Annotated in this window: 94 protein-coding genes and 2 tRNA genes (2 of these 96 cut by a window edge); 57 read left to right on the top strand and 39 right to left on the bottom strand. The window is 32.8% G+C overall.

What is annotated here, in order from left to right; translation table 11 throughout:
- The 3 genes in view from M0M57_RS09315 to M0M57_RS09305 are tightly spaced (at most 26 nt apart) and all read left to right on the top strand, a layout consistent with a single transcriptional unit that may run on beyond the window.
- A protein-coding gene (locus M0M57_RS09315) for a bifunctional nuclease family protein (protein WP_248432779.1) crosses the window boundary here: on the top strand, nucleotides 1-120 show its 3' end. 504 nt of this gene lie to the left of the window's left edge; only the last 120 of its 624 coding nucleotides appear in the window; the start codon falls outside the window, past its left edge; the stop codon is at nucleotides 118-120.
- A 26-nt stretch (nucleotides 121-146) separates the two neighbouring features.
- Entirely contained in the window at nucleotides 147-1805 is a 1659-nt protein-coding gene (locus M0M57_RS09310) for a NupC/NupG family nucleoside CNT transporter (protein WP_248432778.1), read from the top strand.
- A 21-nt stretch (nucleotides 1806-1826) separates the two neighbouring features.
- Nucleotides 1827-2651, top strand: a complete 825-nt coding sequence (locus M0M57_RS09305; RefSeq protein ID WP_248432777.1) for a thymidylate synthase — start codon at nucleotides 1827-1829, stop codon at nucleotides 2649-2651.
- Nucleotides 2652-2714: 63 nt separating this feature from the next.
- Here the strand turns inward: M0M57_RS09305 and M0M57_RS09300 are convergent, their stop codons facing one another.
- Nucleotides 2715-3011: an isoamylase early set domain-containing protein gene (locus M0M57_RS09300; protein ID WP_112084812.1), complete on the bottom strand. Its 297-nt coding sequence runs from the start codon at nucleotides 3009-3011 to the stop codon at nucleotides 2715-2717.
- A 249-nt stretch (nucleotides 3012-3260) separates the two neighbouring features.
- Between M0M57_RS09300 and M0M57_RS09295 the strand changes: the two genes are divergently transcribed.
- Together M0M57_RS09295 and M0M57_RS09290 are read left to right on the top strand one after the other, a co-directional pair.
- Nucleotides 3261-3605: a 2TM domain-containing protein gene (locus M0M57_RS09295; protein WP_248432776.1), complete on the top strand. Its 345-nt coding sequence runs from the start codon at nucleotides 3261-3263 to the stop codon at nucleotides 3603-3605.
- A gap of 2 nt (nucleotides 3606-3607) precedes the next feature.
- A complete protein-coding gene (locus tag M0M57_RS09290; protein ID WP_248432775.1) occupies nucleotides 3608-4090 on the top strand; it encodes a dihydrofolate reductase in 483 nt (160 codons plus the stop codon).
- 53 nt (nucleotides 4091-4143) lie between these two features.
- Here M0M57_RS09290 and M0M57_RS09285 read toward each other — a convergent pair whose 3' ends face one another.
- Nucleotides 4144-4461 carry a hypothetical protein gene (locus M0M57_RS09285; RefSeq protein ID WP_248432774.1) on the bottom strand — a complete coding sequence of 106 codons (318 nt, stop codon included), beginning with the start codon at nucleotides 4459-4461 and terminating at the stop codon, nucleotides 4144-4146.
- 196 nt (nucleotides 4462-4657) lie between these two features.
- On the opposite strand from M0M57_RS09285, the gene ubiE reads away from it, so the two are divergent.
- Together ubiE and porT are read left to right on the top strand one after the other, a co-directional pair.
- Nucleotides 4658-5389 carry a bifunctional demethylmenaquinone methyltransferase/2-methoxy-6-polyprenyl-1,4-benzoquinol methylase UbiE gene (ubiE, locus tag M0M57_RS09280; protein WP_248432773.1) on the top strand — a complete coding sequence of 244 codons (732 nt, stop codon included), beginning with the start codon at nucleotides 4658-4660 and terminating at the stop codon, nucleotides 5387-5389.
- A 1-nt stretch (nucleotide 5390) separates the two neighbouring features.
- The gene (porT, locus tag M0M57_RS09275) at nucleotides 5391-6092 is read left to right on the top strand and encodes a type IX secretion/gliding motility protein PorT/SprT (RefSeq protein ID WP_248432772.1); all 702 of its coding nucleotides are present in this window, start codon (nucleotides 5391-5393) and stop codon (nucleotides 6090-6092) included.
- Here porT and M0M57_RS09270 read toward each other — a convergent pair.
- Nucleotides 6079-6816, bottom strand: coding sequence for a TrmH family RNA methyltransferase (locus M0M57_RS09270; RefSeq protein WP_248432771.1), 738 nt, complete (start codon nucleotides 6814-6816; stop codon nucleotides 6079-6081). The two genes, porT and M0M57_RS09270, sit on opposite strands and share 14 nt — an antisense overlap.
- A 36-nt stretch (nucleotides 6817-6852) precedes the next feature.
- Between M0M57_RS09270 and tamL the strand changes: the two genes are divergently transcribed.
- The 4 genes from tamL (at nucleotide 6853) to M0M57_RS09250 (ending at nucleotide 12115) form a co-directional block, all read left to right on the top strand.
- Nucleotides 6853-9408 (top strand): translocation and assembly module lipoprotein TamL, encoded by a 2556-nt coding sequence (gene tamL / locus M0M57_RS09265; protein WP_248432770.1) that lies wholly within the window; start codon nucleotides 6853-6855, stop codon nucleotides 9406-9408.
- 118 nt (nucleotides 9409-9526) lie between these two features.
- Entirely contained in the window at nucleotides 9527-10594 is a 1068-nt protein-coding gene (gene fbaA, locus M0M57_RS09260; RefSeq protein WP_248432769.1) for a class II fructose-bisphosphate aldolase, read from the top strand.
- A 46-nt stretch (nucleotides 10595-10640) separates the two neighbouring features.
- A complete protein-coding gene (gene accD / locus M0M57_RS09255; protein WP_248432768.1) occupies nucleotides 10641-11495 on the top strand; it encodes an acetyl-CoA carboxylase, carboxyltransferase subunit beta in 855 nt (284 codons plus the stop codon).
- Between the two features lie 83 nt (nucleotides 11496-11578).
- Nucleotides 11579-12115: a hypothetical protein gene (locus M0M57_RS09250; protein ID WP_248432767.1), complete on the top strand. Its 537-nt coding sequence runs from the start codon at nucleotides 11579-11581 to the stop codon at nucleotides 12113-12115.
- A 59-nt stretch (nucleotides 12116-12174) separates the two neighbouring features.
- Here the strand turns inward: M0M57_RS09250 and M0M57_RS09245 are convergent, their stop codons facing one another.
- Nucleotides 12175-13428 (bottom strand): ABC transporter permease, encoded by a 1254-nt coding sequence (locus M0M57_RS09245; protein WP_248432766.1) that lies wholly within the window; start codon nucleotides 13426-13428, stop codon nucleotides 12175-12177.
- A 246-nt stretch (nucleotides 13429-13674) separates the two neighbouring features.
- Here M0M57_RS09245 and purH point away from each other — a divergent pair, with 246 nt between their 5' ends.
- Genes purH through rodA form a run of 6 tightly spaced genes read left to right on the top strand, consistent with a single transcriptional unit; the run spans nucleotide 13675 to nucleotide 20766 of the window.
- On the top strand, nucleotides 13675-15201 hold the full coding sequence (purH, locus tag M0M57_RS09240; RefSeq protein ID WP_248432765.1) for a bifunctional phosphoribosylaminoimidazolecarboxamide formyltransferase/IMP cyclohydrolase: 1527 nt from the start codon (nucleotides 13675-13677) through the stop codon (nucleotides 15199-15201).
- Nucleotides 15202-15257: 56 nt separating this feature from the next.
- Entirely contained in the window at nucleotides 15258-16286 is a 1029-nt protein-coding gene (locus tag M0M57_RS09235; protein WP_112084823.1) for a rod shape-determining protein, read from the top strand.
- Nucleotides 16287-16339: 53 nt separating this feature from the next.
- Nucleotides 16340-17164 (top strand): rod shape-determining protein MreC, encoded by an 825-nt coding sequence (mreC, locus tag M0M57_RS09230; protein ID WP_248432764.1) that lies wholly within the window; start codon nucleotides 16340-16342, stop codon nucleotides 17162-17164.
- Entirely contained in the window at nucleotides 17157-17663 is a 507-nt protein-coding gene (locus tag M0M57_RS09225) for a rod shape-determining protein MreD (RefSeq protein WP_248432763.1), read from the top strand. Before mreC ends, M0M57_RS09225 begins: the two co-directional genes overlap by 8 nt.
- Complete coding sequence (mrdA, locus tag M0M57_RS09220; RefSeq protein WP_248432762.1) at nucleotides 17660-19513, top strand: penicillin-binding protein 2; 1854 nt, start codon at nucleotides 17660-17662, stop codon at nucleotides 19511-19513. The genes M0M57_RS09225 and mrdA overlap by 4 nt, the downstream gene beginning before the upstream one ends.
- Nucleotides 19513-20766: a rod shape-determining protein RodA gene (rodA, locus tag M0M57_RS09215; RefSeq protein ID WP_248432761.1), complete on the top strand. Its 1254-nt coding sequence runs from the start codon at nucleotides 19513-19515 to the stop codon at nucleotides 20764-20766. Before mrdA ends, rodA begins: the two co-directional genes overlap by 1 nt.
- Nucleotides 20767-20838: 72 nt before the next feature.
- On the opposite strand, the gene M0M57_RS09210 is transcribed toward rodA, so the two are convergent.
- Together M0M57_RS09210 and M0M57_RS09205 are read right to left on the bottom strand one after the other, a co-directional pair.
- Nucleotides 20839-21603: an endonuclease/exonuclease/phosphatase family protein gene (locus M0M57_RS09210; RefSeq protein ID WP_326930567.1), complete on the bottom strand. Its 765-nt coding sequence runs from the start codon at nucleotides 21601-21603 to the stop codon at nucleotides 20839-20841.
- Between the two features lie 5 nt (nucleotides 21604-21608).
- The gene (locus M0M57_RS09205) at nucleotides 21609-22424 is read right to left on the bottom strand and encodes a DNA/RNA non-specific endonuclease (RefSeq protein ID WP_248432760.1); all 816 of its coding nucleotides are present in this window, start codon (nucleotides 22422-22424) and stop codon (nucleotides 21609-21611) included.
- 116 nt (nucleotides 22425-22540) lie between these two features.
- On the opposite strand from M0M57_RS09205, the gene M0M57_RS09200 reads away from it, so the two are divergent.
- Nucleotides 22541-23125 (top strand): hypothetical protein, encoded by a 585-nt coding sequence (locus M0M57_RS09200; RefSeq protein ID WP_248432759.1) that lies wholly within the window; start codon nucleotides 22541-22543, stop codon nucleotides 23123-23125.
- Nucleotides 23126-23155: 30 nt separating this feature from the next.
- Here M0M57_RS09200 and M0M57_RS09195 read toward each other — a convergent pair whose 3' ends face one another.
- Together M0M57_RS09195 and M0M57_RS09190 are read right to left on the bottom strand one after the other, a co-directional pair.
- Nucleotides 23156-24262 carry an ABC transporter permease gene (locus M0M57_RS09195; RefSeq protein ID WP_248432758.1) on the bottom strand — a complete coding sequence of 369 codons (1107 nt, stop codon included), beginning with the start codon at nucleotides 24260-24262 and terminating at the stop codon, nucleotides 23156-23158.
- 42 nt (nucleotides 24263-24304) lie between these two features.
- Nucleotides 24305-26554, bottom strand: a complete 2250-nt coding sequence (locus M0M57_RS09190) for a carboxy terminal-processing peptidase (RefSeq protein ID WP_248432757.1) — start codon at nucleotides 26552-26554, stop codon at nucleotides 24305-24307.
- Nucleotides 26555-26771: 217 nt separating this feature from the next.
- On the opposite strand from M0M57_RS09190, the gene surE reads away from it, so the two are divergent.
- From surE to M0M57_RS09165, 5 genes are read left to right on the top strand one after another with little or no spacing between them, the layout of a single operon-like run.
- On the top strand, nucleotides 26772-27548 hold the full coding sequence (gene surE, locus M0M57_RS09185; RefSeq protein WP_248432756.1) for a 5'/3'-nucleotidase SurE: 777 nt from the start codon (nucleotides 26772-26774) through the stop codon (nucleotides 27546-27548).
- Nucleotides 27548-27820: a hypothetical protein gene (locus tag M0M57_RS09180; RefSeq protein ID WP_248432755.1), complete on the top strand. Its 273-nt coding sequence runs from the start codon at nucleotides 27548-27550 to the stop codon at nucleotides 27818-27820. Before surE ends, M0M57_RS09180 begins: the two co-directional genes overlap by 1 nt.
- A 1-nt stretch (nucleotide 27821) precedes the next feature.
- Entirely contained in the window at nucleotides 27822-28934 is a 1113-nt protein-coding gene (gene lpxB / locus M0M57_RS09175; RefSeq protein WP_248432754.1) for a lipid-A-disaccharide synthase, read from the top strand.
- 41 nt (nucleotides 28935-28975) lie between these two features.
- Nucleotides 28976-29614, top strand: coding sequence for a C40 family peptidase (locus tag M0M57_RS09170; RefSeq protein WP_248432753.1), 639 nt, complete (start codon nucleotides 28976-28978; stop codon nucleotides 29612-29614).
- Between the two features lie 58 nt (nucleotides 29615-29672).
- Nucleotides 29673-31703, top strand: a complete 2031-nt coding sequence (locus tag M0M57_RS09165) for a ComEC/Rec2 family competence protein (RefSeq protein ID WP_248432752.1) — start codon at nucleotides 29673-29675, stop codon at nucleotides 31701-31703.
- A 1-nt stretch (nucleotide 31704) separates the two neighbouring features.
- Here M0M57_RS09165 and M0M57_RS09160 read toward each other — a convergent pair whose 3' ends face one another.
- Genes M0M57_RS09160 through M0M57_RS09140 form a run of 5 tightly spaced genes read right to left on the bottom strand, consistent with a single transcriptional unit; the run spans nucleotide 31705 to nucleotide 37930 of the window.
- The gene (locus M0M57_RS09160) at nucleotides 31705-32163 is read right to left on the bottom strand and encodes a thioredoxin family protein (protein ID WP_248432751.1); all 459 of its coding nucleotides are present in this window, start codon (nucleotides 32161-32163) and stop codon (nucleotides 31705-31707) included.
- A gap of 2 nt (nucleotides 32164-32165) precedes the next feature.
- Complete coding sequence (locus M0M57_RS09155; protein ID WP_248432750.1) at nucleotides 32166-32624, bottom strand: thioredoxin family protein; 459 nt, start codon at nucleotides 32622-32624, stop codon at nucleotides 32166-32168.
- Nucleotides 32625-32668: 44 nt separating this feature from the next.
- Nucleotides 32669-34201 (bottom strand): peptide MFS transporter, encoded by a 1533-nt coding sequence (locus M0M57_RS09150; protein ID WP_248432749.1) that lies wholly within the window; start codon nucleotides 34199-34201, stop codon nucleotides 32669-32671.
- Between the two features lie 10 nt (nucleotides 34202-34211).
- Entirely contained in the window at nucleotides 34212-35747 is a 1536-nt protein-coding gene (locus M0M57_RS09145; protein ID WP_248432748.1) for a peptide MFS transporter, read from the bottom strand.
- Between the two features lie 8 nt (nucleotides 35748-35755).
- Nucleotides 35756-37930 carry a S9 family peptidase gene (locus M0M57_RS09140; RefSeq protein ID WP_248432747.1) on the bottom strand — a complete coding sequence of 725 codons (2175 nt, stop codon included), beginning with the start codon at nucleotides 37928-37930 and terminating at the stop codon, nucleotides 35756-35758.
- A 183-nt stretch (nucleotides 37931-38113) separates the two neighbouring features.
- Here M0M57_RS09140 and M0M57_RS09135 point away from each other — a divergent pair, with 183 nt between their 5' ends.
- Together M0M57_RS09135 and M0M57_RS09130 are read left to right on the top strand one after the other, a co-directional pair.
- Nucleotides 38114-39430, top strand: a complete 1317-nt coding sequence (locus M0M57_RS09135) for a hydroxymethylglutaryl-CoA reductase, degradative (RefSeq protein WP_248432746.1) — start codon at nucleotides 38114-38116, stop codon at nucleotides 39428-39430.
- Between the two features lie 6 nt (nucleotides 39431-39436).
- Nucleotides 39437-40348 (top strand): GYDIA family GHMP kinase, encoded by a 912-nt coding sequence (locus tag M0M57_RS09130; protein ID WP_248432745.1) that lies wholly within the window; start codon nucleotides 39437-39439, stop codon nucleotides 40346-40348.
- Nucleotides 40349-40401: 53 nt separating this feature from the next.
- Here the strand turns inward: M0M57_RS09130 and M0M57_RS09125 are convergent, their stop codons facing one another.
- From M0M57_RS09125 to M0M57_RS09095, 7 genes are all read right to left on the bottom strand, one after another.
- Entirely contained in the window at nucleotides 40402-42504 is a 2103-nt protein-coding gene (locus tag M0M57_RS09125; RefSeq protein WP_248432744.1) for a peptidylprolyl isomerase, read from the bottom strand.
- Nucleotides 42505-42668: 164 nt separating this feature from the next.
- Nucleotides 42669-43940, bottom strand: a complete 1272-nt coding sequence (locus M0M57_RS09120) for a hemolysin family protein (protein ID WP_248432743.1) — start codon at nucleotides 43938-43940, stop codon at nucleotides 42669-42671.
- A 6-nt stretch (nucleotides 43941-43946) separates the two neighbouring features.
- Nucleotides 43947-44138, bottom strand: coding sequence for a hypothetical protein (locus tag M0M57_RS09115; protein WP_248432742.1), 192 nt, complete (start codon nucleotides 44136-44138; stop codon nucleotides 43947-43949).
- Nucleotides 44139-44218: 80 nt separating this feature from the next.
- Nucleotides 44219-44773, bottom strand: coding sequence for an LPS export ABC transporter periplasmic protein LptC (gene lptC / locus M0M57_RS09110; protein ID WP_248432741.1), 555 nt, complete (start codon nucleotides 44771-44773; stop codon nucleotides 44219-44221).
- Nucleotides 44774-44776: 3 nt separating this feature from the next.
- Entirely contained in the window at nucleotides 44777-46132 is a 1356-nt protein-coding gene (locus M0M57_RS09105; RefSeq protein ID WP_248432740.1) for a tetratricopeptide repeat protein, read from the bottom strand.
- Between the two features lie 18 nt (nucleotides 46133-46150).
- Complete coding sequence (locus M0M57_RS09100; protein ID WP_248432739.1) at nucleotides 46151-47404, bottom strand: OmpP1/FadL family transporter; 1254 nt, start codon at nucleotides 47402-47404, stop codon at nucleotides 46151-46153.
- Complete coding sequence (locus M0M57_RS09095; protein ID WP_248432738.1) at nucleotides 47397-48131, bottom strand: type III pantothenate kinase; 735 nt, start codon at nucleotides 48129-48131, stop codon at nucleotides 47397-47399. Before M0M57_RS09095 ends, M0M57_RS09100 begins: the two co-directional genes overlap by 8 nt.
- Before the next feature lie 122 nt (nucleotides 48132-48253).
- On the opposite strand from M0M57_RS09095, the gene M0M57_RS09090 reads away from it, so the two are divergent.
- Nucleotides 48254-48326: transfer RNA gene (locus tag M0M57_RS09090), tRNA-Phe, on the top strand.
- Between the two features lie 52 nt (nucleotides 48327-48378).
- Here M0M57_RS09090 and M0M57_RS09085 read toward each other — a convergent pair.
- The 5 genes from M0M57_RS09085 to M0M57_RS09065 form a co-directional block, all read right to left on the bottom strand.
- Nucleotides 48379-51198 (bottom strand): AsmA family protein, encoded by a 2820-nt coding sequence (locus M0M57_RS09085; protein ID WP_248432737.1) that lies wholly within the window; start codon nucleotides 51196-51198, stop codon nucleotides 48379-48381.
- A gap of 113 nt (nucleotides 51199-51311) precedes the next feature.
- Nucleotides 51312-54197 carry an alpha-amylase family glycosyl hydrolase gene (locus M0M57_RS09080; RefSeq protein WP_248432736.1) on the bottom strand — a complete coding sequence of 962 codons (2886 nt, stop codon included), beginning with the start codon at nucleotides 54195-54197 and terminating at the stop codon, nucleotides 51312-51314.
- Between the two features lie 64 nt (nucleotides 54198-54261).
- Nucleotides 54262-55371, bottom strand: coding sequence for a SusE domain-containing protein (locus M0M57_RS09075; protein WP_248432735.1), 1110 nt, complete (start codon nucleotides 55369-55371; stop codon nucleotides 54262-54264).
- 16 nt (nucleotides 55372-55387) lie between these two features.
- Nucleotides 55388-56929, bottom strand: coding sequence for a RagB/SusD family nutrient uptake outer membrane protein (locus tag M0M57_RS09070; protein WP_248432734.1), 1542 nt, complete (start codon nucleotides 56927-56929; stop codon nucleotides 55388-55390).
- Between the two features lie 11 nt (nucleotides 56930-56940).
- Complete coding sequence (locus M0M57_RS09065) at nucleotides 56941-60033, bottom strand: SusC/RagA family TonB-linked outer membrane protein (protein WP_248432733.1); 3093 nt, start codon at nucleotides 60031-60033, stop codon at nucleotides 56941-56943.
- Nucleotides 60034-60258: 225 nt separating this feature from the next.
- Here M0M57_RS09065 and M0M57_RS09060 point away from each other — a divergent pair, with 225 nt between their 5' ends.
- The 11 genes from M0M57_RS09060 (at nucleotide 60259) to M0M57_RS09010 (ending at nucleotide 80229) form a co-directional block, all read left to right on the top strand.
- Nucleotides 60259-61284, top strand: a complete 1026-nt coding sequence (locus M0M57_RS09060) for a LacI family DNA-binding transcriptional regulator (protein WP_248432732.1) — start codon at nucleotides 60259-60261, stop codon at nucleotides 61282-61284.
- 199 nt (nucleotides 61285-61483) lie between these two features.
- Nucleotides 61484-62845, top strand: a complete 1362-nt coding sequence (locus M0M57_RS09055; protein WP_248432731.1) for an MFS transporter — start codon at nucleotides 61484-61486, stop codon at nucleotides 62843-62845.
- Nucleotides 62845-63501, top strand: a complete 657-nt coding sequence (gene pgmB, locus M0M57_RS09050; protein ID WP_248432730.1) for a beta-phosphoglucomutase — start codon at nucleotides 62845-62847, stop codon at nucleotides 63499-63501. The genes M0M57_RS09055 and pgmB overlap by 1 nt, the downstream gene beginning before the upstream one ends.
- Nucleotides 63502-63583: 82 nt before the next feature.
- Nucleotides 63584-65887: a glycoside hydrolase family 65 protein gene (locus M0M57_RS09045; protein ID WP_248432729.1), complete on the top strand. Its 2304-nt coding sequence runs from the start codon at nucleotides 63584-63586 to the stop codon at nucleotides 65885-65887.
- A 76-nt stretch (nucleotides 65888-65963) separates the two neighbouring features.
- On the top strand, nucleotides 65964-67826 hold the full coding sequence (locus M0M57_RS09040; protein WP_248432728.1) for a glycoside hydrolase family 13 protein: 1863 nt from the start codon (nucleotides 65964-65966) through the stop codon (nucleotides 67824-67826).
- A 3-nt stretch (nucleotides 67827-67829) separates the two neighbouring features.
- The gene (locus M0M57_RS09035; protein ID WP_248432727.1) at nucleotides 67830-70226 is read left to right on the top strand and encodes a glycoside hydrolase family 31 protein; all 2397 of its coding nucleotides are present in this window, start codon (nucleotides 67830-67832) and stop codon (nucleotides 70224-70226) included.
- Entirely contained in the window at nucleotides 70226-71875 is a 1650-nt protein-coding gene (locus M0M57_RS09030; RefSeq protein ID WP_248432726.1) for an alpha-amylase family glycosyl hydrolase, read from the top strand. Before M0M57_RS09035 ends, M0M57_RS09030 begins: the two co-directional genes overlap by 1 nt.
- Before the next feature lie 141 nt (nucleotides 71876-72016).
- Nucleotides 72017-75724: a BamA/TamA family outer membrane protein gene (locus tag M0M57_RS09025; protein ID WP_248432725.1), complete on the top strand. Its 3708-nt coding sequence runs from the start codon at nucleotides 72017-72019 to the stop codon at nucleotides 75722-75724.
- A gap of 218 nt (nucleotides 75725-75942) precedes the next feature.
- A complete protein-coding gene (locus tag M0M57_RS09020) occupies nucleotides 75943-76629 on the top strand; it encodes a glycerophosphodiester phosphodiesterase (protein WP_248432724.1) in 687 nt (228 codons plus the stop codon).
- Nucleotides 76629-77837 carry a BaiN/RdsA family NAD(P)/FAD-dependent oxidoreductase gene (locus M0M57_RS09015; RefSeq protein ID WP_407647426.1) on the top strand — a complete coding sequence of 403 codons (1209 nt, stop codon included), beginning with the start codon at nucleotides 76629-76631 and terminating at the stop codon, nucleotides 77835-77837. Before M0M57_RS09020 ends, M0M57_RS09015 begins: the two co-directional genes overlap by 1 nt.
- A gap of 79 nt (nucleotides 77838-77916) precedes the next feature.
- A complete protein-coding gene (locus M0M57_RS09010) occupies nucleotides 77917-80229 on the top strand; it encodes a T9SS type A sorting domain-containing protein (protein ID WP_248432723.1) in 2313 nt (770 codons plus the stop codon).
- Nucleotides 80230-80462: 233 nt separating this feature from the next.
- Here M0M57_RS09010 and M0M57_RS09005 read toward each other — a convergent pair whose 3' ends face one another.
- Complete coding sequence (locus M0M57_RS09005; protein ID WP_248432722.1) at nucleotides 80463-80963, bottom strand: DUF456 domain-containing protein; 501 nt, start codon at nucleotides 80961-80963, stop codon at nucleotides 80463-80465.
- A 90-nt stretch (nucleotides 80964-81053) separates the two neighbouring features.
- On the opposite strand from M0M57_RS09005, the gene M0M57_RS09000 reads away from it, so the two are divergent.
- Together M0M57_RS09000 and M0M57_RS08995 are read left to right on the top strand one after the other, a co-directional pair.
- The gene (locus tag M0M57_RS09000) at nucleotides 81054-82217 is read left to right on the top strand and encodes a tetratricopeptide repeat protein (RefSeq protein WP_248432721.1); all 1164 of its coding nucleotides are present in this window, start codon (nucleotides 81054-81056) and stop codon (nucleotides 82215-82217) included.
- 148 nt (nucleotides 82218-82365) lie between these two features.
- Nucleotides 82366-82743 carry a hypothetical protein gene (locus tag M0M57_RS08995; protein WP_326930564.1) on the top strand — a complete coding sequence of 126 codons (378 nt, stop codon included), beginning with the start codon at nucleotides 82366-82368 and terminating at the stop codon, nucleotides 82741-82743.
- On the opposite strand, the gene M0M57_RS08990 is transcribed toward M0M57_RS08995, so the two are convergent.
- Nucleotides 82740-83861 (bottom strand): glycosyltransferase family 2 protein, encoded by a 1122-nt coding sequence (locus M0M57_RS08990; protein WP_248432719.1) that lies wholly within the window; start codon nucleotides 83859-83861, stop codon nucleotides 82740-82742. The genes M0M57_RS08995 and M0M57_RS08990 overlap by 4 nt on opposite strands.
- The gene (locus tag M0M57_RS08985) at nucleotides 83858-84823 is read right to left on the bottom strand and encodes a lysylphosphatidylglycerol synthase domain-containing protein (protein ID WP_248432718.1); all 966 of its coding nucleotides are present in this window, start codon (nucleotides 84821-84823) and stop codon (nucleotides 83858-83860) included. Before M0M57_RS08985 ends, M0M57_RS08990 begins: the two co-directional genes overlap by 4 nt.
- 20 nt (nucleotides 84824-84843) lie before the next feature.
- On the opposite strand from M0M57_RS08985, the gene ruvC reads away from it, so the two are divergent.
- From ruvC to M0M57_RS08940, 9 genes are all read left to right on the top strand, one after another.
- The gene (ruvC, locus tag M0M57_RS08980; RefSeq protein ID WP_248432717.1) at nucleotides 84844-85398 is read left to right on the top strand and encodes a crossover junction endodeoxyribonuclease RuvC; all 555 of its coding nucleotides are present in this window, start codon (nucleotides 84844-84846) and stop codon (nucleotides 85396-85398) included.
- 7 nt (nucleotides 85399-85405) lie between these two features.
- A complete protein-coding gene (locus tag M0M57_RS08975) occupies nucleotides 85406-87613 on the top strand; it encodes a KAP family P-loop NTPase fold protein (protein WP_248432716.1) in 2208 nt (735 codons plus the stop codon).
- Nucleotides 87614-88771 (top strand): radical SAM family heme chaperone HemW, encoded by a 1158-nt coding sequence (gene hemW, locus M0M57_RS08970; protein WP_248432715.1) that lies wholly within the window; start codon nucleotides 87614-87616, stop codon nucleotides 88769-88771.
- Nucleotides 88772-88844: 73 nt separating this feature from the next.
- The gene (locus tag M0M57_RS08965) at nucleotides 88845-89222 is read left to right on the top strand and encodes a GxxExxY protein (protein ID WP_248432714.1); all 378 of its coding nucleotides are present in this window, start codon (nucleotides 88845-88847) and stop codon (nucleotides 89220-89222) included.
- A gap of 53 nt (nucleotides 89223-89275) precedes the next feature.
- Nucleotides 89276-90040 (top strand): cyclase family protein, encoded by a 765-nt coding sequence (locus M0M57_RS08960; protein WP_248432713.1) that lies wholly within the window; start codon nucleotides 89276-89278, stop codon nucleotides 90038-90040.
- A gap of 98 nt (nucleotides 90041-90138) precedes the next feature.
- Nucleotides 90139-90363, top strand: a complete 225-nt coding sequence (locus M0M57_RS08955; RefSeq protein WP_248432712.1) for a DUF2683 family protein — start codon at nucleotides 90139-90141, stop codon at nucleotides 90361-90363.
- On the top strand, nucleotides 90360-90638 hold the full coding sequence (locus M0M57_RS08950) for a Txe/YoeB family addiction module toxin (protein WP_248432711.1): 279 nt from the start codon (nucleotides 90360-90362) through the stop codon (nucleotides 90636-90638). The genes M0M57_RS08955 and M0M57_RS08950 overlap by 4 nt, the downstream gene beginning before the upstream one ends.
- Before the next feature lie 41 nt (nucleotides 90639-90679).
- On the top strand, nucleotides 90680-91051 hold the full coding sequence (locus M0M57_RS08945) for an MmcQ/YjbR family DNA-binding protein (RefSeq protein ID WP_248432710.1): 372 nt from the start codon (nucleotides 90680-90682) through the stop codon (nucleotides 91049-91051).
- 59 nt (nucleotides 91052-91110) lie between these two features.
- On the top strand, nucleotides 91111-91842 hold the full coding sequence (locus M0M57_RS08940; protein WP_248432709.1) for a PH domain-containing protein: 732 nt from the start codon (nucleotides 91111-91113) through the stop codon (nucleotides 91840-91842).
- 46 nt (nucleotides 91843-91888) lie between these two features.
- Here M0M57_RS08940 and M0M57_RS08935 read toward each other — a convergent pair whose 3' ends face one another.
- The 4 genes from M0M57_RS08935 to M0M57_RS08920 form a co-directional block, all read right to left on the bottom strand.
- Nucleotides 91889-92989 carry a DUF4407 domain-containing protein gene (locus M0M57_RS08935; protein ID WP_248432708.1) on the bottom strand — a complete coding sequence of 367 codons (1101 nt, stop codon included), beginning with the start codon at nucleotides 92987-92989 and terminating at the stop codon, nucleotides 91889-91891.
- 266 nt (nucleotides 92990-93255) lie between these two features.
- Nucleotides 93256-94572 (bottom strand): M56 family metallopeptidase, encoded by a 1317-nt coding sequence (locus M0M57_RS08930; protein WP_248432707.1) that lies wholly within the window; start codon nucleotides 94570-94572, stop codon nucleotides 93256-93258.
- The gene (locus tag M0M57_RS08925; protein ID WP_248432706.1) at nucleotides 94569-94940 is read right to left on the bottom strand and encodes a BlaI/MecI/CopY family transcriptional regulator; all 372 of its coding nucleotides are present in this window, start codon (nucleotides 94938-94940) and stop codon (nucleotides 94569-94571) included. The genes M0M57_RS08930 and M0M57_RS08925 overlap by 4 nt, the downstream gene beginning before the upstream one ends.
- A gap of 337 nt (nucleotides 94941-95277) precedes the next feature.
- Nucleotides 95278-96666 carry a dipeptidase gene (locus M0M57_RS08920; RefSeq protein WP_248432705.1) on the bottom strand — a complete coding sequence of 463 codons (1389 nt, stop codon included), beginning with the start codon at nucleotides 96664-96666 and terminating at the stop codon, nucleotides 95278-95280.
- Between the two features lie 540 nt (nucleotides 96667-97206).
- Between M0M57_RS08920 and M0M57_RS08915 the strand changes: the two genes are divergently transcribed.
- From M0M57_RS08915 to M0M57_RS08875, 9 genes are all read left to right on the top strand, one after another.
- Nucleotides 97207-97288, top strand: a tRNA-Leu gene (locus M0M57_RS08915).
- Nucleotides 97289-97437: 149 nt separating this feature from the next.
- Nucleotides 97438-98316 (top strand): hypothetical protein, encoded by an 879-nt coding sequence (locus M0M57_RS08910; protein WP_248432704.1) that lies wholly within the window; start codon nucleotides 97438-97440, stop codon nucleotides 98314-98316.
- Nucleotides 98317-98395: 79 nt separating this feature from the next.
- Nucleotides 98396-98683, top strand: a complete 288-nt coding sequence (locus tag M0M57_RS08905; RefSeq protein ID WP_248432703.1) for a helix-turn-helix domain-containing protein — start codon at nucleotides 98396-98398, stop codon at nucleotides 98681-98683.
- A 5-nt stretch (nucleotides 98684-98688) separates the two neighbouring features.
- Nucleotides 98689-99012 (top strand): hypothetical protein, encoded by a 324-nt coding sequence (locus M0M57_RS08900; protein WP_248432702.1) that lies wholly within the window; start codon nucleotides 98689-98691, stop codon nucleotides 99010-99012.
- Nucleotides 99009-100238, top strand: a complete 1230-nt coding sequence (locus tag M0M57_RS08895) for a primase-helicase family protein (protein WP_248432700.1) — start codon at nucleotides 99009-99011, stop codon at nucleotides 100236-100238. Before M0M57_RS08900 ends, M0M57_RS08895 begins: the two co-directional genes overlap by 4 nt.
- Nucleotides 100239-100836: 598 nt before the next feature.
- Nucleotides 100837-103821, top strand: coding sequence for an Eco57I restriction-modification methylase domain-containing protein (locus M0M57_RS08890; RefSeq protein ID WP_248432698.1), 2985 nt, complete (start codon nucleotides 100837-100839; stop codon nucleotides 103819-103821).
- Nucleotides 103822-103823: 2 nt separating this feature from the next.
- A complete protein-coding gene (locus M0M57_RS08885; RefSeq protein WP_248432696.1) occupies nucleotides 103824-105008 on the top strand; it encodes an AbiH family protein in 1185 nt (394 codons plus the stop codon).
- 41 nt (nucleotides 105009-105049) lie between these two features.
- The gene (locus M0M57_RS08880; RefSeq protein ID WP_248432694.1) at nucleotides 105050-105598 is read left to right on the top strand and encodes a hypothetical protein; all 549 of its coding nucleotides are present in this window, start codon (nucleotides 105050-105052) and stop codon (nucleotides 105596-105598) included.
- A gap of 132 nt (nucleotides 105599-105730) precedes the next feature.
- The gene (locus tag M0M57_RS08875; protein ID WP_248432692.1) at nucleotides 105731-108346 is read left to right on the top strand and encodes a hypothetical protein; all 2616 of its coding nucleotides are present in this window, start codon (nucleotides 105731-105733) and stop codon (nucleotides 108344-108346) included.
- Nucleotides 108347-108392: 46 nt separating this feature from the next.
- Here the strand turns inward: M0M57_RS08875 and M0M57_RS08870 are convergent, their stop codons facing one another.
- From M0M57_RS08870 to M0M57_RS08840, 7 genes are all read right to left on the bottom strand, one after another.
- A complete protein-coding gene (locus M0M57_RS08870) occupies nucleotides 108393-108602 on the bottom strand; it encodes a hypothetical protein (protein WP_248432690.1) in 210 nt (69 codons plus the stop codon).
- Between the two features lie 188 nt (nucleotides 108603-108790).
- Nucleotides 108791-111046 (bottom strand): multicopper oxidase family protein, encoded by a 2256-nt coding sequence (locus M0M57_RS08865; RefSeq protein WP_248436745.1) that lies wholly within the window; start codon nucleotides 111044-111046, stop codon nucleotides 108791-108793.
- Nucleotides 111047-111105: 59 nt separating this feature from the next.
- A complete protein-coding gene (locus tag M0M57_RS08860) occupies nucleotides 111106-111327 on the bottom strand; it encodes a heavy-metal-associated domain-containing protein (protein ID WP_248432688.1) in 222 nt (73 codons plus the stop codon).
- Nucleotides 111328-111344: 17 nt separating this feature from the next.
- Complete coding sequence (locus tag M0M57_RS08855; protein WP_248432686.1) at nucleotides 111345-113762, bottom strand: heavy metal translocating P-type ATPase; 2418 nt, start codon at nucleotides 113760-113762, stop codon at nucleotides 111345-111347.
- A gap of 78 nt (nucleotides 113763-113840) precedes the next feature.
- Entirely contained in the window at nucleotides 113841-114401 is a 561-nt protein-coding gene (locus M0M57_RS08850) for a helix-turn-helix domain-containing protein (protein ID WP_248432684.1), read from the bottom strand.
- A gap of 2 nt (nucleotides 114402-114403) precedes the next feature.
- Nucleotides 114404-115138 (bottom strand): DUF3347 domain-containing protein, encoded by a 735-nt coding sequence (locus tag M0M57_RS08845; protein WP_248432682.1) that lies wholly within the window; start codon nucleotides 115136-115138, stop codon nucleotides 114404-114406.
- 16 nt (nucleotides 115139-115154) lie between these two features.
- Nucleotides 115155-115343: the 3' portion of a hypothetical protein gene (locus tag M0M57_RS08840; protein ID WP_248432680.1), read on the bottom strand. It continues 627 nt past the right edge of the window; 189 of the gene's 816 nt are visible here — the last part of the coding sequence; its start codon lies off the right edge, out of view; its stop codon occupies nucleotides 115155-115157.

Genomic DNA, 115343 nt, shown 5'->3' with positions numbered 1-115343 from the left:
GACAGTTACACCGGAAAAAGTGTTCAAGAATTATATGAATTATTAAACGAAGCGGTGCAAAACGAAGACTACGAAAAAGCTGCCAAGATTAGAGACGAAATTTCAAAAAAGGAATCATAAATAATCCAAAATCTATACTTCATCAAATGTATAAAAAATTATTTTTACTTACTTTAACTGTGCTGTTCTCAGTGGGTTTAAGTGCACAGGAACTTGAAAAAAAATGGCAATTAAGTTCTTCCAAAACGGATTATTTAGAATTAAAAGAAGGTGGCTATGAACTTAAAATCAGTTCTGATAGTCTTACTCAAAAAGGAGATTATTTAGTACAAGATAATTTTCTTTTTTTGTTTGAAAATGGTTCCGATGCACCAACCAAACGATTTACAATTACATCAAAATCAGATTCGCTTCTGACTTTAAAATCGAAAGATAAGGCATATTCGTTTTTTTCTTCCAATAAAATAAAACCGGTTCAAAATCAAGCGAAACTAATTGCAAGTGAAGGTTTTTCGATGACTAGTTTATGGAAAGGAGTTTTGGGAATGCTATCACTTTTAGCCTTAGCTTTTGTGTTTAGTGCTAATCGAAAAGCCATTAATTGGAAAACGGTTGGGATTGGAATTTTGGCTCAATTGATACTTGCAATCGGAGTTCTGAAAGTCACTTTTGTAAAAAATATATTTGAATTTGTTGGTGGATTATTCGTAAAAGTATTAGATTTTACGAGAGCCGGAAGTGAATTTTTATTAGGCGGAATGATGAATGTGGATAATTTTGGATTCATTTTTTTGTTTCAAGTGTTACCAACTATTATATTTTTCTCTGCTTTAACTTCGTTATTGTTTTATTTGGGAATAATTCAAATTATAGTAAAAGGTTTAGCGATGCTCTTAACCAAAATTTTAGGTATATCAGGTGCCGAAAGTTTATCGGTTGCCGGAAACATCTTTTTAGGTCAAACCGAAGCTCCATTGATGATTAAAGCCTATTTAGAAAAAATGAATAAAAGCGAAATTCTTTTAGTTATGATTGGCGGAATGGCCACTGTTGCCGGAGGAGTTTTAGCTGCTTACATTGGTTTTCTGGGTGGAAATGATCCGGTTTTGCGATTGGAATTTGCCAAACACTTGCTTGCTGCCTCTGTAATGGCTGCCCCTGGAGCCATTGTTGTTTCAAAAATATTGTTCCCTCAAACGGAAGCAATTGACACGAATGTAGAAGTTTCTAAAGAAAAAATTGGATCTAATATTTTAGATGCCATTGCAACCGGAACAACAGAAGGTTTGAAATTAGCAGCCAATGTAGCAGCGATGTTATTAGTTTTTATTGCTTTTATTGCAATGATTAATTACACCTTGAGTTGGATTGGTGGATGGTCTGGTTTAAATGATGTTATTGCCGCAAACACTCCTTATTCGAAATTCTCTTTAGAAACCATTTTAGGAATTGTCTTTGCTCCGTTAATGTGGTTAATTGGCGTTGCTCAAGAAGATGTTATGTTAATGGGTCAATTATTAGGGATAAAATTAGCTGCTTCTGAATTTGTTGGCTACATTCAATTAGCTGAATTGAAAAATGCCGCTTCAACTATCCATTTTACGTATGATAAATCAGTAATTATGGCCACCTATATGTTATGTGGTTTTGCTAATTTTGCTTCGATTGGAATACAAATTGGAGGAATTGGATCGTTAGCTCCAGGACAAAGGAAAACACTTTCGGAATTTGGTTTAAAAGCAGTAATTGGTGGAAGTATAGCATCTTTGCTATCAGAAACTATTGCAGGAATGATTATAGGTTAACCTAATAAAATAAAACCCAAAATGAAACAATACCACGACCTAGTAAAACACGTTTTAGAAAACGGATCACAAAAAGGTGATCGAACCGGAACCGGAACAATCAGTGTTTTTGGTTATCAAATGCGTTTTGATTTAAGCGAAGGTTTTCCGATGGTTACCACCAAAAAATTACACTTAAAATCAATTATACACGAATTGCTTTGGTTTATTAAAGGCGAAACGAATATTAGCTATTTAAAAGAAAACGGAGTAAAGATTTGGGATGATTGGGCGGATGAAAATGGTGATTTAGGTCCGGTTTACGGTCATCAATGGCGAAACTGGAACAGTGAAGAAATTGATCAAATTACCGAATTAATCGAAACATTAAAGAAAAATCCAAATAGCCGTAGAATGTTAGTTTCGGCTTGGAACCCTTCTGTTTTACCCGACACTTCCAAATCATTTGCAGAAAATGTAGCCAACGGAAAAGCAGCTCTTCCACCGTGTCACGCATTTTTTCAATTTTATGTCGCCGATGGAAAATTGAGTTGTCAATTGTATCAACGAAGTGCTGATATATTTTTAGGCGTTCCGTTTAACATTGCTTCGTATGCCTTATTTACATTGATGATTGCTCAGGTTTGCGATTTACAACCGGGAGATTTTATTCACACTTTTGGTGATGCACACATTTATAACAATCACATCGAACAATTGGAATTACAACTTTCGCGTGAGCCAAAACCTTTACCAAAAATGATTTTAAATCCGGAAATTAAATCCATTTTCGATTTTACATTTGACGATTTTACGTTGGAAGGGTATGATCCGCATGCTCATATTAAAGGTGCTGTAGCTGTTTAAAAAATAAAAAATCCGTTTGACCAAAATCAAACGGATTAAATATTTACGATAAGAATCAAAGTTTTACACTGCAACAACGCTATTCTCAGCAGCAGCAAAATCATTCCATTTGTAAGCATCAGCTTGGTCATCGTTTACGAATTCTCCATCAACTAAATAACGGAATTCGTATGAATTAGAAGCAGGTAATTCAAACGTAGCCTTGAAAGTTCCGTTTTTTAATTTTGCTAATTCTCCTTCTTTAGGATTCCAATTGTTAAAATCACCAACTACAGCAGCAGTCGTAGCTTCTTTTGCTTCGATTGAAAAAGTTACTTTACAAACCGGTTTCGTTTTTATAAATTGTTTCTTGATTGCCATGATTAATTTAATTTTAAAATTATGCCACAAAGAAACAAATAGAATAATGAAAATCAAATAGTTAGCTTTCTTTTTGTTAAATTACCAAAAACCACCACAAAAAACAGCTATTTTGTTAATATATAGCGGGTTAGATTAACAATTCTTAACAGGAAAACGGTTTCGCTTTTCATTATATGTAAAAATGATTTTTTTATTTTTCAAAAATATAATACCTTTCAGAACCAAAAAACCAATAATAAAACCATTATGAACACAGAGCAACACGAACAATACGAATATGCTCGTAGAAGAATTAAACAAAAAAAGCGACTTTATTATCATTTTGTCCTTTTCTTAATTGGAAGTTTATTCTTTTTATTAGTTGAAAAGTTTTTTGATATTCAACCTTTTGAAGGGTGGTATTTATGGGCAGTTACCATTTGGTTCTTCCTTTTTATTCTTCATTTCATCAAAGTGTACATCACTGACCGATTTATGAATAAAAATTGGGAACGCGATCAAATTGAACGTTTGATGGCAAAACAAGAACAAAAAATTCAGCAATTACAACAAAAAGTAGAAAATGAATTTAATTCTAAAACCGAAATTTAAGAATGATTATAATGATTGCGGCGGCCGCCGAAAACAATGCTCTAGGAAAAGACAATGATTTAGTTTGGCATTTGCCTGATGATTTTAAACGTTTTAAAGAATTAACATCAGGTCATCATATCATAATGGGAAGAAAAACATTTGAAAGTTTTCCTAAGCTGCTTCCCAACAGAACTCACATTATTATTACTAGACAAAAAAACTACCAACCGGAACATTGTATCGTGGTAGATAGTATTGAAAAAGCTCTCGAATTTGTTCCCGAAGACGAAGATGCTTTTATCATTGGCGGAGGTGAAATTTACAAACAATCGCTTGAATACACAGATGTTATTGAACTCACTCGTGTTCACGACTCTTTTGATGCTGACACCTATTTTCCTGAAATCAATGCGGATAGTTGGCAATTAGTGGAAGAAGAATATCATCCTAAAGATGAAAAACATTTGGTTGATTTTACCTATCAAACTTACATTCGTAAATAAAAAAAACATCCCTTTCGGGATGTTTAGAATCAATGTATCATGTATGAATTGGCCTATTCAAGCATCAGTATCTGATAACTTAATATAAAAATTACCACTGCCAGAAATACTCCAGAAATGAAGATAACGACATTGGCAAACCTTTGAGAATACATCTCAAAGAAGCCTTTAATACCAAATACCACAAAGGTACTAAAAGCGAAAAAAACTAAAATTTCCAAAAACAAATTTAACCCTAAGAACGTTTGTGGCACCCCAACTTCAGTATTGCCGATTAAAGCGATACTGTCGATACTGCTAACAAGAAAAAATGTGATAACTAGTGCCAGTAGTATCCATCTTAGTTCAGCCTTAACAATTCTTGATAACATGATGTTTAACATTTGATTCATGTGGTAAAATTGCACATTATCAAACACATACACAATACCCACTTCTAGTGATTTTTTTTATATCACTAAAAACAGTGAGTTTTTGTTTATTTTTTTGATAAAAATGATAAACAAATTAAATCATTCAATTATTGCCATGATTACAGAATAGTTTATATTTGCCTAAAATTTAAGTATGTCAAAATCTGTTACACCATATAAAGATTCCTCATTAGGTAAAAAAGAACAAGTTGCTCAAATGTTTGATAACATTTCGGGTAATTATGACGGACTAAACCGTGTTATTTCTTTTGGTACTGATGTGAAATGGCGTAAAAAGGTCTTGGCAATGGTTTCTGCAAAAAATCCTGATACTATTCTTGACATTGCCACAGGAACAGGCGACTTAGCCATTTTGATGACAAAAACCAATGCTAAAAAAATTGTTGGTCTGGATATTTCTGCCGGAATGCTTGATGTGGGAAGAAAAAAAATTGAACAAAAAAAACTTTCAAATAGAATAGAAATGGTTTTGGGTGATTCTGAAAGCATTCCTTTTGAAGATAATAGTTTCGATGCAATTACTGTTGCTTTTGGTGTTAGAAATTTTGAAACCTTAGAAAAAGGTTTGGCTGAAATTCTTCGTGTTTTAAAGCCAAACGGAATATTTGTTATTTTAGAAACTTCGGTTCCAAAGAAATTTCCATTTAAACAAGGCTATCATTTTTATACTAAAAATATTTTACCACTAATAGGAAAGCTATTTTCTAAAGACAATTCTGCCTACTCCTATTTATCCGAATCCGCTTCAGTTTTTCCTTATGGAGAAGCTTTAAACAATATTTTGAGAAAAGTTGGGTTTATAGAGGTAGCAGCAATGCCTCAAACGTTTGGTGTTGCTACTATTTATTCAGCATCAAAAAAATAAAATGAGAACAGTATTTTTAGCCATAATCTCTTTAATAAGTATCCAATCGAATGCCCAATTTAGTGGAATTTTCGGTAAAGACCCAATTATTCATCTTGAAAACTTTGACGAACAACGCGTTCATTGGGGTTATTTCTTAGGTTTTAATTCCTATGATTTTAAAATAGATCAAAACCGTGTTACTGAGGAAATTTTATCAGAATCAACAACCGGTTTTAATGTTGGATTGGTTGGAGATTTACGTTTACATAAAAATATAAATCTTCGTTTTGAACCCGGATTATATTACACACAACGAAATTTAACTTTCCCCAATTTTGAGAATCAATTTGATGCCATGCGGGAAGTAAAATCAACTTATATTCATTTTCCGTTACTTTTGAAGTTTTCATCTCAAAGGGTAGGTAATGTTAGACCTTATTTGCTAGGTGGTGTTTCAACCGCACTCAATTTATCCAGTAATGCCAAAGCTCAGGACGATAATTCCAACAATCGTTTTAGAATGACGCAATGGAGTAATTTTTACGAAGTTGGTTTTGGAATTGATATTTATCTTGAATACTTCAAATTCTCACCTTCCATTAGAGGTGTATTCGGTTTAAACGATGAATTAATTCGCGACAATGACCCGAACAGTCCTTGGACATCTTCAGTTGGTTCTATGTCAACAAGAGGATTTTTTGTAAATTTTACTTTCCACTAAAATTTCTTCGAAATTCGCTTAACAAAATAGCTGTTGCTGTTGCTACATTTAGACTTTCTGTTTTTTGTAATTTCCCAAAACGTGGAATACTGATTTTTTTCTGAATCAAAGCTTCAACAGTTGCACTAACTCCATTGGCTTCATTTCCCATAATTAAAACAGCATTGGATGGTAATTCCGCTTCGTACACAACATCACCATCCATAAAAGCACCATAAATGGGTTGGTCTGTTTTCTTTAAAAAACTTTCCAAAGAAGTATAAACAACATTTACTCTACCAACTGAGCCCATCGTAGCTTGAATTACTTTTGGATTATAAACATCTGCCGTTTCTTCGGAACAAATTAATTGCTCGATTCCGAACCAATCACACAAACGGATTATTGTTCCTAAATTTCCCGGATCTCGAATATCATCTAAAACCAAAGTCAACCCTTCGTATTTAATTGATTTTGATGGTGTTATTTTAAAAACCGCCAAACAAGTATTAGGCGTTTTTAAACAACTTATTTTTTTTAAATCGGTTTCTGAAATAATGTCCGGTCTAACTTCGTTATTCAATTGCAATGTTGCATCGGTAGAATAAAACTCCTGAATTTCATAATGCGAATGAAACAATTCCTGAATCACTTTAAACCCTTCGGCAATAAAAAGTTGTTGTTCATTTCTAAACTTTTTTTGGTGCAATCCGGTAATTCGTTTAATTTGGTTTTTACTAACCATAAAATAATGTACTTTTGAACTAAATTTCTAATTCAATTGAAAAAGATTTCCGCAAAAATATCATTAATAATTTTAATTGCACTGTTTTTTTATGCCTGTGATTCTGTAAAAAGAGTTCCGGATGGGAAAAACCTACTCGCTAAATCGGATGTTATTGTTGACGGGAAAAAAGTTAAAAACGAAGACGTTACCGGATTATTATCTCAAAAAACAAACACTCGTTTTCTAAATTTACCATTCAGTTTATATGTTTACAATTGGGCAAAGCCTGATCATGACTCATTATTTGCAGAAAAATTCATCAAAGATTCAATTCGATTTCAACGAACATCAAAGTTTTTATCATCTAAACAAGTCTATCGTTTAGGCGAATCGTTTTGGTATTCTGGGATTCATAGCTTTTTGAAAAGTACTGGTGAAGCTCCGGTTATTTTAGACGAATTAAAAGCGAAGAAATCAATCACAAAACTAAAAGGTTATTACTTTAATGAAGGATATTTTAATGTTGATGCTAAGGTTGCTATTGATACAATTAGTGCAAAAAAAGCATCAACTACTTACACTGTAACATTAGGAAATCCATACATTCTTGACAGTATTAACCGTAAAATTTCATCGCCGGTTTTAGATTCGCTTTATAAACGAACTGAAAACTTATCAGTTATCAAAACCGGACAACAATATAAATCGGATAATTTTGAAGAGGAAAGAAATCGACTCACCAATAATTTTAGAAACAATGGTGTCTATAATTTTCAACAGAATTATATCAATTTTGATATTGATACAATTAAAACCGGCAACAAAGCAAATGTAAATTTAATAATTAGTGATTATTCTTATCGCGATGGCGACACGCTGGTTACAACTCCTTTTAAAGTTTATAAAATCAGTGAAGTAAATATTTACACAGACAATCCATCTTCAAAAAGCACAGTAAAAATTGCCGATAGTGTGGTTTATAACAACTACAATCTTTACAGTATCGACAAATTGAAATATAGACCAAAAGCCATTACCGATGCGGTTTTCATCAGCAAAGGAGGAACTTATGCCGATTTTAGAAACAACTTAACCTCTCGTTCGCTTAATAATTTCAGGGTTTTTACTTATCCGTCAATTCAATATGAAATAGATCCTAGAGATAGTTTAGCAAGCTCGTTGATTGCTAATATTTACCTAAGTCCAAGAAAAAAATACAGTTTTAGTGCTTCATTGGATGCTATCCATTCCAATATTCAAGATTTTGGTTTGGCAGGAAACGCTTCCTTTTCTATCCGAAATATTTTTAATGGTGCAGAAACACTTGAAATTGGAGGAAGAGGAAACATCGGTTCTTCGCAGGATTTAGCCAATCCCGACAATACCTTTTTTAACCTTTCTGAATACGGTGCCGACATGCGGTTGAATTTTCCCAGGTTATTTTTTCCCGTTCGAACAGGTAGAATTATTCCAAAAGAAATGATTCCATCTACTCAAATCAGTGTGGGTTTTGCCAAGCAAGAAAATATCGGTTTAGATAAAGAGAATTTCACAGGAGCACTTACGTATAATTGGACACCAAAAAGATATAATTCTGTTCGATTTGACCTACTCAATATTCAATATATTAAAAACATCAACGGAAACAATTATTTCAATGTATATCGTTCGTCATATGGTGCATTGAACAATATAGCCCAAAATTACACAGTTAATCCAAGCTACTTAGATTTAAACGGAGATTTAACCATCCCAAACGGTGCAAACGGTTTTATTAATGATGCTTTGTTTAATGAGCCAGGCATTAATCCTTCTCAAGCTGATTTTAATGCCATACGAAGTATTAACGAACGAAGAAACAGATTAACAGAAAACAACCTCATCATTGCATCGAGTTATAGCTTTTCTAAAACAACAAAAACCAGTTTGTTAGACAATAATTTTTATGTTTTTAGAATTAAAGGAGAATCTGCCGGAAATTTATTATCACTTGTTGCTGATGCTTCTAAACAACCAACAGGGCCAAATGGGAATAAAACTTTTTTTGATATTGAATTTTCACAATACCTCAAAGGTGAATTTGAATATATCAAACATTTTGATTTGAGAAACAACATGGTTTTTGCAACCAGAACTTTTTTCGGAATAGCCGTTCCTTACGGAAATTCAAATAGCATTCCGTTTTCACGAAGTTACTTTGGAGGAGGTTCCAACGACAACAGAGCTTGGCGACCTTATGGACTTGGACCCGGAAGAAGTGGAGCCCGAAATGATTTTAACGAAGCCAATATGAAGATTTTGGTGAATGCCGAATTTCGTTTTAAAATGTTTGGAAAACTAAGAGGAGCACTTTTTGTAGATGCCGGAAACATTTGGAACGTTTTGGATAATGTGGAAGATGAAGATTTTATTTTTTCCGGATTAGAATCGTTGAGAGATATTGCCGTGGGATCTGGTTTCGGAATTCGCTATGATTTCGGATTTGTGGTTGCCCGATTCGATTTCGGATTTAAAACCTACAATCCGGCACATGAAGTTGGAAAAAGATGGTTTAGAGAATATAATTTCAGTAATACCGTTTTCAATGTTGGAATTAATTATCCTTTCTAAAACGTTATCGTAATTTTTTAGAAAAACTATCCGCAAGAGCATCGATTTTATAGTCAATAATTTTTTGTTCACTCGATTAATTCTTATTTTTGTTCTCTTAACTAATATAATAACCAAAATGGCACACAACATAAAACCAGGTGTAGCAACCGGAGATCAAGTTCAGGAAATTTTTAACTATGCAAAAGAAAAAGGATTTGCTTTACCGGCAGTTAACGTTATCGGTTCAAGCACAATAAATGGAGTTTTGGAAACTGCTGCAAAATTAAATGCTCCTGTTATCATTCAGTTTTCTAACGGAGGAGCATCGTATAATGCCGGAAAAGGTCTTTCAAACGAGGGTCAACGTGCTGCTATTTTAGGTGGAATTGCCGGTGCAAAACACATTCATACTTTAGCGGAAGCATACGGAGCAACAGTGATTCTTCATACAGACCACTGTGCAAAAAATTTATTGCCTTGGATTGATGGTCTATTGGATGCATCCGAAAAACATTTTGCAGAAACAGGAAAACCTTTATTTTCTTCACATATGATTGATTTATCAGAAGAACCAATCGAGGAAAATATTCATATTTGTAAAGAATATTTAGCTCGAATGAGTAAAATGGGAATGACTTTAGAAATTGAATTAGGTGTAACCGGTGGTGAAGAAGATGGTGTTGATAATTCAGATGTTGATAGTTCAAAATTATACACTCAACCGGAAGAAGTAGCTTATGCGTATGAAGAATTGATGAAAGTGAGTCCGAAATTTACCATCGCAGCCGCTTTTGGAAATGTGCACGGCGTTTATAAACCAGGAAATGTAAAATTGACACCAATTATTTTGAAAAATTCGCAGGAATTTGTTCAGAAAAAATTCAATACCGATTCAAATCCAATTGATTTTGTTTTTCATGGTGGATCAGGTTCTACATTAGAAGAAATCAGAGAAGCCATTTCATACGGTGTAATCAAAATGAACATTGATACCGATTTACAATTTGCCTTTACGGAAGGAATTCGTGATTATATGGTAAACAAAATTGATTACCTAAAAACTCAAATCGGTAGTCCGGACGGAGCAGATTCTCCAAACAAAAAACATTACGACCCAAGAAAATGGATTCGCGAAGGTGAAGTTACGTTCAATACAAGATTAGAGCAAGCATTTGCTGACCTAAACAACGTAAACACACTCTAAGAAAACCGACAACGGAAAACAGACAACAGATAACAGACAACAAAATATGGCTTGGTTTAAAAGAACAGAAAAAGGAATTCAAACCGCTACGGAAGATAAAAAAGACGTTCCAAAAGGACTTTGGTATAAATCCCCTACCGGAAAAATTATTGATCAGGACGAATTAGCCAAAAATCTTTGGGTGAGTCCCGATGATGATTTTCACGTGCGAATTGGCAGTAAAGAATATTTTGAAATTTTGTTTGACGACAATAAATTCAAAGAATTAGATGCAAAAATGACTTCAAAAGATCCATTGCATTTTGTGGATACGAAGAAATATTCCGACCGATTAAAAGAAGCTTACGATAAAACCGGTTTAAAAGATGCGGTTCGAACAGCCGTAGGAAAATCAAAAGGAAAAGATTTGGTAGTTTGTTGTATGGATTTCGCATTTATCGGCGGTTCTATGGGAGCTGTCGTAGGTGAAAAAATTGCAAGAGGTATTGATTATTCCATCAAAAACAATGTGCCTTTTGTTATGATTTCAAAATCAGGTGGAGCCAGAATGATGGAAGCTGCTTTTTCGTTAATGCAGTTAGCCAAAACCTCAGCCAAATTAGCTCAATTAGCCGAAGCAAAAATTCCCTACATTTCATTATGTACCGACCCAACTACGGGAGGAACAACAGCATCTTATGCGATGTTAGGCGATATTAATATCGGTGAACCTGGAGCTTTAATCGGTTTTGCCGGGCCAAGAGTTGTAAAAGACACCACCGGAAAAGATTTACCGGAAGGTTTTCAAACTTCTGAATTCTTGTTAGAACACGGATTCTTAGATTTTATTACTCACCGAAAAGAATTGAAAGACAAAGTGAATCTCTATTTAGATTTAATTTTAAACGAAGATGTTAGATAAGATGAAATCCCGAGCAATCGGGATTTTTTTTATGTTAATAATTTTAGTAAATTTATCTTAAATTTTTATCATAAATCATATTGATGCAACACAATCATTTAGAACAAAAAATAGCTAAAATAAATTCAGTAACTCCAAAACTAGATGACTTTCTACAAAATGGTTTTGATATCAATTATGCTCAAGCATTTATTAGTGATTATATTTTGGAATATAAGAAACAGTGCAATGAAACAGAAGTTGAATTGTTCGAATTATTTAAATTAAATGTACAATATAAAAGATTTTCAATAATTGGAAATATAATGCTAACTGAAATTGAGGAATATGAAGACTTTTATAAAATTGGACATCATGAGAGCGATTTAATAATTTTGATAAAGTCAACGGAAGAAATAGCCATTTTAGACCATGAAGATTTTGAAATTAGAGAGTTTATTTCAGAAAATTTTGAGGTGTTTTTAGATTTGATTCCTATATTAATTTCGTATGATAAACTTGGTTATTTAGGAAAAGAATACACTACCGACATCAAAAATAAAACTTTAGAAGAAGTTAAGAAAATTCTGAAAAGTGAAAAATATTATTCCTTTTTTTCATATAGTTTGATGGGAGAGTAAAAAACTAATTAGATGCTACATTCATCACAACTTTTGCATTGGTGAATGAAGTATGCTAATTACATCCCACTTCTAATCGCCTCCACAGGATCTAATTTAGAAGCCGAAATCGCCGGAATAATTCCTGCTATCAAACCAATAATTCCTGCTAATCCGGCACCTAACATCATGTTAGCAAAGCTCAATACGAATTCAAAATCCAATACTTTTGATAAAACCATTGCAATGAGCCACACCATAACTAAACCGATAATTCCACCAATTACAGAGAGTATAACAGCTTCAAACAAGAACTGAAACAAAATAAATTTATTTTTAGCTCCTAATGATTTTTGAATTCCGATTAAATTGGTTCTTTCTTTCACGGAAACAAACATAATATTGGCAATTCCGAAACCACCAACTAAGAGAGAAAACCCGGAAATAATCCATCCCACCACATTCATTTGTCCCATAATTTCATCAATCATATCTGTAAAACCGGAAAGCACATTGATAAAGAAATTGTCAATTTCAGATGATTTTAAGCCTCTAAAGTTTCTGAGTTTCTGAGTGATTTCACCTTTAAAACCTTCCATATCGATACCTTTTTCAGGCTTTATCAAAATGGCAGGTGTGAGCATAGTGCTATTTTCGCCGTATAATCTTCTAATAAAATTCATCGGAATAAAAACTGCATTATCACGACTATCACCAAAAGTTGAAAAACCTTGCTTTTGAGTTACTCCAATCACAGTGAAACGTTGACCATACATACGAACTTTCTTTCCAAGAGCTTGTTCAGGACTATCAAATAAACCATTAGAAACTTCGTAACCCAAAATAATTACTCCGGTTCCGGAATTAGATTCCGATTCGTTAAAAAATCTTCCTTGCTCAATTTTTATTCCGTCAATTCCATCAAATTCGTTGGTAGTTGGTGTTACACGAACAGAACTTACGGTTCTTTCTTCAAACTTGATGTTTTCGTTTCGAGTAAAAAGGTTGAAAGCAATTTTATCTACACCGTTTAAGGAACGTTTTAAATACTCAAATTCTTCATAGGTTACATTTGGAAATTGTTCTCTTTTCCAACTCGGCACTTCACTTGGCCCAAATGGAAAACGTAATAAGTAAACCGTATTTTTATCCAAATCTCCTAAATCTCCTTTGATCTTTTGGTCTAAAGAATCTACCGCAGCCAAAACAGCAATGATGGAAAAAATTCCAATTGTTACTCCAAGCAACGACAAAAAAGTACGCAATTTATTGTTTCGCAACGCATTCATTGCAAAATTGAAACTTTCTTTGAGCAAACGAAGATAAAGAAGCATAGAATTTTTCTTAATTGTAAATATAGTTATTGGTAGTTTAAGTTGCTATTTTGTTACAAAAAAACACGTCTTTTTTGACTTCTTTTATCAGAATACATTGTTGCATTAGACCTATCTCAACTGCAAACCAAAATCACATGATTTTCAACAAGAAAAAATATCAAAAAAAGAAAAAACTAATCTCACATTCCTTTGAAAGTTAAACAGACAAATAGTACTTTTGCACCTTCAAAAAACAACAACACAATGACAACTACAAAAACCATTCAATCTGCTTTAATTTCAGTGTTTGACAAAACCGGATTAGAGCCAATTGTAAAGCAATTACACAGCCAAAATGTAACCATTTATTCGACTGGTGGAACGGAAGAATTTATAAAAAATTTAGATATTCCGGTCGTTCCTGTGGAAGAAGTTACTTCTTATCCATCTATTTTAGGAGGAAGAGTAAAAACGCTTCACCCAAAAGTCTTTGGCGGAATTTTAAACCGTCAAGACAACCCAAGCGATGTGGAAGAAATGAAAGCCTTCGAAATTCCGCAAATTGATTTGGTGATTGTGGATTTGTACCCGTTTGAAAAGACAGTCGCTTCAGGAGCATCAGAATCAGAAATCATCGAAAAAATTGATATCGGTGGAATTTCGTTAATTCGTGCTGCTGCAAAAAATTTCAAAGACACTGTTATTGTTGCTTCTGTGAATGAATACAATTATTTATTGGATTTGATTTCATCCCAAAATGGTTCAACTACTTTAGAACAAAGACGTCATTTGGCTACAAAAGCTTTTCACGTTTCTTCGCATTATGATTCGGCTATTTTTAATTATTTTAATACCGACGAAACGGTTTATAAAGAAAGTATCGAAAATGGTCAAGTGCTTCGCTATGGCGAAAATCCACATCAAAAAGGATTTTTCTTTGGTGATTTTGATAAAATGTTCACCAAATTGCACGGAAAAGAATTGTCTTATAACAATTTATTAGATGTTGATGCGGCTGTGAATTTGATTTTGGAATTTAAAGAAAATGATCCCACTTTTGCAATTTTAAAACACAATAACGCGTGCGGAATTGCAACAAGAAGTTCGATGAAACAAGCGTATTTAGATGCTTTGGCAGGTGATCCAACTTCTGCTTTTGGTGGTGTTTTAATTGCAAATGGAAAAATTGACAAAGAAACTGCTTTAGAAATCAATCAATTATTTTGTGAAGTTGTTATAGCAACAAGTTATGATGATGAAGCAGTTGTTATCTTACAGGAAAAGAAAAACCGTATTATTTTAATTCAGCACGAAGTTGAATTACCAACTAAACAAATCAGAACTTGTTTAAACGGATTATTAATCCAAGATAAAAACAACATTACAGACAATAAAGAAGGTTTAAAAACCGTTACCCTTACAACACCTACTAATCAAGAAATTGAAGATTTACTTTTCGCCTCAAAAATCTGCAAAAACACGAAGTCGAATACAATTGTATTTGCCAAAAACGGACAATTAATTGCTTCCGGAACGGGACAAACTTCACGTGTAGATGCTTTAAAACAAGCAATCGAAAAAGCAAATACTTTTGGTTTTGATTTAAATGGTGCAGTGATGGCAAGTGATGCATTTTTTCCGTTTCCGGATTGTGTAGAAATTGCTCATCATGCTGGAATAACCGCTGTTATTCAACCTGGTGGATCAATTAAAGATGAGTTGAGTATCAACTATTGCAACGAAAATAAAATTGCAATGGTATTTACAGGAACACGTCATTTTAAACATTAATTTTTTTACCTTTGTACGTTACAATTTTATAAACCTAATTAACCCTAAACAAACGTATGGGATTTTTTGATTTCATGACCGAGGACATCGCCATTGACCTTGGTACCGCAAATACCTTAATTATTCATAATGATAAAGTAGTAATTGACTCTCCGTCGATTGTAGCTCGTGACAGAATATCGGGAAAAATTATCGCCGTTGGAAAAGAAGCCAACTTAATGCAAGGTAAAACGCATGAAAACATTAAAACAATTAGGCCACTAAAAGATGGTGTAATTGCCGATTTTGATGCATCTGAAAAAATGATCAGTATGTTTATCAAAAGTATTCCGGCACTAAAAAAACGTTTGTTCACTCCTGCTCTACGTATGGTGGTTTGTATTCCATCCGGAATAACTGAAGTAGAAATGCGTGCTGTAAAAGAATCCTGTGAACGCGTAAACGGAAAAGAAGTTTATTTGATTCACGAACCAATGGCCGCAGCTATCGGTATCGGTGTTGACATTATGCAACCAAAAGGAAATATGATTGTTGATATCGGTGGCGGAACAACTGAAATTGCCGTTATCGCTTTAGGCGGAATTGTGTGTGACAAATCGGTTAAAATTGCCGGTGATGTTTTCACGAATGATATTGTTTACTACATGCGTACGCAACACAACTTGTTTGTGGGAGAAAGTACTGCAGAAAAAATAAAAATTGAAATTGGTGCCGCTATTGAAGAGTTAGACACGCCACCGGATGAAATGTCGGTTCAAGGTCGTGACTTATTGACCGGAAAACCAAAACAAGTTGATGTTTCTTATCGTGAAATTGCCAAAGCATTAGACAAGTCAATCCAACGAATTGAAGATGCTGTGATGGAAACTTTATCGCAAACTCCACCGGAATTAGCCGCTGATATTTACAACACCGGAATTTATCTTGCTGGTGGTGGTTCAATGTTACGCGGATTAGACAAACGAATTTCGCTTAAAACAGATTTACCGGTTTACATTGCCGAAGATCCGTTGAGAGCCGTTGTTCGTGGTACCGGAATTGCATTAAAAAACATCAACAAGTTCAGAAGTATTTTAATCAAATAATCAGTTTTACTGATATTTACGCTAACGGAATTACCAATCTGAATCACTGAAACATGCAGCAGATATTTATTTTTATCATAAAAAACAGTACAAGGCTACTGTTTTTGCTGCTTTTGGTCATTTCGTTATTACTCACAATTCAATCACATTCGTATCATCGAAGTAAAGTAATTAATTCGGCTAATTTTGTTACCGGAGGTGTTTATGAACGCATCAATTCAGTGAACGAATATTTGAATTTAAAAACAGAAAACGAAGGTTTAGCCAACGAAAATGCTCGTTTAAAAAGCTTACTTTACAACAGAAAAGATACAACCAAAATCATAGACAAAGAATTACTGAGCAGTTTTGGAAACTATAAAGTGATTCAGTCAAAAATCATCAATAACTCCTATAACGTTCATGAAAATTTCCTAACCATCAATTCGGGAACTGCTAAAGGCGTTAAATCAGACATGGGCGTTGTAAACAGCAAAGGAATTATTGGAATTGTAGAAAACACTTCAAAAAATTATGCTACCGTTATCAGCATTTTGAATGTAAGATCACAAATCAATGCCAAAATCAAAAAAACGAGTCATTTTGGAACATTAACTTGGAATGGAAAAAACACAGGTTATGTTCAATTAATTGATGTTCCAAGATTGGCTTCTGTTAAAAAAGGAGATACAATTGTAACAGGAGCTCAATCGATTATTTTTCCTGAAAATGTGAACATTGGAACGATTCATAAAATTTACACAGACGATAAAACCAACTATTTCACCATCGATGTGAAATTGTTTAACGACATGACAAGTTTAGGTCATGTTTATATTATTGAAAATATAGACCGTAAAGAAATTTTAGAATTAGAAAATCAAAACCAAAATGAATAGTACGGTAATCATCAATATTATTCGTTTTGTTTTGCTGATTTTGGCTCAGGTAGCTATCTTCAGTAAGATCAATTTTTTGGGTTATGTGAATCCTTATCCTTACATTCTTTTTATTTTACTTTACCCAGTTAACAGCAATAAAAACGGACTTTTGTTAGCCAGTTTTTTATTAGGAATTACGATGGATATGTTTAACAACTCCGGTGGCGTTCATGCAGCATCTTGCTTAACATTAGCCTACTTACGACCTTCGTTTTTTAAATTTTCTTTTGGATTGAGTTATGAATATCAAACCGTAAAAATCAACGAAAGACTTACGCCGGAACGGTTTTCATTTCTGCTGATTTCGGTTTTAACACATCACATTATTTTCTTTTTATTAGAAATATTCCGATTTAGTTTTTTCTGGGATATATTGCTTCGAACCATTTTGAGTACTATCTTTACACTGATACTTTGTATTTTACTCATCTATATGTTTAAGCCCACGAAAAATTGAGAAAAGCTATTTTACCATCCTTGATAATTTTTGTAACCCTTGCCATTTTGGCGAGGTTATTCTATTTGCAGATAATTGACGACGAATACAAATTAAAATCGGAAAACAACGCCATTAAAATTGTTTATGAATATCCCGAACGCGGCTATATTTATGACAGAAAAGGAAAACTTTTGGTTGCCAATCAGCCTTCGTATGACATCATGGTAGTTCCGAGAGAGATTAAAAATTTGGATACTTTAAAATTTTGTGAATTAGTCGATATTACAAAAGAAGAATTTGATAAAAAAATCAACAAAGCAATTGTATATAGTCCGCGATTGCCCTCTGTTTTCTTACCACAATTAAATAAAAAAGAATTTGCTGCTTTTCAGGAAAAAATCAGAAAATTTGAAGGTTTTTATATTCAAAAACGTTCTCTTAGAGATTATCAAGTGAATGTTGGAGCGAATGTTTTTGGGTTTATTACACAAGTAAATCCGGCAATGATTGAAAAAAACCCTTATTACAGAAGTGGTGATTTAATTGGTAGACAGGGTGTTGAAGAACAATATGAGGAATTTTTAAGAGGCAAAAAAGGTGTAAAATATATTCAAAGAGATAAATTTAACCGAGATATTGGTCCGTATAAAGAAGGAATTTTTGACACAATTTCAAAACAAGGTGATGATATCACTTTGACTTTGGATATTGATATTCAAAAATATGGCGAGGAACTTATGAAAAATAAACGTGGTGGAATTGTTGCAATTGAACCACAAACCGGGGAAATTTTAGCATTAATTTCAGCACCAACCTACGACCCTGCTCTTTTGGTAGGAAGACAACGCTCTAAAAACTATACTCAACTTTATAACGATAGTATTGCCAAACCACTATATGACAGAGGTTTATTAGCAGAATATCCTCCAGGCTCACCATTTAAAATTTTAACCGCTTTAATTGGTTTGCAAGAAGAAGTAATTGATGAACAAACTACTTTTTTCTGCAGAAGAGGATTTAGTTACGGAAACCGTTTTATGAAATGCCACGATTCAGGCGGATTTAGTTTGAATGCAGGAATTTATAGTTCTTGCAACACTTACTTTGCCAATACGTATAAAAAAATTATTGAAAAATATCCAAAACCAGCTTATGGTGTGGATGCTTGGAGTAATCATTTAAAAAGTTTTGGGTTAGGAAATTTTATGGGTTATGATTTACCTCCAGGACGAAAAGGAAATGTTCCCACTTCAAAATTATACGACAAATATTATTCTGCCGGTGGATGGAAAAGCACTACTATCATATCGAATTCTATTGGTCAAGGAGAAGTCTTGATGACGCCAATTCAATTGTGCAATGTAATGTGTGCGGTTGCTAATCAAGGTTATTACTATACCCCTCACGTAATCAAAAAAATAAAGGACCATACCATTGATAAAAAATTCACAACCAAACATCAAACCACAATAGACAAACAGTATTTTCCACCTGTTATACAAGGTATGTTTGACGTTTATAACAAAGGAACAGCCTCCCGATTACAAGTAAAAGGTATTGAAATTTGTGGAAAAACCGGAACGGCAGAAAACTTCACCAAAATAAACGGACAGCGAGTGCAATTGACTGACCACTCTATTTTTGTGGCTTTTGCACCAAAAGATAACCCGAAAATCGCTATTGCTGTATTTGTTGAAAATGGTTATTGGGGAGCTCGGATTGCAGGACCAATTGCCAGTTTGATGATCGAAAAATATTTGACTGATAAAATCACACGAACAGACTTAGAGAAAAAAATTCTCAATTCAAGTTTAGAAAGTGAATATGCAAAAGTGTTAAGTGGTGAACCCTTTAGAATTAATCATTAATGAAAAATCAAAGCGTAACCAGCAATTTAGATTGGATTACCGTTCTATTATACTTCATTTTAGTAATAATGGGATGGGTAAATATCTTTTCTACTTCTATTCCGATAGAGTTTACCGAATTTGATTTTAGTGACTATTACGGAAAGCAACTTCTTTTTATCATTCTGAGCATTCCATTAATCATTGTCATTTTAACGATTGATGCCAAAGTGTATGAGAAATTTTCATTTGTTTTTTACATCATAGGAATTGTTCTTCTCTTAGGATTGTTTGTATTCGGAAAAACCGTAAAAGGACAAACAAACTGGTATGGATTTGGTCCGTTTAGTTTCCAACCATCCGAAATTGCAAAAACAGCTGTTGCACTTCTTTTGGCAAAATATTTAAGTGACTCACAGGTTTTTCTAAAAAATTTGAATCACCAACTCATTGCATTTGCCATCATTGGTTTACCAGTTTTATTGATTTTGATGCAACCGGATGCCGGAAGTGCCATGATTTTCTTGTCTTTAATCTTAGTTCTCAATCGAGAAGGATTGCCTGAGTGGTATCTTTGGACAGGATTTATAGCCGTTGTGCTGTTTTTTACAGCCTTGCTTATTCAGCCCATGTATATTTTAATTGGGATTGTGTTAATTATGATTTTTCATTACCTAAGAGCCAGAAGAGTTGACCGAAATCCATTAGCCTATTTAATTGTTTTTGTTGCAGCAACCGCTTTTGTTCTTTCGGTAGGTTTTGTTTTTGATAATGTTTTAGAACCTCATCAAAAAGACAGAATTAATGTTTTATTTAGTGACAACGTCGATTTAAAAAATGAAGGATATAACCTCAACCAATCCATGATTGCCATCGGTTCCGGCGGATTAATTGGAAAAGGTTTTATGGAAGGAACGCAAACAAAAGGCGGTTTTGTACCTGAACAACACACCGATTATATTTTTACAACCGTTGGTGAAGAATGGGGATTTGTGGGCTCAACAGTTGTTATACTGCTATTTGTGACACTCTTATTTCGTATTATTTATTTAGCAGAACAACAAAAAACCAAATTCAGTCGAGTTTACGGCTATTGTGTTGCCACGATATTGTTTACCCATTTTTTTGTAAACATAACGATGCTTATTAAACTTTTTCCAACCATTGGTGTGCCACTACCCTTCTTTTCGTATGGTGGTTCAAGTTTATGGTCGTTTACAATTTTATTGTTTATCTTTTTAAAATTAGATGCCAATAAAGTAAATGAATGGTAGGTTATTTTAAAAACTTTAGCTCAACCAATACCGGAAAATGATCAGATGGATATCTACATGAATAACTATCGGTTAAAACTGCATATTTTTTAATTTCGAATGATTTTTTTGAAACAAAAATATGATCAATTTCTCTTTCTCTACCAATTGGTTTATGAAATTCAAACGCATTGAATGTTCCCCTGAATTGTAAATCAATTTTGAAGCACTTTTTGAATGAACATATTTATTGGATAAGAATAAAATAGGTTCAGAATTCGGTTCTAAATTAAAATCACCCATAATAATTACACGATGATTTTTATTAGCCACTTCACTTATTCTTTGATGAATTAATTGAGCACTTTTATTTCTAGCAACTTCACCAACGTGATCAAAATGAGTGTTAAACACACAAAATAGCTGCTTAGTTTTTATGTCTTTAAAAATACCATAGGTACAAATTCTGTTCAAAGCCGCATCCCAACCTTTTGAAGCTTCATCCGGTGTTTCAGATAACCAAAACGTATCAAACTCAATTAATTCAAACTTACTGCTTTTGTAGAAAATGGAACTATGTTCACCATTTTTCCCTCCATCTCTTCCTTCTCCAAACACTTTATAATCCAGAAGAACAGAATCTAAAAACTGAACTTGATGAGGCAATCCTTCCTGAATTCCAAAAATGTCCGGTTCATAAAATTGAATTAAATCGGAAACTTTTTCTTTTCTGTTTGGCCAACTGTTTTCGCCATCGCTGGCTAAATCAAGACGAATATTATAGGTCATTACTTTTACTTCTTGACCAAAAAATTGATTTGACAACATCATCAATACAACTAAAATTATCTTTTTCATATTCATTAATTAAAACTCCATGATTTATAATCGTTATTTCTTTCAATTTGGTTTTCAATTTCATCAGGCAAATGATGGAAGAAATCTATTCCGGTTAATTCTTCCAACTCATCAACCGAAACAACAAACTCATAAAGTGGTCGGTCGCTGTTTTTGTGTGGAACTAAAAAAGCAATCATTCGTGGTTTATCATTCGAAACATCAAATAGAACTTTATAAAAATAATCCGGCACAGAAACATCTTCTTCACCAATTGTTTTGAGGTTTGGTTCTAAAACGCCACCGGTTATCACATACAAACCATCATATTTATCGGCCCAGTAGCGAACTTTTTGCTCTAAACGATTCCAAACTCCTGCATTGAAATCTGATTTTTGTGGTGAAATATTAGATGTGTAGAATGTTTCATTATATGCTTTTTTGGAAAACTTCATATCTCCGGCAGGACACAAATGACCTTTGTCGTAGCCGGAATTTTTATAATTTCGCCAATCAGCAGAACGAGTTTTTACTTTGGGATCTTCAATAAAATAAGGTCTTTTAAAATCTGAATAAGATGAAATTCCGGATTTCAATTCATAAGCAACCCATTCTGCTTGTTCATGTTCTTCTTTATATGAAAGTGTATAATGCGTATGTTTAATCACTTGACCGGTTGTGGAAGTTGGATAAAAATCAAAATTATTCCAATCGATTTTAGCGAATTCTTGATTAATGATTTGACTATCAGAACCGCCTTCTTTTAACACATAATTATCTCTGCATGAAACACATACTGAAAAAATTAATACTAATTTAGCTATGAAAATTATTTTACTCATTCAAAAAAATATCTTAATTTTAACAAATAGGAATGATTATTGCTAACTTTGTAAATGTATTAAAAAAGTTGTTCTTTTGAGATACATTAATTTGTTTAATTTAATTATACACCTTTATGAAATTTAAAATTAGTACCCTTTTGGTTTTGCTAATCTCTATTATGAGCCAAGCACAAGAAACAAAAACAACAACCGCAGACACGTTAATTAAAACCGGAATTATGGTTGAAGAAAAAACACTTGAAGAAATTAAAATTGCTCAAGAAAAGGCATTGAAAGAGAAAGTCGCCGCTGACGAAGCTGAAGCAAAGGCTTTAAGAGAAAGAGAAAAAGCAGTTAAAGATGCTGAAAGAGAACAAAGAGATGCTGAAAAAGCCAAAGACCGTGCAGATAAAGAAGCTAAACAATTGGCCAAAGATCAAAGAAAGCATGAAAAAGAGGTAAAACAATTTGAAAGACAACAAAGCAGAGTTGCCTCAGCAGAAAAAAGTGTTTCCAGAGCTCAGGACAGAGTGGTTAGAGAAAAAAAATCACTTCAAAAAAACATGGAGCGTTTTGAAAAAAAGAAACGAAAAGGAAAGTTAACCGAAATTGAGGTTGAAAAAGAAAACATCAAAATCAGCAAACAACAAATCAAGATTAAAGAACTTGAAGCTGACGTTGAAGATGCTCAAAAAAAATTAGGAAAAGTTAGAAACTAACCAATCAAACCACGTGAAAGCGTGGTTTTTTTATTGCTTTACATCCAAGGCATCACGAAGTGAATTGCCTGTCATCATAAAAGCTAATGTGATGAGCATAATAGCTGTTCCTGGCACTAATGCCAAATACGGCTTTCCTAAAATGATGTAACTGTAATGATCTTTAATCATTCCGCCCCAACTGGGAATTGGTGGTTGTGCTCCTAATCCTAAAAAGCTCAAACCACTTTCGACCAAAATAGCAGAAGCAAAATTAGCCGCAGAAATCACAATCACAGGAGCCATAATATTTGGTATGATGTGATTCAGAATAATTCGCATATCCGAAAAACCTAATGCTCTTGCCGCGGTGACGTATTGCATTTCTTTTACGCTGATGATCTGACCACGAACCACACGGGCAACTTCAACCCACATGGTTAAACCTACAGCTACAAAAACTTGCCAAAAACCTTTTCCGAGGGCAAGCGTAATAGCAATAACCAATAAAAGTGTGGGAATAGACCAAATTACATTCACTAACCACATCACCATGGCATCAATTTTCCCACCATAATAACCACCGAGAGCTCCAAAAAATAATCCTACAATCACTGAAATTAAAACAGCGACAAAGCCGATAGAAATTGAAACACGTGAGCCAACCAACATTCTACTCAACAAATCACGACCGTATTTATCGGTTCCGAGGTGGAATTTTTTAGTGGTGATTAACTCTTTTTCAACTTCTTGAATGGAAGTAAAACCAATGAACTTATCTAAAGTGATTTCTTTGATTTGTTTTAATTCAGCATCTTCAGTATATTCTACATATTGAATTGAATTCCCTACAATCTTATATTCCAAAATCGGAATTTCAGTCACTTGATTGGGATGCCCGAAAAAATATCCTTTCAAGGTTTTGGGAGCAATTTTCTCAGATGGAACAGCTAACATTTGAACTTCAAAACCTGGCGATTTTGAATGAATAGACAAATGCATTTGATTGGCATTTTCTGAATTATCCGGTGCTAAAACATAGGCAAATAGAGCAAAAAAAATCATCAGTATGATATAACCAAAACTAAAAACACCCCAAAAATTCTTTCGGAATTTTTGAAGTGCTATGCTAGTTAACGACTTATTACTTTTGGACATTAGTTTATTTTTCAACTATTGCTCAAAGATACAATTTGCCATTTATGATTTTACAATTTTTTTCTTTAAATCTACTTTTCCTTTTACAACCGGTTTCGATTGCAAATCATCCAACACATTCAATGCTTCTTCCACATAAATGTCTTTGGATAGACTTTCAAACCAACGCTCTCTTTTTTCTTTGAATGATTCATCTTTACTCATCAATTCAAAATCTTGTGGAACTGGTTTAAATACCAAATCATTTTTATAATCTGAAATCGGTTTGAATTGTTTGCTTTTTTCTTCCAAACTATTTTGTTCAGCCGTAAAAGCATCTAATTTTAAACTATAAACTGCAGCATCTCTTCTTTCTTTTGTCCATCTAGCACTTTTTTCAATCAATTGAAAATGTTCATCTTGAGCCATTCTTGCTTTGCTATTTTGAACAGCACGATCAAAATTAGTTTGTTTATCCCAAATGTTAAATGGAGCTGGGTCAATTTTTGTCCATGGCATGGCATTGTCCAAATCTCTTTCGCCAATATCGATATACGAATAACGATCCGGCATTTCAACATCGCTGGTTACACCTTCTAATTGTGTTGAACCTCCATTGATTCTGTAGAATTTTTGAGTGGTCGTTTTTAAAGCTCCTAAATCGCCAACATTATTACCACGTACAAATTGGTTTAAATCAATTACGTTTTGAACAGTTCCTTTTCCGTAGGTTTGTTTGCTTCCAATCACAACTCCTCTTTTGTAGTCCTGAATTGCTGCAGCTAAAATTTCTGAAGCCGAAGCAGAGAAATTATTCACCATCACCACTAAAGGTCCATCCCACTGAATTTTAGGATCTTTATCGTACAAAACTTCCTTTTTAGTTCCTGCCGATTTAATTTGAACTACCGGTCCTTGTTCAATAAACAATCCGGTAATGTCAACTGCTGTTTTTAAGGATCCGCCACCATTATCACGAACATCCATAATGATTCCGTTTACGCCTTGTGCTTTCAAACGTTCTACCTCAATGGCTACATCTTTTCCGGCATCACGACTGTCTTGGTTTTCAAAATCGATGTAGAATTTCGGTAAATAAATGATACCGTATTTCATTCCGTTTCGTTCTACAACGCTTGATTTGGCATACGTTTCTTCGGTTTCAACCATATCTCGAATTAATGAAATTACTTTCATTGTTCCGTCTACTTTTTTAACGGTTAATCTAACTTCAGTTCCTTTTGGTCCTTTGATTTTTTTAACTACGTTATCTAATCGCATTCCAATTACGTCAACAGGCTCACCATCACCTTGGGCAACTTTTAAGATAACATCACCTTGTTCAAGTTCTTTTCCTCTCCAAGCTGGTCCACCCGAAATTAATTCGGTGATTTCCGTTAAATCATTTTTCTTTTGTAATCGAGCTCCAATTCCTTCAAATTTACCGCTGATACTCACATCAAAACGTTCTTTATCATCGGGAGCCATATAATTTGTATGTGGATCAAATCGAGAAGCAATGGCATTTACATATACGCCAAACCAATCGTTTCTGTCTAATTCTTTAATGAAAGTAAAATAATCATCCAACGATTTTAATGATGACTCTCTAGTTTCCTTTTCAAGTTCTTCAATCGATTTTGGTTTTTCTTCTTTCTTTTTATCCTTTTCAGCTTTTAATTTTTCTTTCAACTTTTCATCTTTAACATTATTGATTTTTTCATCAATAATGCCATTCTTTTCATCTTCTTGCAACTTGATTCTATCGGTTAACGATGACAAAGTAGAAAGTTTAATCTGTTTTCTCCATCGTTCTTTCAGCTCATCCGTGTTCTTGGCATAGGGAAGTTTTTCATAATCTGTATTGATTGTTTCATCAACAGTATAATCAAATGGTTTTTCTAAAATTTCTTTGTAATATTTCTGACTTTCCTGCATTCTTTTTAGATAAAGATTGTATGTTAAATCAAAAAATGACAAATCTTTATTTTTAATTTGGTCGTCAATTAGCGTCTCATATTTTGAGAACTCATCGATATCAGATTGCAGAAAAAATCGTTTTGACGGATCTAATGCTTCGATATAGTCTTTATAAATTCCTTTTGATAAATTATCATCAATAGCTGCAGGATCATAGTGCCCACGTTCTATCACAAAAGTCAATAAATCTATTAAAAGTTTATCTTTTTCGGGATCGGAACTCACACTCTTCTTTGAATCTATAGCATTAAATGCCAACAGTGCAACCGACAAAACAACTGTCAATAACACCAATTTGAGGTTTCTTTTCATAAATAGCAATATGGTTTTCATTATCTTTCTTTATAAGTAGTCATAAAAATTATGCCACTTCTGTTATAGTTTCAATTTTTTTAGTAAATTAATTTCAAAAAAATCACTTAACCAAACAAAGTTATGAAATTTGTTACGCTTCAAAATCTTAAAAAGAGTTAATTTTGTTTTCTTTAGGATATGATAAAACTAAATTTGTGGTTTAAATGCACACTAAATTCAAAATTAATCATTTATAATGAGTAAAAAACCGCTTATTTTAGTAACCAACGACGATGGAATCTCTGCTCCCGGCATCAGAGCCTTGATTGATGTAATGAAACAATTAGGCGATGTTGTAGTTGTTGCACCGGATAGTCCGCAAAGTGCAATGGGTCATGCGATCACCATCAACAACACACTTTTTATTAATAAAGTTAATTTTGATTCGGAAGTAAAAGAAGAATACAGTTGTTCAGGAACTCCTGTGGATTGTGTCAAATTGGCCGTTAATGAAATTTTAAAACAAAAGCCGGATTTGTGTGTTTCAGGTGTGAATCACGGTTCAAATTCTTCGATTAATGTCATTTATTCCGGAACGATGAGTGCTGCGGTAGAAGCCGGTATAGAAGGAATTCCCGCCATCGGTTTTTCATTGTTAGATTATGATTGGAATGCCAATTTTGAACCAATCAAAAATTCAATTAAAACCATTGCTTCCCAAGTATTGGAAAACGGTCTGCCCGAAGGTGTGATTTTAAACGTTAACTTTCCCAAACTAAAAGAAAAAGAATTAAAAGGCATGAAAGTTTGTCGTCAAGCCAAAGCCTTTTGGAAAGAAGAATTTGATAAACGCAAAACACCGCAAGGAAAAGATTATTACTGGCTCACCGGAGAATTCATCAACCAAGATAAAGGTGAAGATACTGATGAATGGGCTCTTGCTAATGGCTACATTTCTATCGTACCGGTTCAATTTGACTTGACAGCTCATCATGCTATTCAAAAATTAAATACGTATAAATTCAATTTATAATGCAAAAAACAGATTTACTTATTGGTTTTATATTGGGAATTATCGGTGCTTTTATTGGTGTTTTCCTATTCATCACATTTTTTACAGAATTTGAATTTGCAGATGGAATAATTGCATTGAAATCGCAAAATTCCTTAGGAAAATTAATTGCTTTAGGAGCAGTAATCAACGTAATATTGTTTTTTGGTTTATTAAAATTCAACAAAGAATTAATGGCTCGCGGAGTTGTTTTAGCAACAATTGCGTTAACCATTCTCACTATATTTGTTTAAAATGAAGTACTACATTATAGCCGGTGAAGCTTCGGGCGATTTGCACGGATCGAATTTAATGAAAGCTCTTCATAAAGAAGATGCTCAGGCTGATATTCGGTTTTGGGGTGGCGATTTGATGCAAAAAGCTGGCGGAACTTTAGTAAAACATTATAAAGAACTGGCTTTTATGGGTTTTGCTGAAGTGATTTTTAACCTAAAAACCATTTTAAATAACATTACTTTTTGCAAAAAAGACATAGAGCAATTTAATCCCGATGTAATTATTTTTATTGATTATCCCGGTTTTAATATGCGAATTGCCGAATGGGCTAAGAAGAAAAAAATTCCCACTCATTACTATATTTCTCCACAAATTTGGGCTTGGAAAGAAAATCGTATCAAGAACATCAAACGTGATTTTGACAAATTGTATGTGATTCTTCCGTTTGAAAAAGATTTTTATGAAAAGAAACATCATTTTCCGGTTGAATTTGTTGGACATCCTTTGATTGATGCGATTCATAATCGAACAAAAGTAGAAGAATCAACCTTTAGAAAAGAACACAATTTAGACGAAAGACCAATAATTGCTCTTTTACCCGGAAGCAGAAAGCAAGAAATCAGTAAACTTTTGCATGAAATGTTGGCTGTTGTAAAAGATTTTCCTGATTATCAGTTTGTGATTGCAGGAGCACCGGGGCAAGATTATGCCTTTTACAAGCAATTTTTGACGAACAAAGCCGTTCATTTTATTTCGAATAAAACGTATGATTTGTTGAGTGTTGCTCATGCTGCTTTAGTTACATCGGGAACAGCAACATTAGAAACTGCATTGTTCAAAGTGCCGGAAGTGGTTTGCTATAAAGGAAATTGGATTTCATATCAAATTGCCAAACGAATTATTACATTAAAATATATTTCGCTTGTCAACTTAATTATGGATGAAGAAGTGGTGACCGAACTGATTCAAAGTGAATGTAATTCAAAAAACATTAAAGCTGAATTATCTAAAATTTTAGATGAAAAATACCGACAAAAATTAATTGAAAAATACCATCTTTTAGAAGCAAAATTAGGTGGTGAAGGAGCTAGTAAAAAAGTAGCAAAACTAATTTTAGAAGATATTTCTTGATTTTAAGATCCTATTTTTTAACTTTGTAAAAATCAAAATTCTTGAAAAACGCAGTTATTATATCTTTTTTGTTGTTCTTTTTGGTGGGATGTAAATCTACCTCCTCCGGCATTGTTACCAGTAAAAGTGAGGCCGAGAAAAAAGGAATGTATACAGCTCCAAAACATTCGAAAGTGGTTGCAAAAAACACGCGAAAAACTACTGAAACTTCTAAAGCCACAAAAAAATCAAGAATTACAGAATCAGACGATGAAGATTTTGTTCCTGATAATGAAAACACACCCTATTTAATTCAACAATTAATAAGTTCTGCTAAGCAATACGAAGGTGTTCGCTATCGTGGCGGAGGCACAACAACTGCCGGAATGGACTGTTCGGGATTAGTTTGCACTGTTTTCAACGCTTATGATATTCAATTGCCACGAAGATCGGTTGACATGTCTAAAGTAGGTGAAAAGTTAAAACTGAAAGACGTACAAAAAGGTGATTTAGTTTTTTTTAAAACCAGTAATCGTGGCGTGATCAATCATGTTGGATTGGTTACAGAAGTGCGTGATGACGAAATTATATTCATTCATTCTTCGGTGCAACGAGGCGTGATTATCTCTTCTACCAAAGAGCCTTACTATCAAAGAACCTTTGCTCAAGCCAATCGGGTTTTGACTGAAGAACATTTTTAATCATCAATTTTTACGATAATTTTTCTTACTAATTAATTTTTTTATTATTTTCGTTTATATGAAAGTGATAAAATTCCCTACCATTGTAATTACTATCTGTTTGATTTTAGGAATTTTAGTTTCCAACGAAATCAAACCGGATGTTTATTTGGCAGTACTGATTGTTTCAGCAGCACTATTTCCGTTTTTGATTTTATACTTTTTTCTTAGAACGAATTTGAAATTTAGACTAAGCTTCGGAATCTCATCTTATGTTTTAGCTTTTACAATCGGAATATTTCTTTTTGCATTGCACTATCCTAAAAATCAGTCTTCTCACTATTCAAATTCTGAATATAATTTTTCTGAAAAGAGTCTTGTGAAAGGCGTTATTTCAGAAAAACTAAAACCGAATCAATTTTCATTTAAGTATTTTATGGAAGTTGAATCAGTCAATAAAAAAGAAACAAAAGGAAAACTTTTAATCATTTTGAATAAGAAAGATGCGGAAAAAGAATTTGAAATTGGTGATGAAATTTTAGCCAATGCAATGCTAAAACCTATCATCAGACCACATAATCCATATCAATTTGACTATGCTGCTTATTTGGAGAAGAAGGATGTTTTTGATCAATTATATTTAGAAAATCAGAATTATAAAGTAATTGCAAAACAAGAAAATTTGAATTTTCTATTAGAAAGAACAAGAAATAAAGTCGTTGCTTTTTTTGAAAATGAAAACATTCCTTCTGATAGAATAAACATCATTAAAGCTTTGTTTTTAGGTCAACGACAAAACATTGAACAAGAAACATTAGATACTTATTCAAAATCGGGAGCAATTCATATTTTGGCGATTTCCGGTTTGCATATTGGAATTTTACTGTATTTTTTCAAAGCATTATTAAAACCAATTGAACGAATTCGGCATGGAAGAATTATTACGCCAATTCTTTTAATTGTCATATTGTGGACTTTTGCATTGCTTTCAGGACTATCAGCTTCTGTTGTGAGAGCTGTCACGATGTTCACGTTTGTGAGTATTGGCATGTATATGAATAGAGAGACGAATATTTACAACACATTAGGTTCGTCTATTCTAATTTTGCTATTATTTAAACCCAATTTTATCTTTGATGTCGGTTTTCAATTGAGTTATTGTGCGGTTTTTTCAATCGTAACCATTCAACCCTTACTTAGCAAATTATGGACTTCAAAAAATAAAATTGTTGGATATTTTTATGATATTCTAACCGTTTCCTTTGCAGCTCAAATTGGCGTTTTGCCTTTGAGTATTTATTATTTTCATCAATTTCCTGGTTTGTTTTTTGTTACCAATTTGGTTATCATTCCATTACTAACGGTAATCTTAATTACTGGAATGGTAAGTATTCTTCTATCTGCCATTGGGATTTATTTTTCGCTTTTGGTTGAATTTCTTTCTGGATTAATTGGATTTATGAGTGGTTATGTGAATTTAGTTTCCTCTTTTGAACAATTTATTATTAAAGATATTTCATTTAATTATTATATTCTTTTTGCTTCGCTTTTGGTAATCATAAGTATAATTGTTTTCATAAAAAAACCAACTTCCAAAGGAATCATTTTGACTTTAATTACGATTTTTATTTTTCAAATTTCTATCATTGGTTCGAAGGAATTTCATAAAAATCAGAATGAATTTATCATCTTTCAATATCCTAAAAAAACCATTTTGGCGAGTAAAAAAAATAGCTCCATTGTTTTGCATAGCAATGATTCTTTAGCCAATTCAAATTATGTGATTAAAAATTACATCCAAAACAATTTTGGAAGAATTGACAGTCTTTCGACTCTTCAAAATGTATATTGGATTAATAAAACCAAGATTTTGGTGATTGATGAAAAAGGGATTTTCGATCTACCGATTAAACCCGAAATTGTATTGATTACACAATCTCCCAAAATAAATTTTGAGAGACTGTTGAGTAATTTAAGCCCACAAACTGTAATTGCAGACGGCAGTAACTACAAAACTTTAATTGAAGATTGGGAGAAAACTTGTCAGAAAAAAAATATCCCTTTTCACTCTACCAGCGAAAAGGGATATTATCGAATTAGTTTAGACTAAATTATTTTTTTGCTAAAAATTGATTGGCGACCTCAATCCATTTGGTTGGTCCGCCACCAACATAACCTGTTTTTCCAAGCTGTTGAAGATTGATTTGTTCACCATTTTTTTGTGGAGTAACAAGCCAAATCGTGGGATATCCTGAAACCTGAAAAATCTGTTGCATTTGAGTATTTTGTTGAGCCAATGCCGGTTCTAATTTTGTTTTACGAGGAAAATCTAATTCTACTAACACTACATTTTTTGCCCATTCTGCAAATTCCGGTTTAAAGAAAACTTCTTTTTGTAGTTTGATACACCATCCACACCAATCGCTTCCTGTGAAAAACAAAAGCATTGGTTTATTGGTTTTAGATGATATTTCAATAGCTTTATTAACATCGGTATGCCAAGTTAATTCTTGAGCAGAAACCGTTTGAAAAGTCCAAAAAAAGACGAATAGAAAAAAAACTTTCTTCATTTTTAAATTGCTTTTAATTCTGCTAACAATTGATCTGCTTGGTAATAACCTACAATTACTTTGGCAATTTCACCTTTTTTATCTAAAACATACATCGAAGGATAGCCTTCTACTTTTAGAAATCCGGTAAATTCGTGCATGCTGTTTCTACCTTTTCGATTGGCATCATAACCTGGGTTAGCGTATTTTTTACCTTTGTAATTTACTTCGTTGTTTCCTTCTCCATTAAATTTTACAGCATAATAATTGGCATTAATATAGTCTGCAAATTCTTTAGTTTGAAAGGTATTTTTATCCAACATTTTGCATGGACCGCACCAATCGGTGTACACATCCATAAAAATTGGTTTCGGATTTTTCTTTTGAAGAGCCATTGCTTCATCAAAAGTAACCCACTTAATTTCTTGTGCTTGTGCGAAAGACACGGTTATAAAAGCAAAAAGCAAGATAATCTTTTTCATAAAAAATATTTTTTTTAATTCATTTTCAAAAATGATGCCGAAAATTATCGAACACCGTGCATTAGTTTTTTGATGATTGGATTTAACGCTGAAATTAAAATCCCCATTCCAATCGGAACAATTGTAAAAATAAGGAAAAATGTACTTAATGAATATTCATTGGATATTTTTTCAATCATTCCTCCCATAGATCCGGCTAATTTGTTACCCATTGCAATGAAAAGGTAGTAAATTCCGAACATCACTCCTATCCATTTTGCAGGAACCAATTTACTCACATACGACAATCCGACAGGTGATAAACAAAGTTCTCCTAAGGTGTGGAATAAATAAGCTAATATCAACCAAACCATACTGACACGTACAAAATCTTCTCCGGACACAATGGATTGAGCTCCGAAAGCTAAAAATCCGAATCCTAATCCTAAAAGAATTAATCCTACTCCAAATTTAACTGCACCTGGCAAATTGTATTTACTTTCCCATAATTTGGAAAACATTGGGGCAAAAATAATGATAAATAATGAGTTTAAGATTCCGAACCATGTTGCCGGAACTTCTGTTTCTGTGGCAGTAAATTCTCTGTTTACTTTCCAAACTACAATTCCCCAAATGATTAAGAAACTCAACGAAAGAATGATGTTTCCAAGAGAATACTTTGCGAATGTTTTTGAAAATAATTTTGCTAACACATAAGTGATAATTCCTAGTGGAAGAATAGTCAAAATTGCATCAATAATTTTAAATGAATAACCTGCGTTTCCTTCTAAAATTCGTTGTGTATATTTTTCTGCAAAAATAGTCATCGAACCACCAGCCTGTTCAAAGGCAGCCCAAAAGAAAACAGTAAAAATTGAAAAAATGAAAACCACAATCATTCTATCTCTAATAATATTTGATGGAGTATGATCCACTTCATCTGTTTTGATAAGGCTTTTGTTTGTTGGAGAAAGTCCAACTTGACCAAAAATATTTTGTGTAAAATAGAATTGTAACATTCCGAAGAACATAAAAATTCCTGCTAATCCGAAACCTAAGCTCCAAGAAACTTTTTCACCAATGTAACCGCACAACATAATTCCTAAGAAAGCACCGGCATTAACTCCCATATAAAAAATGGAATAAGCACCATCTTTCTTTTCAGGATGATCTTTGTATAAATGGCTAATCATTGAGGTCATATTTGGCTTAAATAATCCATTTCCGATGATTAAACATCCTAAACCAATATATAAAAACAATTCGGTTTCAAGTGCCATTGAAGCGTGACCAAGTGTCATAATAAATGCCCCAATAATTACAGCCCAGCGATAACCTAATAATTTATCTGCCAACAAACCTCCTAAAACAGGGGTTAAATAAACTCCCATGGTGTAAGTTCCATATAAACCCATTGCTCGTTCGGTAGTCCATTCCCAACCGCCTTTATCAAAAGTTGAGATTAAGAAAATAACCAAAATAGCCCGCATTCCATAATAGGAAAAACGTTCCCACATTTCGGTAAAAAAGAGTACAAACAATCCGGCAGGATGTCCGAGAACTTGGTCTTTAAAAAAGTCGTTAGAAGATGTATTCATAAAAAATTTGTTAGTTATTTAATTCTTTGTCCACGCCGTGCATGTATTTTTTAATTATCGGAGATAGTAGTAGTAAAAGCAATCCTGTTCCAATTCCTATATAAAATAAAAGTTCAAAAAGATTAAAATAAGCTGCTTTTACTGTTATAAAATCTGCCCCTTTATCTACAGAAGAAAGCTTAGCTAATAAAACTGCTATATATTCAGAACTTGCAGTAGCTAAAAACCAAACTCCCATCATGAATCCGACAATTTTTGCTGGAGATAACTTAGTTACGGCAGATAAACCTACAGGTGACAAACAAAGTTCCCCCATTGTGTGAAGTAAATACAATAAAACCAACCAAATTGCCGCTACTTGACCATCACCGGATATTGAAGAACCAAACATCAAAGAACCAAAACCTAATCCGACTAAAAGTAATGACATCGAAAATTTTATTGCAGTATTTGGATTGTATTTACCCATTTTAACCCACAACCAAGCAAAAACAGGAGCTAAAGAAATTATAAAAAAAGAATTTAAACTTAAAAATTGTCCTGGTTTCCATTCAACTCCTAAAAACGTAGTGTCTAAAACGCGATCTGCAAATAAATTTAAAGAGGTATAAGCTTGTTCAAACAAAGCCCAAAAAACAGTGGAAAAAACAATCAAAATTGTTAATGAAAAAAGTCTATGTCTATCTACTTTTTCTACTTTTTTAAATCCAAAATATAATATGAAAGCAAAGGAAATACTCAAACTAATTAACAAAATATTCTCTACCACTTTATGTCTTTGGACCATTTGCCAAAACAAAACAGTTGAAAAAACAGATAATATATAGATTAAATATTCCGTTTTAATGCCGAATCTTTTTCTATTTAATTCTTCTGGCGAATTAGACTCTCCTTTTCCATTAAAATATTTTCTACCTGAAATAAAAGTAATTAAACCTAAAATCATACCTATTCCTGCAGCACCAAATCCATAACCCCAACCATATGTTTCTCCTAACCATACACATAGTAAAGAAGCAAAAAAGGATCCTAAGTTAATTCCCATATAAAAAATTGTGAATCCTGAATCTCTTCTATTATCGCCTTTCACATACAATTCCCCTACTAATGATGATATATTGGCCTTAAGATAACCAACTCCTACAATAATAAAAGCTAAAGAAAAATAGAATACTTGCAAGGCAAAACTATCTCTTTCAATTTCTCCAGTTACTGATAATGTTGCTGCATTTCCTTCATAAGCCATTCCTAGATGTCCCAAAACAAGAAGTATTCCTCCAAAAATAATTGCTCTTCTAAAACCCAAAAATCTATCAGCAAGATAACCCCCTAAAACAGGTGCTGCATAACCTAAAGCTGCGTAACTTCCAATTAATAAATATCCGGCATCATCACTAAAAAGATGATATTTAGTCAAATAAAATATCAGCAAAGCTTTCATTCCGTAGAAAGAAAATCGCTCCCACATTTCTGTAAAAAACAAAACATAGAGTCCAACCGGATGTCCTAGAAATGTTTTATCATTTAACTTTTGTTCGTTTGTCATAAGTTTGGTTATAAATTAGCTTTTAAGTAGTTAGTCATTTTGGTATATAATTGTAGTCGAATTTTTCCGCCATAAATACCGTGATTTGTGTCGGGATAAATAGCTTGGTCAAATTGTTTGTTGGCCAATTGCAAGGCACGAATCATACGAGTTGCATTTTGAAAATGTACATTATCATCCGCTGTTCCGTGGATGATTAGGTAATTTCCTTTTAATTTATCTACGTGATTGATGGGCGAATTATCATCATAACCACTCGCATTTTCTTGTGGTGTTTGCATATATCTTTCGGTGTAAATCGAATCATAAAAACGCCAATTGGTTACTGGAGCAACGGCAATGGCGGTTTTAAAAACGTCGTTTCCTTTTAAGATACAGTTGCTGGACATAAATCCGCCGTAACTCCAACCCCAGATTCCGATTCGGGTTTTATCGATGTAAGGATAATTTCCTAGCACTTTTGCCGCATCAATTTGATCTTCTACTTCGTATTTTCCTAATTCTTTTTGTGTTACTTTTTTGAAAGCAGCTCCTTTGTATCCGGTTCCTCTTCCATCCACACAAGCCACCAAATAGCCTTCTTGAGCCAGCATCATATGCCAAAAATCATTCGCTCCCAACCATTGATTGGCCACTTGTTGCGAACCCGGTCCGCTGTATTGAAATAATAATAATGGGTATTTTTTGGAAGCATCAAAATCTTTCGGTTTGATGATGTAGGCATTTAATTTATGCCCTTTTTCGGTCGTTAATTCGAAAAATTCTTTGGTAGGAAGATTGTAGCTTTCTAATTTGGAAGCTAATTCTTTATTATCAACAATGGATTGAACTTGCTTTCCGTCTTTGGAATCGTGTAATGTGTATGAAGTTGGTTCGGTTGAACTGGAAAAAGAATTGATAAAATATTGAAAATTGGGACTAAAAGTTGCCTTGTTAGTTCCTGTTTTATTCGTTAAACGAACTTTATTCTTTCCGTCTAATTTGATTTTATAAACATCCCGATTGATAGAACCATTTTCAACCGATTGATAATACACTTGACCATTTTTCTCATCAAATCCATAATACGAAGTCACTTCCCAATTTCCTTTCGTGATCTGATTGCGAAGTTTTCCGTTTTTGTCGTAATGATAAATGTGATTAAATCCGTCTTTTTCGGAAGTCCAAATAAAACTGTTGTCTTTCAAAAAGGTCAAATTATCGGTAACATCGACATAAGCAGCATCTTTTTCATTCAAAACCACTTTTGTAGTTCCTGTTTTAGCATCCACAAAAAGTAAATCTAAATTATTTTGATGACGATTTAACACTTGAATGCTCAACGCATTCGCATCATTTGTCCATTTCATTCGAGCGATATAAAAATCATTATACTGACTCAAATTGATGTTTTTGGTTTGATTTGCAGCTATTTCATACGTGTGCAAAGAAACCAACGCATTTTTTTCTCCTGCTTTGGGGTATTTAAAAACGTGTTGCGAAGGATATAATTCTTTCCCAAAAACATCCATAGAAAATTCAGGAACTTCAGTTTCATCAAATTTAATGTAGGCTAAATGTGTGCTAGAACTATTCCAATCAAAAGCTCTCACGAAAGCAAATTCTTCTTCGTAAACCCAATCGGTAATTCCGTTAATGATGTGATTTTTCTTTCCATCTGTAGTAATTTGAGTATGTTTATCAGAAGCTAAATCATACACATATAAATTATTTTCATAACCATAGGCAATCTTTTTTCCATCAGGAGAAAACGTTGGTTCTTGAATTTTATAATCGGCTACTTGTTGCAATTTCTTCGATGATAAGTCATAAATATAAAAATCGGCAACGGAAGAATGTCGATAAATTGGTTCCGAATTCAAAGCAATCAACAATTGCGTTTCAGTTGAATTGAATGTGTAACTATCAATGGATTTTAATTCGGTATGATTTTTCGTATCAACGAGCGTGCTCACTTTCTTCAACGTTGCAAAATCGTACAAATCGATTTGAAAAGTATTGGAATTTCTGTCAAAATTTAAAACAGTATATTGATTGGTATTTTTGAGAGCTTGCAAAGCATCCATCCCTTTTGTTCGGAAAGTTCCTGAGGACCAGATGTCTTCTAAGGTGATTTTTTGCTGACCTATCGCGGTCGCGGATACAAGAAGTAAGAAACAAACGAGTTTTGACAATTGATTCATTTTTGATGCATTAAAAAAAGATTCAATTTTAGTGAAAAAATCGGAATAAAACGAGTTTTTTTCTGTTAAATAGCAATTTTTGGATTTTTGAATGGTTTGGAATTAAAAGAATCTTATTATCATTTTGAAAAACCGCTCTAAAATTTTTTCTTCATTATCTTTGCATCACAATAAGCAACAAACATGAACCACGAAATTTCCGGATTTTCTAAATTATCCAAAGTTGAAAAAATTGAATGGATTGCAAAACAGTATTTTTCACAACCTGAAGAAGGTATTTCATTAATCAAAAACTATTGGAATACGGATGGAAAACTGCAACAATTGCACGACGAATTCATCGAAAATACGATTTCCAATTTTTATTTGCCGTTGGGAATTGCACCGAATTTCAACATTAACGGAAGAAATTATACCGTTCCGATGGTGATTGAAGAAAGTTCTGTCGTGGCAGCAGCGGCTAAATCAGCTAAATTTTGGTCGAAACGTGGCGGATTTAAAACGACGGTTTTGAATACCGAAAAAATCGGACAAGTTCATTTTATTTATAAAGGTGAAAAATCCAAATTGGTTGATTTTTTTAATCAAACGAAAGCAAAATTCTATTCAGAAACAGAAAGCATAACCAAAAATATGCAAAAACGTGGTGGCGGAATTTTGGATATTATTTTGAATGATAAAACTACGGATTTAGAAAATTACTATCAATTGCATGCTACTTTTGAAACCAAAGATAGTATGGGTGCGAATTTTATCAATTCGTGTTTGGAACAATTTGCTAAAACCTTGAAGCAAGAGGCTCAAACTTTTGAAATTTTTTCGGAAGATGAAAAAAACATTGAAGTAGTGATGAGCATTTTGTCAAACTATGTTACGAATTGTATTGTTCGAGCAGAAGTTTCTTGTCCGATTGAAGAATTAGCCGAAAAACAAATCGAAAACCCGAAAGAATTTGCCGAGAAGTTTGTCCGAGCCGTTCAAATTGCACAAATTGAACCTTTTCGTGCCGTAACGCACAACAAAGGAATTATGAACGGAATTGATGCCGTGGTTTTAGCAACCGGAAACGACTTTAGAGCCGTGGAAGCCGGAGCACACGCGTATGCCAGCCGAAACGGAAAATATAGCAGTTTATCACACGCAACAATTGAAAACGGCATTTTTAAATTTCGGTTAGAAATTCCTTTAGCGTTAGGAACTGTGGGCGGATTAACTTCGTTACATCCCTTAGTGAAGTTGAATTTAGAAATTTTAGAAAAACCATCAGCTCGTGAATTAATGCAAATTGTTGCTGCTGTTGGATTAGCTCAAAATTTTGCCGCATTGCGATCATTGACCACTAAAGGAATTCAGGAAGGTCATATGAAAATGCACATCAACAATATTTTAAATCAATATCATGCTACTGCAGAAGAAAGAGTAAAAGTAGCGGAATATTTTAAAAACAATACGATTTCACACGCTTCTGTGGCGGGATTTTTGGAAGAAATTAGAAAATAAATCACCTTGAAACAAACCTTTTACAGCAACGGAAAATTACTCTTAACCGGCGAATATGTAGTGCTTGACGGAGCTTTAGCTTTAGCTTTACCTACAAAATTTGGACAGAATTTAACCGTAGAACCAATTCCATCGAAACAAATTCTATGGAAAAGTTTTGATCAAGACGGAAGCACTTGGTTTGAAGATGAATTTACGTTTGACGAAATCATCAACAAACCATTTAATGCTGAAAATTCAGTTCGAAATACTTTATTGGAAATTTTGAACGAAGCTTTTCAAATGAATCCCGATTTTTTAGATAAAAATGGTTTCAACATCGAAACCAATTTGACTTTTCCAAAAAATTGGGGTTTGGGCACTTCTTCCACATTAATCAACAACATTGGGCAATGGTTACACATCGATGCCTTTGAATTGTTGAACCGAAGTTTTGGCGGAAGTGGCTATGATATCGCATGTGCAAAAAGAGATTCGCCGATCGTGTATCAATTAATAAATAATCAACCTCAGTTTAAAACGGTTGAATTTTATCCGGAATTTCGAAACCATTTGTATTTTGTTTATTTAAATAGAAAACAAAGTAGTAAATCGGCCATTGCCAATTACATCAACAACCAACACAACATTGGAAAAACGATTGAAAAAATAAATAAGATTACAAATTCTGTCCTTTCCTCTTCCGATTTAAAGTCCTTTGTTTATGAAATGGAAAAGCACGAAAGCATTATGAGCGAAGTGCTGGAAACCATTACCATCAAAGAAGCTTTCTTTTATGATTTTAAAGGCGTAATTAAAAGCTTAGGAGCTTGGGGCGGGGATTTTGTGCTTGTGATTTCTAAAGACGATCCTAGCGGTTATTTTAAAGAGCGTGGTTTTGAAACTATTCTTCGTTATGATGAAATGATTCTAAAATAAAAAAAATCCCAACACTTCAAAAGGTTGGGATTTTTTACTAATTGCAGTTTGAATTAATAATTAAACTGTAATCTGTTATCTTTAATTTTTGCTTTATCTTTTAATGCTCCAAACACTCTACCTACTGCAGAAGCGTTTTGAGATTTTAAAGTATTCACTTGAGTTGTAAAATCTTTAGCTGGCAAAGGCTCAGTTACTTTGGTAGTTTTTACTACAAATACACTTGCATTACCTTCAATTGGAGCAGAAAGTTTGTTAACCGCTGTTCCAAAAGCTAATCCTACCACTTTTGGTTCATATCCTGAAGAAGCTACTGATGGATTTTCTAACGTAACATCTGTAGCCGTCTGCACTTGAACAGCATTAGCTTGAGCAATAGCATCCAATGAAGTTGCTTTCATTTTAGCCATGATTTTCTCAGCTTTCTTTTTGTTCTTTAAAATTGGTTCAACTTGAATTCTGGCATCTTCGATGGCTAATAAACCTTCTTCGTTCACCTTTTTCAGTTTAACAATCATATGACCAACTTTAGGAAGTTCAAAACGTTTTACATCATTAACGTCAGTATTTTTTTCAAAAGCCCAACGAATAACTTGTCTTTGTGAACCATATTGACCTAACATTTCATCTAATGCTTTTACACGAACAGATGGGTTCACTGTTAGCTTAGCTTCTTTTGCAGCAGTTTCAAATGATTTTTCGTTAGCCGCTAATTCAAATTTCACTGCATTTGTATAAGCATTTTCAGAAGTTTTTTCTGAAGCTTCAATTTTTTGAGCAATAGTTGCTAAACGAATAGCATCTTGTTTGTCTGTTACTTTAATAATGTGATAACCAAATTCAGTCTCTACTAAACCAACTTTTCCGATTGGATTATTGAAAACGAAATCATTAAATGCAGGAACCATTTGACCAGGTCCGAAGAAATCTAAATCTCCACCTTTTTGAGCAGAACCTTGATCTTCCGAAACTGTAAATGCTTGCATAGTAAATGCGTCTGGATTTTTTTGCACTTCAGCTAAAATTCCTTCTGCTTTAACTTTTGCTTCTTCTTTGGTTCTGTCTTCTTTTGGTTGAGCTCTTGAACCAGTGAAACTGATTAAGATGTGACTTGCTCTTGCTTTTGCACCAGCTCTTCTTCCCATTGAACGACTTAAAGCAAAGTATTCGCCATACTGATAAGGACCATAAACTTGACCTTCGGCTAAGTTGAAAATAGCTTCAGCATGTTCTGCCGGTAAATCAGATTTCCCGATATACGTTGAATCGTATGGAAATTGAGAATTTTCGTTTACAAATTTAATTGCATCAGTAGTAGTTGAAAAACTAGGAATAGTATCGTTTGAATCTGTTTCCTTATTATATTTTACTGATGGAGCTAAGAATGAATTTAACTTATTTTTGATATCGTTTTTATCTGAATCTGATGGTTGATCTTCAATAACAACATATTCAATTTCGCGAGTTTCATCTGCTTTGTATTTTTTCTCATTCTTTTTCATGTAATCCATGATTTCAGCATCTGTAACTTTCACATCACTGTCTTTCACTGAAGAATAAGGAACGGCTACAAAATCAAATGTAACTTTTTTGTTTTCTAAATTATATTTGAATTTAGCATCATTTTGTGTTGTAAAAAAGCCAGACTTAACTAATGTGCTATATAACTGATATTTTGCATTGATATTTGCACCTTCTTCAACGTTTTGAAAATAGTCTTTTTCTTGTTGATTTGAACTTGATTTAATATATTCTCTATATTTATTGATATCAAATTGTTGCAATTCATTTTGAAAAGAAGGATTTTGACCAAAATTAGGATCGGCTTTCAATGTTTCAATCAAGTGGTTTTCACCAATTCTAATTCCTAATTTTTCAAGTTCTTCAGACAATAATGCAAGGTTAATTTCTTGATTCCAAACTTGATTAACTGCTTGGATGTTAGACATTCCTTGACCTGATTTTTCAGTATTTCCTACTTTCATTCTAAATTCTTCAAACGGAATATCTTTTCCATTAATGGTTCCTACATTGTTTGAAGATTGGCTAAAACCGCCACTTTGAATCACGTCTGCTAATACAAAAGAGAATAATGCCAACGCAATAATCACTATAAGAATAAATGAACGTTGTCTAATTTTTCCTAAAATCGCCATTTCTATTTATGTTTAATTTTATTTCAGTTTGCGAAAATACAATTATCTGTGAAATAATTATAAAGAATTCAATATATTTTGTGGATTTTTTACACAGCAAAAAATAATGTTACTCAATAAAGAAGAATATTCGCTTTTATGACTATAAAAGGCTATTCATTTATTTAATCTGAATAATCAATAATCATTTTTACCAGCTCAATTTTCTTATTCGAAGCTTCTTCAATTAAAAATTGAAAATTATCAATTTCAATCACTTCTCCTTTTTGTGGAATTTCCTTAACATGATCTACAATAAATCCTCCTAATGTTAAATAGGAATCATCTTCGGGAATATTCAATTTGTAAACTTCATTAATATATTCAACATCCAAACGAGTAGAAAATCTGAATTCTTTTTCGCTCAATTGTTCTTCAATCAGTGTTTCGTCTGAATCGTGTTCATCTTGAATTTCTCCAAACAATTCTTCAACAATATCTTCAATGGTAATCATTCCTGAGGTTCCGCCATATTCATCTAACACAATTGCAACACTTTTCCGCTTTTTGGTTAAAAGGTTCATCACATCTTTAATAAACATTGTTTCGGGAACAAATTCTACCGGAATCATGACCGATTTGATTGTTCTGGGTTTTCGAAACAGTTCAAACGAATGCACATAACCAATAATATCATCTAATGAAGATTGATAAACCAGTACTTTAGAAAAACCTGTTTCTATAAAAAGTGCTTTTAATTCTTTAACCGAATCATGAATTTCAACAGCAGAAATTTCAGTTCGAGGAATCATAATATCACGAGCTTTTACGCCTGAAAACTCTAAAGCATTTTGAAAGATTTGAATTTCAGAATCAACTGTATCGTGATCTTCTACCGAATTCATTTGTTCAGAAATAAAATTACCTAATTCTACTTTACTAAAAAAAAGTTGAGCCTCATCGCCTTCGGTTTTAAATAATTTTCTAAGAAAAAAATCGGAAATCCAAATTACAAAGGAAGAAATATAATAGAGTAATTGATAAAAAATATAGGCCGGAACTGCAAAAATTTTAATGAATGTATTGGCATAAATTTGAAAAAAAACTTTTGGTAAAAATTCGGCTGTAACCAAAATGATTGCTGTTGAAATAAGCGTTTGAATCATTAAAACTTGAAACGGTAAATTATCATTATTGATGAATTCCGGATAAATCAATTTAATAATTAAATCACCCATGGTAAAACCATAAATTACTAAAGCAATATTATTTCCCACCAACATGGAAGCAATGAACTTGGATGGATTTTGAGTTATTTTGGTTAAAATTTTAGCCACAAACCCATCTTGCATTTTTTCGATTCCGAGGTAGACTTTATTGGAGGAAACAAAAGCGATTTCCATTCCGGAAAAAAATGCCGAAAGCAGTAAACAAATTAGAATGATACTGATTTCCATAAGGTTTTATTTTTTGTCCCGATTATCCATTTTATTCATAAATCGTCTTCTAAAAAAGAACATAAAAATGGCCAATGCTGCAAAAAAGAAAAGTAGCCAAGGATTTTTTTCTTCGGAATCTAGATTAGCAAAACCTTGATAAATAAAAAAACCGGCTGCAAAAAGATAAAAATATTGAATGTATTTTAGGTATGTCATGTTTGTTTTCTGTTGTCTGTTGTCTGTTGTCGGTTGTTGGTTTTCTGTTCACTGAGAACTGTTAATTACTGCAAACTAATTTATTCTGCTTCGTTAATTACGCCGGAAACTTTTTGAAAGTTTATTCGTTTAAAATCTTTACTAAAATCTAAACCATCTCCTTGTGTTTCTCCTTTGAAAGGGTCTGTAAATTTAAACTTTTTTTCTGTAAAAAACCATTCATTTTTTTGGTCGTAATAGAGTTGCTCGGTTTCTAAATATTGCCCTCCTTCAGATGTCATTCTAACATTGCCTTGCATATCAATAATATCTGTTCCTTTGAACGTAACGGCATAATCCGATTTGATGAAGTTTTTTTTGCCATCTTGATCATACAATGTCACTTCAATTCCTTTTGGAAACTCGGTGAATGGATAAAGTACCGTACCATAATCCATCATTTTCGGACTTACCATAATGGCTTTGATTCTGCCGGAATCGGTATATTTTAGATTGACGGAATCGGCCTCACCGGAAGCCATAAATTCTGATACATTAATTCGTTGGATATCTTTAAAATTGCTTTGGCAACCAAAAAACAATGTCACAGCAAAAACTGTGACACTGAAATTGATTATTTTGTTTATGCAGAGCATAGTTTATAAGTTAGGAACTGTAACACTTCTTCCTACCCAACAATTAAAACGGATAGACTCACCTGCTCTACCTGCACTGTGAATATCTGCTTTTGAAGGAGCTAGTTTATCATAAGATGCAGCGGCAGCGTTTCCTGCTGACGTTCCTGCTTTTCTAGCAGTTTGAGCCGCTAACCAATAGATAGCTCTTTTTTCGAAAGGATCGTTTCCACATTCGTTTGCACTGTTAGCATACAACTGAGCGATAAAAACCTGAGCCTCTCCCAAAGATGGTTTTGCTGCTAATGCTTTTTCTGCATAAGTTCTTGCTTGAGACTTATTACTACTTCCGTATATATTTCTGGCAATTGTGTAATATACGTTTGCTTTTTTGGTATTGTCTTTTTGCAATTCTGCTGATTGGTTAAAATACTCTAATGCTTTGGTTGTATTCTTTTTGTTGTAAAAAGAAACTCCTAAATTATAAGCAGATTCTGCTGTTGGATTTAAGGCATGCAAAGCATCTGAAATTTTTGAAAACAAAGGATCAGAAGCACAACCTTTTTTGTCTAAACGATCTGCTGCTCTCTTTAACCATTCTGCATCACCTTTTTTCTCTTCAAAACTTGCTCCTAAAAATGGAATCAAACGTTCACAAGTAGACAACTGAGCAATTTTGTTATCCATACTTGTTCTAATGGTTTGAAAAGCGTCTAAGTTAATTTGATTAACACTTTTAACATTTTCTTCTTTAGTTGTTAATGCAGTTCCTGCTTCTTCTTTTTGTAAAATTACATCTAAATCATCCGAAAGTTTTTTCTCTTCTTCGTCAATTTTATCTGAAATTTCGTCGTATTTGTTAAACAAATCTTGTAATTGAATACCTTTTTTACCTGCTTCAAAATCGTTTACATAAATTTCAAAGTAAACATAAAGTGCTTTTGCGTTAGTAAAGTTAGCTCTATCTGTTTTAAAAGCATCGTCAAGTAAGCCATACACTTCATCTGGAGTTCCCACATTGTTTTCGAACAATGCCATTGCTTTTCTTACTTTATTTCCTCTGTTATTATCAGGGAAATGAGTGTCAAACTCTCCGTACATTTTTACTAAATCGCGAACTTCTTTTTCTTTATCAGCTGGAGTTTTAGCGTTTTCTATCCGGTAATTTAATATTTGTTCTCCTCTAATGTATATTGCATTATGAAAAGAAGCACAGTTTTTACGAGAATACATCCATGGTTCATAAGCGGCAGTAAAATCTTTAGCTTTGCAAAGCTCATTAAAAATGGATAATTTTTCTGCACAATCGGCGGCGTTCTGAGCTTTTCCGTTCATCATTCCGATGAGAAACGCAAATACAATAATTAATTTAGTTTTCATAGTTATAAAATTTCTGTATTATTCATATTTTCTTTTAACAAACCATCTATCATTTAATGATAAACTTATAAAAATATTGGTGTAGTTTTCTTCAACAAGTCCAGAATAGATTGTTCCTCTTTTTCCGTACTCAACACCTACGTTGATGTTTGAAAAACTTCCTCCAAGTGGTAAACCTAAACCAAAAGTTATGCCATAATTATTTATTGCCTTATTGTTTATTATTAAGCCAGTGTTTTCATAGTTAAAACCGGCTCTGTAGGTCACTCTTTCTAAATACTTATTAAAAGAATTGTATTTAGGGATGAAATATCCACCAAAACTGAACTTTGTTGAATTTTCATACTCAACATTGTCAATATCATTAAAACGATTACCAAAACTGCTTGATTGTTGCATTGTTAATTCAGCTCCAACTGCCCATTTTCTAACTTCACCAATTCCTGCCCCTAAAACAAATTTAGAAGGCAATTTAAGCTTAGAAGTACTTAGTTGGGTTATTCCTTCGTCTTGTGGTACAAAATTAAAATTTGCGGCAACTAATACCGTTGTTATATTTCTCTCATTATCAATATTCATATTACTTTCGGGAGAATAAGCTAAGCTTCCAAAAACTGTCAACTTTTCTGTTACTTTTCTGTTATACATCATTCCGAAATTATAATTCACACCATTTAATCTACTTTCATTTAATTCTCTTGTTCCATATTGAACCTCAGGAATATAATCAACTGCTGTGGTAGAAATATTTCCAAAATTATAATTTATATCGGCACCAATGCTAAAATTGTCGTTAAACTTATATCCCAGTCCGCCAAAAAGTCTGTTTACACCGCCTTCACCAAAATACCTTGAACTCGTTTGAGTAGGGTCTGCATTTACATTTTGAATTTTATAACCAACCGATGAAAAAGGAAGAAGACCAAGCGAAGCACCAAACTTTTTTGATATTGGCATTGCCACTACCAAATAATCGATTGTTGTTCGAGTTGCTTTTTCAGATTGTGATTCTGTTTCTAATTTTACATTGTTGTAATTTGCACCTACTGTAAAAGTAGTGAACTTTAAATGTGAAAACGAAGCTGGATTTTGTAGATTTACATGGATGGAATCATTAAAAACACTAACACCCCCCATTGAACGGTTTTCAACAGTGCCTTTAAATTTTATATCTCCAATTCCGTAAAAAGAATAAGGAGATGAAGTTCCTTCCTGAGCCCACGTTACAGCTGATAAAAATAAGCAAAAGCCTATCAGAATTTTTTTAATCATTTTTGATTGTATATTGAAAAAATTGGTTCAAACTCTCCAAAAGGAAATTTGAATTGGCAAATATGGTATTTTTTAATCTTTTTGCCAAAAAAACAGTGTCTCCACCCGTTAAAATTATGGTAAAGTTTTCATATTGCTGTTTATAACGGTCTATAATGCCATCTATTTCACAAATTAAACCGTTCACTACTCCGGAATGAATGGATTGATTTGTTGAGTTGCCAACCAACCCTACAGGCTCTTCAAGTGCTAACAATGGTAATTTTGCGGTAAATTGATGTAATGATTCATACCTAAGTTTAAAACCAGGCGAAATTGCTCCGCCCCAATAGTTATTATCCTTATCAACAAAATCATAGGTAATGCAGGTTCCTACATCAATAATCAAACGATTTTGGTTTGGATATAACAGTGTTGCTCCTGCCGCAAGAATCATTCTATCAACTCCTAATGTTTTTGGTGTGGCGTATTTATTTTGAAAAGGAAAAAAATCTAAATTGGAAACAAAGTGGACATTAATACTATTTGAAAGAGTTTCTAAATCAAAACTTAGATTTTTTCCAACAGAAGAAACGATCAAATTGTTGATTTTTGGATAGGACAACAAAATATTTTTAAAATTATTTTCAGCTGCTTCATCAGTAAACACATAAGATTCCATAAGTGTATCAAGCTCATAAACAGCACATTTAATTCTTGTATTCCCTATATCTACAACTAAAACCATGTTTTATATTTCTGCCGACGAAGGTACGAATAGATTTTTTTTAATAATTGTTTTGTATAAAATAAAAATCGTTCTATATTTGCACCCGCAATCAACAAGCAGTAATGCTCAAAATTGTTAAAGGTACCTTAGCTCAGATGGTAGAGCAATGGACTGAAAATCCATGTGTCCCTGGTTCGATCCCTGGAGGTACCACTTAAACCCGAATAGCAATATTCGGGTTTTTTGTTTTTTATTATATTCTGATTTAATCCGTTTTTATCGAATCTATAACCGTTTGAGGTTTCAATTCATCTGAAACACTCGGAGTTGTTGTGGTTTTAATTTCAGGTTTTGCTTCTTCCATTCCTTCAACATATTCGGTTTCTTCTAAATCTTCGGTCTTTTTTCCTACTCCAATTTCTAGGTTTTCTTGTGTCCCGGTAACTTTTATTGGTATTCCGATGATTCCTAATGGTGGAAGTCCGATTCGCATTTTCAAATTAATTTTTCCATCAAAACTGGTTTCGCCTTCAATTCTAGGTCTGAATCCGGCAGATTTGAATTTGAAACGCTCAATTTTTATCAAATTGTTTTTTACTGTTGTTTTGATATCAATTTTGGAAATATCCGGATCTTTCAACGCATCGGTTTCGGTTTTTTGACTAACTATGTTAAATAGTTTAAAGCCTTTCATCTTTACATTTTTTACAGAAAGTGTTCCTCCTCCAATCAAGGAAGGGAAAACTGGCGTCATATTTCCATCTAATTTTCCGGCAATTTTATAATCTAATGAAACAGTTCCCTCTGCATATTCTGCCGCAGAAGCCATTTCTCTAAATAGAGCAATTTCGTTGTAAGCCCGTTTAATATCAAAATCTAATGCTTTAATTTTATAATCAAAATCGGCACGGGTTGGCGTTTCATGAAAGTAAATTGCATTCATAGTAACTTTTGTTCCTATAATTGAAAACGAGGTGTTTTGTAACATCAATTTTCCTTGATTAACATTGACTTTTCCTATCAGATTTTCAATATTCAAATCATCAAAATTGATTTTTTTTACGTTTGCTTTCAGATTAAAATCAAATTTAGATGGAATTACAACCACGCCATTTTGAACCGTTTTATCTTTTTCTTCTTGCGTTTCATTTGCAAAAGCCATGAATTCATTTATTTGAATAAAATCGGAATCAACAGAAAAACTGCCTTTCAAAATTTCACTATCTGAGAGGGTAAAATTGATGACATTTTCCATGAAGCCATTCATCTTGAAATCAGATTGCCCGTAGGATGCGATAAAATTATTGAAATTCATCTTGTCCTGATTAAACAAAAACAACCCTTCGTTTATTATAAATGGTTTAGGTAAGAATTCGGAATTAATTTTAATCTCTTTGAGCTCTAACGTTCCTTTATTATTTAGATTGGCGTATTTTCCTGACGTTGCATCACTTTGTTTGCCCTGAAAAGCCACATCCATTTTGGCAAAACCGGTTACACCTAATCCTTTTTGCGAGAATACTTTGTATATTTTTTCAATGTTTAATTCGCCTTTTGCTTTGATATCATAATCAATATCATCAAAATTTTGAAGCTTAGCATACAAATCAAATGGTTTTCCTTCAAATTCTAATGTAGCTGGAGAAATCAATACATTCAAATCTTTAAATTCACCCGAAGCATCAGAAGCTACTGCTTTAAAATTGATATTTTTTATCGGGTTTGGATAATAAATTGTCTTTACAAAACCATTTTTAAGTTCTAAATTTCCTCTTGTAACAGGGAATTTTTTCTGTTCTTTATTATACTTTCCTTTTGAAACAATATCGGCAGAAAAACTTCCTTTCAAATCCATATTTTCAAGACCAAAAGCCTGATCAAGCTTTGCTAAATCTAATTTTGATCGAATTCTGGCATCAATCGTCGGACTTGACAAACCATTCACTTTTACGTTCCCGTTGAAAAAATCTTTTCCTACATCAAAATAGACAGAGTCGATCTTTAAAATCAATTTTTCTATATCTAACGACGGTAATTTGGTATCGAAATTTAGAAATATGTTTTCTGCCGGAAGTGGCGTGTTGTTGTATGAAATAAATCCATCTCGAATTTTCATGTTAAAATGAATATCCGGTTTTTTATTTTCTTCTGCTATGTATTTCCCTCTTAACGAAAATAGCAAGTCTGTTTTTCCTTTGATGTTTGTTTTGGAAAGCCAAGTGATGAACTGTGGCGGTAAAGCTGTAAAGAAATCATTGAGCTTACTGTTTACAGATTTTACATTAAAATCTAAATCGTAACCATTTTTTAAGAAATTGAATTTGCCTTTAAATTCAACAGGAAGTTTGTTAATCATCAGGTTGTTTTCCTCAAAAATTAAGGCGAGAGAATTGGTGTTTATTTTGGTAATGAGTTCAGCGTTTACCTTTTTGTTTTTTAAATATTCTTCGTTATCAAATGAAAAATCAAAGCCTTCAATTTGAGCTTTTGTTTTTAAATCGAAAATTGATTCGTGTAAATCTCCTTTTCCTAAATAATTGAATTCTTTAGCTTTGATTAGCATTTTTGCAGATTGATCTTCATAAACCAATCGTATTTTTTTTATGTCTATTCTTTCTAATTTTATGGAAGCAGAGGTAGAATCTGTGGATTCTTCTTTACTTTCTGAAACATACACATTGTAATTAGGCTGACCTTTTTTGTTCACTTTTACATTGATAAATCCATCGGACACAAAAATTTTGTCAATTTTAATCTTCTCATCAAAAAAGATAGATTTTACATTAATTCCGAATGCAATTTCTTTGGCAGAAATTAACGTGTCTTTTTCGAACGGAGCTGAACCTTTTAACAAAAATTCATCTAATGATAGCGTTAGAGAAGGAAAATGAGTAAAAAAGGAAAGATTTGTTTCTTTGAAGCTCAATTCTCCATTTAGTTTTTCATTTGCAAACGATTTAACTTTATTGGTTATGGTTTCCGGAAAAAGTGTGGGCAATAGAAAAAGCAATAACAATAAAACGGCTATGGTGATTCCTGTTATTTTTAGAATCTTTAAAACGATTGATTTTATTGATTTTTTCATGACACGAAATTAAATTATTCGAATCTAATTTACAATAGTTTTAAAAACAACAAAAAACCCAGCTAAATAACTGGGTTTAATGGCATTGTACTATAACTAACTAACTTCAAATATTAATTTTTGAGTAATTTCATTGTTTTTTCACTTCCGTTTTCATCGGCAGCTTTAACAAAATAAATTCCTTTGTTCAGATCACTTACATCAAAAGAATAATCTGCACTAAACGATTTGTTGAATGATTTTACTAATTGACCTGTTACAGAGTAAACTTCAACTTTTGTCGTGGCAACTGAAATAGTAAACGAATTAGAAGTTGGGTTTGGTGCCAACGTTACGTTTGTATTCATTTCAAAATTATTGGTTGACAATGTTGATGGTTGATTTCCATAAACTCTGAATTGTCCTGGTTGAAGATTGATCGCTGTTGTAGTGTTTGCAACAGTAAATGATGTGTCGTCCATTAAATCATACCATGTTCCTGTGTAAGGGAAATCTGGAGTGATGTTTTGGGCTGCAACTGAAAAATTAGCCAAAATCACAACGTTTTTTAACTGTGAAGCTGGTAAAGAATTATCAAAAACATAAATACGTTGACGAATATTACTTCCGTTTGGACTAATTGAATAATCCCCATTGAAAACCGGTTCGTTAATTTTTAATTTAATCATTCTAGCCCAGTCGTCATAAATAGCTGTTCTTCTTGGATCTGACAACCAATTTTCAGACCACTGTACTTGAGGTTTGGTATCTAATTTACAATCTCCAGGAAAGAAAGGACCTTCATCATTAACTGTTCCATTGGCACAAGTATAAATTGATTGATTACTACCAAGCTCACCAAAATGCCAAATCATTTTTGGACCAGGAACTAGAATACTAGTTGCTCCAATTGCTCCCATTCTGGCTAGAGCATTAGTTAAATTTCCATTTACAGGTGCAGAACCTCCACCATTTCCATACGTTATTGCTTCATACATCATTCTATCTTTGTCATGGCTTTCCGGATATCCGATTAAACGTTTTCCAGCAAAACCTCTGCTCACATGACCCATTCTGGTAATGTTTTGATTGGCAAATCCCATGGCAAGTTCTTTGTATTGTGTGAACATTTCACCCCACATTAAAATACCTTTACCTTCGTTTAATTTGTAGTTTGCCCATTGTTGTTCTTCGTTATCTGAACCTAAATGCTCAAAAATTACAATATGGTTTGGATCTAAACTCCAAGAATAATCTGCGTAATCTTTTAAAACTTGCACCCTATCTGCTTGATAGGCATTGGTGCAACCATCATCACCACCAGTACAGTTTTGTGTAAAACCTTTGGTTAAATCCCAACGGAAACCATCAATTTTAAATTCTTCAATCCATTGTTTAACAACTCTTTTGGTGTAATACTGAGTTAAAGCGGATTGATGATTAAAATCTTCACCTACACTATAGCTGTGTCTAGCGGTAGTGTTGTAGTACGGATTATCAGAAGATGGTGGTCCCCATCCGTCTCCTTCAGGATCGTTCATCCACATTCTTATTCCAGGATTTCTACCAAAAGAATGATTTAAAGCCACATCTAAAATAACAGCAATTCCGTTTTGGTGACAAACGTCAACCAATTCTTTAAATTTATCTGCAGTGCCATAAAATTTATCAAGTGCTAAGTGAAAAGAAGTATTATAACCCCAGCTTTCATTTCCTTCAAATTCCATGACAGGCATAAGCTCAATGGCGTTAACCCCAAGATCTTTGAAATAATCAATTTTGTTTATTAAGTCTTGGTAATTTCTATTTGCATCAAAATCCCTCACTAAAACTTCATAAACCACTAAATTATCTTTACTTGGCTTAACGAAATTTAAGGTTGCATCACTCCAATTATAAGGAGTTTGTCCAGTTTGTAAAACAGTAACTTCTCTTTCTTGACCGGCAGGATAAGCAGGTAAATTTGGATAGGTTGACGTTGGAATCCATGGATCATCAAAAGGAGACAAAACCAACGTAGAATACATGTCTGCCGTTTTCACAAGTACAGGAGAATTTGGAACAGGAGTTTGATCTACCACCCAATATTGATAGGTGTAAATTTGACCTGGTGTTAAACCAGTTAATTCTAACCAAAAAATATTAGTTGATGGATCTCTTTTCATGGCATAAGAAGCATCGGGTTGATAGTTATTAAAACTACCGGCTACATAAACAAAATCTTTTCCGGGAGCATTTAATTTTAATGTTGCTTTTGTTGGGTCGTTTGGATTATAATTGATACCATCTTCTAGTCCGCTAGGAATTGCTTGAGACAAAGTACCCGGATTTACAATTGCACTAAATCTTCTAGTGATTGTTGAAGAACCTTGCGTTACTTGTAATTCATAACTTTGATTAGAAATTATATTTGTATGATTGAATGCGTAACTTGCTGTTGAAGCATTTGTATTAATAGTAACTCCATTTGCTTTTAAAACATAACTTGCATTACCGCCTGTGTTTGTGGCCGCTACAGAAATGTTTCCACCTGAGTTAATAATTGTAGAACTATTGTTGCTTGGTGAAGTTAGATTAACCTGAAAAGTTCCAACATTAAAAATAAAATCACCACAAGACGGTGGTAGTTTTAATGTTTGAGAGCCGTTTGCATTTCTAAATACCATTCCAAGCTTTGTAGCATTGGCTTGTTGCGTAGCGTTAATACCAAAATAAGTACTTGGAGTCAAGGTAATTGACCATGTACCATTTCCATTATTGGTCATTAAACCAATATTGTCATCTTGTCCCCAATTTCCAATAACGGAGAAGCCAAAAGCATTTACGTCATCTCCTATTCCGGCATGCATGTAAACTTTTGCAGGATTAGTACCGATTAAATTACACGCTTGAGCTGCTGTTGAAACTGTAATAGTAATTTGATCATCAACATTAAAAGATGCTGGTGTAATTGTAACTTGAGCAAAATTGAATGACGAAATTAAGGCTAATAAAAAAGTAAAAAAATAATTTCTTCTCATAGTAAAATTTTTTAATGATAAAAAAGGGCTGTAGAGATACAGCCCTTTTAATAAATTAACTTATTTATAGAGCTATTAACTCATAAGTATATTGTCTTGGATTAGATAAATCTAACACAACTTTGTAGTTTCCTTCAGGCCCATCAAATGTTAAATCTCCTGAAGGTTGTAGAAAACCGTCTTCATCAACTGTTCCTAAATCAAATCCATTATCCCATGCATTATTACCTCTAAATTTGAAACCTCCAGGCACTAAAGCAATACTTGCAATCTCTAATTTTTTAGTTGTTGGATTATAAACTAAGTCAGTATCAGAATCCCATCCTGTTGGCGTTGCTGCACCAATTATACCCCAACTCACTTGAACGGTTGAATAAGTAAGTCCGTTTGGGTTAGCCTCAGTAACTTCACCCGTGTTGGCTCTTACTCTGTAAAAACCTGCTTGCACTCCAATATTTGAACCGGTACTGCTTAAGATGCCTGAAAATGATCCATCATCACCATAATTGGTTCCGTCCCAATTTTGTTGAGTAGAAAATTTGAACCCGTTATCATTATCGGCTATTACGTTATTTGCAAAATATACATATCCTTCAAAATCAGTTTTCCCATAGGCAGAAGCTGCTAATGAAGGTGCTAAAGCATGAGACCAATTATCACTTCCATAACCAGATTCTGCTTGATAACTTCCAGGAATCCACAATAAAGGCAAATCTAAGGTAAATGGTGTAACTGATATACTGATTACGTTAGAATACAAAGGCATAGATTCATTGCTCCCTAAATAAGCTTTAACTCTTACATCAACATTTGTTAAGACAAATGGTTCAGCCTCTATTTCCAACATTGCAGCATTCATTTCGGCAACAGTTACTTTTCTGAATCTTTGAGTTGAAGGCCCTATTTCTGATACTGCTGCAAATTCTGTACCTGCTAATGCGAATTGAAGCACATAATTCACTTCTGTTTGAACATCATAATCAGCATGATTCCATACAAATGTAGTGGCTTCTGATTCTGGATTTTCAGGCGAAAGATTATATTCATTTCCGCTCTCTGGCGTTAATAATTCAGGTCCTCCTGTAGCAGTTGCGACAGAAAAATCGTCATTTTCACATGACACTGCAATCAAAAAAAGTGATGCAAATGATAAGCTTTTTAATATTTTTTTCATTTTTATTTTTTTAAAATTAATATCCTGGGTTTTGTGTTAAATTAGGGTTTGCTCCAATAGCAGATTGTGGGATTGGGAAAAGGTTGTAGTGACTTGGAATAGAAGTACCATTTACATTATTTCCTTTCCAAGGCCATAAATAGCTTCCGCCTGTGAATTTACCATATCTGATTAAGTCTGTTCTTCTGTGACCTTCAAAATTTAATTCTCTTCCTCTTTCGTCAATAATAAAATCAAGTGTTAATGCACCTGGTGTAATTTCACTAGCGTTAGATCTAGTTCTAATTTGGTTAACATAATTCACCGCTTGTGTAAGATTTCCACCAGCTGCTCCTCTTACAACACATTCTGCATACATTAAATAAGCATCAGCTAATCTAAATAATGGAAAATCTGTTCCTGAAAATTCCGTTTGACTTGAAGAGGAACCAAAATTAGAATTTCTAAACTTGATTGATGGGTATCCATTTGTCCATTCTTTATAATCATTCATTTCAAAAGAATGACCTGCTGTCCAGAAAAGTGATGCTCTAATATCTGTAGAAGTATTCAAATTTCCAAACAAACCATACCAAGCTTTTGTTGCTCTGTGTCCACCCCAACCTGCAGTTGCTCCATAATCTGCCAAATTCATTGTTTCTGGATTTAAACTTCCATTTACAATATAAGTAGTGTTTCCATAACTTTGACTTACCAAAGCATCAGCAATTAATGGATAAATTATTTCTGGTGAAGTATGATTATCTCCTGAAAATATTCTAACAAAATTTGGGTCTAAAGAATAATTACCTTCTGTGATTACTTTGTTTGAATAAGTTAACGCCTCATCATATCTTGCTACACCTATGTAAACTTGAGCATTAATATATAATTTTGCTAATAACATTCTAGCAGCAGATTTATTTGCTCTACCATAAGAATTGTTGTCAGGAAGTTTAGTTTCTGCATCTAATAATTCTGCTTCAACAAAATCGAATAATTCTTGACGACTTGATTGAGGTAATGGAACTCCTGAACTAGAATTCTCTTCTGTAACTAAAACTCCTTTTCCGAAACAATCAATCATGTAGTAGTATGCAAGAGCTCTGATAAACTTAACCTCTCCAACAACTTGATCTTTTTGAGGAAAATCAATAGAATTTAAAACAGGTAACAAATTGTTACATTGCGGTACTGTGTAATAAACTCTGTTGTATAAATACCTAAAGAATTTATTGTTAGCATCCCAACCGGAAGTTGTAGTCAATTGGTCTAAACCATCATCGCCCCATCTGTTTTTTATACCATCTGCTGTAAACTCTTGCAGATTTATAATACCTCTTAAAAAGGGAGATTCTCCAGCATCATCACCAGATATATCAGAACTTCCCGGTCCATTTGGTCCTGACAGTGCAAAAGAACCATATAATTTTGACATAATACCATCAATCGCATTAGGATCTTGTTGTAAAAGTTGATCCAATGACAACTCTACTTTTGGCACTGTATCCAAATCATCTGAACAAGACAATCCGGCCAAAAGCAGAATACTTAATCCGTAAAACTTAATTTTTTTCATATTTATTTTTTTTAAAAATCAAAACTTAATCCAACAGTATATACTCTTGGTCTAGGATAGAAATTATTATCAATTGAGTTAAAATTCTCTGGATCTTGACCAGAGTATTTTGTAATAATGAATGGATTGTTTAAAGCCGCATAAACTCTCAATGATGTTGACTTGTAAAATTTATTAAATCGATACCCTAATATAATATTCTCACAACGTAAGAAAGTAGCATCTTCTAAGAAATAGTCAGATAGTGGAATATTCCCATTTATATTAATAAAATTATCATCTGCTTCCCCCGAATAAAAATCCAAGACATTACTCAAGCTATTATTATTTACAGGAAGAGCTTTATCTACCCAACCAGAAGTAAGTTTTCTAGAATTATAAACTTGACCGCCAATTTGTCCTCTAAAACTTGAACTTAAATCCCAATTTTTATAATTGAAATTAAATCCAAATCCAAATGTCCAATTAGGTCTCAATGCCTTATAGTATCTATCTTCATTAGTAATTTGTCCGTCTCCGTTTCTATCTACATATGCTCCAACAACAGGATTTCCTGAGCCATCATATAATTGGCGAAAAACCCAAGCTGAATATGGTTGTTGACCAACTGCATGGTTTGCCAAAAACAAACCTGTCTGCACAGGTAATCTTGACTCTCCAGCTTGAATAGACTGAACATCTTCTAAATTTGTAACTTCTGAAAAGTTGTATGCCATGTTAGAATTAAATTCCAAACTTGTACTTTCTGTTTTCAAAAGTTTTAATCCTAAATTAAGCTCAAAACCTTTACTATCCGTATTACCAACATTCTTAACAAAAGCATTGGTTAATCCTTGTCCAGGTGGTAAATCAACTCTTGCAAGCAAATCTGATGTCTCTCTAGAATAGAAATCTAAACTACCAGTTAAAAAAGAATTTTTGAATAAATCAAAATCAATACCAACGTTATAGGATGTTGTTTTTTCCCATGTCAAATCCTCATTAAATGGTATTGCAGAATATAGATTAGAACCAGGTAAATACTGACTTGCATTACTTCCTAATCCAAATAATGGAATAGAAGGATAGTACCCTACGATTCCTGTGATATCTTGTTGTCCAGTTTTACCCCAACCTAGTCTGATTTTCAAATCGTTTACCGCTTTAGAATCTCTTAAAAAAGTTTCTTCTTTAACTTTCCAAGCAACAGCTGCGGCTGGAAAATAGCCCCATCTATTCTCTTCTCTAAATAACGAAGAGCCATCTGCTCTTAATGAGAAAGTAAATAAATATTTATTAACTAAATCCAAATTCATTCTTCCGAAGTAAGACTGCAGGTTTAATACATTATAGTATCTATTAGTTGGATTTTGCTCATTTATTTCTGGTTCTCTAATGCCTGAGTCTATGTTATATCTAAAACGATCACTAAATCCATCATTTTTGAAATTCTGATAAGAATAACCTCCTTGAATGTCAATATTAGTAATGATACTATTTTCCATTCTTTTGCCATAGGCTAAATAAGCATCCATAGTTGTATTAGTAATTCTTTGCTTCTCAAAATAATTTAATCCTGGATTAAACACATAATTTGTGTTTGGATTAGTTCCTTGATTATGTCTATAAGTAGCAATTGAATTATCTCCAAAATTTTCTCTTATTAAAGATTGAGACGCATCTAAACCAAGGTTTACAATTGCTCTCAATTCTGGAAGAAAATGCATTTTGTAATCAAACTCAACATTTGTCAATAAACGTTGATTTTTTTGTGGATTGTTTTTTTGCTCAAGTAAAGCCAATGGGTTAGATTGACCATTCAAAATATTTCTATTTCCGTTTAACAACAAATCTTGATAATATCCTCCAAAAATATTAGAAGGAGAATTATCATAAATAGGTTTAGTTGGATCCATGTTTATAGCACCTCCTAACGCACCACCCTCATCGATATTGTTTTTTAAACTGTGAACTCCCTTTAAGTTAAAATCAATTTTTAAATGATCTTTTAAAAGTGTTGGTGTAAACTTCAAAGAGTAAGTAAAACGCTCATAATCATTTGTTTTCACCAATCCTTCGTTTTTAGTGTAACCAAAAGACCCTCTGAAAGGAACTTTACCTCCTAAATTTGCATTAGCACTAAAATTATGGTCAGTAGAAAAAGAATTTCTAAAAATAGCATCCTGCCAATCCGTGTCATAAATAATCCTTCCTTCAATTTGCGGAGTAGCTAAATCATCTGTGGTGCCAATTGGAGCATCTGGATCGGCAACACCTAATAGATTGGTAAATGTTGGGTGATACTCTTGAATAAATCTAACAAACTCTCCCGAATTCATTACATTAACTTTCTTGCCAACTTGACCATAAGAAAGATTAGAGGAATAATTAAATGTTGGAGCTCCTTTAGAACCTTTTTTTGTAGTGATAATAATAACCCCATTTGAAGCTCTAGAACCATAAATAGCGGTTGCAGAAGCATCTTTTAATACTGTAAAACTTTCAATATCATTAGGGTTGATTAAAGATAATGGATTTCCTACACCCGCGGGGTTAACATTGTCTACAGGAATTCCATCAATAACAATTAATGGATTGTTGTTGGCACTAATAGATGAACCACCACGGATTCTAATGTTTGGTGCAGCATCCGGCTGTCCACCATTGGAAGTAATTCTAACACCGGCAGCTTTACCAGTCAATAACTGATCAGCAGAGACAATTGCTCCTTTATTAAATTCTTTTGAAGTTACTTGCGTAACCGAACCAGTTGCATCCTTCTTCTTAACTGAACCATAACCAATCAAGACAACTTCTTCTAAGTTATCCACTTCCTCCCCAAGAGAAATATTAATTGTGTTTTGAACAGTGTAAGGAACGTCAGTGGTCTGATATCCTACAAAAGAAAATTCAATCACCTCTCCACTATTCACATTCGACAGCATATACTTACCATCAAAATCGGTTGTAGTACCCTTAGTGGTACCTTTAATAATTACATTTACTCCCGGTAGGGGTTGTCCAGACGATTTGTCGGTCACAACGCCGCTTACAGTGCTCTGAGCCAGCACACTAAGTGGCAGTAGTAGCAATAAAAATAACAACTTTTTAGAAATTGTTTTCATACAGTTTGTTTAGGTTAAAATTGTGTTTTTTGCTTGTATTTTTGACTTCGAATGTTAAATTTAAGTAAAATTTTTGTCTTTTTGAATAAACATTTTCGAAACACCTTGCGAAAACGTTTTCGTGTTGAAAACTTTTATAATAATGCTTATTTTTAAGCTAAAAATTCCGATTCTAAAAAATAAAATTTATCTTTATTCGCAAATCATTAATAAGTCCAAAATAACATGAAAAGAAAAGTTACATTAAAGCAAATTGCTAGAGAATTAGATGTTTCCATTTCTACCGTTTCTAAATCACTAAAAGACAGTGCCGAAATAAGTGAAGATACCCGTCAAAAAGTGCAAGCTTTTGCCAAATTATACAACTACAAACCCAACAATATCGCCCTTAGTTTAAAAAACAAAAAAACGAAAACCATCGGAATTATAATTCCAGAAATTGTGCATCATTTTTTTGCTACAGTAATTAGCGGTGTAGAAAATGTGGCTAACGAACACGGCTACAACGTAATAGTTTGTTTATCAGATGAATCGTTTGATAAAGAAGTAATTAATATGGAAATGTTGGCCAATGGAAGCATCGATGGATTTATAATGTCATTATCTAAAGAAACACAGCAAAAGAAAGATTTTCACCATATCTCCGAAGTCATCAACCAAGGGATGCCCGTTGTGATGTTTGATCGTGTTACGAATGATATTTTGTGTGATAAAGTGATTATTGATGATAATTTATCCGCCATCCAAGCCGTTCAAACGCTTATTGATAAAGGTTTGAAAAAAATTGCTTTAATTACAACAGTTGATTATGTTAGTGTTGGAAAACTAAGAACCGAAGGTTATTTGAAAGCCTTAAAATCAAATGACATTAAAATTGATGAAAATTTAATTCTTAAAATTGAAGATATCGAACATTGTGATGAAGCCATTGACAATCTAATTAACACTCAAAAAATTGACGCTATTTTTGCCGTAAACGAACTTTTTGCTGTCACCGCAATAAAATCAGCCTTAAAAATTGGATTAAAAATTCCGGAAGATATCGCCGTTATTGGTTTTACGGACGGAATTATTTCTAAATATTCTTCCCCAAGCATTACAACTGTGAGTCAAAACGGAATTAAAATGGGCGGAAAAGCAGCCAAAATGCTTATCGAAAGATTGGAAAGCGAAGACGAAGATGACGAACATTACAGAACCGAAGTTATCGAAACACACTTGGTCGAAAGAGAATCTACGCCAACGTTGTAGTAGCTGTAAACCATTGATTTTATTGACTTTGAAAATTGTAAAATAGAAAAATGACTTTCATAATTTTTTCTAAAAAATAATTTCGCTTTAAAAAAAAACTATATTTGTACTAATTATCAAAGCTTGTATTTTTACTTCGAACCTAAGTTTTGATAAGCCATAAACCGCTTATCGTATTATTAATCAACTAATTACGATAATGGAAAAGCGTAAGTTAAGTTTCTGGGAAATTTGGAACATGAGTTTCGGTTTCTTGGGAATACAAATGGGTTTTGCCCTTCAAAATGCAAATGCCAGTAGAATTCTTCAAATTTTTGGTGCTGATGTACATGAACTTTCATGGTTTTGGATTATTGCTCCTCTAATGGGATTAATAGTTCAACCAATTATTGGTCATTACAGCGACAATACATGGGGTCGTTTTGGAAGAAGAAAACCTTTTTTCTTAGCTGGTGCACTACTTGCTTCAATCGGATTAATTTTAATGCCGCAAGCAGATATTTTTATTGCAATTTTACCTGCCTTATGGGTTGGTGCCGGAATGTTAATGATTATGGATGCTTCTTTTAACATTGCTATGGAGCCTTTCCGAGCATTGGTTGGCGATAATTTAAGAACGGATCAAAGAACATTGGGCTTTAGTGTTCAAACTGCCCTAATCGGTTTTGGTGCTGTGATCGGTTCATGGCTACCTTACGTTTTAACAAATTGGTTTGGAGTTTCCAACAGTGGTGAAAACGGTGCAGTGCCATTAAATCTGATAATATCTTTCATTCTTGGTGCAATTATTCTTGTAGGCTCCATTTTGGTTACACTATTTACAACTAAAGAATATTCCCCAGAAGAATTAAAGAAATTTGAAGATGAAATTGCTCATCAAGATGCTCTTTCAGAGGATTATGAAGAAAAAGAATCTCGTTTGGTTGATATTTTTGATGATTTCAAAAAAATGCCTGAAACGATGCGTCAATTAAGTTGGGTCCAATTTTTTTCTTGGTTTGGACTTTTTGGAATGTGGGTTTTTACAACTCCTGCGATAGCTCAACATATTTATGGTTTACCCGTAAATGACAGTTCAAGTGCAGAATTTCAAAGTGCCGGTGATTGGGTAGGAGTTATATTTGGAGTTTACAACTTAGTATCAGCTCTGTTTGCTTTTACTCTACCCTACATCGCAAAGCAAATTGGTCGCAAAAGAACACATTCAATTTCATTAGTCATTGGAGGTGTTGGATTAATTTCCATGTATTTTATGCCTGATAAAGAATCGCTTATTTTTTCAATGATTTGTATCGGAATTGCTTGGGCAAGTATTCTTGCCATGCCTTATGCCATTCTTGCCGGATCTATTCAACCCAAGAAAATGGGAGTTTATATGGGGATTTTCAATTTCTTTATCGTAATTCCACAGATTATTAATGCCCTCATTGGAGGATTACTTGTTAAATATTTATATAATGATCATGCCATTTTTGCTTTAGTAACTAGCGGTGTCAGTTTCTTAATTGCCGCTGCCTTAGTTTACAAAGTAAAAGATGTGGATGATGTAGTACAAAACTAATGAATCAAAAATGTTTCATATTCGACCTCGACGGTGTAATCGTTGATACAGCAAAATATCACTATTTAGCTTGGCAAAAGATTGCTCACCAACTAGGTATCGAATTTACGCCCGAACACAACGAAGAACTTAAAGGAGTAAGTCGTGTTCGATCACTCGACCTCATTTTAGCCTTAGGAAATATGGAAGCTTCTCAGGAAGACAAAAACAAATGGCTCATTCAAAAAAACGAAGACTATCTTTCCTATTTGGTTGATATGGACGAAAGTGAAATCTTGCCGGGAGTTTTACCGGTTCTTATTTATCTTAAAGAAAACAACCAAAAAATCGTATTGGGTTCTGCCAGTAAAAATGCAAAACCAATTTTAGAAAAAGCAAAAATTATTGATTATTTTGATGCCATTGTGGATGGAAACGATGTATCAAATGCCAAACCGGATCCGGAAGTTTTTATTCAAGGAGCCAAAAAAGTGAATTTTTCAAACGAAGAATGTATCGTTTTTGAAGATTCTGTTGCCGGAGTTCAAGCCGCAAATATTGCCGGAATGACGAGTGTTGGAATTGGCGAAGAAAGTATTTTGCATGAAGCTCAATTCGTATTTCCTGATTTTACACACATCGATTTGAATTTTATACAAAACCTAATAAATAAATAGTAAAATTTTAATGTTTTCAAGTTTTAAAATTATTCAACAAAACTTGAGACTTGAAACTTAAAACTTTTTAAACCTAAAATTAATGAACCAAGATTATATCATACCAGATAACTGGTCGATTATTGAAGAAGGATTTGAACAAGACCTGGTTAAGTCTTCCGAAAGTTTGTTCAGCATTGGAAACGGTGCCATGGGACAACGTGCAAATTTTGAAGAATACTATTCCGGAAAAACCTTCCAAGGAAGTTATATTGCCGGAATTTATTATCCCGATAAAACAAAAGTGGGTTGGTGGAAAAACGGTTACCCAGAATATTTCGCCAAAGTACTTAATGCTCCAAATTGGATTGGAATTAACATCGAAATTAACGGTGAAAATTTAGATTTGGCCAATTGTGCAGCAGTAAAAAATTTCCGTAGAGAGTTGAATATGAAAGAAGGTTGGTACCATCGTTCTTTTACAGCAACCCTTCAAAACGGAACTGAAATTGAAGTGCAAGTGCGTCGTTTTCTTTCATTGGATTTGGATGAAGTGGGTGTAATAAATTATCAAATTACCGCTTTAAATCAGGATGCGAAAATTGTTTTCAGACCGTATATTGATGCTGGTGTTCACAACGAAGATGCCAACTGGGAAGAAAAATTTTGGGAACCATTACATGTAAAAAATAATGCAAACGAAGCTTTTGTAACAGCAAGAACTTTCAAAACGCATTTTACGGCAACCACTTTTATGCAAAATACGATTTTGGTGGATGGGAAAAATGTGAATGCTTCTCCGTCCAACGTTGCAACTTCAAATGATAAAATTGAATTTTCGTATGAAGTTTCAATTGCAAAAAACCAATCAGCGACTATTCAAAAAATAGGTGGTTACACCGTTTCGATGAACCACGAAAACACAGAAGAAGCGGCTAAAAAAGTTGTGTCTGATGCAATTTCCTTAGGTTACAACCAATTACTAGAAGACCAAATCAAAGCTTGGGCAAAAATTTGGGAAATGAGTGACATTACCATCGATGGTGATGTGAAAGCTCAACAAGGAATTCGTTTCAATATTTTTCAACTAAATCAAACCTATTTAGGGAAAGATTCTCGTTTGAATATTGGTCCAAAAGGATTTACAGGCGAAAAATACGGTGGTTCAACCTATTGGGATACAGAAGCATATTGCATTCCTTTTTATATGGCTACAAAAGATCAGCAAGTAGCCAGAAATCTATTGACGTATCGCTACAATCATTTAGAAAAAGCGATTGAAAATGCAGCAAAACTAGGTTTTAAAAACGGAGCTGCTTTGTACCCGATGGTGACGATGAACGGCGAAGAATGCCATAACGAATGGGAAATTACGTTTGAAGAAATTCACCGAAATGGTGCGATTGCTTTTGCTATTTTTAACTACTATCGTTTTACCGGAGATTACAGCTATATTCCTGAAAAAGGTCTGGAAGTTTTAATCGGAATTGCTCGTTTTTGGCATCAAAGAGCCACCTACTCTACCTATCGAAACCAATATGTAATTTTAGGGGTAACGGGTCCGAATGAATATGAAAACAATGTGAATAATAATTTTTACACCAATTATATTGCCAAATGGTGTATTGATTATACGGTAGAACAAATTCAAAAAATTGAAAAAGAATATTCGTCGGATTATACTCGAATTTTAAATAAAGTAAAACTTTCTGTGGCTGAAATTAACCATTGGAAAGAAGTTGCCGACAATATGTATTTTCCTTTTTCGGAAGAACACGACGTGTATTTGCAGCAGGATGGTTTCTTAGATAAAGAATTGGTAAAAGTTTCAGATTTAGATAAAAGTCAGCGACCGATTAACCAAAAATGGTCGTGGGATAGAATTTTGCGTTCGCCTTACATCAAACAAGCTGACACGTTACAAGGGTTTTATTTCTTTGAAGATCATTTCAGCAAAGAACAATTAGAGAAACATTTTGATTTTTACGAACCATTTACCGTTCACGAAAGTTCGCTTTCGCCTTGTGTTCACTCGATTCAAGCGGCTGTTTTGGATAGAATGGAACAAGCTTATACTTTTTATCTTCGAACTTCCCGTTTGGATTTAGATGATTATAATAAAGAAGTGCACGAAGGTTTACACATCACGTCGATGGCTGGAACTTGGATGAGTATTGTAGAAGGTTTTGGTGGAATGCGTGTTAAAAATGAAACCTTACATTTTGAACCAAAAATCCCAACACAATGGAAAGGATATTCGTTTAAAATTAATTTCAGAAATCAAATTTTAAAAGTTTCTGTTCAATCTAATGAAACGAAATTTTCGTTGGAAGGAAATAAACCTATTACTGTTTTTGTAAAAGGAAAAGAAATCTTGGTTGAACCGAATAGTTTGGTTACCGTATAATAAATTCTCGCAAAGACGCTAAGTCGCAAAGATTTACTTAGCGTCTCTGCGACTTTGCGAGATAAAACAATCAATCATGAAAAAAATTTCATTACTTCTGTTTTGTCTCGCATTTTCATTTTTATCTGCTCAAGTCAATCGAATTGAACCACCTAACTGGTGGACAGGATTTAAAAATGAAAACCTGCAATTGCTCGTGCATCATCCGAACATCGGAAATGCAACACCAAAAATTTCATACGATGGTGTTTCAATCATCAAAGTTCACAAAGCTAAAAGTCCGAACTACTTATTTATCGATGTTAAAATTGATAAATCTACAAAACCGGGAAAATTCAATATTGTTTTTGAATCAGAAAAAGGCAAAAAAATCACACAATCGTACGAATTAAAACCAAAATCTAAACCTTCAGAAGATTTCATCGGTTTCAATAGTTCTGATGCCATTTACCTCATCACTCCTGATCGTTTTGCCAACGGAAATGAAGCGAATGATGTCGTAAAATCGATGCAAGAAACTACGTTAGACAGAACCCACGATTACAAACGTCACGGCGGCGATATTCAAGGGATTACAGACCATATTGATTACATCAAAAACTTAGGATTTACCGCTATTTGGCCAACTCCGGTTTTGACAAATGATATGAAAGGTGGTTCGTATCACGGCTATGCGATGACCGATTTTTATCAAGTAGATCCACGATTTGGAACTTTAACTGATTATAAAAATCTATCCGAAAAACTTCATCAAAATGGTATGAAACTCATTATGGATCAAGTGGCCAATCATTGCGGTAGCGAACACTGGTGGATGAAAGATTTACCTTTTTCAGATTGGGTAAATTATCAAGAACTGTTTGAAAAAGAAAAAAAATACGTCACTTCCAATCACCGAAGAACAAGCAACCAAGATTTGTATGCTTCCGAAAAAGACAAAAAAGAAATGGCCGATGGTTGGTTTGTTTCTTCAATGCCCGATTTGAATCAACGTAATCCGTTTTTGGCAAAATACATCATCCAAAACAGCATTTGGTGGATTGAAACACTTCATTTGAGCGGTATCCGTCAAGACACTTATCCATATCCTGACAAAGTTTTTATGTCGAATTGGGCTGGCGAAATTATGAATGAATATCCTAATTTTAATATTGTTGGAGAAGAATGGAGTTCGAATCCGTTGCTCATTGGCTATTGGCAAAAAGGAGCAAATAATAAAGACGGTTACGAATCGAATTTGCGTTCAACGATGGATTTTGCAATGCAAACACTCATTCCGCAAGCCATTAAAGAAACAGAAAGTTGGGACAAAGGTTTGGCGAAAATTTACGATGGTTTAGCCAACGATTTTCATTATGCTTCGCCAAAAGACATTATGATTTTTCCGGATAATCACGATATGGACCGCATTTTTACACAAATGGAGGAAAATGTTGAAAACACAAAAATGGCTTTGGCTACTTATTTAGTTTTACCAAGAATTCCACAGTTGTATTATGGAACAGAAATTCTAATGCAAAACACGGCAAAACCAGGTGATCACGGCTTAATCCGAACAGATTTTCCGGGTGGATGGAAAGGTGATAAAGTAAATGCTTTTACTGGCGATGGACTTTCTTCAGAAAAAAAAGATATGCAAAGCTATTTGACTAAAATTTTAAATTATAGAAAAAACAGTAAAGCTATTCACGACGGAAAAACGATTCATTTTGCACCAAATAATGGCGTTTATACCTTATTTAGAATGTTGAATGATGAAATTGTTGTTTTAATTTTAAATAAAAATGAATCTGCAAAAGTTGATCTTTCTACATATAAAGAATTAGGTTTTGAAGGTAAAAAAATGAAAAATATCTTAACCGGAGAAGAAATTATTTGGGATAAAGAATTGACTATAAACAAAAAAGGAGCCTATCTTTTTACGACAAAAATGAATTAAAGAATGAAAAAACTCTTTCTTCTATTATTACTTTCAACAATTGGATTTGCTCAAAATGTAAATCGAAAATACATTTCCCATCAATTAAATGAAAACGTTTTGGAAGTAAAAACTTCCGATGGAATGTATTTTCTTCAATTATATAATGATAAAATTGTTGAAACTACTTTCGTTCCAAACGGAGAAAAATTCAATCCAAATTCGCACGCTGTTGTTTTAAAACCGGACAATAATGGTTTTGAATTTAAACAATCAACGGATTATTTAGAAATTAAAACTAATAATTTAGAAGTTCAAATTGCAAAATCTCCTTTTAAAATTTCATATTACAAAAAAGGTGAATTACTTCTTTCCGAAAAATTAGGTTATTTCAAACGCAAACACGAACCACTCGAAAGAGTAAAAGGGAATATTGTATATGATTCAACCGAAGTCATTCAATTCAACATCAATGCAACCGAAAAATTGTATGGTGGTGGAGCAAGAGTTTTAGGAATGAACCGTCGTGGCAACCGATTGGCTCTTTACAACCGAGCCGATTATGGTTACGAAACCCATTCAGAATTGATGAATTTTACGATTCCAATCGTCATATCTTCGCAAAAATATATGGTTCATTTTGATAATGCTCCGATTGGTTATTTGGATTTGGATAGTAAAAAAGAGAATGTGTTGGAATACGAAAGCATTTCCGGCAGAAAAACCTATCAAGTGATTGTGGGCAATACTTGGGAAGATTTAATTTACAATTACACCGAATTAACCGGAAGACAGCCGTTACCTCCTCGTTGGGCTTTAGGCAATTTCTCCTCACGTTTTGGCTATCACTCCGAAGCGGAAGCTAGAAGAACCATCAAGAAATTTCAAGACGAAAAAATTCCGGTAGATGCGATAATCTTAGATCTTTATTGGTTTGGAAAAGAATTGCAAGGCACGATGGGCAATTTGGAAGTGTATCGAGACAGTTTCCCAACTTTTGAAAAAATGGTGGATGATTTTTCTAAAATGGGAATCAAAACCATTCCGATTACAGAACCATTTATTTTAACAACTTCTAAGAAGTGGCAAGAAGCCGTTGAGAAAAAAATTATCGCAACAGATTCCGTTGGAAATCCTTTTACCTATGATTTTTATTTTGGAAACACCGGTATCATTGACATTTTTAAACCAACAGGAAAAAATTGGTTTTGGGATATTTACCGAGATTTAGCCAACAAAGGTGTAAGTGGCGTTTGGGGCGATTTGGGTGAACCCGAAGTTTTTCCCGCAGCAGCAAATACATTTGGCGGAACCGCTGATGAAGTACACAATATTTACGGACACAACTGGGCAAAATTAGTTTTTGAAGGCTATCGCAACGATTTTCCAACGCAAAGACCTTTTATATTGATGCGTTCCGGTTATTCGGGTTCGCAGCGTTATGGAATGATTCCGTGGAGTGGCGATGTGAACAGAACTTGGGGTGGATTATCAGGTCAAGTGGAAATTTCATTACAAATGGGAATGCAAGGTTTGGCCTACATGCATTCTGATTTGGGGGGCTTTGCGGGGGCAAATTTAGATGACGAATTATATGTACGTTGGTTGCAATACGGTGTTTTCAATCCGATCTTTCGTCCGCATGCACAATCGGATGTAGCTTCTGAACCGATTTTCAGAAGTGATTGGGCGAAAAACTTAGCAAAACAAGCGATTGAATTGCGTTATCAAATGCTTCCTTACAATTATAGTTTGGCTTATGAAAATTCGAAAACCGGAAAACCTTTAATGCGTCCGCTGTTTTTTGAAGAACCTGAAAATGAAGCATTATTGACTAAATCCGATGGCTATTTATGGGGAAAAGATTTTCTGATTTATCCGATTATGGAAGCGAAACAATCAACGAAGGAAGTTTATTTTCCTAAAAATGGAAATTGGATAGATTTTTATTCGAATAAAAAATACGTCGGTGGTTCAACCGAAAAAATAAATGTAACCGAAAATCATATTCCAACTTTTGTGCGAAGTGGCGTTTTGATTCCGATGACAAAAGTTGTGCAAACAAGCAACAATTATCTAAATTCAAACTTAGATTTACATCTTTATTTTGATGAAAAAGTAACTTCAAGCGAACGCCAATTTTATTTTGACGAAGGAAATAATTCAACTGAAAATAATCCTGAACTGCTGACTTGCGAAACAGAAATATCAGAAAAAGAACTTCTTCTTTCGATAAAAAGTAATTCATTAAAATCAAAAGGAAAAGCAGGTAAATTTCATATTTATCAGTTGAATAAAAAACCGAAATCCATCATCATCAATGATAAAAAAATGAAATTTCAATACGATAAAAAATCAAAAAAATTGGAATTTGATTATTTGCTAAGCACTAATAACATGAACATAAAAATTAAATTATAATGAAACAATTCTTTTCCACACTAATCTTATGTTGTATGATTGTAGGATGTTCACCAAAAAAAGAAACCGTTCAAGTGCAAACACCTTTTGTTTGGGAAGGTGCCAATTTGTACTTCCTACTTATCGACCGATTTAACAACGGAAATCCTGAAAATGACTCAATCATTCGAAGAGATAAAGAAACCGGCGTTCTCCGTAATTTTATGGGTGGCGATATCAAAGGGATTACGCAAAAAATCGATGAAGGCTATTTTAGCGATTTGGGAATTAATGCCATTTGGATGACACCTGTTGTAGAACAAATTCACGGATCAGTGGATGAAGGAACAGGAAATTCGTATGGTTTCCACGGCTACTGGACTAAAGATTGGACAGCAATCGACCCAAGTTTTGGATCAAAAGATGATTTGAAAGAATTGGTTGAAAAAGCTCATGCCAAAGGAATCCGAATTGTGTTGGATGCCGTGATTAATCATACCGGACCAGTAACTGATTTAGATCCCGTTTGGCCGGAAAGTTGGGTGCGAACCGGACCGAAATGTTCGTATGACACCTATCAAAATTACATTGATTGTACGCTAGTTGAAAACCTTCCGGACATTAAAACAGAAAGCAATGAAGATGTGGAATTACCTCCAGCTTTAGTTGAAAAATGGAAAAAAGAAGGTCGTTATGAGCAAGAAGTAGCCGAGTTAGATGAATTTTTCAAGCGAACAGGTTATCCAAGAGCTCCGAAATATTATATCATGAAATGGTTGTCCGATTACATCACCGATTATGGAATTGATGGTTATCGAGTGGATACAGTAAAACACACCACCGAAGATGTTTGGGCTGATTTTGAAAAAGTGTGTAAAGACGCTTTTACACAATACAAAAAAGACAATCCTGCTAAAGTGTTGGACGATAATGAATTTTTTATCGTAGGTGAAGTGTACGGTTACGGCATCAGTGGCAAGCAACTTTACAATTTTGGCGACAAAAAAGTAAACTATTTTGAAAACGGATTTGGGTCACTCATCAATTTTGATTTTAAAGGCGATGCCAATAAACCGTACGAAGAACTTTTCAATACTTATTCTTCGGTTTTAAGTTCCGATTTAAAAGGGTTGAGTGTGATGAATTATGTTTCATCCCACGATGATGGTTGGCCATTTGACAAGAAAAGAGAAAAAGCCTTCGATGCCGGCACAAAATTATTATTAACACCCGGAATTTCGCAAGTGTATTATGGCGATGAAACAGCTCGTTCGTTAGAAATTGAAGGAACCGAAGGTGATGCTACCTTGCGTTCGTTTATGAATTGGGAAGATATTAAAACCAATGAAAACACCAAAAACGTATTGACACACTTTCAAAAAATTGGTCAATTCCGAAAAAATCATCCGGCGATTGGAGCAGGAATTCATAAAGAAATTTCAAAAGCTCCGTTTTATACTTTTAGCAGAACATTTACAAAAGGAGATTTTACCGATAAAGTGGTAATTGGTTTGGAATTGCCTTTCGGAAAAAAAGAAATTAATGTCTCATCCATTTTTGAAGATGGAACAGAAGTTCACGATGCTTTTTCCGGAATTTCAACTATTGTAAAAGATGGAAAAGTGATAATTGATAGTCAAATGGGAATTGTATTATTGGAGAGAAAATAAATTCAAAATACTTTTACCTAACCAAAAGCGTTTATAATCAAAAAGATTGTAAACGCTTTTTTTAAATCATTTTTTTTAGAGTTAAAAGATTAATTGCTTTATTCCTATATTTGAACACATCAATAAAAAACAACCTTTTTAATGAATTTTTTCAGCATAAATTCTGTTTCAAAGCCACTTCTCCAACGAATTATTCTTGTGTTTTTTATTGGATTATTAACCGCTTGCACTTCCTACAAAACCCAAATGGGAAGTCAGGCAACATCTTTTTACAGTAATCAAACACTTGATACAACCACCATTGTTTATTCGGTTTTTTTAACGGGAAACGCAGCTAATACTCAAAATGATGGAGCGACTCCTTCCCTATCCAATTTTAAAAAAAGATTGGAAAAAGCTTCAAAAAATAGTACGACTCTTTTTTTAGGCGATAATATTTTTCCGTTAAACGGATTCAATCAAAACAAAACAAAAGCGGAAGAAAAAATCACGTCTCAATTAAATTTAACCGAAAAATTCAAAGGAAAAGTATTTTTTATTCCCGGCAAAAGCGATTGGGGAAATTCGACTTCTTCCATTTTGGCTCAAGAAAATTTTATTTCAAAATATAAGAAAAAGGAAAGCAAACTAATTCCTCAAAATGCATGCGGAATCGAATTTATTTCGTTGAGTAATGAAGTTGAATTGGTTGCCATCGACTCGCAATGGTTTTTGGAAGATTGGAATGAGCACACCGAAATCAACAAAGGATGTAGCATTAAAACCCGTGAACAATTTTTTGATGAACTCGACAGTCATCTTTTGGAAAATCAAGAAAAAACAATTCTCTTAGCCATTCATCACCCACTTTTGAGTAACGGAATTTATGGCGGTCAGTATTCCTTGGACGAACAACTTTTTCCGTTTGATACTAAAATTCCGCTTCCAATTGCCGGAAGTTTTTATAACCTTTTCCGAAAAGCAAGCGGCTATAAAACCGAGGATTTGCAACATGCTTCCTATCGCGAAATGGCCGATAGAATAAAAGCCACCGTTCAAAAATACAATCATGTTGTCGTAGTTTCCGGTCATGAACAAAACTTGCAGTACATCAACAAAGACGGAATTCAGCAAATCATAAGTGGTTCCGGTGCTCATTTTTCAGCAGCAAGAGCAGTTAACCCAAAAGATTTTAGCTATGGAGGCTATGGCTATGCCGTGGTAGATGTGTATGAAAACGGAGCTTCAACCGTTTCTTATTACACTACTTCCAACCGAAAAGAAGTGTTACTTTTTAAACAAAAAATTAGAGAACCGGAGCTAAACATCAAACATCAAAATTATCCTAAACAATTTGACCCTACAATAAAAAGATCTATTTTCGGAAAGCCGGTTAGTCGAAAAAGCGACGTTTATCAATTTCTTTGGGGAAAACATTACAAAGGCTATTATAAACAAGAAATTGCATTAAGAACTGTTGGTTTAGACACGCTTTATGGCGGTTTAAAACCAATCGGTTTGGATAATGAAGGAACAACAAATTCCCTTTTGTTAAAAGATAAAAACGGAAAAGAATTTGTAATGACTCCGCTCGAAAAAGATGCTTCTTCGTTTTTTAAATCGTTAGCTTATAAAAATGAAAAACAAAAAAACCAGGCCGATAATGCTCTTTCAGAAGATTTTTTGAGGGATTATTTTACAACTATTCATCCGTTTACGCCGTTAGTTATTTCAGGACTTTCTAAGGCGATTGGCGTTAGTTCAACTCAACCGAAATTATTTTTTGTTCCTAATCAAAATAGCTTAGGCAATTACAACGAAAATTTTGGTGGTAATTTATATTTGATTTCAGAGAAAATAAATTCTTCTCAAAAAAGCCTTTCTACTTTCGGAAAACCGTCTTCGATTATTGATACGGATGAAATGCTTCACAACATTAGAACCGATAAAAATCATGTGGTTGACAAAGAAAATTATATCCGAGCTCGTCTTTTTGATATGCTCATCGGCGATGGTGATAGACAGGAAAAAAATTGGCGATGGGGCGTTCATCAAGAAAAAGGAAAAACAATTTATCGCCCGATACCGTTGAATCGCGACCAAGCTTTTGCCAAATACGACGGAGCCTTTTTATGGCTTTTGAAAAGTATTCCGGCCATGGGACAAATGCATTCCTACTCTTATAATCACAAAAAAACCAAAGAATTCAACAAACAAGCGTATGCTTTGGACTTAGCTCTTTTATCGGATATTGATGAAAAAGCATGGGAAAAACAGGCAAAATTTATTCAAGACAATTTAACCAACGATATCATTAATAAAGCATTTTTACAATTGCCTTATGAATTGCAGGACGAAACGACTTCCAAACTGAAATTGTATTTGAGAAATCGTCTCAAAAAATTAAATCAAACCGCTCAACATTATCAAAAGTTATTAGACAAAAAAACGTTGATTGTTGGAACAATGCAAGATGATGTTTTTGTGATTAATCGTTTATCCAACGGCAAAACTTCTGTTGTGGTTTATAATGGGAAAAAAGTACCCGCCAACATTGTGTATGAAAAAACATTTACCAAAAAACAAACCAAAGAAATATGGCTTTTTGGCTTAGAAGGAAAAGACGAATTTAGTATGGAAGGAAAAGAATTCAGCAACGTCAAGATTAGATTAATTGGTGGTTTGAATCAAGATTCGTATGTGATTGAAAACGGTAAAAAAGTCAAAATCCATGATTTCAAATCAAATAATATATTGAATGTAGATAAGAAAACAACTGTCTTACTTTCAAACGATTATGAAACAAACACCTACAATTATAAAAAACCAAATTTTGATGAATTTACCGGAGTTCCTTTAGTTGGCTATAACCCTGATGACGGCATTCGATTAGGCGTTCGATTAGATTTTACCAAAAAAGGATATTTAGGCAATCCGTTTTCACAAAAACACACAGCCGATCTCAACTATTATTTTGCTACCAAAGGCTATGAATTAGGTTATTCCGGAATTGTAAAAAAAGCATTTTCCTTTTTTGATTTGGTAATTGATGCTCAAGCGACCAGCTCTAATTTTGTACAAAACTTTTTTGGTTTTGGAAACGCCACCAACAATGATGCTGATGAATTTGATTTCAATCGGGTTCGGATTGCTTCCTACAAAGTGAGTCCCGGATTGGTATGGCAAAAAACCAAAAGTTCCAGTTTTACTGGTCGTGTAAATTTTGAAGCCTACAAAGTGGAAGACACACCCGAACGATTTATTTCAACCGGAGTTGTAGATGAACGTGTTTTTGATTATCAAAATTTTGCCGGTGTTGGATTAGAATATCAATTCAAAAATTATGACAATCATTTTATTCCTTCGTTGGGAATGGGCTTTCAGGTTTTAGGAAAATGGAATGCAAATTTGGGTGATTTTTCAAGACAAGTTCCTTCGGCCGAAGCTGCTGTAAACTTTGTATTCCGATTGACACCGGATGCTCAATGGATTTTGGAAACTACCATAAAAGGAAAATCACTTTTTAGTTCTGATTACGAATTTTATCAAGCGGCTAATTTGGGTGGCGATAATGATTTACGAGGATTTAGAGACAATCGCTTTTCCGGAAAAACAGCTGCTTTTCAAGGAACCGATTTGCGGTATGCAATCGGACAAATTAAAAACCCATTTGCTCCTGTAAATTATGGTGCTTTTGTTGGATTTGATTATGGAAGAGTTTGGTTTCCTGGCGAAAGCACTTCAAAGTGGCATCAATCAACCGGGTTTGGATTGTGGTTAAATAGCAGTAACATGATTTCTTCTACACTTTCGTATTTTCATTCGAGTGATGGAGGTAGGATTGCGTTTGGGATGAAATTTAATTTTTAGGTTTTACCACGAATTCACGAATATTTTTTTGACAGCCGCTGATTCGCTGATTGAGTTTGAAAAAATCAGCGAATCAGCGGCTAAAAATTAACCTAATCTTGATGCTGAAAAATAAGCTTTGTGAAATTGATTTCTAAACTTTGTGAAAATCTTTTCCAATGAAATCAAATTTCTATTTGTTAGTTATCTTCGCTTTGACATTAATGAATTGCTCTAAAATGAAAAAACCACTCAACATTGGTCATCGAGGTGCGATGGGACACGAAACAGAAAACACGATTGCTTCCGTTAAAAAAGCATTGGAGTTAAATGTGGATATGATTGAAATTGATGTTTTTTTGATAAAAAGCGGTGAGCTGGTTGTTTTTCATGATGAAACTTTAGACAGTTTAACTAATACTTCCGGGAAGATTGAAGATTTTACGCTTGAAGAATTACAAAAAGTGGTAGTGAAAGGAAACCATCAAATTCCAACGTTAGAAGAAGTTATTAAAACGATTGACAAAAAAGTACCTCTTAACATTGAATTAAAAGGAAAAAACACAGCAAAACCTACTTTTGAATTATTGGAAAAATACTATCAAGAAGGTTGGAAGAAAGATGATTTTGTGATTTCCAGTTTTGTATGGGATGAATTGGAAACATTCAGAAAATTGGATGATAAAATATCTATCGCAATTCTAACGGAAGAAAATCCTATAGATGCAATTGAGATAGGAAAAAAGTTAAAAGCTGTTGCCATCAATCCGTGGTGGAAAACGTTAACAGAAGAAAATAGTCAACGAATTCACGACGAAGGTTTTCTTATTTACACTTATACGGTTAACGAACCAACAGACATTAAATTTGTTACAGAATTGGGTGTGGATGGAATTTTTTGTAATTTCCCCGAAAGATTACACTAATGTATGATGTCCTGATTATAGGTGGTGGTGCAGCCGGTTTTTTTACCGCTATCAACCTCGCCGAAAAAAATCCTAACTATAAAATTGCGATTCTTGAACGTGGAAAGGAAGTGCTCACGAAAGTGCGTGTTTCCGGTGGCGGACGTTGCAATGTAACTCACGCTTGTTTTGTTCCAAACGATTTAGTGAAATTTTATCCGCGTGGCGAAAAAGAATTGCGAGGTCCGTTTCATCAATTTTGTTCCGGCGATACGATTGAATGGTTTGAAAAACATGGTGTAGAATTAAAAATTGAAGAAGATGGACGGATGTTTCCGGTTTCAGATTCTTCGCAAACCATTATTGATTGTTTTTTAAATGCAACCCAAAAACATAAAATTGAAATCTTAACCGGTCAAAGTGTGCAGTCTATTTTTCGTTCGGAAGATAATTGGAAAGTAGAAACCAATCAGCAAACTTTTCGTTGTGAAAATTTAGTGATGACCACCGGAAGCAATCCAAAAATTTGGGAAATGCTTGAAAGATTAGGTCATTCCATTGTTCCGCCGGTTCCTTCCCTATTTACATTTAACATTAAAGACAAACGAATTAAGGATTTAATGGGTTTATCGGCTTTTGCTTCTGTAAAGGTGCAAAACTCAAAACTTTCGGCTTCGGGACCGCTTTTGATCACACATTGGGGAATGAGTGGTCCGGGAATTTTGCGACTTTCCGCTTGGGGAGCAAGAGAATTATTTGATAAAAATTACCAATTTATATTAGAAGTCAATTGGCTCAATGATGCCACTTTAGAAGAAACTGAAAACCAGTTGAAAGATTTAAAATTAGAACATGCCAAAAAAATCGTAGTCAAAAAATCCCCTTTTGATTTCCCGAATCGTTTATGGGAAAGTTTGGTTTTGGCTTCAGAAATTTCGTTGGAAACCAAGTGGGCCGATTTGTCTAAAAAACAACTTCAAAATTTAACCTTGCAATTGACGAATGGAAAATTTCAAGTAAACGGAAAAAGTACTTTTAAAGAAGAATTTGTTACCGCAGGTGGAATCGATTTAAAGGAAATTAATTTTAAAACGATGGAAAGTAAATTACTTCCAAAAGTATATTTTGCCGGAGAAATTGTAAATATTGATGCCATTACTGGCGGGTTCAATTTTCAAAATGCGTGGACGAGTGGGTTTATTGTGAGTGAAAGTATCACTAAACTCTAATTCAAAACCAAAGAATTCACATTCAAATAATTACAATTATCTAAAAATCAATTATATTTGATTAACCAAAACCAATACGATGAAAAAAACTTTACTTTTCGTTTTTCTTCTTTTAGTATCGAACTCTTTTTTTGCACAAATTACAACTCCTCCCGATTTAACTGCATGTGGTCTGGGCGGAGCAGCAGCATTTGATTTAACAATTAATCAACCAATCATTTTAAGTACTGTTTCAAATCCAATTGACTATACAGTTACTTATCATGAAACGCAATCAGATGCAGATAATAATACCACTGCAATTACAAATCCCACTTCTTACATAAACATAAATAATCCACAAATAATTTATGTTCGAGTTGAAAATAGTCAAACAAGTGAAGTTGAATTTACCTATTTTGAATTACAGTTAAATCAAATACCAAATCCTTCTTCAGCGGAACTTTTTTGGTGTGACCCAAATGAATTGCCAATTTATAATTTAGAGGAGGCTATTCCTCAAATTACTAATGGAGCATCGTCATTAACAGTAAGTTTTTATGAAACATTAATAGAAGCAGAACTAAATTCAAATCCTATTCCAAACAACACGTATGTTCCTTTACAATTTCCTGTTGAAATCCTTTTTGTAAGGGCAGAAGATTCTCTTACTGGCTGTTTTGCAACTACGACACTTACTTTAAACACACATAATTGCAATTTAGATTGTCAATCTGCCGTAAACTTAACTGCAAACAACATAACGGATACTTCAACAACAATAACTTGGTCTAGTCTACCAGAAAGTGCTAATGTACCGGCTTATTGGAGTCTTATCTTAGTTCCATATGGAGAACCTTTTAATGGAGCAAACAATCTAATAACACAAACCCCTAATTTTACTTTTACAAGTTTAATTCCCAACACCTGTTATTCAGTTTATGTTTCATCACATTGTTTTATTAATGGCACGGTTGCAATTTCAATGACCGATCCTTTACATTTTTGTACTATAGATTGCACCAACAACGGTCAATGTCCGGAACAATTAAATTTAATTGCTTTTGTTGACGAAAACAATAATGGTACAAAAGAGGAAGAGGAAATACTATTTAATAGCGGTTCATTTGTTTATGAAATAAATAATTCAGGCGAAACTATTTATGGAAATTCAGGAAATGGTAATTTTACAATTTTTGAATCCAACCCGGATAATAGTTACGACTTTAGTTTTGAAGTGAATGATGCTTTAGCTGCTTATTTTTCATCCACCGCAACTTATTCAAACATTACTGCTCCTGAAGGAAGTGGTTTATCAACCTATTATTTCCCTATTACATCCATTCAACCGTATGCCGATGTAAGTGTTACACTATTTGCAAATTCGCAACCAAGACCTGGATTTACTTATACAAATACTATTGCTATCAAAAACAATAGTTATACAACTGTTCCTTTTGGAAATATAAGTTTTACAAAAGATAATGATGTTACTATTATATCTGTGTCAGAAATTAGTATAGTATCAACTGCTTCTGGTTTTGATTATAGCTATTCAGACTTGGCTCCGTTTGAAACTCGTTATCTAACTGTTACGATGCAAGTGCCAACAATGCCAACTGTAAACTTAGGTGATGTTTTAACCAATTCCGTTTCTATAGAAGCGATTGAAAATGAGGTTAATTTAACAAACAACACGTTCTCCTTATCACAAGTTGTAGTTGGTTCGTATGATCCAAATGATAAAAACGAATCGCATGGTGGAAAAATTGTGTTTGCGGATTTTACGGCAGACGATTATCTTTATTACACCATTCGTTTTGAAAATACCGGAACAGCTGCAGCAGAATTTATCAGAATTGAAGACACATTGCAAAACAGTTTAGATGAAACAACTTTTGAAATGCTAAATGCCAGTCATCAGTATAATGTAAGAAGAACTGATAATCAATTGGTTTGGAATTTCTTAGATATTGATTTACCGCCAACCATCGAAGATGCAGAATTAAGTCAAGGTTTTATTCACTTTAAAATTAAACCAAAACCGGGATTTGCGATTGGAGATATGATTGAAAATACAGCCGAAATTTATTTTGATTACAATCCACCCATTATAACTAACACGATAGAATCTGAATTTGTTGAGAATTTATCGGTTGCGGATTTTTCTGTTTCAAGAGTGGTTCTGTATCCAAATCCGACAAAGAACAATTTTCAGATTCAGTTGAGCGGAAGTGATTTTATTGAACAAATTTCTGTTTTTGATGTGCTAGGAAAACGTATTTATAAACAAAATATGATTGAAAGTAATTCTGCATCAGTTGATACTTCTACTTTTAATGAAGGAATTTATTTGGTGGAAATTACAACAACATCCAATCAACGAATTCTCAAAAAAATAGTGAAACAATAAAATTGAAAAAGGGTGAAAGAAATTTTGCCCTTTTTTCATGAATGATTTTCTGTTAGTAAAAATTTCCTTTGAAGCACTTCACCCCTGCCCGGGATTGAAACGGAAAGCCCACAGCACCGAAACTTTAAAATGCTTAAAGTGGCAAAGCGACCAACGGGAGCTCTTGCCGGTTTGTAGCATTTTTAGTTTTGGGGCGAGGACTTGCAGTGAAAAGCCCGATAAGGCACAAAAAATTAAAATAATTCGTTACGGTATTCCCAAACTTTAAGGAGGAAGAGACCAAAAAACACAACAGAAACTACAAACTTCATAAACGTGGAAGCCAAAAACCCGATGAAAGAACCGGTTGCGGCTTTGAATGCTTTTTGAGAATCTTTGGAATCATTAATCATTTCGCCGACAAAAGCTCCTATGAATGGACCGATGATGAATCCGAATGGAATGGGTGCAAAAATGCCAACAATCAAGCCAATATTTGTTCCCCAAATTCCGTATTTGCTTCCACCAAATCGTTTGGTTCCTTTGGCGGGAATGACGTAATCGAGAATCCCGACTACGAGTGCAACAAATAAAGTTACGCCCAAAACGGTATAACTCATTGGCACGGCTTTGGTGAGATACAACAACAAAAGTCCGACCCAACTGATGGGTGGTCCGGGCAAAACGGGTAAAATACTGCCGAGAATGCCGATTATCATTAAAATGAATGCGATGAGTAAAAGTGCGTAATCCATTTTTTTTGTTACAATTTATTTGCTATTTTTAATTTTTTTAAAACCCAAATGTAATTAAAATTTTATGTAACAGCCACATTCAAAACTTTTATGAAAATTTTCAAAAATACCATCTCTATACATTTCATCTTTCTGTTTTTTGTTTTGATTTTATCAAATTTTCAATCTTTTGCTCAACATTTAAAAGTTGGCGACAGCTTATTTTCGATGGGTTTTTATAACAAAGCCATTGAAAACTATTCGCTTTCCAAAGAAAATATAAAGGAATTTAAAATTGCCAAAGTGCATGAAGCTAATGGTGATTTTATAAACACTTTAAAACATTTAGAAAATTATAGAGCTGCTGATAGTTTAAATTCATCGGCTAATTTTATGTATGGAAAGACTTTGTTACATCTTAAAGAAACAAAAAAAGCGATAGCAACTTTTGAAAAACTAACCAAGGAAAACGAAAATCCAACCTATAATTACTATCTAGGATTGGCCTTTGAACAAGATGTAAAAATTATTCAAGCACTAAAAACTTTTCAAAAAGTAATTGAATTGGATAATTTTCATTTAAAAAGCAATTACAAAGTAGCCTTGTTTGAAATGCGAGCAGAACGATGGGAAAAAGCAACGCTAATTATTGACAAAATACTAAAACAACAACCGGAAAATACTGATTTTCTGTCATTAAAAGCACAATGTCTTTATGGAAAATCTGATTTTAAGAATGCTAAAAAAGCATTTGAGTATTTGATTGAATTAAATTTTAAAGAACAATTTGTTTATGAAAAAATCGCTCTTTGTTTACTAAAATTAAAAGAACATCAAAAATCAATTGAAGCCTTTGAAGCATTGATGATTCAATTTGAACAGCTTGATAATCCTGATTTTCACTACAATATCGGCTTAAATTATGGCTATTTAAAAAACTTAAAAAAGGCCGAAAAACATTTGCTACTATCAAAAGAATTGAAAAAGGCGACATTTGAAAACGAATATTTTTCGATTGCTCTTTTTAATCAAGAAAATGGAAATTTGACTAAAGCATTAACGTTTTACAAAAAAACAATTCAGGAACAACCGGAGTATTTGGAAGCTCATTATCAAATTGCGATTATTACCGATGAAACTTCAAAAGATTTAGCTGTGAAACTTAAAACATTTGAAAATTTAAAAACTAAATTTCCGGATATGAACAGTGAAAAACTTTCTTATGTAGATCATAGAATTAAGGCAATTAAAAAAGAAATTCATTTGAAAGGTTAATTTTTAAAAATAATTGTAATTTTGAACAAATTGACTTGAATTATTTGACTTGAAATACTTTTGTTTTTTACTCCTCATTGCAATTTTGGTTTCGTGCCAATACTTCGAAAAGCGTGTGCCTTCGGAGGATGAATTATTACAAAAAAGATTGAAGGAAATCAATTGGAACGAAGTTACCGTTTATCCGTTGGTAGCGGAATGCGATAGTATTTTGGATAAAGAATTACAAAAAGAGTGCTTCTTTAAATACTTGACAGAAATCATTCACCAGAAAATTGCTCCGGATTCATTGCTAACCAACACAAAAATATTAGATACTATTGAGGTAAGAGTGACTGTTTTTCCGGATTCTAAAATCACGTTTGAACCGCTTTTTCCAACTGATAGTTTAGCTTACGATAAGCAAAAAACTGATAGTATTATCAAAGCAAGATTAACCGATTTTCCTAAAATTGAACCCGCTCAAAAAGAGGGAATTCCGGTGAAAACGCAATTTATTTTGCCTGTGATTTTGAAAGCAGATTAAGATTTGAAGCTTCTGCCTTTCCATTCATATTTTCCAAACAACGAATAAAAGGCTACGGCCGAACTGAAAAACGGATAAACTAAAGCCGTCAATAAACTATTTTTCATTTTTATTTTATAAAATTGAGCGGTTTGATTGGCTAATAGTAAATCGGAAATAACTTTTAAGAGCAATAAAACTATCATTTCAAAAACTCCGAAGAAAAGTAGAATTAAAGAAGTGATAAAAGCTAAATTGGCTAACAAAACAGTCAAAGCAACAAATTTACCAAAACCGGAAGAATATGCTTTTGATTTTCCAGCCCAACGAACACGCTGCTGAAAAAGTTCTGACCAGTTTTCTGCCTGATTAGTTATGATTTGAAAGTCTTGTTTTAGTAAAAATCCAACTTCATCCGGAAAATTTTTAACCGCTTTTTGCAATAAAAACACATCGTCTCCGCTAGCAATTTTTTCATTTCCATCAAAACCGTTTAGTTGTTGAAAGAAATTTTTGGAATAGGCAAAATTGGCTCCGTTGCACATAAAAGCGAAATTAAAATCAAAACTTCCTATTGTAACTGCTTGCAAACTAATCATTTCAATTTGTTGAAAATCATTCAGAAAATTAGATTTATTTTTAAAAAAAACCGGTCCGCTAACCATTTGTTTTTTGGTGTTTTGGATGTAATTATTTAAGTCCAAAAGCCAATTTTCAGGAACTAAACAATCGGCATCGGTTGTAATAATCCAGTCAAATTTTGAATGAAGAATCGCGGTTTGAATCGCATCTTTTTTTGGTGAATTCGATTTTCTAACATTTTCAACGGTCAAAACCCGAAACCCGACCCGAGGCGAAGCCGAACAGAGCGAAGCTAAACTCGCAACCCGAAAACCATCCATCGACTCATCATCAACCAAAATCACTTCAAAATTCTCAATAGGATAATTTAATTTTTCAATGGATTTTAAAAGAATCGGAAGATTTTCAGCTTCATTTCGAAATGGAACAACGATGGAGAAAGATAGTTTTTCAACAGATGAATTTTCATTTGATTTTGGTGTTTTTTTAAATCCCATCCAAAGGAAAATCATCAAAAAAACATAAACCGAAATCACTAAAATTAGTAGGTAAATCATAGTTCTAATTTTGGTTTGAATTTCATTACAAAAAGGCTTCCAATCAAAACCGGAATAACCAAGTTCAACAGCCACATTAATGTTGTTATGGAAACGATTGTCCATTGATTGACACCTAATTTTCCGAATAAAACGACAGCAGCACTTCCTTTTATCGCTACATCCATCAAATGAATACTCGGAACAATGGAGGCTAAAAAATACATTGAAAAAATGGTTGCCAAAGCTAAAGAATACGTAATTTCAACACCAAAAATCAACAATAAAAAATAAAATTGATGGGAGAAAATCAGAAATCGAATAACAGACAATTGCTGTGTAGTTATCAATAAATTTCTTGGAAATGTTCTAATTTTCTGAGTTAATTTTTCAACTGAAAATCCATAAATGGAAATCTTTTTTCTAAACATGAAAAAAATCGAAAAAATCGAAAAAAATAAAAATATAACCAAGCCGATTTTATAACTAAAATAATCATAAAACAAACCTGTTATAAACAATCCCAACACACCAAAAAATGTAGTTGTAGCCATTTGAGAACTGTTTCCGATAAAATTCAAAAGAATGATTTTTTTTGTTTCTGATTTTGGAAAATACAGCATTTTGGCTCCGTATTCTCCTACTCGATTGGGTGTAAATACAGAAGCAGTTAATGATCCTAACGATTGAAAAGCGGCTTCTTTCAACGAAATTTTATAAAAAGAATTAACTAAGTTTTGCCATTTCAAAATTTCAAAAAACCAATTTAAAACGCTTAAAAAGACAATTCCGACTAAACTAAAAAATGTAAATTTAGTCGAGACAAGTTGCCAATCGTCTAGGTTTTTTTTGCTCAATTCGGCATACAAATAATAAAAAGCAAAGCCCACTATCAAAAGTTTGACGAGAACCAGCAGGAATTGTTTAGCTTTGTAAGGAATTGAATTCATCAACACAAAGAAACAAACTTTAACCTGAAACATTAAATTTTAAACAAAAAAGATTGGCAAACGAACGCATCATCTTAGGCATCGACCCCGGAACGACCATTATGGGATTTGGTTTAATAAAAGTCGTGAACAAAAAAATGGAATTCATTCAGTTGAACGAATTAATTTTGAGTAAATACGACGACCATTACACCAAGTTAAAAGTGATTTTTGAACGCACCATCGAATTGATTGAAACACATCATCCGGATGAAATTGCGATTGAAGCTCCTTTTTTCGGTAAAAATGTTCAATCCATGCTCAAACTCGGGCGAGCACAAGGTGTGGCAATGGCAGCGGGATTATCGCGACAAATTCCGATTACCGAATATGAACCTAAGAAGATAAAAATGGCAATCACCGGAAACGGAAACGCCAGTAAAGAACAGGTCGCCAAAATGTTGCAACAATTGTTAGGGTTGAAAGAATTACCAAAAAACTTAGATTCTACAGATGGTTTAGCAGCGGCAGTTTGTCATTTTTTTAATAGTGGGAAAATTGTTGGTACTACTAGCTATTCTGGATGGGATGCGTTTGTGAAACAGAATGATGCTCGAATAAAAAAGTAAATAAATTATGTCAGAAAACAAACATTTTTTAGGGAATAATCCAATAAGTAATTTTGATGAAGATTTATTTAACTTTAAACACTATGCTGATAAAGTTAAAAGAATCATTCAATTAAATTCCAGTAACAATGAACCATTGACAATTGGGATTTATGGAAAATGGGGTGAAGGAAAAACTTCTTTTTTAAATTTAGTAAAGTATAATATTGAGCATTTTGAAAAAAATGAGAAAGGAAAAGAATATTTAGTATTTGAATTTAATCCGTGGAGATACTCCGATGAAGATGAAATGTTGTTTGATTTTTTTGATGGTATTTCCAAAAGATTTTTCATTGAGCAAAAAACTAAAATCCAAAAAGTAGGAAAACAAATTATTAGATATAGCAGATATTTAAAAGCTATCAAAATATCAACAACAATAGGAATTCCCAAGACTTTAGGAACTTCCGTTTCATTTGAACCAAGTAAAATTTTTGAAGCTCTTGGAGAAGATTTAGCAGGTGAACAAATTACACTTGAAAAATTAAAAGACAAAGTTAACGAGGCAATAAATGATGCAAATTTTAAAGTAATTGTTTTTGTTGATGATTTAGATCGATTAGATAAAAATGAAATTTACACAATACTTAAATTAATAAAACTAACTGCAAATTTTGACAATTTCATTTTTATAACAACCTTAGATTCTGAACATGTTGCTAAAGCCATAAAGGAAAGGTATGGTGATAATCTTGAAGACGGAAAATTATTTCTAGAAAAAATAATAAATATTCCTATTCATTTACCAAAAATTGAAGAAGAAGATTTACAATATTTTTTTGAAAAAAAATTTAATCAAATAACTAAATATTTAGACTTCAAAGAAATTGAAAAAAAACAAAATGAAATTAAAGAAATAATTCAAGGATTTTCAGCATCAAAATTTAATTCTCCAAGAGAAATTATTAGAGTGTTAAATGGATTTTTTATTGCAGCGTTTGGTTTCGAAGATGAAGTAAATCTGACAGATTTGTTTTGGATTGAATGGATTAAAGTAAAAAATGAAGATTTATATACTAGAATCAAAAAATACAACTCGTTTGGAACAATGGCTATATTTAATGGACAAAATGTTATCATAAATTTTAATGATGAAATTAATTATGGGGTTGCGAAGAATCATAGTTTAATTAATGAAGAAGAAATAAATGGTTCCAGAAAGGAATTTATAGATAAATATCCTGATTTTAAAGAAACATTAGATCTGTTGTTCCCAAATAAAAAAGCAACAGAAGTAGATATTTCTATATATGACGAAAATTTAAATATAAATTCTGTCACTCACTTTAATAAATACTTTTCATTTCATACAGAAAGGAAAATTAAGAATACAACTATTCTAAAAATAAAAAAATTTATTGCCGAAAATGATGAGTTCAAACTTTATGAAGAGATAAAAGAATTAATAAAAAATTCAGGCTTTAACTCATTCTACACTATTCAAAATTTAATTAGATTTTATGGAAACATAAATTCTAATTTAGAATGCAGAGATTTTTTTTACGAATTCATAATTAAAAACATTTCAATTATTCCTAATTCTAATGAGGATATGTTTGGGATTGATAGTAGAATTCGTCTGATTGAATTAATTGCCATAATATTAAATGCTGATGAAAAAAATGACAATGAAAAAACAGCAATTAATATCGCTCAATACCTAGATGTTGAAGAACTTTGCTATTTTACAAGAAAATTTAAAGATGAAAAAACAAAATTTAAAGGTAAATTAGAGAAATTTATTTCTGATAAGGCAAGTAGAAAATTTAACAATGAAAACCCAATTTACATTATTCCAAATAATCCTGTAAAAATGATTATGCATTATTGGAAGAATAATGATGAAAAAGGCTTCAATAAACATATAAAGGAGTCTTTAACTGACATAGAAAGAGTGAAAAAATTGATTAGAAACTTTCCTGGCTTCTGGAATAATAGTTTTTATGGAGGTTTACAAAAAAAGAATTATGAATACATGAAAACTCTAATAGATGTAGTTTTCGTGTTTTCTAAAATTAAAGAATTAGATGATTCATTAATTAGAAAAATTGATATTAATAATTATGATTATATTGATGATGTGTCAGAATATAATGAGGAAGAAAACCTTGAACAATTTATTTATTGGTTCAAAAAAGAATTAAATGATGAAGCCTTTGGGAGTAATAGAAAATAAATGTCAGGAATTTACATCCACATACCTTTCTGCAAACAAGCTTGCCATTATTGTGACTTTCACTTTTCAACTTCAATGAAGAAAAAAGACGAGATGGTTTGGGCTTTAGCAAAAGAAATTCAGTTGCGAAAAGAAGAATTCAAAAATGAAATAGTAGAAACTATTTATTTTGGTGGAGGAACACCATCAGTTTTAGCAATTGAAGATTTGCGATTGTTGATTGATGAAGTTTTTAAAAATTACAACGTCATTGAAAACCCAGAGATTACTGTAGAAGCAAATCCCGACGACTTATCCTCCGATTTGTCATTCCGAGGAACGAGGAATCTCTTTGAGGAACTCAAAGTAATCGGAGTAAACCGTCTCTCCATCGGCATTCAATCTTTTTTTGAAGATGATTTGAAGATGATGAATCGTGCTCATAATGCGGATGAAGCAAAAAATTGTTTGAAAGAAGCAACTCAACATTTCGACAACATTTCCCTCGATTTGATTTACGGAATTCCAGGTATGAGCAATGAAAAATGGATTCAGAATATTGAAACCGCTTTGTCTTTTGGCATTCCGCATATTTCGAGTTATGCGTTGACGGTGGAACCAAAAACAGCTTTGCATTCGTTTATTCAAAAAGGAATTATTCCTCCTCCGGAAGAGGAAGTTGCCCAAGAACATTTTGAAATTTTAGTTGAAAAACTAGAAGAAGCAGGTTTTATTCATTACGAGTTATCCAATTTTGGAAAGGAAAACTATTTCTCTAAAAACAATTCGAGTTATTGGTTGGGTAAAAAATACATTGGAATTGGTCCGTCTGCTCATAGTTATGATGGAGAAAAGCGAGGTTGGAATGTGTCTAATAATACGATATATATCAAATCAATTCAGGAAGGAAAATTGCCGATTGAAACCGAAATTTTATCCAAAACCGATCGGTATAACGAATATGTGATGACGGGATTGCGAACGATTTGGGGGATTTCGTTAGATAGAATTCAAACCGAATTTGGACAAACTTATTTGGATTACCTCAACCAACAAGCCGCCAAATACATCGAAGATCATTTGCTTTTTTTGGATGAAAACATTTTGCGAACCACACGAAAAGGAAAGTTTTTGAGTGATGGGATTGCATCAGACTTATTTTTATTAAATTTGGAGTAATTAACCGCAAAGATCGCAAAGGTTTACGCAAAGGACGCAGAGTTAAGGAATAAATAAACGCCAAAAAATTAGTATGACAGAAAATGAATTATCAAAAATTGTGGTTAATTGTGCTTTTAAAGTACATAGCAGTCTTGGTCCAGGCTTATTGGAAAGTGCTTATGAAGAATGTCTATTTTATGAACTAAACAAAACTGGGCTAAAAATTGAGAAACAAAAAGCTTTACCACTTATTTATGAAGAAGTGAAATTAGAGATTGGATATAGAATCGATTTAATAATTGAAAATAAATTAATTTTAGAAATAAAGTCTGTGGAATCTTTAAATGATGTCCATTTTGCACAATTATTAACCTATTTAAAATTGACAAACTGTAAATTGGGATTACTATTAAATTTCAATGTCGCTTTAATTAAAAATGGTATTAAACGTATTGCTAACAACTTATAATCTCTTCGCGAACTCTGCGTAAACCTCTGCGACCTTTGCGGTTAAACAAAAATATGAAAGCAATAATCACCCACCAAAATAAAACCTTCCAAGTAGATTTATCAAAATCCATTGATATATCACTTTCATTGTCCAATACTGAAAACAATCCGATTGCTTGGTATATTGAAAAACCGCAAATTGAACCCGTTCGTTTTGGTTCGTGGGTAGGAAGTGTAAAAGGTGGAGCCACCACTAATTTCAACAACATCTTTTTTAATCCGCACGGACACGGAACACACACCGAATGTTTGGGACATATTACGAAGGAATTTTTCAGCATCAATCAAGCACTGAAAACATTTTTTTTCACAGCTCAACTGATTTCGATTAAACCAGAAAAACAAGGAGAAGATTTTGTGATTACGAAAAATCAAGTGGAAAAAGCATTAGGTAATGCAATTCCGGAAGCAATTATCATCCGCACATTACCCAATTTAAACGAAAAAAAATCTAAAAATTATTCACACACTAATCCGCCTTATTTACACGAAGATGCAGCCATTTTTATTCGTGAAAAAGGAATTCAACATTTGCTTATCGATTTACCAAGTGTTGACAAAGAAAAAGACGAAGGCAAATTACTAGCTCATAAAGCCTTTTGGAATGTGAAAGATGTGAATAATTTAAATGATGATGCACGAAAAAATGCAACGATAACGGAATTGATTTTTGTGGATGATGAAGTGAAAGATGGTTCATATTTATTGAATTTACAGATTGCTTCGTTTGAAAATGATGCGAGTCCGAGTAAACCGGTTTTATTTAGTTTGGAGTAAATCAATTGTTTTAATGGATTGCAAATCAGACATATAAACATTAACTCTTCATTTTTGATATTTTTTTATTAAATTTGTTATAGTAAATTCACCCCCTAATGAAAAGTATCACGATTTATCCTAAAAATGAAAAGCAAAAAAACCTTCTTCAATCTTTGCTTGAAGAAATGAAGGTGAGATACATCATTGACAAAACTGAAAAAAATGCTTCTATGACTCAAGAAGAATTTTTTGCCAAAATAGATTCTTCTATTCAACAAGCTGAAAAAGGCGAAACCAAGAAAATTTCAATAGAAGAACAAAAAGCACTTTTGGGACTATGAGTTATGCTATTGAACTCACCAATCAGGCTCTTGAAGATATTGAAAAACATAAAAAGTCTGGTGATAAAAAAATTTTACTCAAAATTGACAAGCTTTTAAATGAATTAAGAAAACACCCAACTACTGGAACTGGTAAACCTGAAAAATTAAAACACTACAACATAGCTACTTGGTCAAGAAGAATTACAGATAAACATCGATTAATTTACAGGATTGAAGATGAGAAAATTACTGTTTTAGTTCTTTCCTTTTGGGGACATTATGAGGATAAATAATACAGTAAACTTATAATTCAAATTCATTTTAAAAGTTTAATATGAACATCGAACAACTTTACGATTTCTGCCTCACCAAAAAAGGCGTAACCGAACACTTCCCTTTTGATGAAGATACTTTAGTTTTTAAAGTCGGCGGAAAAATGTTCTGTCTCACTTCTTTAAAAGATTGGGAAAGTGGAACTCCTTCGTTAAACCTAAAATGCGACCCTGAAAGAGCTTTAGAACTTCGTGCGGAATATGATGCGATTAATCCGGGTTATCATATGAGCAAAATTCATTGGAATACAGTTGCATTTCACAGCGATGTTGATGACAAAATGATGCGGGAATTGATTAACCATTCGTATGAATTGGTTTTCAAAAGTTTGACGAAGAAAATTCAAAATGAAATTCTTGAATTAGAAAATTAGGTAGTATTTTTGTGCTAAATTAGTTCTTACCAACCAAAATATAAAAAAGCAATACAGCCATGATAGAAAATTTAAAGAAAATATTAAACGAAGATCAAGACCCAAAAGCTATCGAAAAAATTACGGCTAAGCTGCATAATCTCTTGATGACGAACGAAGAAATTGGTTACATCGCCGTTCAAAAAAAACCAGCTGTTACGATTCTTCCTGACAGTATTGTGGTTACCAACAAAAGAATTTTACTATGCAAACCAAAAAATTTGGGTTTATCAATGGAATTTATTGATTATGATTGGGATGATATTTCGGCTAGTTTTGTGAAAGAAGGAATTTTGGGTGCTGAGTTCACTTTTACAACCAAATCAGATTTAACGCATACCGTTGATTATTTGCCTAAAACACAAGCCCGAAAACTATATACTTTTGCAAAAGAACAATTGGATTTATTGAAAAATAATTCAATACATTCTTTTATTCCGAAAGATGAAATTTTGAATGAAGAAATTTTAAATGAAGAAATTCCGCTTCAACCCACCATTGAAATTGAAGAAATTGAAACGGAAGAAGTAACTAACTTTGCAGAGATTGTTCCGGTTTCCAATTACACCACTTATGAACAACCTAAAACAGAAGCTCCTTCTTCAAGTTCAACTCCAGAGAGAAAATTGAGTGAACTGTCTCAAGATGAATTATTTGAAAAATTACAGAACTACAAAAAACTGCTCGATAACGGATTAATTTTACAAGGCGAATACGATAATTTTAAAAAAGAAATTTTGAGCTATATGTAATATAACCCTTCCAGCGTTTAAAACTCTGGAAGGATTTATTTTAAAACTATAGTGATTTCTTCTGCTTTTCCACAAAACCATCCGCCTGCAATTCTAACAATTCGATAGCTCGTTTTTTCTTGTAATCGTATAAACCTTTGTCTTCTCGAATATCAGCATAGACTTTATCGTAGATGGAAGCATCGGTTTGTTTTTGCAAATCACTTTGGTATTTGTTTTGCGATAAAACGTTTTTCACCGCCAATTCGCCTTCTTCTTGTTTAAAATCATATTCGCCTTTTGGTGATAACAATTTGGCAATAATCGGAGATGTTTCAATGGCTAAGAAAAGTAGCATAATAAAAAATGACGGCAACCACGGTAAGTCTCCCAACGCATTGATGCGAGCCATTAAGCCATCAAAACCATCAATGATAGGTTGCGTTTCGGCTACTTTTTTATCTAAATCGGTTTGAAGCGTTTTACCTTTTGCTTCCAATTCAGTAATTTTTGTTTGATTAGTAGCTTTTAAAGCGGCTAATTCCTGTAAAGCAGCATCGTGTTTTTCACGTTTTTCTTTGTAAACCGGACCTTTACCGAGTTTTTTTGTGCCGGCGGTTCCTTCTGCTTCGGTGATGAAAACGGAATATAAATCGTTAACTTCTTTTTCTTTTTTAAGAATGTCCGATTTTAAACTGTCTATTTGAGCTTTGTTTTGATCAACGTCGGACTGAAAATAATTGGCGACTTGCTTTTTATTATTCATTGCCATTTCGTTTTTTTCTTTCAACAAAACGGTATTAATTTCTTTTTCAAAAATTTTGATTTCCAATGGTTTTGAAATGACAATGGCGATGATAACCGCCAACACAATTCGGGGTGAAGCCTGTATAAATTCGTCCAGAAAACTGTCTCTTTTTTTGATGGTAGAAACAATGAATCGGTCGAGGTTAAAAATGAGTAAACCCCAAACAAAACCAAAAAATACAGCGGTGTAAACGTTATCAAAAACGGTGTAAAGTGCATAACTGCCGGCAATAAAAGCCATGACCGCCGTAAAGAAAACCGTGGCACCAATTCCGGCATATTTGTTTTGTTCGCCATCGGAACAACTTTCGATGATTTGCTTGTCGGAACCCGAACAAAGCAGGAAGAATTTTTTGAGCATGATGATTGATGATTTATTTACTGAAACGGGTTCAGTAAAATTGATTGATGATTGATTAGTACAAATTTAACGCCAAATGTTTCAAATTGTTATAATTTGTTGAAAAATTGGTGGTTAGATAGAGCCACTCATTCGCTGATTATTTTTTCAATTCTTTTTCGGACTGAATTTAATTGGAAAAAGAAATCCGCTTACTCAAAAGAATAAACAGATTTCTTTGGATAACCTTTGTCAAAGTTTAAAACTTTGACAAAGGTTTAGCAGTATTACTTACTCGACTCTTGCAAATAAATTGTTTGATTAGGAGCATAATCCTTTTTATTCAAAAATCCTTTCACAAAACCTTTTTCTGTGTATAAATGCACTTGCTTTTCTTGCGGAAATCGGTTGCTTCGTGCATTTTTATGAACAAAACTTTCGGTTAAAAAAACAAAATCATTTGAACTAAGTGAATTTAGTTTTTCATTTTCGATGACAACTCCATCAATCCAAACCGCATAATTTGTCTTGTTTTTAAATTTATCGAACTGAATTTCAGAAACTTTCATTCTTCGTGCTTCTGGAGGTGGTGGTGGAATTCTCTTTTTCTGTTCTTCATCCAAATCAGCATACTTCACTTCCCGTTGGTTTCCTTTTTTATCTTTAAAAACTACGATGGTGTTGTCGTAATAACTACTTGATTGAGCAGTGCTTTTAATTGATTTTGTAGAATTTGACTTTACTTTTTCTTGTGCGTTTACTTTTAAACTTAAGAATAAAAACAAGCTCGCCATTATAGCTAAAGAAGCTGTTTTTTTGATAAAATTCATTCTTTTTGATGTGCTTTTTGTCATCATAATTAATCGTTTTTTGGTTACTAAATAGTTTAAATTACTGGCCAAGTAAATCGGTTTGTTTCCATTTGTGTTGAGCAAAAGAGCTTGGTAAAACGGAACATTGTTATATTTTTTTACAATATTTTCATCGGCTAAAAATTCATGGTTTAATTGAATTGCTTTTTTGTAAGCATAAAAAAGTGGATTAAACCAAAGAATTGTTTTTAATATTTCGATGAAAAGTATGTCTACACTATGTTTTTGATGAATGTGAACGAGTTCGTGCGAAAACAGTTCTTCTTGAATCTGATTGTTTTGAAAATCTTGTTTGTTGACAAAAATAAAATTGAGAAAAGTGTGCGGAATAGTTTCTTCTTCCACCAAAATAACTTTTGTGTTTTTGAAATAAATGAACGGATTTGCTTTTGCTTTTTTTAATAAATTCAGTACGTTTTTTGCAAACCGAATCAATAATGTTAGTGTAACTAAACCATAACAAACAAAAAACAAAACTGTCCAATTGAATAGAAAAAAGGAACTTTCCTTTTGTTTAATTACGATTGGTTCGGCAATGAATGTTTGAAAATTTTGTAGTGGAATTTCGTTTGCTGTTTGAATAGTAATAAATGGAATTACAAGCGAAAATACCAATGTTATCAGAAGATAAAACCGATTGAATAAATGTATCTTTTCGTTTTCTAAAAATAATTTATAGAAAATGAAAAACACACTTAAACTGAAAGATGATTTGATGATAAAATCGATCATTTTTTCTTTTTTTGAAGTTCTACGTCGATGATTTTTTTGAGTTCTTGTAATTCTTTTTCAGTTAGATTGGTTTCTTTTGTAAAAAAAGAGGCAAACTGAGAAGCCGAATCGTTGAAGAAATTTTTGATTAATCCGTTTACGTGTTTTGAAAAATAATCTGATTTTTTTACTAATGGATAATATTGTCGTGAATTACCAAATTCTTCATAGGCAACAAACTTTTTGTCTATCATTCTTTTTAATAAAGTAGCAATTGTAGTGGTGGCAGGTTTTGGTTCAGGATAAACTTCTAGCAATTCTTTCATAAATGCTTTTTCCAGTTTCCACAAATGTTCCATTAATTGTTCTTCTGTATTGGACAAATTCATCTCTACGTATTTAGAATTAACTCTACAAATGTAGAATATAAATTTTACTGTGCAAATTTTTTGGTAAATTATTTCAAATGGAATGGTTTGAGAGCACAGATTGCACCCGGGATGGTAGCGGAAAGCCCGGAACAAAAAAATGCCAATTTTCTCAAGCCAAAAAAGCGACCAAAGGAAGCTCTTTTTGGGTTGTAGAAAATGGCGTTTTTTTGTGAGGACTTGTAGCGAACAGCCCGAAATGGGGCCATAAAAAATCCGCTTACTCAAAGATGAATAAGCGGGTATTTTGGGATAACCTTTGTCAAAGTTTGGAACTTTGACAAAGGTTTAGAAGTAATTATTTCGATAACTCCACGAAATATTTGTAAAACAACGGAATGGTTTCGATTCCTTTTAAGTAATTGAAGATTCCGAAATGTTCGTTGGGAGAGTGAATCGCATCGCTGTCGAGACCGAATCCCATGAGGATGGTTTTGGATTTCAATTCTTTTTCGAACAGAGCGACAATTGGAATACTTCCGCCAGAACGCACCGGAATTGCAGGCACTCCGAAGGTTTCGGTGTAGGCTTTGTTGGCCGCTTGATAGCCGATGCTGTCGATTGGCGTTACGTAACCTTGACCGCCGTGATGTGGCGTCACTTTTACTTTTACCGATTTTGGAGCGATACTTTCGAAGTGATTTTTGAACAATTCGGTGATTTCTTGCCAATCTTGGTTTGGTACTAATCGCATAGAAATTTTGGCAAAAGCTTTGCTGGCAATAACTGTTTTTGCCCCTTCGCCGGTGTAGCCGCCCCAGATTCCGTTGACGTCTAAGGTTGGTCGGATGGAGTTGCGTTCGTTTGTGGTATATCCAGCTTCGCCATGAATATCATTAATATCTATTGATTTTTTATAGTCGTCGAGCGAGAACGGTGCTTTGGCCATTTCGGCTCTTTCCTCCAAGGATAATTCTTCTACTTTATCGTAAAAACCGGGAATGGTGATGTGATTATTTTCATCGTGAAGTGAAGCAATCATCTTGGTCAAAACATTAATTGGGTTGGCAACCGCACCGCCGTAAAGTCCGGAATGCAAGTCGCGGTTGGGTCCGGTCACTTCGACTTCTACATAACTCAATCCGCGTAATCCGGTGGTAATCGACGGTTGTTGATTGGAAATCATTCCGGTATCGGAAATCAAAATTACGTCGTTGGCTAATTTTTCTTGGTTGCGTTCTACGAACCAGCTAAGGCTTTTTGAACCGACTTCCTCCTCGCCTTCGATCATAAATTTGACGTTACAAGGCAAGCAATTGTTGGCAATCATATATTCAAACGCTTTCACGTGCATATACATTTGACCTTTGTCATCGCAAGAACCACGGGCGAAAATGGCACCTTCCGGATGAATCTCGGTGGTTTTGATAACCGGTTCAAATGGTGGTGAAGTCCATAAATCTAATGGATCTGGTGGTTGAACGTCGTAATGACCGTACACTAAAACCGTTGGTAAATTCTTGTCGATGATTTTTTCTCCGTAAACGATTGGGTATCCGGGTGTTTCACACAGTTCTACGAAATCGCAACCGGCTTTCTCGAGGCTGGTTTTTACGGCTTCGGCTGTATTGATAACATCTTGTGAATAAGCGGAATCGGCACTTACAGAAGGTATTTTGAGTAATTCGATGAGTTCGTCAATGAATCGTTCTTTGTTTTGTTGAACGTAGTTTTTTATGTTGTTCATAGTAAATTATATAATAAAATCAAAGATACAAATTGAAATTACAAATTCCAATTGGATAAATTTTTAGATTCTTCTTTTGACACGGATTGCACGAATTGTCACGGATTAAAAAATTTCACAAATCCTTTATAACTTAAAAAATAGAAATCTCATAATTTTACTTCATCATCTGCACCCCTCTCCTTTGGAGAGGAGCTGGGGTGAGGTTTATTTGACACGGATTGCACGAATTGTCACGGATTAAAAAATTTCACAAATCTTTATAATTTAAAAAATAGAAATCTTATGATTTTACTTCATCATCTGCACCCCTCTCCTTTGGAGATGGGTTGGAGTGAGGTTTATTTGACACGGATTACACGAATTGTCACGGATTTAAAAATTTCACAAATCCTTTATTACTTATAAAAAAATGAAAATCATAAAGTTTAAATAGTTAAGAATAATAATTTTCTTGATTTTTAAATTTCTGATTTGGTATTTAAAAAATATAACTATATTTGCACCCACTTATTGAAACAGCTACTGTTTTATTCGCCCGCGGGTATGGTGAAATTGGTAGACACGCCAGACTTAGGATCTGGTGCCGCAAGGTGTGAAGGTTCGAGTCCTTTTACCCGCACTTAAAATTCGCTTAAAGCTATTGAAAATCAATACTTTAAGCGTTTTTGTTTTTAGTCATTCCCCGAATGTTCCCCAAAACATATCTAAATTTTTATTTCTAATGATTAATTAACTATTTTTAATGAAATTAATTAATAAAAATTAGAAATGGAATTTTACGGCTCAATTGATAAATTTAAGTTTGAAAAACTTTCGACGGAAGAAAAATATAATTTTTTGATTGAAAAAAATATATTTGTAAAGACTAAAAACCCGATCCAGTATGAAGATCAATTTAGAATCTTTGGCTATGATTTACATGAAATTTCAAGAATTTTTGTTAATAATTACAAAACTTCTAAAGGGGTATTCTCTCTAAACGAAAAAATTATTGAAGTTTTAAAAAATAAAATTACTGAAGAATGTAATCAACATTATGAAAGAATAATTAACTATGAAGATTTAGCAATTCAAAAATTTTACCATTATCCGGAGCAAGAAGCAATCAGAATACGAGACGCATCAAAAAGCAATATTGTTCAAAAATTAAGCTTTCAATTATTCAGAGATTTAATGGATGTTGATCTCAGAGATTTTGGATTACATAAAAATATTATTGAAAAATATATTAAGTATGACCATTTATTTATCTACGATTATTTAATGGGACTAAACAATAAAAGTAAATATTGTAGTCCAACTTACTATACCTTTCTACATTCAAAACTTAATCTTAGCATATATTATACTATCTATCCAGATAGTGAAAGAGAGATTAGAATTACTTTACCCAAAAAAATTGGTCTACTGGCAAAATTAGGATTGTTTGAAAATCATGAATTTAAAAAATATTTAGAGACAGAGCAACATAAACTACTAACTTACATAGTGGGTTTACCATTAACGCCCGCTAATTTTGATTCAATTAGAAGAAATATGGCTATAATTTTAAAAGATACTACAGATAGTGGAACCAAGTACACAGCTTATAAGCATGTAGAAACTATTGTTACCCAAATTTTAAAAGTTCCAACAAAGAAAAAATAGTGGGCGGGAGTTATTTTGGGATTCCCCTCCCCTTTAATCGATTTTACCTTTGTGCCATTAATAACCAATAAATTATAAAATGGCAAATTATCTTGAAGTTAAAATCGAAATCCCGGAAGATTTCAAAAATGGAATAATTTCCGGTGTTGTTGATGAACTCACAAATCGTGGTTTTTTTCAACAAACTTCTGCAAAACCAGAACCGAAAGAAATGCTAACTCGTTTTGAAACTGCGGAGCGACTTAGCTGTTCTTTAGTGAAACTTTGGGACATCACTCGAAAAGGCGACTTAAAAAAGTACAAAATAGGAGGAAAAGTACTTTATAAGTATGATGAGGTAACAGAATTCATAAACTCTAACTTTTAGAAATTATGAGTACAGTACATTCTAAACAGCAACAAAGAATAGATAATGTTCTTTTTTATTTAGATAAAATTATCTCAAAATTAGAATCATTGCAACTTAATAACACTAGAAATAAAGAGATTAACTTGTTTGCTAATTCTACAATTTCTGATTTAAGCATTTTAAAGCGACTAATTGAAACTTCAAATTTGAAACTGGCAATAGAAATTGTAAGCAAGGTAAATGAACTCTATAAAAGTGATCCTTATTTAAGTGATGTTATATTGCACTTTACAAACGTAAAAAGAAATTACAGCGGATGTCCTGCATACCTAAAACTTCCTGTATGAAAGAGCTAAATAAATACATGCGAGTAGGTACCGAGTTCTACAAAAAAACAGAAACTCCTGACGGTAAAACGATTTTGCAAAAATGGAATCGGCAAACTCTTATTGACGATTTTGGCAAAGATTCCATTGCAAAAGTGAGTAAATATGAATCGTTTTGTATTGTTCCGTCGCACAATCAATTTGAACAGGTTGTCAATAATTGTTATAATCAATATCAACCCTTGAGTTATGAATTAAAAGAAGGTAATAATTACCATAACATTATTCATTTTCTCAATCACATTTTTGGGGAACAATTTGAATTAGGTTTAGATTACCTGACCTTACTTTGGCAGAAACCAACTCAAATCTTACCCATTCTCTGTTTGGTTAGTACGGAACGAAACACCGGAAAAACAACCTTTATTAATCTATTGAAATTGGTTTTTGAGTCTAATATGACGATCAACACAAATGACGATTTTAGAAGCAGATTTAACGCTGATTGGTCAGGTAAGCTAATTATTGGAGTTGACGAAGTGCTACTAGACAAAAAAGAGGATAGTGAACGAATCAAAAATTTATCGACTGCTCAATCCAATAAAATTGAACCAAAAGGTAGAGATAAATTTGAGCAAAGTTTTTTTGGTAAATTCATCTTATGTTCCAATAATGAGGATAGCTTTATAAAAATTGATAACGAGGAGATTAGGTATTGGATTAGAAAAATTAATCCACTAGAAAACAACGACGATATTAACTTATTGCAAAAAATGAATGCTGAAATCCCTCATTTTGCAAATTTTCTTAATACTAGAAATATTAGTACAATTCCAACTTCTCGAATGTGGTTTAGTCCTGACCAACTTTACACAGCAGCTCTCGGAAAATTAATCAACGGAAATCGTACTTACATAGAAAAAGAACTGGAGGAACTATTGATCGACGAATTTGCAAATTCGGGTCAAGACGAGTTATGCTATACCGCAAAAAATCTTGTAGATCTGCTTAAAAAAAACAATGTTTTTACGCAAAACAACTACATCGTCAAACTACTGAAAGAAAAATACAAATTAAAACCGATTAATAGCAGTTATAAATACTTTCGATCTGAAATTTTAAATCCGAATGAAAAAATTGGTCTTAATTTTACTCAGGAAAAAGGTCGATATTATACCTTTAAAAAAGAAAACTTCCAATCCACTGTTGAACTGTTGAATTCAATTGAAACTACCAATGAAAAATAGTAATCTACATTCAACAACACTTTGCATTATGTCAACATTTTGTTGAAAATTAAAAAAGTGTTGTTGAATCAAAATTACCCGACTGAAAAGACCTCTGCAAAATTTTCAACACTTCAACACAAAAACACTGATTCGCTTTTTTGTTTCTATTATTATTAAAAAAGAAACACTAAATTTTAATTTTCGTTTTAAAATTTTTTCTAGTACAACTTGATTACTACGGGTTATAAAAAGTTTTCAAGCGGAATATAGGCGAAAACATACCAAATACCGGTAATTTCCCGCTTTTTACAGCCGTTTTACGGCTTTTATACGGCTTTGCTACGGCTTTTGAACGGCTCTGCTACGGCTCCGCTACGGCTTTTGAACGGCTCCGCTACGGCTCTGATACGGCTCCGCTACGGCTCTGCTACGGCTTTTCGACGGCTCTTGAACGGCTTTTTTCGGCTTTGTATATTTTAAATAAAATAACTTTTCATCGAACTTTTGCCTTGCAAATTATATCATCCGACAACTGTTAATAACAGTTTCAAACTTTATTAAATTCATATCACAATTTCTTACTAAATTTATAAAATCTAATCAATTATGCTTTTCAATGTCATTATTCCAAACGACTGTTATTTCTAAATACTTAAAAACACAAGATAAAAACCTCTTGCAAGAAAAGTGGATTCAATTTCAGAATCATTTTCACAATGCGACTATTCAGGACAATATCAGAAACAGTAAAGAGGAACAATATCAAGGAGAATTTTTACTTGATTTATTTGTTGCAATCTTAGGTTACACCAAAAACCCTCAACCGAATTTTAATCTAACAACCGAATACAAAAACGTAAAAGACAGCAAAAAAGCCGATGGTGCAATTGTGATTAATGAAAAAGTGATTGCAGTAATCGAATTGAAAGGAACGGAAACTACCGATTTAGGTAAAATTGAAAGTCAAGCATTTGGTTATAAAAACAATCAACCGGATTGCAACTATATTATCACCTCCAACTTTGAGAAAATTCGATTTTATATTGATAATGCCATTGAGTACATTGAGTTTAATTTATTCAAACTTAAAAAGAGCGAGTTTGATGTTTTATACCTTATTTTAGGTTGCAACAATCTTGCAAACCATCTTGCAAAGCGGATTAAAGAGGAATCTTTGAGCCAAGAAGACCAGATTACAAAGAGTTTGTATAAAGATTATTCTTTATTCAAACGAGAACTGTTTCATAATTTGGTTGCAAACAATACGCAATTTGAACCTATCGATTTATTCAAAAAATCTCAAAAGTTATTGGATCGCTTTTTGTTTTTGTTTTTTGCGGAAGATCGTCACCTCCTCCCTCCTAACTCTGTTCGTTTGGTTTTGAGTGATTGGAGAGATTTGCAAGATAGAGATGTGGACATTCCGTTGTATGATCGCTTTAAAAAATATTTTGAATACTTAAACACAGGTTATAAAGGCAAACGCTATGATGTGTATGCCTACAACGGTGGACTTTTTAAACCCGATGAAATTTTAGACCATATCACGATTGATAATGATCTATTGTATAAACATGCTCTGAAACTTTCTGATTATGATTTTGCAAGCGAAGTTGACGTAAATATTTTAGGTCACATTTTTGAAAATTCTTTGAATGAATTGGATGAAATGAAAGCCCAATTGGAAGGTCAAGAAATTGATAAATCAAAAACCAAACGCAAAAAAGATGGTGTTTTTTATACGCCAAAATATATTACGAAATACATTGTAGAAAATACTGTTGGCAAACTTTGCAATGAAAAGAAAAATGAGTTGCAACTTTTGGATGAAGACTATACAACCGACAAAAAGCGACAAAAGAAAACAGTACAGCAGTTAAATGAGCGGTTGCAAACCTACCGCAACTGGTTGTTGCAAATTACTATTTGTGATCCCGCTTGTGGTAGTGGAGCGTTTTTAAACCAAGCCTTAGACTTTTTAATTAATGAACATGCTTACATTGACGAGTTGCAAGCAAAATTATTTGGTGATGCCATGATTTTGAGTGATGTTGAAAAAAGCATTTTAGAAAACAACTTGTTTGGTGTGGACTTAAACGAGGAAAGTGTAGAGATTGCAAAACTCTCGTTATGGTTGCGAACTGCTCAGCCCAACCGAAAACTTAATGACCTAAGCGGAAATATAAAATGTGGTAACTCTTTAATTGATGATCCCGAAGTAGCCGGAGATAAAGCTTTTAATTGGAAAGATGCGTTTCCGCAAGTGTTTGCAAAAGGTGGTTTTGATGTGATTATTGGAAATCCGCCTTATGTAAGAAGTAGAGGTCTATTTTTAGAGAATGAAAAAAATTATTTTACAAGAAATTTTGAAACTTCTACTTACCAATTAGATTTATATAAATTATTTATTGAAAAATCATGCAAGCTATTATCTAGTAAAGGGCTTTTGTCATTTATTACACCTTCTGTATTTCTAATTAATGATTATGATAAACCTCTCAGGAAGTTTTTACTTGATAATTATTCTATCTTATTAATTGCAAACACTGATGAAAATATTTTCGATGATGCAAGTGTAAAAACAGCAGTATTTGTAATTGAAAATACTTTTGAAATAAAAAATTTAATAGAATTTTTAAATATTAGTAAGAGTCAATTCTTTACAGAAAAACTCATTGAGCAAAAAGTATTTGTGGAACAAGAATATTTGATAAATGAAAAATTAAGTGTGGATTCTATTTCAATAATTGAAAAATTAAATTTAATAAAAAAGCTAAATGAATTTTATGAAGTAAAAAATGGAATGAAAGTTAGAAAAGAGCTTTTATTTAATAGCAAACATGATGATTTTCACATGCCTTTTATACTTGGAAAAAATATTAATTCTTATTTTTTAACTTTTGATAATGTTTATGTAGATTATAAACTGGAGAATGAAAAACTATATACAAATCAAGCATTTCGGGATAAATCTATTTTTATTGCTGAAAAATTAGTTGTAAGACAAATTTTAGGGAAGAGAATTGTGACATGTTATGATGATTTTAATTATTTCACAGACCAAACCACATATTTAATTTTAAAGAATAATACTAAGAAGAGTTTAAAATATTTATTAGCAATTCTAAACTCAAAACTTATGTTTTATTACTTTTCAAAAACAACATCTGATAATAAAATAGTTTTTCCAAAAATAAAAAAGAGTCAGTTGCTAGAATTACCAATTGCTTTTGAAAATCAAAGTAATAATATTATTGAAGATTTATCTTGTAAAATGATTTATCTTTTTAAGCAATTAATTGAGCAATCAACTAAGTTCCAAAGGACATTCCAACGAAAATTTGAAGGAATAGAAATCAACAAAAAACTAGAAAGCTGGTATGAATTAACGTTTGCAGACTTTGTAAAAGAGTTAGGTAAAAAGAAAATAAAACTTTCTCTTTCCGAAGAATCTGAATGGGAAGATTACTTTTTGCAAGAGCAACAAAAAGCGGTTGCAATCAAAAATGAAATCGATGCCACCGACAAAGAAATTGATCGGATGGTTTATGAGTTGTATGGATTGAGTGAAGAAGAAATTAAAATTGTGGAGAATAGTTAATTATGGAAACAGTTCGAGTGAAGATTGCAACACGAGGAGTAAAAATCAATAGGTTGTTTTTAATAGGTAATGGGTTTGATTTATCTTTAGGATTAAAAACAAAATATACTGATTTTTTGTTGTGGTTGTTTAAAAAAGAAGTTGTTACTGCAATTAAATCTGGGGCATGTTATGCACCATTTCCTGATTACAAAGGAAGATATGATAGTTTTTATAGTGAACACTTACAATTAAAATTAAATGGCTTTGCAAGAAATGAATTATTTGATGTATTGATCGATGAAAGAAGATCTTACATCCCAATAATAGAAATCGAAAGAATAAAAAATTTTACTGATTTTAATATATTAATTAATCAGTATGGTGTATCTATAAAAACTTACAAGTCTTCTCTCTTAATGGATAAACTTTTAGAAAATTCTAAAGAAAATTGGGTAGACATTGAAAACATTTATTTTGAATTACTAAAACTCATTATCAGAAATAAAAATTCAAATAAAGAATACAAAGATATTATAGATAATATTAATAATGAGTTATCAATAATAACTAAATACTTAAAGGAATATTTGACTAGTTTAGAGATAAAAATTAGTAAAAGTGAATCATCACTTTACTACAAACATTTTAATGCAGCCTTAAAAACCTCTGATTTTTTAGAAATTAATCCCTTAAAAGAAAAAGTTTCAATAGGAGAAAACTATTTTTTAAATTTCAATTATACAAACTCATTGTCTGAAATTTTAAATCATTTTGGAGATTATAAATTTTATCAAAATTTCATTCATGGTAATATACAAAATGAAGAAATAATTTTTGGTTTTGGTGATGAAATGGACACAATATATAAAGAGATTGAAGAGCTAAATGATAATAGATATTTTAAACACATCAAATCATTTCATTATTTTAAAACACCTAATCAAAGAAAACTGCAAACATTCTTAAACTCCGGTTTTTATCAAGTTTGTATTTATGGTCATTCCTGTGGTTTATCAGATAGGGTAATGCTTAATGAAATTTTTGAACACGATAACTGTAAATCTATAAAAATATACTATTACAATGAGGAAGATTTTACTACTAAAACAATGGAAATTTCCAGACATTTCAAAAGTAATCAAATGATGAGAAAGAAAATTGTTGACAAAGGTGGTGATTGTTTGATACCTCAAATGGATAAGTAATTATTCAAGTAGTATTTGGTTATTTAATTTTAATGATAAAAATGACAAAAAAAAGTAAAGATTTTGAATTTGAAAATGGATGGGAAAACTACAGAGATTCTGTAATTGTGAATATGAATAAAAGTCAGGATGATTTTGAAAAATATATAAATCTTTTGGCTTCTGGAGGAATAATTATTTCACTTACATTTCTTGAAAAAATCGTATCTGTAACAAAAATATCTTATTTAGGTTTATATATCATCGGTCTGTTTTTATTAGTAATGACATTGCTATCTAATTTATATTCTCATTTCAAATCAATGAGAGATTCTGCCACAATTATAAAAGAAATTGATGAAAAAAAATATGACGAAATTTTTAAAAATATTGAGAAAAGAAATAAACCTATTAACTTATTAAACAAGGCTTCTATTTGGTTCTTAATAATAGGAGCAGTATTAATTTTAACTTTTACATCTATAAATTTATTAAATATGAACAGTGATCAAACACCGCAACCAAAAGACTCCACTTCATTGCCTGATCCAAATACTGGTAGAGTGAACCCTAGTCCAAAACCAATTATCAAACCTAAAACCAAAAACTAATTATTATGAGCAATAAACCAAAACCAAAAACTGGTCAATCTGTTACTTTAGGAAGACCTAATTTGACACCGAGTAATTCTTTGAAGCCAAGTGGAAAGCCAAAAAAATAATTATTAAAGTAAAAAATATTGAATGACAAATCTAAATTTATATAATTTTCCATCAATTAAAAACGATCAACTTTTTGAGGATTTTGTACTTGATTTGTTTAATGACATAAACAACACAAAATCATTTGAAAAATATGGTAGAAGTGGTCAAGGTCAAAAAGGAATCGATATTATATCAAATGAATTAAAAATTGTTATTCAATGTAAATTAAGAGATGGTGAAAGCAATCAAAAAAAGATAGTCCAAAATTTAAAAAAATCGTTGAACGATGATTTTGATGCTTTTTTAATCTTTAATGCTTCTCACAATATAAAGTATAAAACTTTCATATTTGCCTCAAACTGGAAAAACGATACTGAATTAACAGATGAATGTATAAGACTAAGTAATTCAAGTAACTTAATTGTTGAATATTGGAGCTGGGAAAGACTACAAGCTCAAATATCCGAAAATATAATAAAAAAATACTACCCATATTTAAGCGAAATTAACCAACCATTCATTTCAAAAAAATATTTTTTCAGTTTTGAAAATTCTATCGATAAAACAAAAGAAATAGATGAACAATTATATGAATATCTAAGTTTGCTTTTTAAAGATATTCAAGTACTTCCAGATTATTTATTTGTAAATAATTACCCATTTAATTCAAATGAGGAGATGTCTTATTGTCATAATTTCACACTTTTCTTCTCAAATCAAAATTTAATTCCATTTTTCGATTCAATTACAATTCAAGATAATACGATAACAAATAAATTTAGTTCCCAAAAAAAAGAAAAAATTACAACATCGATAATTGAAATACTAAATAGAAATAACATTCTAAATGTTGAAAATCGTCAAACAGGTTTTAAAAAAGAAATCTTTATAAATCAAAATAAAATATACACCAAAATTGATGAATTAGAACAGTTCTCATTTAAAGTTTCACTTGGTATAAAACAAGAAAAACATTCTGATTCTTTTGATGAACTATCTTTTTTAGGTTATTACAATTATAAATTAGGAGATTACTTTAGCTCGTTAGAATATTTTTTTAGAGCAAAAGAAATTGCAAAAAGTCAAGAAAGTGATATAAAAGTGATTCTTTGCAATGAAAACATCTACAATTTAGGCAGGTTAGTAGAATTTTATTTTCACAAAAAGTTAGGAGCTTCTGAATTGGTCAAAAAATCACGAAACGTAAAAGAGGAGGCTGTCAATTTAAAAGATTATAACAAAGAAATATATAGTGTTATTAGTGATTATACTTTTTTGAAAGATTCAAAAATTAAAATCTATAATGTCAGCAAAAAAATAGTCGATACATATAATTCTTATCTAAAAGGTGGTTATAGCAATAACAATTATTATCAAGAGCTTCTCTACAGATTTGATAAAATTCAAACTTTCCTTCACAAAAATTTTATAGTCTATGAACATTTCCTTGACTATAATGAAATAATTGAAGCATTTGTCGAAGGTATTTTTGCGACGTTAAACATAAAAAACAATTATGATTTAAACAGTTTTGATGATTATTTACTTTCTCATTTAATATTATTTTCTGAAACTGATCAATTAAACAGAATTTATAATAGGTACAATATTAATAAATTTGACTACAACCGAACTTCATTTGATGGTTATGATTTTTTTTCAATTTTTAATAATTATGTTGATGATTTTGGAGAAAAACTTGATAAAAGTCTTGAAAGCTATGATACTGAAACAAAGAATATATTTGTAGAAAAACATGTAAAATATCTCAAAAATTTACTTTTTTTCTGTGGAGTTATAAATTTTAATGAAATTGAATTAAAAGTAATAACAAAAAAAGTTTTTGGTCTACTTGAAACGATATTAAAAAATAATAAGCTCAAATATTTGATAAACAATAAATACTTCAACTTGTTCTTTTTAAGGCAAAGAAAAAATATTGAAATTATTGATTTAAAAAAGTTTTTAGCTATTAGTTTATCAAATAAGGAAATTTTCTCTTCAGAACTTACTTACATAATGGCAGATTATTTGCAAGTCAAAAAAGTAAAATTTGATAGTAAGGAGTTTAAAGATTTCGTCATTAATTTTAATTTGAAAAACATTATAAACCACAATACTAGTGATGTTTTGGACACTAATAATTATGGACTTTTTTTAAAAAAACTATACACTTCAAAACAATTAAAAGTCATAAAAAATATTATATATGAAAGATTAGATGCTAATTATAGTGCAAATATTTTTTATTTGTCTGTTATATATGATTTTATAAAAATTGATGAGAAAAACTATTTAATAAGTTTTGTTAATGGTTGTAAAAATTACTATCCAATTCAAAACTTAAATTTTCAATTTAAAAATTATTTAATTGACGACTTAATCAATATGTATTTGAAATCAAACAAAGATTTTAAAGATAATTTTATTAATGATTTCAAAAAAATTGATACGTATTATGACTGGATTTTTGATTTGGAAAATTTTGATTATAAAGATTTCAATACAAACTGGTTAGATAAGTACAACACAATTCATTATTACAATTATTTTAGAAAATCAAAAAAATTAAAGTCTTACCTTAAAGAGTTAATTGACTTAAATTATGATCATAAATTATTTTTAAAATATCGAGAGATTTATTTTGTTGGGTAAAATGTTGCAAAAAAAAATCAAGATGGAATCAAAAGGAAATGCAAACTCATGCTTTACAACAATCGTCTAAACTTTCATAAGCTTTAGGATCTGCTTTTACTTCATCGGCATCAAAACCTAATTTAGAGATGGCTACTTTAATCGTTTGCAAATCAGTTTTCTTTTCATTGTAAAAGATTGTGAAAGTCATATTCTCATCATCTAATTGATAGGCTTTCACACCTTTTATTTTCAGCATCTCTGTTTTGAACTTCATACCACAGGTTTCACATACTTTGCAATGATCACAATGTAATACAGTTTTGATTATTGCTTTTTGATTTGTATTTTGAGCAGATACTGTAAACATTGTAAAAAGAGTAAATACAAGTAGAAACAAAGTTTTAGAATTGATTTTTTTCATCTTGAAATTGATTGTTTTTTCAAAGATAATTAAAATATTTTTTAGTAATTCAAATTCAACCCAACTCCAAATCCCATGTCGCTATCATAATGTGTTCTGATACTGAAATTTCTTTTTAAAATGTATTTTGCTTCAAGCATATATTCGGTGTCGGTATTAACCATAAATCCCATTCTTAAACGCTTTGAAATTGGAATATCTTCTCGCATTAATTGAAATCTAACATTTCCATCTTGAAAAACTTCTGCTTGAGCCATCACCAACATGGGTAACGTGTAATTAACTCCGGCACTTAAAACTGCTCTTCTGTCTTTCGTGTTTTCTTGACCGAAGATGTTTTTTTCAACTTCACCGTTCATCTTTCTGTATCGCCAGTCGAAACCAATAAAAGGCATCAACCATTGCATTTTTCCTATGTATCTTCCTAAATGAAATTCTGCTTCGTAGCCGTGCATATCGTGGTAACCTAAACGCCATTCTGCTCCTAAACTCCAACGTGTATTTTGTATCATTGCCATACCATCATTTCCATTGGTTGCAAAATCATTTTCAGCCATGATGTGAAAAGCTCTATCGTCTGCAAACAGCTTTCGTTCTGCTAATTTAGGATTGGGAATTAAGGGGTTTGGCTCTTGGTTTTTATAAGTAAAAATTCTACCCATTCCTGCCATCATGTGATATAAAATGTGACAATGGAAAAACCAATCGCCTTCTATATTAGCATTAAATTCAATTACGTTAGTTTCCATTGGCATTAAATCCATTACGTTTTTTAACGGAGCGTATTCTTCCTGACCGTTAATGATTCTGAAATCGTGACCATGTAAATGCATAGGATGACGCATCATAGAATTATTGTAGAGTGTAATCCTTATATTTTCACCTTTTTTGATTAAAATTTTGTCAGTTTCGGAAATTACTTTATTGTCTAAACTCCAAACATACCGATTCATATTTCCGGTTAATTCAAAACGAAGTTCTTTTACCGGAGTATCTTTAGGTAACGTAGTTTTTTCTGTAGATTTCAGCATGGCATAATTAAGCGTTTTAATCGCTGTCATTTCATTTCCATGGTTCTGATTATGATTGGAATGATTGTGATTCATTTCTTTCTTATCACCACTTTTCGCTTTCGATTCACCTGTTATTTCCGGATACATCACCACATTCATATCCATTTGGTTTAATGACATTTGCATTCCCATATCGTTTAACTCTCCGTTCATTTTCATCATATCGTTCATCATTTTCATTCCTTCAAAATATTTCAATTTTGGTAAAGGAGAAATTAATTGTTTGATCCCGTTTCCAAGGTATAAAGAAGCTGATTTAGTTCTGTCTTCAGCTGTGGCTAGAAATTCATACGAAGTGTTATCGGCAGGAATTGTCACTACGACATCATACGTTTCTGATACTGCAATTAACAATCGATCCACTTCCACAGGTTCTACATCGTTACCATCACTGGCAACTACTGTAATTTTTCCTCCGGCATACGTTAGCCAAAAATAAGAGGATGCACCACCGTTTGCAATGCGAAGTCGTACTTTATCTCCACCTTTGAACTGGGTTAACTGACTTTCATTTTTACCATTGATGAGAAACTTTTCATAATACACATCACTCACATCCATAGCATTCATTCGTTTCCATTCGTTACCAATTTTCGTTTTAAAATGCCCTTGTTTGATGGCTTCCGAGTAACTTTGGGTAGAACCTTTTTTTATCGCAAACCAGTCGGAAGCATTGTGCAACATTCTGTGCACATTCTCAGGTTTTAAATCCGTCCATTCGCTAAGAATTACAGGTACAATTGGCAAATCATCAATTCCTTTTCGGAAGGTTTTATCATCTGCTTTTTTATTCATAATAAACATACCATACATCCCGATTTGTTCCTGTAAACCCGAATGACTGTGGTACCAATGGGTTCCGTTTTGAATTATAGGAAACGTGTATTTATGAGTAGTTCCTGGTTCAATTGGCATCTGAGTGAGATGAGGCACACCATCTTCTTTGTTGGGTAAAAATAGTCCGTGCCAGTGCAAGGAAGTACTTTCCTTCAATTCGTTATGCACATAAATTTCAGCAATATCACCTTCCGTAAAAGTAAGCGTAGGCATGGGAATTTGACCATTTACCGCAATGGCTCTTTTTTCTTTTCCGGAAAAATTAACGATAGTATCCCTAACGTATAAATCGTATCGGACAATGTTTTGCGAAAACAGCGTTTGTGTAGCCAAAACGAGGATTACGATAGGCAACAGTTTTTTGAAAAGGTTCTTTTGATTATTCATTTTGATTACTCTAGTAAAAAAGTCACCAAACTCATTGTAAAGTGGCTTCTTCATTGTTATTAAGAATTTATTTTCTCGATTTTAAACCCTGCTTTTTCAACCGCTGAGATTATTTCGTCTTGTTTGTCTGAAGATGCTTCCACAGTCAAAACTTTATCTTTATTTCTGATGTCAACTTCCCAATTTTCAATAGCTGAAAGTTTATCTAATTCCGGTGTCACTTTGGACACACAACCCATACAATTGATATTTGTTTTGAATTTTAAGGTGTTATTTTCCATTTGTTCTATTTTTTAAATTAGTTATAATATTTCAGTCGCAAACTATTTGCAACCACACTCACACTACTTAAAGCCATTGCCGCTCCTGCAATCATCGGATTAAGTAAAAACCCATTTATTGGATATAGAATTCCTGCTGCAATTGGAATTCCGATAATATTGTAGATAAAAGCCCAAAATAGATTTTGCTTGATGGTATTTACCGTTTTAGTTGACAGCTTTATGGCTATTGGGATTTTAGTAAGATCGGAAGAAATTATCGTCATTTTTGCCACATCAATGGCAATATCACTTCCTTTACCCATTGCAATACTTACATTGGCTTGTGCTAGAGCGGTGCTGTCATTTATACCGTCCCCCACCATGGCTACAGTTTTGCCTTTCGCTTGTAATTCTTTTACAAAATCTGCTTTATCTTTTGGTAAAACCTCTCCTTTGAAATTTCTAATACCTACTTTTTCAGCCACAGCTTTAGCAGTATTACTATTATCACCAGTAAGCATGTACACTTCGATATTCATCTTTTGCAATTCCTTGATTGCTTCAATGGATGTTTCTTTGATTTCATCGGCAATTGCGATAACAGCTAATGCTTTTTTATCATCGGTAAACCAAATAACAGTTTTGGCCTCTGCTAACCATTCTGATGCATTCTTTTCAAGACTTTTATCTATGGATATATTGTTTTCTACTAGCAGTTTTTGGTTACCAATAAAGTAATTTTGACCGTTAAAATCTGCTTTAACTCCTTTGCCTGTAATACTTTCGATATGTTGGATATCAACTGTTTTGACCTCTTTATAAAAATGGACAACCGCCTCCGCCAATGGATGTTCAGATTGTTTTTCAATGGTTAGCAAGATCTGTTTTAAACTTTCTGTTTCTTCAGTCCAAACAACATTCGTTACAGCAGGTTTTCCTTTTGTAATAGTTCCTGTTTTGTCTAAAATAATTGTGTCGATTTTCTTTGCTAATTCTAAACTTTCGGCATCTTTAATTAAAATTCCTTGTTCTGCACCTTTTCCAACACCTACCATAATTGCGGTTGGAGTAGCTAAACCTAATGCACACGGACATGCAATAACCAAAACAGTTACTAAGGCTAATAATCCTTGGGTGAATCCATCTTGTCCTCCAAAAATTATCCATACTATTAGGGATAAAACTGCAATTCCAATAACGATTGGAACAAAAATACTAGCAATCTTATCTACCATTTTTTGAACTGGTGCTTTACTACCTTGAGCATCTTGAACCATTTTTATGATTTGGGAAAGCATCGTATCAGTACCTACTTTTTCAGCTTTAAATTGGAAACTACTTTTTTGATTAATGGTTCCAGAAAACACTTTATCATTCGCTTCCTTTTTTACAGGAATGGGTTCACCACTTAGCATACTTTCATCAACAAAAGAACTTCCTTGAACCACTATACCATCTACAGCTACTTTTTCACCGGGTTTTACTAAAATTGTCATTCCTACCGTAACTTGTTCGATTGGTAATTGCGTTTGGATATTCTCTTGATTGATTACCGTGACGGTTTTAGGTTGTAACCCAATTAATTTTTTAATTGCTGAAGAAGTATTTCCTTTTGCATTTTCTTCCAGTAGTTTTCCTAAAAGAATGAAGGCAATGACTACTGCTGCTGCTTCAAAATAAACGTGTGCATGTAATCCTTTTGAATGCCAGTAATTTGGAAAAAGCGTATTGAACACACTAAAAATGTAAGCCACTCCTGTACTCAACGCTACTAAAGTGTCCATATTTGCTGAACGATGCTTTAATTGTTTCCACGCATTTATGAAAAAATCTTTACCAAAACCAATAATTACTGGTGTTGCTAAAACCCACATGATATAATTAGCATAGGGAATATTCATAAAAAACATAGCAATTGCAACTAGAGGTACAGAAAGTATTATTGCACCAAAAGTTCTAATTTTTAACTGTTTTTGTTTTCTAGTATGAATATCTTCTAAGGTTTCCTGATTGACATCACTTTGATTTAAGAATAAATCGTAACCAATACTTTGAACGGCTTCACGCATTTTGTTTAATGAAACCAAACTTGGAATATATTCAACTTTAACTTCTGCTGATGCATAATTAACGGAAGCAGCTACAACACCCGGTAAAAATTGAATTACACTTTCCACGCTTACTGCACAAGAAGCACAAGTCATTTGAAGTACAGGTATTGTTTGGGTTGTTGTTGAAACATCATAACCCAAGTCACGAATGGCTTTAACAGCATCTGGGATCGCTATTTCCGGTTTTTCGGATTCGATTATTGCTTGTTTGTTATTTAATTCTACTTTGTGACTAGCAATCCCTTTAACTGATTGTAATCCTTTATCAACAATCATAGCACAATGCTCACTTTCAACATTTTCTAATGGTATTGCATACAAATGTGTTTTCTCTGTTTTCATCTTTATCTGATTTATAATGCAAATTTCTATTGAAAAACCGGTTATGATTTGTAGAATTATGGTTATGATTTACACAATTTATAATTTATCAATTTGAGTTCTTTTGGCGACTTTTATCTGTTTGAAATAACTCGGTGTAAATCCGGTTACTTTTTTGAATTGATTGCTTAAGTGTGCTACGTTACTGTAATTAAGTATATCTGCAATTTCGCTCAGACTTAATTCATCATACATTATAAGTTCTTTTGCTTTTTCAATTTTTAGGTTGATAAAGTATTTCTCGATACTTATTCCTTCTACTTCAGAAAATAAATTACTCAATTTACTATAATCCTGATTTAGATGTTCAGCTATATATAATGACAAGTTTTTACTTAAATCAGCATTTTTGTTTTGCGTAACATCAATGAGAAGTGCTTTTATTTTTTCGATAATTCTACTTTTTTTATCATCGATTAATTCAAAACCAAATTTTTCTAATGCTTCTTTAATTTGTTTTTTTTGGTCAGGTTCAATGTCGGTTTCGAGTTCAATTTCGCCTAAGTCAATGACATTTGCTTTGAAGCCCAACTTTTCAATTTCTGTTTTAACCACCCATTTGCATCGGTCGCAAACCATATTTTTTATGTATAGTTTCATTGTTAAAAGGTTGTTTTAATTGAGCCACAGCTTAACATTTCAGAACCATAATATGGGTTTCTTATTTCTTTTGTTTCACTAATCCAAATAGCCCCTTTGCCTTCATTTGCCATTGGACAAAAATCTTGATATAATTTTTGTTTACTCCCAAACTGTTTTGCTAAATCATTTATGTCTTTGCTTAGTGATACAAAATGTTCCCTTTGGTAGTTAATTTTATTTGAATTATTACCAATATGTTTTGTGTGTTCTTTAGCACCTTGAATAATATCTTGAAGATTTTTTCTTAATTTGATGTCCACGGAAGAAATATCTGTACTATTTAATGTCTTAAACAATAGCTTGGCAAATGTTGCAGCATTTTTGGTATCATCCTCTGTTAAAGCATTTTTAAGTTTTAAATAATCACTAATGATTTCGGAAGTCGAAAAAGAATTAGCTGTTTGAGAAACTTGTGTGTTTTCCTTAACTTTAGTTGCTTGTGTTGTTGCTGTATCTTTATGTTCGTGAGCTTCATCATTGTCATTGTATGTAGCTTCTTTTTGAGCAACCGGTTCAGTTAATTCCATACCACATTTTGAGCAGTCTTCTCCTTTTTTTCCAGTAACTTCCGGGTGCATTGGACATGCAAATATCTCGTTTGAATTAACTGAAGTATTATTGTGTGTTTCTTTAGTTTTATGATTACAAGAAACTAAAGTGATTGCTAAAAAGGCAGTTAAAAAAAGTGTTTTCATGTGTATGTTTTTAAAATTATTTTTTACTCTTTAAATCGAAAAAAGTATAATAGAGGTTGAAATAAAATCCATTTGGAGCTGAACGTATCATAGAACTCATTAATTCATGACGATAGGCGAAATCTAAACGAGCTTGACTATTGAAAATAAATTGTACAGCCGGAACTACATCTAAATAGGATTTACCATTTTCATTAATAGTTTG

It is taken from the genome of Flavobacterium azooxidireducens, from assembly GCF_023195775.1.
Classification (GTDB): domain Bacteria; phylum Bacteroidota; class Bacteroidia; order Flavobacteriales; family Flavobacteriaceae; genus Flavobacterium; species Flavobacterium azooxidireducens.
The sequence above is the reverse complement of the archived record's forward strand: the minus strand, read 5'-3'. Positions and strand labels throughout refer to the sequence as shown.

Bases quoted from the DNA above. Each gene is read 5' to 3' on its own strand.
- M0M57_RS09310 (WP_248432778.1), top strand. From the start codon at position 147: ATGTATAAAAAATTATTTTTACTTACTTTAACTGTGCTGTTCTCAGTG.
- M0M57_RS09305 (WP_248432777.1), top strand. From the start codon at position 1,827: ATGAAACAATACCACGACCTAGTAAAACACGTTTTAGAAAACGGATCA.
- M0M57_RS09300 (WP_112084812.1), bottom strand. From the start codon at position 3,011: ATGGCAATCAAGAAACAATTTATAAAAACGAAACCGGTTTGTAAAGTA.
- M0M57_RS09295 (WP_248432776.1), top strand. From the start codon at position 3,261: ATGAACACAGAGCAACACGAACAATACGAATATGCTCGTAGAAGAATT.
- M0M57_RS09290 (WP_248432775.1), top strand. From the start codon at position 3,608: ATGATTATAATGATTGCGGCGGCCGCCGAAAACAATGCTCTAGGAAAA.
- M0M57_RS09285 (WP_248432774.1), bottom strand. From the start codon at position 4,461: ATGTTATCAAGAATTGTTAAGGCTGAACTAAGATGGATACTACTGGCA.
- ubiE (WP_248432773.1), top strand. From the start codon at position 4,658: ATGTCAAAATCTGTTACACCATATAAAGATTCCTCATTAGGTAAAAAA.
- porT (WP_248432772.1), top strand. From the start codon at position 5,391: ATGAGAACAGTATTTTTAGCCATAATCTCTTTAATAAGTATCCAATCG.
- M0M57_RS09270 (WP_248432771.1), bottom strand. From the start codon at position 6,816: ATGGTTAGTAAAAACCAAATTAAACGAATTACCGGATTGCACCAAAAA.
- fbaA (WP_248432769.1), top strand. From the start codon at position 9,527: ATGGCACACAACATAAAACCAGGTGTAGCAACCGGAGATCAAGTTCAG.
- accD (WP_248432768.1), top strand. From the start codon at position 10,641: ATGGCTTGGTTTAAAAGAACAGAAAAAGGAATTCAAACCGCTACGGAA.
- M0M57_RS09250 (WP_248432767.1), top strand. From the start codon at position 11,579: ATGCAACACAATCATTTAGAACAAAAAATAGCTAAAATAAATTCAGTA.
- M0M57_RS09245 (WP_248432766.1), bottom strand. From the start codon at position 13,428: ATGCTTCTTTATCTTCGTTTGCTCAAAGAAAGTTTCAATTTTGCAATG.
- purH (WP_248432765.1), top strand. From the start codon at position 13,675: ATGACAACTACAAAAACCATTCAATCTGCTTTAATTTCAGTGTTTGAC.
- M0M57_RS09235 (WP_112084823.1), top strand. From the start codon at position 15,258: ATGGGATTTTTTGATTTCATGACCGAGGACATCGCCATTGACCTTGGT.
- mreC (WP_248432764.1), top strand. From the start codon at position 16,340: ATGCAGCAGATATTTATTTTTATCATAAAAAACAGTACAAGGCTACTG.
- M0M57_RS09225 (WP_248432763.1), top strand. From the start codon at position 17,157: ATGAATAGTACGGTAATCATCAATATTATTCGTTTTGTTTTGCTGATT.
- rodA (WP_248432761.1), top strand. From the start codon at position 19,513: ATGAAAAATCAAAGCGTAACCAGCAATTTAGATTGGATTACCGTTCTA.
- M0M57_RS09210 (WP_326930567.1), bottom strand. From the start codon at position 21,603: ATGAAAAAGATAATTTTAGTTGTATTGATGATGTTGTCAAATCAATTT.
- M0M57_RS09205 (WP_248432760.1), bottom strand. From the start codon at position 22,424: ATGAGTAAAATAATTTTCATAGCTAAATTAGTATTAATTTTTTCAGTA.
- M0M57_RS09200 (WP_248432759.1), top strand. From the start codon at position 22,541: ATGAAATTTAAAATTAGTACCCTTTTGGTTTTGCTAATCTCTATTATG.
- M0M57_RS09195 (WP_248432758.1), bottom strand. From the start codon at position 24,262: ATGTCCAAAAGTAATAAGTCGTTAACTAGCATAGCACTTCAAAAATTC.
- M0M57_RS09190 (WP_248432757.1), bottom strand. From the start codon at position 26,554: ATGAAAACCATATTGCTATTTATGAAAAGAAACCTCAAATTGGTGTTA.
- surE (WP_248432756.1), top strand. From the start codon at position 26,772: ATGAGTAAAAAACCGCTTATTTTAGTAACCAACGACGATGGAATCTCT.
- M0M57_RS09180 (WP_248432755.1), top strand. From the start codon at position 27,548: ATGCAAAAAACAGATTTACTTATTGGTTTTATATTGGGAATTATCGGT.
- lpxB (WP_248432754.1), top strand. From the start codon at position 27,822: ATGAAGTACTACATTATAGCCGGTGAAGCTTCGGGCGATTTGCACGGA.
- M0M57_RS09165 (WP_248432752.1), top strand. From the start codon at position 29,673: ATGAAAGTGATAAAATTCCCTACCATTGTAATTACTATCTGTTTGATT.
- M0M57_RS09160 (WP_248432751.1), bottom strand. From the start codon at position 32,163: ATGAAGAAAGTTTTTTTTCTATTCGTCTTTTTTTGGACTTTTCAAACG.
- M0M57_RS09155 (WP_248432750.1), bottom strand. From the start codon at position 32,624: ATGAAAAAGATTATCTTGCTTTTTGCTTTTATAACCGTGTCTTTCGCA.
- M0M57_RS09150 (WP_248432749.1), bottom strand. From the start codon at position 34,201: ATGAATACATCTTCTAACGACTTTTTTAAAGACCAAGTTCTCGGACAT.
- M0M57_RS09145 (WP_248432748.1), bottom strand. From the start codon at position 35,747: ATGACAAACGAACAAAAGTTAAATGATAAAACATTTCTAGGACATCCG.
- M0M57_RS09140 (WP_248432747.1), bottom strand. From the start codon at position 37,930: ATGAATCAATTGTCAAAACTCGTTTGTTTCTTACTTCTTGTATCCGCG.
- M0M57_RS09135 (WP_248432746.1), top strand. From the start codon at position 38,114: ATGAACCACGAAATTTCCGGATTTTCTAAATTATCCAAAGTTGAAAAA.
- M0M57_RS09125 (WP_248432744.1), bottom strand. From the start codon at position 42,504: ATGGCGATTTTAGGAAAAATTAGACAACGTTCATTTATTCTTATAGTG.
- M0M57_RS09120 (WP_248432743.1), bottom strand. From the start codon at position 43,940: ATGGAAATCAGTATCATTCTAATTTGTTTACTGCTTTCGGCATTTTTT.
- M0M57_RS09115 (WP_248432742.1), bottom strand. From the start codon at position 44,138: ATGACATACCTAAAATACATTCAATATTTTTATCTTTTTGCAGCCGGT.
- lptC (WP_248432741.1), bottom strand. From the start codon at position 44,773: ATGCTCTGCATAAACAAAATAATCAATTTCAGTGTCACAGTTTTTGCT.
- M0M57_RS09105 (WP_248432740.1), bottom strand. From the start codon at position 46,132: ATGAAAACTAAATTAATTATTGTATTTGCGTTTCTCATCGGAATGATG.
- M0M57_RS09100 (WP_248432739.1), bottom strand. From the start codon at position 47,404: ATGATTAAAAAAATTCTGATAGGCTTTTGCTTATTTTTATCAGCTGTA.
- M0M57_RS09095 (WP_248432738.1), bottom strand. From the start codon at position 48,131: ATGGTTTTAGTTGTAGATATAGGGAATACAAGAATTAAATGTGCTGTT.
- M0M57_RS09085 (WP_248432737.1), bottom strand. From the start codon at position 51,198: ATGAAAAAATCAATAAAATCAATCGTTTTAAAGATTCTAAAAATAACA.
- M0M57_RS09080 (WP_248432736.1), bottom strand. From the start codon at position 54,197: ATGAGAAGAAATTATTTTTTTACTTTTTTATTAGCCTTAATTTCGTCA.
- M0M57_RS09075 (WP_248432735.1), bottom strand. From the start codon at position 55,371: ATGAAAAAAATATTAAAAAGCTTATCATTTGCATCACTTTTTTTGATT.
- M0M57_RS09070 (WP_248432734.1), bottom strand. From the start codon at position 56,929: ATGAAAAAAATTAAGTTTTACGGATTAAGTATTCTGCTTTTGGCCGGA.
- M0M57_RS09065 (WP_248432733.1), bottom strand. From the start codon at position 60,033: ATGAAAACAATTTCTAAAAAGTTGTTATTTTTATTGCTACTACTGCCA.
- M0M57_RS09060 (WP_248432732.1), top strand. From the start codon at position 60,259: ATGAAAAGAAAAGTTACATTAAAGCAAATTGCTAGAGAATTAGATGTT.
- M0M57_RS09055 (WP_248432731.1), top strand. From the start codon at position 61,484: ATGGAAAAGCGTAAGTTAAGTTTCTGGGAAATTTGGAACATGAGTTTC.
- pgmB (WP_248432730.1), top strand. From the start codon at position 62,845: ATGAATCAAAAATGTTTCATATTCGACCTCGACGGTGTAATCGTTGAT.
- M0M57_RS09045 (WP_248432729.1), top strand. From the start codon at position 63,584: ATGAACCAAGATTATATCATACCAGATAACTGGTCGATTATTGAAGAA.
- M0M57_RS09040 (WP_248432728.1), top strand. From the start codon at position 65,964: ATGAAAAAAATTTCATTACTTCTGTTTTGTCTCGCATTTTCATTTTTA.
- M0M57_RS09035 (WP_248432727.1), top strand. From the start codon at position 67,830: ATGAAAAAACTCTTTCTTCTATTATTACTTTCAACAATTGGATTTGCT.
- M0M57_RS09030 (WP_248432726.1), top strand. From the start codon at position 70,226: ATGAAACAATTCTTTTCCACACTAATCTTATGTTGTATGATTGTAGGA.
- M0M57_RS09025 (WP_248432725.1), top strand. From the start codon at position 72,017: ATGAATTTTTTCAGCATAAATTCTGTTTCAAAGCCACTTCTCCAACGA.
- M0M57_RS09020 (WP_248432724.1), top strand. From the start codon at position 75,943: ATGAAAAAACCACTCAACATTGGTCATCGAGGTGCGATGGGACACGAA.
- M0M57_RS09015 (WP_407647426.1), top strand. From the start codon at position 76,629: ATGTATGATGTCCTGATTATAGGTGGTGGTGCAGCCGGTTTTTTTACC.
- M0M57_RS09010 (WP_248432723.1), top strand. From the start codon at position 77,917: ATGAAAAAAACTTTACTTTTCGTTTTTCTTCTTTTAGTATCGAACTCT.
- M0M57_RS09005 (WP_248432722.1), bottom strand. From the start codon at position 80,963: ATGGATTACGCACTTTTACTCATCGCATTCATTTTAATGATAATCGGC.
- M0M57_RS09000 (WP_248432721.1), top strand. From the start codon at position 81,054: ATGAAAATTTTCAAAAATACCATCTCTATACATTTCATCTTTCTGTTT.
- M0M57_RS08990 (WP_248432719.1), bottom strand. From the start codon at position 83,861: ATGATTTACCTACTAATTTTAGTGATTTCGGTTTATGTTTTTTTGATG.
- M0M57_RS08985 (WP_248432718.1), bottom strand. From the start codon at position 84,823: ATGTTTCAGGTTAAAGTTTGTTTCTTTGTGTTGATGAATTCAATTCCT.
- M0M57_RS08975 (WP_248432716.1), top strand. From the start codon at position 85,406: ATGTCAGAAAACAAACATTTTTTAGGGAATAATCCAATAAGTAATTTT.
- hemW (WP_248432715.1), top strand. From the start codon at position 87,614: ATGTCAGGAATTTACATCCACATACCTTTCTGCAAACAAGCTTGCCAT.
- M0M57_RS08965 (WP_248432714.1), top strand. From the start codon at position 88,845: ATGACAGAAAATGAATTATCAAAAATTGTGGTTAATTGTGCTTTTAAA.
- M0M57_RS08960 (WP_248432713.1), top strand. From the start codon at position 89,276: ATGAAAGCAATAATCACCCACCAAAATAAAACCTTCCAAGTAGATTTA.
- M0M57_RS08955 (WP_248432712.1), top strand. From the start codon at position 90,139: ATGAAAAGTATCACGATTTATCCTAAAAATGAAAAGCAAAAAAACCTT.
- M0M57_RS08950 (WP_248432711.1), top strand. From the start codon at position 90,360: ATGAGTTATGCTATTGAACTCACCAATCAGGCTCTTGAAGATATTGAA.
- M0M57_RS08945 (WP_248432710.1), top strand. From the start codon at position 90,680: ATGAACATCGAACAACTTTACGATTTCTGCCTCACCAAAAAAGGCGTA.
- M0M57_RS08940 (WP_248432709.1), top strand. From the start codon at position 91,111: ATGATAGAAAATTTAAAGAAAATATTAAACGAAGATCAAGACCCAAAA.
- M0M57_RS08935 (WP_248432708.1), bottom strand. From the start codon at position 92,989: ATGCTCAAAAAATTCTTCCTGCTTTGTTCGGGTTCCGACAAGCAAATC.
- M0M57_RS08930 (WP_248432707.1), bottom strand. From the start codon at position 94,572: ATGATCGATTTTATCATCAAATCATCTTTCAGTTTAAGTGTGTTTTTC.
- M0M57_RS08925 (WP_248432706.1), bottom strand. From the start codon at position 94,940: ATGAATTTGTCCAATACAGAAGAACAATTAATGGAACATTTGTGGAAA.
- M0M57_RS08920 (WP_248432705.1), bottom strand. From the start codon at position 96,666: ATGAACAACATAAAAAACTACGTTCAACAAAACAAAGAACGATTCATT.
- M0M57_RS08910 (WP_248432704.1), top strand. From the start codon at position 97,438: ATGGAATTTTACGGCTCAATTGATAAATTTAAGTTTGAAAAACTTTCG.
- M0M57_RS08905 (WP_248432703.1), top strand. From the start codon at position 98,396: ATGGCAAATTATCTTGAAGTTAAAATCGAAATCCCGGAAGATTTCAAA.
- M0M57_RS08900 (WP_248432702.1), top strand. From the start codon at position 98,689: ATGAGTACAGTACATTCTAAACAGCAACAAAGAATAGATAATGTTCTT.
- M0M57_RS08895 (WP_248432700.1), top strand. From the start codon at position 99,009: ATGAAAGAGCTAAATAAATACATGCGAGTAGGTACCGAGTTCTACAAA.
- M0M57_RS08890 (WP_248432698.1), top strand. From the start codon at position 100,837: ATGTCATTATTCCAAACGACTGTTATTTCTAAATACTTAAAAACACAA.
- M0M57_RS08885 (WP_248432696.1), top strand. From the start codon at position 103,824: ATGGAAACAGTTCGAGTGAAGATTGCAACACGAGGAGTAAAAATCAAT.
- M0M57_RS08880 (WP_248432694.1), top strand. From the start codon at position 105,050: ATGACAAAAAAAAGTAAAGATTTTGAATTTGAAAATGGATGGGAAAAC.
- M0M57_RS08875 (WP_248432692.1), top strand. From the start codon at position 105,731: ATGACAAATCTAAATTTATATAATTTTCCATCAATTAAAAACGATCAA.
- M0M57_RS08870 (WP_248432690.1), bottom strand. From the start codon at position 108,602: ATGAAGTTCAAAACAGAGATGCTGAAAATAAAAGGTGTGAAAGCCTAT.
- M0M57_RS08865 (WP_248436745.1), bottom strand. From the start codon at position 111,046: ATGAATAATCAAAAGAACCTTTTCAAAAAACTGTTGCCTATCGTAATC.
- M0M57_RS08860 (WP_248432688.1), bottom strand. From the start codon at position 111,327: ATGGAAAATAACACCTTAAAATTCAAAACAAATATCAATTGTATGGGT.
- M0M57_RS08855 (WP_248432686.1), bottom strand. From the start codon at position 113,762: ATGAAAACAGAGAAAACACATTTGTATGCAATACCATTAGAAAATGTT.
- M0M57_RS08850 (WP_248432684.1), bottom strand. From the start codon at position 114,401: ATGAAACTATACATAAAAAATATGGTTTGCGACCGATGCAAATGGGTG.
- M0M57_RS08845 (WP_248432682.1), bottom strand. From the start codon at position 115,138: ATGAAAACACTTTTTTTAACTGCCTTTTTAGCAATCACTTTAGTTTCT.